The sequence below is a fragment of the Streptomyces sp. NPDC058239 genome, from assembly GCF_042882185.1.
In the GTDB taxonomy this organism is placed as follows: domain Bacteria; phylum Actinomycetota; class Actinomycetes; order Streptomycetales; family Streptomycetaceae; genus Streptomyces.
Genome location: NZ_JBHVWS010000032.1, coordinates 1,150 through 110,574 on the forward strand (window position 1 = coordinate 1,150; position 109,425 = coordinate 110,574).

91 protein-coding genes, 3 tRNA genes and 5 pseudogenes are annotated in these 109,425 nt (G+C 70.1%); 48 read left to right on the forward strand and 51 right to left on the reverse strand.

What is annotated here, in order from left to right:
• Positions 1–365: 365 nt before the first annotated feature.
• The 7 genes from ACFVYE_RS28660 to ACFVYE_RS28690 all read left to right on the forward strand — a co-directional run bounded on the left by ACFVYE_RS28660 (position 366) and on the right by ACFVYE_RS28690 (position 11,363).
• Positions 366–1,757, forward strand: coding sequence for a hypothetical protein (locus tag ACFVYE_RS28660; protein ID WP_383963472.1), 1,392 nt, complete (start codon positions 366–368; stop codon positions 1,755–1,757).
• 242 nt (positions 1,758–1,999) lie between these two features.
• Positions 2,000–2,974: a glutamate ABC transporter substrate-binding protein gene (locus ACFVYE_RS28665; RefSeq protein WP_389607675.1), complete on the forward strand. Its 975-nt coding sequence runs from the start codon at positions 2,000–2,002 to the stop codon at positions 2,972–2,974.
• A 104-nt stretch (positions 2,975–3,078) separates the two neighbouring features.
• Positions 3,079–4,404 (forward strand): hypothetical protein, encoded by a 1,326-nt coding sequence (locus ACFVYE_RS28670; RefSeq protein ID WP_389607644.1) that lies wholly within the window; start codon positions 3,079–3,081, stop codon positions 4,402–4,404.
• Positions 4,405–4,465: 61 nt separating this feature from the next.
• Positions 4,466–7,222: a tetratricopeptide repeat protein gene (locus ACFVYE_RS28675; RefSeq protein WP_389607645.1), complete on the forward strand. Its 2,757-nt coding sequence runs from the start codon at positions 4,466–4,468 to the stop codon at positions 7,220–7,222.
• The gene (locus ACFVYE_RS28680; RefSeq protein ID WP_389607646.1) at positions 7,219–8,529 is read left to right on the forward strand and encodes a protein phosphatase 2C domain-containing protein; all 1,311 of its coding nucleotides are present in this window, start codon (positions 7,219–7,221) and stop codon (positions 8,527–8,529) included. Before ACFVYE_RS28675 ends, ACFVYE_RS28680 begins: the two co-directional genes overlap by 4 nt.
• A gap of 153 nt (positions 8,530–8,682) precedes the next feature.
• A complete protein-coding gene (locus tag ACFVYE_RS28685; protein WP_389607647.1) occupies positions 8,683–10,041 on the forward strand; it encodes a VWA domain-containing protein in 1,359 nt (452 codons plus the stop codon).
• Between the two features lie 110 nt (positions 10,042–10,151).
• A complete protein-coding gene (locus tag ACFVYE_RS28690; protein ID WP_389607648.1) occupies positions 10,152–11,363 on the forward strand; it encodes an FHA domain-containing protein in 1,212 nt (403 codons plus the stop codon).
• 6 nt (positions 11,364–11,369) lie between these two features.
• Here the strand turns inward: ACFVYE_RS28690 and ACFVYE_RS28695 are convergent, their stop codons facing one another.
• A complete protein-coding gene (locus tag ACFVYE_RS28695; protein WP_383963454.1) occupies positions 11,370–12,353 on the reverse strand; it encodes a methyltransferase domain-containing protein in 984 nt (327 codons plus the stop codon).
• A gap of 148 nt (positions 12,354–12,501) precedes the next feature.
• Between ACFVYE_RS28695 and ACFVYE_RS28700 the strand changes: the two genes are divergently transcribed.
• From ACFVYE_RS28700 to ACFVYE_RS28725, 6 genes are all read left to right on the forward strand, one after another.
• Positions 12,502–12,906 carry a globin gene (locus tag ACFVYE_RS28700; protein WP_383963451.1) on the forward strand — a complete coding sequence of 135 codons (405 nt, stop codon included), beginning with the start codon at positions 12,502–12,504 and terminating at the stop codon, positions 12,904–12,906.
• 173 nt (positions 12,907–13,079) lie between these two features.
• Positions 13,080–16,382 (forward strand): FtsX-like permease family protein, encoded by a 3,303-nt coding sequence (locus ACFVYE_RS28705; RefSeq protein ID WP_383963448.1) that lies wholly within the window; start codon positions 13,080–13,082, stop codon positions 16,380–16,382.
• 1 nt (position 16,383) lies between these two features.
• Positions 16,384–19,197: an FtsX-like permease family protein gene (locus ACFVYE_RS28710; protein ID WP_389607649.1), complete on the forward strand. Its 2,814-nt coding sequence runs from the start codon at positions 16,384–16,386 to the stop codon at positions 19,195–19,197.
• Positions 19,194–20,162: an ABC transporter ATP-binding protein gene (locus tag ACFVYE_RS28715; RefSeq protein ID WP_389607650.1), complete on the forward strand. Its 969-nt coding sequence runs from the start codon at positions 19,194–19,196 to the stop codon at positions 20,160–20,162. Before ACFVYE_RS28710 ends, ACFVYE_RS28715 begins: the two co-directional genes overlap by 4 nt.
• Before the next feature lie 112 nt (positions 20,163–20,274).
• Positions 20,275–21,822 (forward strand): alpha/beta hydrolase, encoded by a 1,548-nt coding sequence (locus tag ACFVYE_RS28720; RefSeq protein WP_383963439.1) that lies wholly within the window; start codon positions 20,275–20,277, stop codon positions 21,820–21,822.
• Complete coding sequence (locus ACFVYE_RS28725) at positions 21,819–23,015, forward strand: serine hydrolase domain-containing protein (RefSeq protein ID WP_383963436.1); 1,197 nt, start codon at positions 21,819–21,821, stop codon at positions 23,013–23,015. Before ACFVYE_RS28720 ends, ACFVYE_RS28725 begins: the two co-directional genes overlap by 4 nt.
• A 67-nt stretch (positions 23,016–23,082) precedes the next feature.
• Here the strand turns inward: ACFVYE_RS28725 and ACFVYE_RS28730 are convergent, their stop codons facing one another.
• The 7 genes from ACFVYE_RS28730 to ACFVYE_RS28760 form a co-directional block, all read right to left on the reverse strand.
• Positions 23,083–23,772: a hypothetical protein gene (locus ACFVYE_RS28730; RefSeq protein WP_383963434.1), complete on the reverse strand. Its 690-nt coding sequence runs from the start codon at positions 23,770–23,772 to the stop codon at positions 23,083–23,085.
• A complete protein-coding gene (locus ACFVYE_RS28735) occupies positions 23,769–24,191 on the reverse strand; it encodes an acyl-CoA thioesterase (protein WP_383963431.1) in 423 nt (140 codons plus the stop codon). Before ACFVYE_RS28735 ends, ACFVYE_RS28730 begins: the two co-directional genes overlap by 4 nt.
• Before the next feature lie 5 nt (positions 24,192–24,196).
• Positions 24,197–25,861, reverse strand: coding sequence for an energy-dependent translational throttle protein EttA (ettA, locus tag ACFVYE_RS28740; protein WP_383963428.1), 1,665 nt, complete (start codon positions 25,859–25,861; stop codon positions 24,197–24,199).
• 218 nt (positions 25,862–26,079) lie between these two features.
• The gene (locus ACFVYE_RS28745) at positions 26,080–27,531 is read right to left on the reverse strand and encodes a Cys-Gln thioester bond-forming surface protein (RefSeq protein ID WP_383963425.1); all 1,452 of its coding nucleotides are present in this window, start codon (positions 27,529–27,531) and stop codon (positions 26,080–26,082) included.
• Between the two features lie 222 nt (positions 27,532–27,753).
• Positions 27,754–28,386 (reverse strand): single-stranded DNA-binding protein, encoded by a 633-nt coding sequence (locus ACFVYE_RS28750; RefSeq protein ID WP_389607651.1) that lies wholly within the window; start codon positions 28,384–28,386, stop codon positions 27,754–27,756.
• A gap of 100 nt (positions 28,387–28,486) precedes the next feature.
• Entirely contained in the window at positions 28,487–30,463 is a 1,977-nt protein-coding gene (locus tag ACFVYE_RS28755) for a GTPase (protein ID WP_389607652.1), read from the reverse strand.
• On the reverse strand, positions 30,460–32,100 hold the full coding sequence (locus tag ACFVYE_RS28760; RefSeq protein ID WP_389607676.1) for an ATP-binding protein: 1,641 nt from the start codon (positions 32,098–32,100) through the stop codon (positions 30,460–30,462). The genes ACFVYE_RS28755 and ACFVYE_RS28760 overlap by 4 nt, the downstream gene beginning before the upstream one ends.
• Positions 32,101–32,428: 328 nt before the next feature.
• Here ACFVYE_RS28760 and ACFVYE_RS28765 point away from each other — a divergent pair.
• The 3 genes and pseudogenes from ACFVYE_RS28765 to ACFVYE_RS28775 all read left to right on the forward strand — a co-directional run.
• A tRNA-Arg gene (locus tag ACFVYE_RS28765) sits at positions 32,429–32,501 on the forward strand.
• A gap of 395 nt (positions 32,502–32,896) precedes the next feature.
• Positions 32,897–33,169: a hypothetical protein gene (locus ACFVYE_RS28770; RefSeq protein ID WP_383963416.1), complete on the forward strand. Its 273-nt coding sequence runs from the start codon at positions 32,897–32,899 to the stop codon at positions 33,167–33,169.
• Positions 33,170–34,153: 984 nt separating this feature from the next.
• A pseudogene (locus ACFVYE_RS28775) lies at positions 34,154–34,458 on the forward strand (replication initiator); the annotation flags it as partial.
• A 122-nt stretch (positions 34,459–34,580) separates the two neighbouring features.
• Here ACFVYE_RS28775 and ACFVYE_RS28780 read toward each other — a convergent pair.
• Positions 34,581–34,721: pseudogene (locus tag ACFVYE_RS28780) on the reverse strand (transposase); the annotation flags it as partial.
• A 175-nt stretch (positions 34,722–34,896) separates the two neighbouring features.
• A complete protein-coding gene (locus ACFVYE_RS28785; RefSeq protein ID WP_389607653.1) occupies positions 34,897–35,112 on the reverse strand; it encodes a hypothetical protein in 216 nt (71 codons plus the stop codon).
• 107 nt (positions 35,113–35,219) lie between these two features.
• Between ACFVYE_RS28785 and ACFVYE_RS28790 the strand changes: the two genes are divergently transcribed.
• Both ACFVYE_RS28790 and ACFVYE_RS28795 read left to right on the forward strand, forming a co-directional pair.
• Positions 35,220–35,295: transfer RNA gene (locus tag ACFVYE_RS28790), tRNA-OTHER, on the forward strand.
• A 317-nt stretch (positions 35,296–35,612) separates the two neighbouring features.
• The gene (locus ACFVYE_RS28795; RefSeq protein ID WP_383963410.1) at positions 35,613–35,825 is read left to right on the forward strand and encodes a hypothetical protein; all 213 of its coding nucleotides are present in this window, start codon (positions 35,613–35,615) and stop codon (positions 35,823–35,825) included.
• A 457-nt stretch (positions 35,826–36,282) separates the two neighbouring features.
• Here the strand turns inward: ACFVYE_RS28795 and ACFVYE_RS28800 are convergent, their stop codons facing one another.
• The 3 genes from ACFVYE_RS28800 to ACFVYE_RS28810 form a co-directional block, all read right to left on the reverse strand.
• The gene (locus tag ACFVYE_RS28800; protein WP_389607654.1) at positions 36,283–36,942 is read right to left on the reverse strand and encodes a response regulator; all 660 of its coding nucleotides are present in this window, start codon (positions 36,940–36,942) and stop codon (positions 36,283–36,285) included.
• Positions 36,915–38,207 (reverse strand): sensor histidine kinase, encoded by a 1,293-nt coding sequence (locus ACFVYE_RS28805; RefSeq protein ID WP_383963404.1) that lies wholly within the window; start codon positions 38,205–38,207, stop codon positions 36,915–36,917. Before ACFVYE_RS28805 ends, ACFVYE_RS28800 begins: the two co-directional genes overlap by 28 nt.
• 112 nt (positions 38,208–38,319) lie before the next feature.
• Complete coding sequence (locus ACFVYE_RS28810; protein WP_383963401.1) at positions 38,320–39,831, reverse strand: FG-GAP and VCBS repeat-containing protein; 1,512 nt, start codon at positions 39,829–39,831, stop codon at positions 38,320–38,322.
• A gap of 256 nt (positions 39,832–40,087) precedes the next feature.
• Between ACFVYE_RS28810 and ACFVYE_RS28815 the strand changes: the two genes are divergently transcribed.
• From ACFVYE_RS28815 to ACFVYE_RS28840, 6 genes are all read left to right on the forward strand, one after another.
• Positions 40,088–40,858, forward strand: coding sequence for a nucleotidyltransferase domain-containing protein (locus ACFVYE_RS28815; protein WP_383963398.1), 771 nt, complete (start codon positions 40,088–40,090; stop codon positions 40,856–40,858).
• Positions 40,859–41,063: 205 nt separating this feature from the next.
• Positions 41,064–42,608 (forward strand): sugar ABC transporter ATP-binding protein, encoded by a 1,545-nt coding sequence (locus ACFVYE_RS28820; RefSeq protein ID WP_383963395.1) that lies wholly within the window; start codon positions 41,064–41,066, stop codon positions 42,606–42,608.
• Positions 42,605–43,660, forward strand: a complete 1,056-nt coding sequence (locus ACFVYE_RS28825; RefSeq protein WP_383963394.1) for an ABC transporter permease — start codon at positions 42,605–42,607, stop codon at positions 43,658–43,660. The genes ACFVYE_RS28820 and ACFVYE_RS28825 overlap by 4 nt, the downstream gene beginning before the upstream one ends.
• A complete protein-coding gene (locus tag ACFVYE_RS28830) occupies positions 43,644–44,705 on the forward strand; it encodes an ABC transporter permease (protein ID WP_383963391.1) in 1,062 nt (353 codons plus the stop codon). Before ACFVYE_RS28825 ends, ACFVYE_RS28830 begins: the two co-directional genes overlap by 17 nt.
• A 43-nt stretch (positions 44,706–44,748) precedes the next feature.
• Positions 44,749–45,834 (forward strand): rhamnose ABC transporter substrate-binding protein, encoded by a 1,086-nt coding sequence (gene rhaS, locus ACFVYE_RS28835; protein WP_383963389.1) that lies wholly within the window; start codon positions 44,749–44,751, stop codon positions 45,832–45,834.
• A 21-nt stretch (positions 45,835–45,855) separates the two neighbouring features.
• Positions 45,856–46,170 (forward strand): L-rhamnose mutarotase, encoded by a 315-nt coding sequence (locus tag ACFVYE_RS28840; RefSeq protein WP_383963386.1) that lies wholly within the window; start codon positions 45,856–45,858, stop codon positions 46,168–46,170.
• Positions 46,171–46,219: 49 nt separating this feature from the next.
• Here ACFVYE_RS28840 and ACFVYE_RS28845 read toward each other — a convergent pair whose 3' ends face one another.
• The 4 genes from ACFVYE_RS28845 to ACFVYE_RS28860 form a co-directional block, all read right to left on the reverse strand.
• Positions 46,220–46,669 (reverse strand): DUF1772 domain-containing protein, encoded by a 450-nt coding sequence (locus tag ACFVYE_RS28845; RefSeq protein ID WP_383963383.1) that lies wholly within the window; start codon positions 46,667–46,669, stop codon positions 46,220–46,222.
• Between the two features lie 75 nt (positions 46,670–46,744).
• On the reverse strand, positions 46,745–48,340 hold the full coding sequence (locus ACFVYE_RS28850) for a von Willebrand factor type A domain-containing protein (protein ID WP_383963380.1): 1,596 nt from the start codon (positions 48,338–48,340) through the stop codon (positions 46,745–46,747).
• Between the two features lie 132 nt (positions 48,341–48,472).
• Entirely contained in the window at positions 48,473–49,348 is an 876-nt protein-coding gene (locus tag ACFVYE_RS28855; protein ID WP_383963377.1) for an ABC transporter permease, read from the reverse strand.
• Complete coding sequence (locus tag ACFVYE_RS28860; protein ID WP_389607655.1) at positions 49,345–52,005, reverse strand: alpha/beta fold hydrolase; 2,661 nt, start codon at positions 52,003–52,005, stop codon at positions 49,345–49,347. The genes ACFVYE_RS28855 and ACFVYE_RS28860 overlap by 4 nt, the downstream gene beginning before the upstream one ends.
• A 190-nt stretch (positions 52,006–52,195) precedes the next feature.
• On the opposite strand from ACFVYE_RS28860, the gene ACFVYE_RS28865 reads away from it, so the two are divergent.
• Entirely contained in the window at positions 52,196–52,768 is a 573-nt protein-coding gene (locus ACFVYE_RS28865; RefSeq protein WP_383963370.1) for a hypothetical protein, read from the forward strand.
• Positions 52,769–52,773: 5 nt separating this feature from the next.
• Here the strand turns inward: ACFVYE_RS28865 and ACFVYE_RS28870 are convergent, their stop codons facing one another.
• Both ACFVYE_RS28870 and ACFVYE_RS28875 read right to left on the reverse strand, forming a co-directional pair.
• Positions 52,774–53,496, reverse strand: coding sequence for a DUF981 domain-containing protein (locus ACFVYE_RS28870; protein WP_383963368.1), 723 nt, complete (start codon positions 53,494–53,496; stop codon positions 52,774–52,776).
• Between the two features lie 63 nt (positions 53,497–53,559).
• Positions 53,560–54,165 carry a DUF4291 domain-containing protein gene (locus tag ACFVYE_RS28875; protein ID WP_389607656.1) on the reverse strand — a complete coding sequence of 202 codons (606 nt, stop codon included), beginning with the start codon at positions 54,163–54,165 and terminating at the stop codon, positions 53,560–53,562.
• A 229-nt stretch (positions 54,166–54,394) separates the two neighbouring features.
• On the opposite strand from ACFVYE_RS28875, the gene ACFVYE_RS28880 reads away from it, so the two are divergent.
• The 6 genes from ACFVYE_RS28880 (at position 54,395) to ACFVYE_RS28905 (ending at position 58,220) form a co-directional block, all read left to right on the forward strand.
• Complete coding sequence (locus tag ACFVYE_RS28880; protein WP_383963362.1) at positions 54,395–55,123, forward strand: VC0807 family protein; 729 nt, start codon at positions 54,395–54,397, stop codon at positions 55,121–55,123.
• A gap of 160 nt (positions 55,124–55,283) precedes the next feature.
• Positions 55,284–56,210 carry a helix-turn-helix domain-containing protein gene (locus ACFVYE_RS28885; protein WP_383963359.1) on the forward strand — a complete coding sequence of 309 codons (927 nt, stop codon included), beginning with the start codon at positions 55,284–55,286 and terminating at the stop codon, positions 56,208–56,210.
• A complete protein-coding gene (locus tag ACFVYE_RS28890; RefSeq protein ID WP_383963356.1) occupies positions 56,207–56,629 on the forward strand; it encodes a hypothetical protein in 423 nt (140 codons plus the stop codon). The genes ACFVYE_RS28885 and ACFVYE_RS28890 overlap by 4 nt, the downstream gene beginning before the upstream one ends.
• 121 nt (positions 56,630–56,750) lie before the next feature.
• A tRNA-OTHER gene (locus tag ACFVYE_RS28895) sits at positions 56,751–56,841 on the forward strand.
• 117 nt (positions 56,842–56,958) lie between these two features.
• Complete coding sequence (locus ACFVYE_RS28900; protein ID WP_389607657.1) at positions 56,959–57,960, forward strand: DUF2156 domain-containing protein; 1,002 nt, start codon at positions 56,959–56,961, stop codon at positions 57,958–57,960.
• A gap of 92 nt (positions 57,961–58,052) precedes the next feature.
• The gene (locus tag ACFVYE_RS28905) at positions 58,053–58,220 is read left to right on the forward strand and encodes an ABC transporter ATP-binding protein (protein ID WP_383963350.1); all 168 of its coding nucleotides are present in this window, start codon (positions 58,053–58,055) and stop codon (positions 58,218–58,220) included.
• Positions 58,221–58,302: 82 nt separating this feature from the next.
• On the opposite strand, the gene ACFVYE_RS28910 is transcribed toward ACFVYE_RS28905, so the two are convergent.
• From ACFVYE_RS28910 to ACFVYE_RS28970, 13 genes are all read right to left on the reverse strand, one after another.
• Positions 58,303–59,424 (reverse strand): FkbM family methyltransferase, encoded by a 1,122-nt coding sequence (locus ACFVYE_RS28910; RefSeq protein ID WP_389607658.1) that lies wholly within the window; start codon positions 59,422–59,424, stop codon positions 58,303–58,305.
• 78 nt (positions 59,425–59,502) lie between these two features.
• Positions 59,503–60,321 (reverse strand): BTAD domain-containing putative transcriptional regulator, encoded by an 819-nt coding sequence (locus ACFVYE_RS28915; RefSeq protein ID WP_389607659.1) that lies wholly within the window; start codon positions 60,319–60,321, stop codon positions 59,503–59,505.
• A 316-nt stretch (positions 60,322–60,637) separates the two neighbouring features.
• Positions 60,638–61,687: a fatty acid desaturase family protein gene (locus ACFVYE_RS28920; protein WP_383965251.1), complete on the reverse strand. Its 1,050-nt coding sequence runs from the start codon at positions 61,685–61,687 to the stop codon at positions 60,638–60,640.
• A gap of 52 nt (positions 61,688–61,739) precedes the next feature.
• On the reverse strand, positions 61,740–62,984 hold the full coding sequence (locus ACFVYE_RS28925; RefSeq protein WP_383965254.1) for a beta-ketoacyl-[acyl-carrier-protein] synthase family protein: 1,245 nt from the start codon (positions 62,982–62,984) through the stop codon (positions 61,740–61,742).
• Complete coding sequence (locus ACFVYE_RS28930; protein WP_362206794.1) at positions 62,981–63,220, reverse strand: phosphopantetheine-binding protein; 240 nt, start codon at positions 63,218–63,220, stop codon at positions 62,981–62,983. The genes ACFVYE_RS28925 and ACFVYE_RS28930 overlap by 4 nt, the downstream gene beginning before the upstream one ends.
• A gap of 56 nt (positions 63,221–63,276) precedes the next feature.
• Positions 63,277–64,308 (reverse strand): beta-ketoacyl-ACP synthase III, encoded by a 1,032-nt coding sequence (locus tag ACFVYE_RS28935; RefSeq protein WP_383965258.1) that lies wholly within the window; start codon positions 64,306–64,308, stop codon positions 63,277–63,279.
• Positions 64,305–65,261 carry a VlmB-like protein gene (locus ACFVYE_RS28940; protein ID WP_383965261.1) on the reverse strand — a complete coding sequence of 319 codons (957 nt, stop codon included), beginning with the start codon at positions 65,259–65,261 and terminating at the stop codon, positions 64,305–64,307. Before ACFVYE_RS28940 ends, ACFVYE_RS28935 begins: the two co-directional genes overlap by 4 nt.
• On the reverse strand, positions 65,258–65,794 hold the full coding sequence (locus ACFVYE_RS28945) for a flavin reductase family protein (RefSeq protein WP_383965264.1): 537 nt from the start codon (positions 65,792–65,794) through the stop codon (positions 65,258–65,260). Before ACFVYE_RS28945 ends, ACFVYE_RS28940 begins: the two co-directional genes overlap by 4 nt.
• Positions 65,791–66,294 carry a hypothetical protein gene (locus tag ACFVYE_RS28950; protein ID WP_389607660.1) on the reverse strand — a complete coding sequence of 168 codons (504 nt, stop codon included), beginning with the start codon at positions 66,292–66,294 and terminating at the stop codon, positions 65,791–65,793. The genes ACFVYE_RS28945 and ACFVYE_RS28950 overlap by 4 nt, the downstream gene beginning before the upstream one ends.
• Positions 66,294–66,818, reverse strand: a complete 525-nt coding sequence (locus ACFVYE_RS28955) for a type II toxin-antitoxin system RatA family toxin (protein ID WP_383965267.1) — start codon at positions 66,816–66,818, stop codon at positions 66,294–66,296. The genes ACFVYE_RS28950 and ACFVYE_RS28955 overlap by 1 nt, the downstream gene beginning before the upstream one ends.
• 54 nt (positions 66,819–66,872) lie before the next feature.
• Complete coding sequence (locus tag ACFVYE_RS28960) at positions 66,873–68,141, reverse strand: aspartate aminotransferase family protein (protein ID WP_383965270.1); 1,269 nt, start codon at positions 68,139–68,141, stop codon at positions 66,873–66,875.
• Positions 68,142–68,158: 17 nt separating this feature from the next.
• On the reverse strand, positions 68,159–69,298 hold the full coding sequence (locus ACFVYE_RS28965; protein ID WP_389607661.1) for an acyl-CoA dehydrogenase: 1,140 nt from the start codon (positions 69,296–69,298) through the stop codon (positions 68,159–68,161).
• Complete coding sequence (locus ACFVYE_RS28970; protein WP_389607677.1) at positions 69,298–70,890, reverse strand: aldehyde dehydrogenase family protein; 1,593 nt, start codon at positions 70,888–70,890, stop codon at positions 69,298–69,300. Before ACFVYE_RS28970 ends, ACFVYE_RS28965 begins: the two co-directional genes overlap by 1 nt.
• A 492-nt stretch (positions 70,891–71,382) precedes the next feature.
• On the opposite strand from ACFVYE_RS28970, the gene ACFVYE_RS28975 reads away from it, so the two are divergent.
• Complete coding sequence (locus ACFVYE_RS28975) at positions 71,383–72,270, forward strand: helix-turn-helix domain-containing protein (protein WP_383965276.1); 888 nt, start codon at positions 71,383–71,385, stop codon at positions 72,268–72,270.
• Positions 72,271–72,352: 82 nt separating this feature from the next.
• On the opposite strand, the gene ACFVYE_RS28980 is transcribed toward ACFVYE_RS28975, so the two are convergent.
• Entirely contained in the window at positions 72,353–73,798 is a 1,446-nt protein-coding gene (locus tag ACFVYE_RS28980; RefSeq protein ID WP_383965279.1) for an MFS transporter, read from the reverse strand.
• A gap of 186 nt (positions 73,799–73,984) precedes the next feature.
• Between ACFVYE_RS28980 and ACFVYE_RS28985 the strand changes: the two genes are divergently transcribed.
• Positions 73,985–74,767, forward strand: a complete 783-nt coding sequence (locus tag ACFVYE_RS28985; protein ID WP_389607662.1) for a thioesterase II family protein — start codon at positions 73,985–73,987, stop codon at positions 74,765–74,767.
• 39 nt (positions 74,768–74,806) lie between these two features.
• On the opposite strand, the gene ACFVYE_RS28990 is transcribed toward ACFVYE_RS28985, so the two are convergent.
• From ACFVYE_RS28990 to iolC, 8 genes are all read right to left on the reverse strand, one after another.
• Positions 74,807–76,375, reverse strand: a complete 1,569-nt coding sequence (locus ACFVYE_RS28990; protein ID WP_383965285.1) for a long-chain-fatty-acid--CoA ligase — start codon at positions 76,373–76,375, stop codon at positions 74,807–74,809.
• A gap of 64 nt (positions 76,376–76,439) precedes the next feature.
• Entirely contained in the window at positions 76,440–79,571 is a 3,132-nt protein-coding gene (locus tag ACFVYE_RS28995; RefSeq protein ID WP_389607663.1) for a type I polyketide synthase, read from the reverse strand.
• 5 nt (positions 79,572–79,576) lie between these two features.
• The gene (locus tag ACFVYE_RS29000; protein WP_383965291.1) at positions 79,577–80,041 is read right to left on the reverse strand and encodes an acyl carrier protein; all 465 of its coding nucleotides are present in this window, start codon (positions 80,039–80,041) and stop codon (positions 79,577–79,579) included.
• A 223-nt stretch (positions 80,042–80,264) separates the two neighbouring features.
• Positions 80,265–81,764, reverse strand: coding sequence for a CoA-acylating methylmalonate-semialdehyde dehydrogenase (mmsA, locus tag ACFVYE_RS29005; protein WP_383965294.1), 1,500 nt, complete (start codon positions 81,762–81,764; stop codon positions 80,265–80,267).
• 12 nt (positions 81,765–81,776) lie between these two features.
• A complete protein-coding gene (gene iolD, locus ACFVYE_RS29010) occupies positions 81,777–83,666 on the reverse strand; it encodes a 3D-(3,5/4)-trihydroxycyclohexane-1,2-dione acylhydrolase (decyclizing) (RefSeq protein WP_389607664.1) in 1,890 nt (629 codons plus the stop codon).
• Positions 83,663–84,544 carry a 5-deoxy-glucuronate isomerase gene (gene iolB / locus ACFVYE_RS29015; protein WP_389607665.1) on the reverse strand — a complete coding sequence of 294 codons (882 nt, stop codon included), beginning with the start codon at positions 84,542–84,544 and terminating at the stop codon, positions 83,663–83,665. The genes iolD and iolB overlap by 4 nt, the downstream gene beginning before the upstream one ends.
• Positions 84,541–85,476, reverse strand: a complete 936-nt coding sequence (locus ACFVYE_RS29020) for a deoxyribose-phosphate aldolase (RefSeq protein ID WP_383965302.1) — start codon at positions 85,474–85,476, stop codon at positions 84,541–84,543. The genes iolB and ACFVYE_RS29020 overlap by 4 nt, the downstream gene beginning before the upstream one ends.
• A complete protein-coding gene (iolC, locus tag ACFVYE_RS29025) occupies positions 85,473–86,474 on the reverse strand; it encodes a 5-dehydro-2-deoxygluconokinase (RefSeq protein WP_383965305.1) in 1,002 nt (333 codons plus the stop codon). The genes ACFVYE_RS29020 and iolC overlap by 4 nt, the downstream gene beginning before the upstream one ends.
• A gap of 132 nt (positions 86,475–86,606) precedes the next feature.
• Between iolC and ACFVYE_RS29030 the strand changes: the two genes are divergently transcribed.
• The 3 genes from ACFVYE_RS29030 (at position 86,607) to ACFVYE_RS29040 (ending at position 88,552) form a co-directional block, all read left to right on the forward strand.
• Positions 86,607–87,533, forward strand: coding sequence for a sugar phosphate isomerase/epimerase family protein (locus ACFVYE_RS29030; protein WP_389607666.1), 927 nt, complete (start codon positions 86,607–86,609; stop codon positions 87,531–87,533).
• Between the two features lie 54 nt (positions 87,534–87,587).
• Positions 87,588–88,097 (forward strand): peptidoglycan-binding protein, encoded by a 510-nt coding sequence (locus ACFVYE_RS29035; RefSeq protein ID WP_383965311.1) that lies wholly within the window; start codon positions 87,588–87,590, stop codon positions 88,095–88,097.
• A gap of 257 nt (positions 88,098–88,354) precedes the next feature.
• Entirely contained in the window at positions 88,355–88,552 is a 198-nt protein-coding gene (locus ACFVYE_RS29040) for a helix-turn-helix transcriptional regulator (RefSeq protein ID WP_383965314.1), read from the forward strand.
• 51 nt (positions 88,553–88,603) lie between these two features.
• Here the strand turns inward: ACFVYE_RS29040 and ACFVYE_RS29045 are convergent, their stop codons facing one another.
• Together ACFVYE_RS29045 and ACFVYE_RS29050 are read right to left on the reverse strand one after the other, a co-directional pair.
• Positions 88,604–89,677 carry a zinc-dependent alcohol dehydrogenase family protein gene (locus tag ACFVYE_RS29045; RefSeq protein WP_389607667.1) on the reverse strand — a complete coding sequence of 358 codons (1,074 nt, stop codon included), beginning with the start codon at positions 89,675–89,677 and terminating at the stop codon, positions 88,604–88,606.
• Positions 89,678–89,772: 95 nt separating this feature from the next.
• Positions 89,773–92,022, reverse strand: coding sequence for an MMPL family transporter (locus tag ACFVYE_RS29050; protein WP_389607668.1), 2,250 nt, complete (start codon positions 92,020–92,022; stop codon positions 89,773–89,775).
• 185 nt (positions 92,023–92,207) lie between these two features.
• Here ACFVYE_RS29050 and ACFVYE_RS29055 point away from each other — a divergent pair, with 185 nt between their 5' ends.
• The 3 genes from ACFVYE_RS29055 to ACFVYE_RS29065 all read left to right on the forward strand — a co-directional run bounded on the left by ACFVYE_RS29055 (position 92,208) and on the right by ACFVYE_RS29065 (position 96,441).
• Entirely contained in the window at positions 92,208–93,029 is an 822-nt protein-coding gene (locus ACFVYE_RS29055) for a TetR family transcriptional regulator (protein WP_389607669.1), read from the forward strand.
• Between the two features lie 513 nt (positions 93,030–93,542).
• Positions 93,543–93,851: a heavy-metal-associated domain-containing protein gene (locus tag ACFVYE_RS29060; RefSeq protein ID WP_383965325.1), complete on the forward strand. Its 309-nt coding sequence runs from the start codon at positions 93,543–93,545 to the stop codon at positions 93,849–93,851.
• A 121-nt stretch (positions 93,852–93,972) separates the two neighbouring features.
• Positions 93,973–96,441 (forward strand): heavy metal translocating P-type ATPase, encoded by a 2,469-nt coding sequence (locus tag ACFVYE_RS29065; protein WP_389607670.1) that lies wholly within the window; start codon positions 93,973–93,975, stop codon positions 96,439–96,441.
• Between the two features lie 508 nt (positions 96,442–96,949).
• Here the strand turns inward: ACFVYE_RS29065 and ACFVYE_RS29070 are convergent.
• Both ACFVYE_RS29070 and ACFVYE_RS29075 read right to left on the reverse strand, forming a co-directional pair.
• Entirely contained in the window at positions 96,950–98,248 is a 1,299-nt protein-coding gene (locus ACFVYE_RS29070) for a citrate synthase (RefSeq protein ID WP_266361410.1), read from the reverse strand.
• A gap of 129 nt (positions 98,249–98,377) precedes the next feature.
• Positions 98,378–100,678, reverse strand: coding sequence for an ATP-dependent RecD-like DNA helicase (locus ACFVYE_RS29075; RefSeq protein WP_383965331.1), 2,301 nt, complete (start codon positions 100,676–100,678; stop codon positions 98,378–98,380).
• 233 nt (positions 100,679–100,911) lie between these two features.
• On the opposite strand from ACFVYE_RS29075, the gene ACFVYE_RS29080 reads away from it, so the two are divergent.
• Positions 100,912–101,163, forward strand: a complete 252-nt coding sequence (locus tag ACFVYE_RS29080) for a hypothetical protein (RefSeq protein WP_383965334.1) — start codon at positions 100,912–100,914, stop codon at positions 101,161–101,163.
• A gap of 64 nt (positions 101,164–101,227) precedes the next feature.
• On the opposite strand, the pseudogene ACFVYE_RS29085 reads toward ACFVYE_RS29080, so the two are convergent.
• Together ACFVYE_RS29085 and ACFVYE_RS29090 are read right to left on the reverse strand one after the other, a co-directional pair.
• A pseudogene (locus ACFVYE_RS29085) lies at positions 101,228–102,064 on the reverse strand (RNA repair domain-containing protein); the annotation flags it as partial.
• Between the two features lie 324 nt (positions 102,065–102,388).
• Complete coding sequence (locus tag ACFVYE_RS29090; RefSeq protein WP_383965336.1) at positions 102,389–102,901, reverse strand: DinB family protein; 513 nt, start codon at positions 102,899–102,901, stop codon at positions 102,389–102,391.
• A 195-nt stretch (positions 102,902–103,096) separates the two neighbouring features.
• Here ACFVYE_RS29090 and ACFVYE_RS29095 point away from each other — a divergent pair, with 195 nt between their 5' ends.
• Positions 103,097–103,603 (forward strand): DUF6584 family protein, encoded by a 507-nt coding sequence (locus tag ACFVYE_RS29095; RefSeq protein ID WP_389607671.1) that lies wholly within the window; start codon positions 103,097–103,099, stop codon positions 103,601–103,603.
• Between the two features lie 55 nt (positions 103,604–103,658).
• Here the strand turns inward: ACFVYE_RS29095 and ACFVYE_RS29100 are convergent.
• The 3 genes and pseudogenes from ACFVYE_RS29100 to ACFVYE_RS29110 form a co-directional block, all read right to left on the reverse strand.
• A pseudogene (locus ACFVYE_RS29100) lies at positions 103,659–103,855 on the reverse strand (hypothetical protein); the annotation flags it as partial.
• Positions 103,812–104,165, reverse strand: a complete 354-nt coding sequence (locus ACFVYE_RS29105) for a hypothetical protein (protein WP_389607672.1) — start codon at positions 104,163–104,165, stop codon at positions 103,812–103,814. The pseudogene ACFVYE_RS29100 and the gene ACFVYE_RS29105, both read right to left, overlap by 44 nt.
• Positions 104,162–104,452, reverse strand: coding sequence for a hypothetical protein (locus ACFVYE_RS29110; protein WP_389607673.1), 291 nt, complete (start codon positions 104,450–104,452; stop codon positions 104,162–104,164). The genes ACFVYE_RS29105 and ACFVYE_RS29110 overlap by 4 nt, the downstream gene beginning before the upstream one ends.
• A gap of 140 nt (positions 104,453–104,592) precedes the next feature.
• Here ACFVYE_RS29110 and ACFVYE_RS29115 point away from each other — a divergent pair, with 140 nt between their 5' ends.
• The 3 genes from ACFVYE_RS29115 (at position 104,593) to ACFVYE_RS29125 (ending at position 106,856) form a co-directional block, all read left to right on the forward strand.
• Positions 104,593–105,417, forward strand: a complete 825-nt coding sequence (locus tag ACFVYE_RS29115) for a Scr1 family TA system antitoxin-like transcriptional regulator (protein WP_383965348.1) — start codon at positions 104,593–104,595, stop codon at positions 105,415–105,417.
• A complete protein-coding gene (locus ACFVYE_RS29120; RefSeq protein ID WP_383965351.1) occupies positions 105,404–105,628 on the forward strand; it encodes a DUF397 domain-containing protein in 225 nt (74 codons plus the stop codon). Before ACFVYE_RS29115 ends, ACFVYE_RS29120 begins: the two co-directional genes overlap by 14 nt.
• 757 nt (positions 105,629–106,385) lie before the next feature.
• Positions 106,386–106,856 (forward strand): transglycosylase SLT domain-containing protein, encoded by a 471-nt coding sequence (locus ACFVYE_RS29125; RefSeq protein ID WP_383965354.1) that lies wholly within the window; start codon positions 106,386–106,388, stop codon positions 106,854–106,856.
• Positions 106,857–107,067: 211 nt separating this feature from the next.
• Here the strand turns inward: ACFVYE_RS29125 and ACFVYE_RS29130 are convergent.
• Positions 107,068–107,264, reverse strand: a pseudogene (locus ACFVYE_RS29130) (sugar phosphate isomerase/epimerase); the annotation flags it as partial.
• A gap of 395 nt (positions 107,265–107,659) precedes the next feature.
• Between ACFVYE_RS29130 and ACFVYE_RS29135 the strand changes: the two are divergent.
• The 4 genes from ACFVYE_RS29135 (at position 107,660) to ACFVYE_RS29150 (ending at position 109,371) form a co-directional block, all read left to right on the forward strand.
• Positions 107,660–107,992, forward strand: a complete 333-nt coding sequence (locus ACFVYE_RS29135; protein ID WP_114245911.1) for a hypothetical protein — start codon at positions 107,660–107,662, stop codon at positions 107,990–107,992.
• 21 nt (positions 107,993–108,013) lie between these two features.
• A complete protein-coding gene (locus ACFVYE_RS29140; protein WP_383965359.1) occupies positions 108,014–108,325 on the forward strand; it encodes a pore-forming ESAT-6 family protein in 312 nt (103 codons plus the stop codon).
• Positions 108,326–108,418: 93 nt separating this feature from the next.
• Positions 108,419–108,844 (forward strand): DUF6507 family protein, encoded by a 426-nt coding sequence (locus tag ACFVYE_RS29145; protein ID WP_266361377.1) that lies wholly within the window; start codon positions 108,419–108,421, stop codon positions 108,842–108,844.
• Positions 108,841–109,371 carry a hypothetical protein gene (locus ACFVYE_RS29150; protein ID WP_389607674.1) on the forward strand — a complete coding sequence of 177 codons (531 nt, stop codon included), beginning with the start codon at positions 108,841–108,843 and terminating at the stop codon, positions 109,369–109,371. Before ACFVYE_RS29145 ends, ACFVYE_RS29150 begins: the two co-directional genes overlap by 4 nt.
• The last annotated feature ends 54 nt before the right edge of the window (positions 109,372–109,425 follow it).

Consider the following 109,425-nt stretch of genomic DNA (forward strand, 5'->3'; position numbering starts at 1 on the left):
GGGGGGGGCGGCGGGGGTCCACGCGCGCCGGCGTGCACATTCCAGCGTCCACGTTTTCCCCCCCCATGGGGGCTCCCCGCCACGTTCCGCGCCGCCGCACGCCCCCTTGCGCACGGGAACCGATCAGTTGTCCCGGACGTGTTCATGGGTGGGGAGATCGGTCCGCTTCGGGGATTGGTCCGCCGATCGGCTTGATCGGCGGCTCAGGCCTTGATCGAATGCGTGTGACTACCATCCGTGGACCGGTGCAGGATCCAGGCGTTCCTGGTGTGGATGTCGGTCCCTGCGGCCATACTTCTGGCCGGGCACCAGTCCTCCGATCGGCCGGGGGCCGGGCCACCGTCAGTGACCGAGGGGGAGGTCAAGTGACATACCCGCCGAATGTACGCACGGCGCCGGAACACGGGCGGGCTCAGCCGCCCGTGCCCGCGACCGTACCCGCTCCGCCGCAGCGCGGTGCCTGGTCCGCGACGGCGGACCGGCTGCGGGCCGCGGCGACGACCGAACCGGGCAGGCTCCAGATCATCGGGGCCGTACTGGCCCTGCTCGTCGTGGCGTTCGGAGCCGTGACGGCTTTCGAGATCGCCGACCGGGCGGCTGCGGCCGACGACGTGGTGAGCCGCAGCCAGCCGCTGAGCGCCGACGCGGCGGACATCTACCGCTCGCTGGCCGATGCCGACACCGCGGCGGCCAGCGGCTTCCTGGCCGGGGCGCAGGAGCCGCGCGATGTCCACGACCGGTACGACAAGGACATCGAAGAGGCATCCCGGCTGCTGGTGAAGGCCGCGGCCAACACGGACGCGTCGACGAGCTCCGGGCACGAGATCACCACGCTCAACGAGGAGCTTCCCCGCTACGCGGGGCTGATCGAGCGGGCCCGTGCCAACAACCGGCAGGGCCTGCCGCTGGGCGGCGCCTATCTCCGGTACGCGAACCAGAAGATGACCAACGTACTGCTGCCGGCCGCCGAGCGGCTGTACACGGCGGAGACCGGGCGGCTCGACCGGGACAACGACTCGGCCAGGGCCTGGCCGTTCCTCTCGCTCGGGCTCGGTGTCGTGGCACTGGCCGCACTGTTCTGGGCGCAGCGGCGCAACTACCGCAGGACGAACCGGGTCTTCAACCACGGGCTGCTCGTCGCGACCGCCGCGTCCACCGTGGTGCTGCTGTGGCTGGCCGTGGGGCACACGGTGGCGCGGTCCGAACTGCTGGACGCCGATGTGCATGGGCAGCAGTCCCTCGATGTCCTCAATCATGCGCGGATCGACTCACTGAAGGCGCGCGCCAATGAGAACCTCACTCTTGTCGCCCGCGGCGCGGTACTCACCCCGGACGGCAAGAACGACAAGTACGAGACCGACTACAACACGGGCATGAAAGCCCTCGGTGCAGAGCTGGGGGAAGCCAGGAAGCTCGCCGACGACTCCCAGGGGAGCGGGCCGGTGGCGAACGCCATCAACGGTGTCTCCGAGTGGCAGGGCCGCCACCGGACCGCCCGCACGACCGACGACAACGGCGACTACGAGGGCGCGCTGAAGCAGATCATCGGGCCGAAGAACTCGACGGGTGAGTCCTTCAACCGGGTGGACGAGGCGCTGAAGCAGGCGCTCGCCCATGAACAGGGCGAGTTCACCCGGGCCGCGAAGGACGGGCGCGGGGCGCTGGGCGGGTTGCCCATCGGGGCCGCCGCGCTCGCCGCGCTGGGTGCCCTCGCCGCGATCGTCGGGGTCAACCGCAGGCTCTCGGAGTACCGGTGAGAGGGGGAGCGATGACCAGGAAGCGCACGGGTGTGAGGGCCCGTGCCGAGTTTCCCGCCGGATCAGGGAGCGGGGTCTGGGGCCTTCGAATCCAAGGCGGAGGAAGGAGTCGACGCGGAGCGTCGGTGACTGACGACAACGCCGGAGGCGGAGGTTCCAGGCCCCGCGAGCCCGGTGGGAAACTCGGCACGGGCCCTGGGTCCATCCGCGGCAGGCTGCGCGGCTGGGGCGGAGTGACGGGCATGGCCGTGGCCTGCGCGGTGACGGCCTCGCTCACCCTGCTGCCGCTCTCCCGCGGCGGCGCCGGCACCTTCGGCGGGGACGCTTCGGGGCCGGGTACGGCGCAGGCGGTCCAGGCCCGGGCCGACGACTGCACGGACCCGGAGGCCAGCCTGCCGCCGTCGAGCGCCGACGGCCCGGGCATCGCGAAGATCAGAGCGCGCGGAAAGCTGATCGCGGGTGTCGACCAGAACAGCTTCCGCTGGGGATACCGCAATCCGGAGACGGGCAAGCTCGAAGGCTTCGACATCGATCTGGTGCGGGCCATCGCCAAGGACATCCTGGGCGATCCCGACGCGGTGATCTTCCGGGCCATCCCCACCAACCAGCGGATCGCCGCCCTGGAGAACGACAAGGTCGATGTCGTCGTCCGGACGATGACGATCAACTGCAGCCGGCTGGACCAGGTCTCGTTCTCCACGGCCTACTTCCAGGCCGGGCAGCAGGTCCTCGCGCCGAAGGACTCGCCGATCACCGGGTTCGACAAGTCCCTGGCCGGCAAGCGGATCTGCACCGCCGAGGGTTCCACCGCGTACGAGGCGCTGGAGAAACAGTCGTTCGGCTCGGCCTTCAAGGACGAGCACGACGGCACCGAGGCGGACGAGGACCGGCTCACCGTCCCCAACCAGTTGGACTGCCTGGTGCGGCTGCAGTTGGGCGAGGTCGACGCGGTGGTCACGGACAACGCGCTGGCGGCCGGCCAGGCCGCCCAGGACCCGGCGGTCGAGCTCAAGGGCGACAAGCCGTTCACCACCGAGTACTACGGCGTGGCGACGAAACGCGGTGCGAACGACCTGGTGGCCCGGGTCAACCAGGTGTTGGTCGACTACCGCAAGGGTGGTGCGGACAGCCCCTGGATGGTGTCGTACCGGAAGTGGCTGGAGGCCGGTCTGCCGGGGATATCGGCGCCGCCGGCCCCCAAGTACCGGAGCAACTGACGCCGGGCCGGCCAGGTGGGCGCGACGGCGCGGACCCGGCCGGAGAGACAGTGGCACTGATCCTGCCGGGACCCGTCCCGGCAGGAAGAGCGGAGAGGTGATCGATGGGCGTCGCGGGCCCCTTCCCCGGCCATGCGGCCGTGCCCCCCGTCCCGGTCATGGACCGGGACGAGGCGGACCGTGCGCTGGCCCGGCTCGGCGCGGAGCACGAGGCGATCGAGACCTCGCTCCTCGCCCTGCAGGACCACGCGGGCCGCCGGCTCCTGGAGGGCGCCGATCTGACCGGCGTCACCAAGGAACGCTGGGCCTCCACCGAGCAGTCGATCACGCTGCTGTGGGGGTACTTCGACGCCTACGCGGGGGCGCTGACCGAGGCACGCGCGGTGCGGGCCCGCCGGCGCCACCCCAACCGGGACGACCTGGTGGCCCTCACCGAACTGCTGCGCGGCCAGGGTGTCACCGTGGCGCATGCGGCCGGCCGCCCCGATCCGTCGGTCACGGGCCCGGCCAAGCTCTCCGAGCGGTTCACGCTGGAGCAGCTGGTCGCCCGGATGAACGACCTGTACGCCCGCTCGCTGGACATGGTCGTCGCCTCCGACTCCGTATGGTCCGCGCTGCCCGCCCGGATAGATCTCCTCGCCGCCGAGCTGCACCGCACCCGCTCGCTGGCGCACTCCGTCGGCGTACGGCCCGGAGAGCACCCGGCGGGCGACGACCTGGAGGCGATCACCCATGAACTGACCACGCTGCGGGTCCAGGTGATCTCCGACCCGCTCGCGTTCTGGCTGTCGGGCCCCGGAAGCTCGGCGCCCGGCGGCGGACGCCCCGACACCACGCGCTACGACCGGGCGGCCCGCGCCCTGGACGATGTACGCCGCGAGATCGAGGCGGTGCTCGCGGTCCGGCAGGACGCCGAGCAGCGTCTGGTCCACCTGCGTGATGTCCTCTCCCGCGCGGACCGCACCCTGACCGAGGCCCGGTCTGCGCGCGGCGAAGTGCTGGCGAAGATCGCCGCCTCGGAGGTGCCCGCGGTCAGCGGCCCGGCGACCGCGCTCCAGGAGCGGCTGGCCGCCGCTTCGGAGTACCGCAGGCATGCCCAGTGGCACCGGCTCTCCCCGCTCCTGGAGACGCTGGAGCGGGAGGCCGAGGAGGAATTGCTGCGGGCCCGGGAGTCGCTGACCGCGGTCACGGCCCCGCTGGCCGTACGGGCGGAGCTGCGCGGCAGGCTCGACGCGTACAAGGCGAAGGTCGCCCGGCACGGGATGGCCGAGGACCCGCTGCTGATCGAGCGGTACGACGCGGCACGCCGGATGCTGTGGAGCGCGCCGTGCGATCTGCGGGTCGCCGCGCAGGCAGTACTGCGCTATCAGGAGGCGGCGGCCGAACTGCTGTCCCAGCGCCGGACCTCGGGACCGGAGGACCGGCGATGAGTACAGGCATGTGCAAGGTGGAAGGGCCGCCGCGGCGGCGGGGCGAACAGGGGGACGGACCATGAGTACGCAGTGCCAGCGCCCCGCGTGCGAGGGCAATTACGAGGACGTGGGCGGCGGTGAGCTGTACTGCGACACCTGCGGTCTGGCTCCGGTCGTGTCGCCGAACGGCATGGTGAGCTCGCCGCCCACCGGGATCGCGGGCGGCGGCGCGAGCAGCAGGGGCAGCCGGGGCAGCAACAGCAGTTCGCGGGCCTCGTCCCGGGCGTCCTCGCGGGCCTCGTCCCGCTCGTCGACCTCGCGGCGTTCCGTTTCGGGGCGGCTCTCGCGCTCGCTGTCCGGTGGCGCCACGTCCCGTTCGGTGTCGGTCCGTTCCTCCGGTTCGTCCACGGGCGCGTCGTCCGGCCGGGGGAGGCTGGGCGCGGGCCTGGTGCAGGTGCCGGACGTGCCGCGTCCCGACCCGCGCTCCGCGGTGATGGAGAACCCGGAGGTGCCGGAGCGGAAGCGCTTCTGTTCGCGTTCGGACTGCGGGGCCCCGGTGGGCCGGGCGCGCGGCGAACGGGCGGGCCGCACGGAGGGGTTCTGCACCAAGTGCGGCCACCCGTACTCCTTCGTGCCCAAGCTCCACGAGGGCGACATCGTGCACGGCCAGTACGAGGTCGTGGGCTGTCTGGCGCACGGCGGGCTCGGCTGGGTCTATCTCGCGGTCGACCGTGCGGTGTCCGACCGCTGGGTGGTCCTCAAGGGGCTGCTCGACACGGGTGACCAGGACGCCATGGCGGCCGCCATCTCGGAGCGCCGCTTCCTCGCCGAGATCGAGCACTCCAACATCGTCCGGATCTACAACTTCGTCGAGCATCTCGACCAGCGCACCGGCTCGCTCGACGGCTACATCGTGATGGAGTACGTCGGCGGCAAGGCGCTCAAGGAGATCGCGAACGAGCGCCGTACCCCGGCCGGGAAGCGCGATCCGCTGCCGGTCGAGCAGGCGTGCGCGTATGGCATCGAGGCGCTGGAGGCGCTCGGCCATCTGCACAGCCGCAACCTGCTGTACTGCGATTTCAAGGTCGACAACGCGATCCAGACCGAGGACCAGCTGAAGCTGATCGACATGGGCGCGGTGCGCAGAATGGACGACGAAGAGTCGGCCATCTACGGCACGGTGGGGTATCAGGCGCCGGAGGTCGCGGAGGTCGGTCCTTCGGTCGCCTCCGATCTGTACACGGTCGCGCGGACGCTCGCGGTGCTCACCTTCGACTTCCAGGGCTACACCAACGTCTTCGTGGACTCGCTGCCGGACCCGGACAACATCGAGGTGTTCCGGACCTATGAGTCGTTCTACCGGCTGCTGGTGCGGGCCACCGACCCTGATCCGGCGCGGCGGTTCGCCTCTTCGGCGGAGATGGCGGAGCAGCTGACGGGTGTGCTGCGCGAGGTGGTGTCGCTGCAGACGGGGCGGCCGAGGCCTGCGCTGTCGACACTGTTCGGTACGGAAGTACGGGTCACGGACACGCAGTTGTTCGCCGAGCTGACGGACGATGTGTCGCGGCTGGGGGCACGGGCTGTCGCTCCGGCGTCGTCAGGGCGCTTCGGGCGTCGGCGGAACGGGGCGGTGGCCGGTGCGCCCCCGGGCACAGCCACCGCGTTGCCCGCGGGTGCTCCGCCCGCAGCCGGGTACGCCGCGGCGGGTGCCGGTCCGCTGACCGCGCCGCCCGCCTACATACAGGCGGGCAACGCGGCGGGCCGGAGCGGCGCGGCCTTGTCGTACGCGCAGGCCCAGGCCGCGATTCCGGCCCCCCGTGTCCCGGCCGCCGATCCCGGTGCGCCATCGGGCCCGTACGTCCCGAACAGCCCCCGGCTGGCCGGGCTCGACGCACAGGCCACCTCGCTCGCGCTGCCCGTACCCCGGGTCGACGCGAGCGACCCCAACGCGGGCTTCCTCGCCGGACTGATGGCCACCGCCCCCGCCGAACTGATTGCCGCATTGAACGCCGTACCCGCGGCCTCGCTGGAGACCCGGCTGCGTGAGCTGCGTGCCCGTCTGGAGATGCACGAACCCGGCGCCGCGGGGCAGACCCTGACGGCGCTGGAGGGCCAGTACGCGGACGACTGGCGGGTCGTCTGGTACCGCGGCATCACCTCTCTGGTGACCGGTGACTACGAGAACGCGGCGCTCTCCTTCGACGCGGTGTACGACGCGTTCCCCGGCGAGCCGGCGCCCAAGCTGGCGCTGGGGATCTGCGCGGAGGTCCTGGGCCAGCTGGACAACGCCGCCGAGTACTACCGCCTGGTGTGGACGACCGACCCGAGCTTCGTCAGCGCCGCGTTCGGCCTGGCCCGGGTGCAGATCGCCGCCGGGGACCGGGCCGGGGCCGTGACGACGCTGGAGTCCGTGCCGGAGGCGTCGATCCACTACACGGCGGCCAGGGTCGCCGCGGTACGGGCGCGGCTGCGTGAACGGTCACCGGACGAGCCGCTGATCGCCGATCTGACGGCCGCCGCCGACCAGGTCTCGGGGCTGGCCGGTTTCGGTCTGGACGCGGTGCGCCGCGAGCAGTTGTCGACAGAGGTACTGGGGACTGCGCTCGACTGGGTACTCTCCGGTAGTCCAGCGGCTCTGCCCCCGGCCCCGCAGCCGCACGCGCCTGCCGGGTCGCCCGGGCCGAGAACGCTGCTCGGCAGTGAGTTGGACGAGCGCGGCCTGCGTTTCGGGCTGGAGCGTTCGTACCGGATGCTCGCCCGGCTTGCAGAGCCCGGCGACGAGAGGATCGAACTGGTGGAGCGGGCCAACCGTTTCCGCCCCCGGACGTGGGTGTGAAAATGTCGCAGAAGCCCCAGGAGACGGCCTTGTCGAGGTGCCCCGGCTGCGAGGAGCCGCTGGAGCCGGGGGACCTGTTCTGCGGTGCGTGCGGGTACGACCTGTCGGCCGTGCCCGAACCGCCGCAGGACCACCCGACGATCGCCATGGCCGTGCCGGCGGAGAACGGCGCGGAGAACGCCGCCCGCACTCCGGCGGCCCGCCCGACGGCGGTCCGGTTCGATGAGCCGGGCGGATCGGGTGATTTCGAGCTGGCCGCGCCCGGGGCCGCACCTGGGGCCGCGCCCGCATCCACGCCCTCCGCCGATGCGTCTGCGCCCGCACCCGACCCTCGGACCCCTGCCGCGGAGCTGCCCTCCACGCCACCGGCCGGCACCAAACTGTGTGTGGCCTGTCGCGCCGGCCGTGTCGACAACGACGGCTACTGCGAGAACTGCGGTCACGCCCAGCCGCGCGAGCGCGACCACATGGAGCAGGAGCTCGGTTCGGTGGCCGCCGTCAGCGACCGGGGCCTGCGCCACCACCGCAACGAGGACTCGTTCGCGGTGTCGACCACCGCCCTGCCCGACGGTTCACCGGCCGTCGTCGCGATCGTCTGTGACGGCGTCTCATCGGCGAGCCGCCCCGACGAGGCGTCGGCGGCCGCCGCGAGCGCCGCCAACGAAGCGCTTCTGGAGTCACTGCCGCGCGGCACCCATCCGCAACAGGCGATGCACGAGGCGATCGTCGCAGCCTCGGAGTCGGTCAACTCCCTGGCCGAGGAGCCCGGCCAGGCCATGGAGCACGACCCGCACCGCCACCAGAACGCCCCGGCGTGCACCCTGGTCGGCGCGGTGATGGCGGGCGGTCTGCTGGTCGTCGGCTGGGTCGGCGACAGCCGCGTCTACTGGGTGCCGGACGACCGCACCAACCCGCCCGCCCGGCTGACCGAGGACGACTCCTGGGCCGCGCAGATGGTGGCGGCGGGCCTGATGAACGAGGCCGAGGCGTACGCGGACGAGCGCGCCCACGCCATCACGGGGTGGCTCGGCGCCGACGCGTACGAACTGGAGCCGCACACCGCGTCCTTCAAGCCGGACCGGTCCGGTCTCGTGGTGGTGTGCACGGACGGCCTGTGGAACTACGCGGAGTCGGCGGCCGAGATGGCCGCGGCGGTACCGGCCGATGCCCAGCTGCGGCCGCTGCACGGCGCCCAGGTGCTGGTGGGTCATGCACTCGACGGTGGGGGCCACGACAACGTAACAGTGGCTCTGCTGCCGTTCGCGGTACCGCCTCTGGGGGCAGGATCGGCCTGCGGCAACACATGAGTCCCGTTCCGTAACGCTTGATTCCGTTTCTGTCCGCCCACTCCACCTCTGACGCCCCCGTCCGCGTTCACCCGTGCTCGCCCGCTTTCACCCGCATTTCTGCCCCTCACAGCTGTCTTCATCTGACACCTGGAGCCTCAAGGAGCCGATCAGATGGCCAACTTCTCCAAGTCGAACGTGCCGCAGTTCTCCGTCGAGGTGTACCAGAACGAATATCTGCCGGAGGGCGGTCGTGAGGTCAACGCGATCGTCACGGTCACCTCGACCGGAGGCGGCACCACCGGCGGCGTCCCGCTGTCCGGTGCGGCCGCAACGCCCACGCACGTACCGGGGCAGGCGCCGAAGGCCGCCGTGGTGATCATGGTCGACTGCTCCGGTTCGATGGACTATCCGCCGACGAAGATGCGCAACGCCCGCGATGCGACGGCCGCGGCCATCGACACCCTGCGCGACGGCACCTCGTTCGCCGTGGTCGGCGGTACGCACGTCGCCAAGGAGGTCTACCCGGGCAACGGGAGGCTCGCCGTCGCCGATGCGCGGACCAAGGCCCAGGCGAAGGAGGCCCTGCGTGTGCTCAGCGCCGGTGGCGGTACGGCGATCGGCACCTGGCTTCGGCTGACGGACCGGCTGCTCGGCGCCGCCGATGTGGAGATCCGGCACGGCATCCTCCTCACCGACGGCCGCAACGAGCACGAGGCTCCGGAGGATCTGCGGGCCGCACTCGAATCCTGCGCGGGCCGCTTCACCTGTGACGCCCGTGGTGTCGGCACCGACTGGGAGGTGAAAGAGGTCACAGCCATAGCCTCCGCGCTGCTCGGCACGGCCGACATCGTCGCCGACCCGGCGGGGCTGGCCGCGGACTTCACGCAGATGATGGAGAACGCGATGGGCAAGGAGGTCGCGGATGTCGCGCTGCGGCTCTGGACGCCCGTCGGGGTCGAGATCAAGTTTGTGAAGCAGGTCGCACCGACGGTCGTCGATCTGACCGGCCGCCGCACCGAGGCGGGCCCCCGCGCCGGGGACTATCCCACGGGTTCCTGGGGAGACGAGTCCCGCGACTACCACGTGTGCGTACAGGTGCCGGAGGCCGGCATCGGGCAGGAGATGCTGGCGTCCAGGGTCTCGCTGCTCCTCCCCGACCCGGCGGGCGGGTCCCCGCAGACCCTTTCGCAGGGCCTGGTACGGGCGGTGTGGACGGAGGACATGGTGGCGTCCACCTCGATCAACCCGCAGGTCGCGCACTACACGGGCCAGGCGGAATTGGCACAAGTCATCCAGCAGGGGCTCGATGCCCGCAAGTCGGGAGACTTCGACGGCGCGACGGCAAAACTGGGCCGCGCCGTGCAGCTCGCATCGGCGTCCGGGAACGAGGACACTGCGAAATTGCTTTCGAAGGTGGTGGACGTCGTCGATGCCGCGACCGGTACTGTGCGACTGAAGGCGAAGGTCGCGGAAGCCGACTCGATGACACTCGAAACACGCTCGACCAAGACCGTTCGCGTCAAGAAATAACCACACAGCCGCACAGTCGAGCCGCCCGGCCGGAGCGATCCGCCGGGTGGCGAAGAGCAAGAAAAAATGACGGCCCCCAGGGCCGGACGAGGAGAGGGGGAAGCGCCGACATGCCGACCTGCCCGAACGGACACCAGTCGGGTTCCGATGACTGGTGCGAGGTCTGCGGCCATCGCATGGCCGGGGCGGGCGCGCCTGCGGGTGCAGTCCCCCCGCCGCCTCCCCCGCCGCCCGCTCCCGGTTACGGCTACCCGCAGGGCCCCGATGCGACCCAGCAGGCCGAGCTCTGCCCGCAGTGCCGCACACCGCGTGAGGCCATGGCGCCGTTCTGCGAGGAGTGCCGCTGGAACTTCCTCACGAACACCGCGACGTCGTACACACCGCTGGCGCCGCCCCACAGCGTTCCCGGCCCTCCGCCCGGTCTCAACCTGCCGCCCGGCTTCCAGGCACAGCAGCCGCCGGGCCCTCAGCAGCAGCGTGATCCTTTCGAGTACCAGGGCTCACGGCCCTCGCAGGTGAACCGCCCGGCCGAACCGCTCTCCCCCGAGCAGGGAAGCCGGCCCGGGCCCCCGGCGCCGGGTCCGCAGTCGCCGGGTCCGCATTCGCCGCAGCCGCCGCATCCGTTCCAGCAGCAGGGACCGCCGCCTCCGCCGTCCTTCCAGCAGCAGACCGCGCCGCCCCCGCCGTTCCAGCAGGCCCCGCCGCCACCGTTCCAGCAGCAGTCGGCGCCACCCGCGTTCGAGCGGCCCGGTCCGCCCGCCCCGCAGGCCCCGCAGCCGCCGGCCCCGCCGCAGGGGCCGCAGTCCGGCGATGACGACGACTGGATGCTGTCGCCGCCGTCCCGGACGCAGGCCCCGCCGCCGCCGGCCCCGGTGCAGCAGCCGCCGTTCCCGGGTCAGAACCAGAACCAGCCGCCCGCGACCTGGACCGCGGTCATCGCCCCGGACCGTGAGTACTTCCTGGCGATGATGCAGCGCAGCGGTCCGGATGCGACCGGGCTCAACCTGCCCGCGTACTCCCCGGAACAGCAGCTTGCGCTGACCGGCAACCAGATCACCATCGGTCGCCGCAGGCACAGCACCGGCGAGTCCCCCGACATCGACCTGTCCGTGCCGCCGGAGGATCCGGGCGTCTCGCACCAGCACGCGGTGCTGGTGCAGCAGCCCGACGGCAGCTGGGCCGTGGTCGACCAGAACTCCACCAACGGCACCACGCTCAACGGCGCCGAGGACCCGATCCAGCCCTATGTCCCCGTCCCGCTCCAGGACGGCGACCGGGTGCACGTCGGGGCGTGGACGACGATCACGGTCCGCCGGGGCTGACCCGCGCTACCCGCTGGGCAGTGGCCAGGCGTACGGCCCCTCGGGGTCGTCCAGCCAGGCCCACTGCCGCCCGTCCCGGACCGTGATGCCGAACCTCTCCCGTTCGGGGCGCCGCTCGCGCTGCCAGAGGGAGAGGGCCTCGCGCGGGTCGAGGGTGGCCTCGGTCAGCGTCAGCAGGAACTGGAAGAGTTCGTTCTCGCTGACGCGCCTCGGCAGTGCGCGGGTGTGCGGACGCCGCACGGGCCGCAACGGTGTACCGCGCAGCGGTACGAAGTACGCGGGCGTGTGCAGGAACCGGCCCTCGGCGTACTTCCCGTGCGTCCCTTCCCGCACCCGCAGCGCGATCAGTCCGGTGGCGAACGGCGCCAGTATCCGTGCGCCAGGCGTGCACTGGTCCAGCCAGGCCTGCGGTACGCACGGCAGGGTGCAGGTTGCGATGATCCGGTCGTACGGGCCGCGCGGGGGCCAGCCCCGTGCCCCGTCCCCGGTGATCACCGCCGGGCGGTATCCGGCCGCCGCCAGATGCCGGCGGGCCGACTCGGTGATCTCCGGGTCGAGGTCGACGGTGGTCACGGCGTCGTCACCGAGCCGGTGCGCGAGCAGCGCCGCGTTGTAGCCGCTGCCCGCGCCGATCTCCAGGACCCGCTGTCCTTCCCGTACGTCCAGCTCTTCGAGCATCCGGGCCATCAGCGAGGGCTGGCTGCTCGACGAGATCAGCTCACCGTCCCGTATCCGGGTCGCCAGCGCCCCGTCCGCATACGCCCCGCGCAGCCACTGGGCCCGCCTGACCGGGTCGGGGTCCTCGCACCACAGGCGGTCGAATCCACCGCCCACGAAGTAGTACGGCACGAACAGATGCCGCGGCACCTCCTCGAACGCGGCCAGCCATTGCGGGTCACCCAGCGCCCCGCCGGCCACGATCCCGCGCACCATGGCCCATCGCTCCACGGCGGCGGCCGCGGCGAACCGATCCGGGTACGCGTCGTCCATACCTCCACCTTCCTGCGCCCAGGGCCCCGGGGCCAGGAACCGGGCCGGGGCAGGTCCTGCCGTGCCAGGCGTCGTGCGGCGAGTCGGCAGTTCGACTGCAGGACCTAGGACCCCGGTCCTCGGCCGGTGCGTCTGCGACGATGGACGGGTGACAGAGATTCCGCGCGACACGCTGCAGGAGCAGACCTTCTACGAACAGGTCGGCGGCGAGGAGACCTTCCGGCGCCTGGTGCACCGCTTCTACCAGGGAGTCGCCGAGGACCCGCTGCTCCGGCCGATGTATCCGGAGGAGGATCTGGGTCCGGCCGAGGTGCGGTTCAGGCTGTTCCTGATGCAGTACTGGGGTGGGCCCCGCATCTACAGTGAGCAGCGCGGACATCCCCGGCTGCGGATGCGGCACGTTCCGTTCCGGGTGGACCGGGCGGCGCACGACGCGTGGCTGAGCCATATGCGGGTCGCCCTCGACGAGCTCGGACTGGCGCCGGAGCACGAGCGGCAGCTGTGGGACTACCTCACCTATGCCGCCGCCTCGATGGTGAACACCGAGGGCTGAACACACGTCCCTGTCCCCCTTCCACAGGTGCGGAATGCTTTCCTCCGTTTCCGATTAACGGTCACGATCCCATCAAGTTGTCCGCATAAGCGGTTTCCAACAGCACGTACGTCCTGAAAGCATCCATACGACGCCGGGGGGCGTGAGTGCGGTGAGGGCCCAAGGGGGCACGTGTGACGGGGTTCCTCTTTCTTCGGGTGAGGGCCCATCGGCTCCTGCTCACCGCCGCTGTACTCGCCGTCCTGCTCACCACCTCGGTACTGGCCGCGCTCACCGCCTTCTCCGGCTCCATCGGCGACGCGGCGCTGCGTCACTCCCTCACCCATCGGTCGGCGGCCGCCGCCTCCCTCGTCATGTCCGCCCAAGTGGCGCCCGCGCAGCGGGACGCGGCCGACGTGACCGCCCGGAGAACCGCCCGCGACACCTTCGACGGCCTACCCGTGACCGTCCGGACGCTGGAGAAGTCGGGAACGTACGCGCTGCCGCGCGGTCTGCGGGCTCCGGACGTCCGGGGCGGCGACCCGGATCTCACCCACTTCGCCTCGCTCGACCGCAGCCGTATCCGACTCACCGCGGGTCGCATGCCGACGGCCGGGAGCGGGAAGGCCGGTGATCCCGTCCAGGTCGCCCTGCCCGGCACCGCCGCCCGGGACCTGAAGCTGCGGCCCGGCTCACGGCTCACCCTCACGGACCGGCTGGACGACAAGCCGCTGCGCGTCCTGGTCACCGGGGTCTACGAGGCTTCCGACCAGGCCGACCCGTACTGGCAGTTGGACGAGCTCGGCGGACGCGGTATCCGCAAGATCTCTTTCACGACGTACGGTCCGCTGCTCACCGACCCTGCCGTGACCGGTTCCGGACGGGTCAGCTCCGGCGGGATGTCCTGGCTGGCAACCGCCGATTTCCGCACGGCCACCACGGACCGGATGGACGCGCTGCACAGTGCTGCCACGGCTGCTCCGAAGAAGCTGCAGACCGCCCCCGAGTTCAGGACCGGGGCCACCGCGCAGACCTCGCTCCCCCAGGTGCTGGAGCAGATCGACCGGGCGCTGCTGGTCTCCCGCTCGACGCTGATGATCGTGGCCGTCCAGCTGATGATGCTCGCCGGTTACGCACTGCTGCTGGTGGCCCGGCTGCTGAGCAGTGAGCGCGACGGCGAGACCCGCCTGCTGCGGGCCCGGGGCGGATCGCGTGGCCGCATCACCGCGCTCGCCGCGGTCGAAGCGCTGCTGCTCGCACTGCCCGCCGCGCTCCTCGCCCCGCTGCTCTCCGGGCCGTTGACCCGGCTGCTCGCGGACCGCGGCGCGCTGTCCCGGATCGGGCTGCGGCTCGACGCGGGCACCACAGCCACCGTATGGCTGGTCGCCGCCGTCGCCGCGCTCACCTGCGCGCTGGCTGTTGTGGCGCCCGCGCTGGCTGCCGGTGCCGGGGACCGTCGTGCCGGCCGTGCCACGGCGCTGCCCGCGCCGCTCCGGGCGGGTGCCGACATCGGCCTGCTGGTGATCGCGGCGGTGGCGTACTGGCAGCTGGATCGCCGGACCACGGGTTCCGGCGGCGGTGCGCTGAGCGGGGACCGGCAGGGGGAACTCGGTGTCGATCCGCTGCTGGTCGCGGCTCCCGCGCTGTTGCTGCTCGCGGGAACCGTACTGACGCTGCGGCTGCTGCCGCCCGCGGCCGGGCTCGCGGAACGCGCTGCGGCGGGCGGCCGGGGGCTGATCGCGGCCCTGGCCGGCTGGCAGTTCAGCCGACGCCCGCTGCGTCATGCCGGACCGGTGCTGCTGCTGGTCCTTGCGGTGGCGATGGGCATGCTGGCCATCGGGCAGCGCGCGTCCTGGGACCGTTCGCAGGGCGACCAGGCGGACTTCAGGGCCGGTGCGTCGGTGCGCGTGCTGACCGGTGCCGACGACGATCCGGCGAAGTCGGGCCGGTACGCGCGGCTGCCGGGGGTACGGGACGCCGCGCCTGCGTACCGCGCGACCACGGAACTCTCGGGCGACCGCACCGCCTCGGTCCTCGCCCTGGACACCGCGCACGCCACCGAGCGGATGCTGATCCGCGACGACCTCGGCGACCGGCCGCGCGAGCAGCTGTTCGACCCGCTCGACCCGCCGAGGACCGCGCGGGCCGGGCTGGCGCTGCCAAAGAACAGCGAGCGGCTCCGGTTCGACGTACGGATCACGGCGGCCTGGGCACACGCGGGGAAGGGGGACGATCCGGTCCTCGCCGTGCTGCTGGAGGACCGCTACGGCCTGCCCTACCGGGTGCCGGCCGGAGCCGTGCCCGTGGACGGCAAGGCGCATCCGGTCGCCTTCGCGGTGGCGGCCGCGGGTGACCTCGCCGTGACCGGCTTCGAGCTGAACGGCAACCGGCCGACCGGCCCGGGTGAATCGCACCGCCTCGACGTCAGCGGCCTGCGGACCATGACTGCCGACGGCACCGAGCGGCCGGTCCCGGTCCCCGAGGGGTTCGGCTGGCACGCCGAGCTGACCGGCACCGGATCCGGTGGTGAGGCGCAGCCCGGCCGGGCGGTGGACACGACGGCCTCCGCGAAGAGCCCGCTCGCCTTCGGGTACGACACCGGCTCCGCCCCGAACATGTGGGAGTACACGCCCGCCTTCTCCGTACGGGTCACCGCGTCCCGCCCGAAGGCGCCGATGCCGAAGGCCGTCGTCACCGACGCGTATCTGAAGGCCGCCGGAGCGAAGAAGGGACAGAGTGTCGATGTCACGCTGGCCGGCGAGACGGTCCGGGTGAGGATCGTGGACGTGGTGCGCCGGCTGCCGACCACCGGCACCGGCGCGGACGACTCCGGTCCCGGGCGCGTCAAGGACCGCGACGGCGGGGCCCTGCTGCTCGACTTCAGGGCCGTCGGCCAGGTCTTCGCGCAGCGCCCCGGTGCCGTGCTCACCGCCAACGAGTGGTGGCTGAGCACGGCCCCCGGACAGGCCACGAAGGCCGCCGCCGCGCTGCGGGCGCAGCCCGACACCGATCCGGCACAGGTCCTGGTGCGGGACGAGATCGCGCGGGAGCTGGTCGGCGATCCGCTGGGCGCCGGGCCGCAGTCCGCGCTGCCCGCGGTGGCGGTGGTCGCCGCGGCCCTGGCCGCGGTCGGCTTCGCAGTGAGCGCGGTCGGCGCGCAGCGGGAAAGGGCCGCCGAATTCGCCGTGCTGCGGGCGCTGGGCACGCCGCGCCGACGGCTGACCAGGATGATCGCCGTCGAGCAGGGCGTGCTGATCGCCGTCGCGCTGCTGGTCGGGACCGTGCTCGGGGCCGTGCTGAACCGCGCCGTCGTACCGCTCGTCGTACTGACCGGACAGGCCACCGCGCCGGTGCCCGGGGTGCTGGTGCAATTGCCGGCTGGGCAAATCGCGGCGCTGCTCGCAGGCGTCGCCGCGCTGCCGCTGGTGATCGTCGTGTCCCTCGCTCTGCGCGGCGCCGACCCCGCGGCCTCGCTGCGTGTCCAGGGGGACAACTGACATGACTCCGCGTTCCGTTCGAGACGGCGGCGCCCCCGCCGGCGCGCCCTGGGTCCGTACCCGGCTGCGCACCGCTCCCGGTACGGCCTGGACGCTGGGGCTGCTCGTACTGCTGACGTCGTTCCTCGCGGCCGCCTTCCCGCGCGCCGTCGAGCAGCACGCGAACGAGGGGCTGCGCCACGACATCGCCGCCGCGGACCCCCGGCACAGTGTGCTGGAGCTGAACAATCCGCAGCCCGAGCTGCAACTCCCCCCGGAAGAGCGCGAGGCGGCCGTGCGCGAGGCGGCGCTGGTGACCGTCCATCACAAGGTGCGGTCCGCGCTGCCCGCCGCGGTGCTGCCCCGCACCGCCGATTCCGCGTACGGCTTCCGCACCGGCAAGCCGATCGCCGCGCAGGACCGCTGGCTGCCGCGGCCGGACCACGTCGACCCCCAGCTGAGCTACTCCACCCTGTCGGACCTCCCGGTCCACGCCACCCTGCGTGCCGGGACCTGGCCCACCGTCCACGGCGAGGTCTCCGAGAACACGCCCGAGGTGGAGGGCGCGGTCACCGAGGAGACGGCGAAGGCCCTGCGGGCGAAGCCCGGCGCGGCCGTCACCGTACCGACCCAGGACGGGAAGCGGCTGATCGTCCGGATCACCGGCATCGTCGCCCCGAAGCACCCCCGGGCCGCCTACTGGTCGGCCCAGCCGCTGCTCCGGACCCCGGCCCTGCTGGCCGAACCGGGGCTGTACCCCCCGCGTTTCCACTGGACCGCGGCCGTCCTGCTGCCGCCGGACGCCGCACCCTCGCTGCTCGCCACGACGGGCGAGCCGGAGATGTTCTGGCGGTTCGCACCGGACGCCTCCGCCCTCACCGCCTCCGACGTCGCGGGGCTGCGCTCGTCGATCGCCTCGCTGGAGGGTGGTCCCGGTCTGGTCAGGATGCGCGCGGTGGCCGGCGGCAACGCCACGTTCACGACCGATCTGGACAAGATCCTCACCGGGTTCGGCACCCTGCGTACGGCGATCGGCCCGGTCGTCACGGTCGCCGCCGTGGGCATCGGGGCCGTCGCCGGCGTCGTGCTGCTGATGACCGCCGGGCTGATCGGCGGGCGGCGCCGCGCCGAACTGGCTCTGCTGCGGGCGCGCGGCGGATCGCTGCGCGGCATCGGCGGCCGGCTGTTCGCCGAGACGGTAGTGATCGCGGTGCCCGCGGCGGCACTGGGTCTGCTGACCGCCGTGGCGGTCTTCGACCGGGCCCGGCTGTGGCCCTCCGTCGTCGGGCCGGCCGCCGTCGCCACGCTGGTCTGCGTCGCCCTGCCGCTGGGTTCGGTGCTGCCGCACCGCAGGCCGCGACTGCCCGGAGCCCGCGACGACCTGATGGACGCCCGCCCGTCACGACGGCGCACAGTCGCCGAACTCACCCTGCTGGTGCTGGCCGTCGGCGCGGTCGTCGGCCTGCGCCGACGCGGCACGGGTGGCGACGGCGGCAGCGACCTGCTGGTCAGCGCCGCCCCCGTACTCGTCGGGCTGATCGCCGCCCTGGTCCTGGTACGACTCCTTCCGCTGCCGCTGCGTCTGGCCTCGCGTGCCGTCGCCCGGCGGCGCGGTGCGGTCGGCTTCCTGTCGCTGGCCCGTGCCGGGCGGGGATCGGCGGGCGGCGCGCTGCCGCTGCTCGCACTGCTGCTCGCGCTGACCACGGCGGCGTTCGGCGGCTCGGTGCTCGCGGGCGTCGCGGACGCGCGGGACCGGGCGGCCCTGCACACGGTCGGCGCGGATGCCCGGATCAGCGGCCTGCTCGACGCCGTGCCGCTGCCGGACCGGCTGATCCGGGAGGTCCGGGGGGCGGACGGCGTACGGGAGGTGGCGGAGGTGCAGGTCGTGTCCGGCGTGCCGCTGCCCGCCGACCCGGACGGGAACAACCGCATGAAGAACGCCGCCGTACTGGGCGTCGACCCGACGGCATACGCCCGGCTGACCCGCGCGACGGGCCTCGGCCCGTTCCCCGCCGACCGGTTGCGGGCGGCCGGGCACGCGGCGGCGAAGGGGACCGCCCCGTCGAAGGACACGGTACTGCCCGTGATCGCGTCGCCGTCCGTCGCCGCGGAGCTCGGCGACCGGCCGCGCGAGCTGTCCACGCCGGCCGGGGACCTCACGGTGCGGGTGGCCGGCGTCGTCCCGCGCACCGCCGCCGTCCCCGACAGCGACTTCCTGATCGTCGACGCCGCATCGCTCACCCGCCGGCAGACCACCACCCTGCTGGTCACCGGCGGCTCCCCGGACGCGAAGGCCCTGCGGGCGGCGGCGCGGCACGCAGGCGAGGGCTTCTCCGTACGGCTGCGCTCCGAGGAACGCGAGACGTTCGTCGACACCCCCGTGCAGCGGGGTGCCTGGGGGATCTACGCGGCGGCGGTCGTGGCGGGCGCGGGCTACGCCCTGCTCGCCGTCCTGCTGTCGCTGCTGCGGACCGCGCCGGAACGCACGGCTCTGCTGGCCCGGCTGCGGACCATGGGCCTCACCTCCCGGCAGGGCAGACGGCTGCTCGGCCTCGAATCGCTGCCGCAGGCGCTGCTGGCGGCCTTCGGCGGGGTGCTCGTCGGCTGGGCGACGATCGTGCTGCTGGCACCGGGCGTCGACCTGGTGGGCCTCGCGCTCTCCGCCGGGCCCGGCCCCACCGCACTCGACACCGCTCCGCTGCGGGCCGACCCGTGGTCGCTGACGCTCCCGGCGCTCGGTGTGGTCGTCCTCACCGCCGCGGTGGCCGCCGTCCAGGCCCGGTGGGCCGGCCGCCGCGGACCGATCACCGAACTCAGGTCAGGAGACCCCCGATGACGTCGCCGTCGGCCGACACCACACTCGCCGAGCTCGAACAGCGGGCCACCGCGCGCCGCGACCGGCCCTCCTACGGGCACGACGCGCTGATCGCCTGCGACCGACTGGTCCGCATCTTTTCCGCGGACGGGGTGGAGGTGCAGGCCCTCCAGGGCCTCGATCTACTGGTCGTCGAGGGCGAGTTGATGGCCCTGGTCGGCGCGTCGGGCAGCGGCAAGTCGACCCTGATGAACATCCTGGCGGGCCTTGATGTGCCGACGGCCGGTTCGGCGAAGGTAGCGGGCTGCGATCTGCTGTCGATGGGGTCGAAGGAACGGCTCCGCTACCGGCGGGACGTCGTCGGGTTCGTCTGGCAGCAGACCGCCCGCAATCTGCTCCCGTACCTCACCGCCATCCAGAACGTCACCCTGCCGATGCAACTGCGTGGCCGGGGCCGGGTCCGGGGTGCCGAACGGGCCGCCCGTGCCGAATCACTGCTGCGGATACTGGAGGTCGAGGACTGCCGCGACCGGCGCCCGCAGCAGCTCTCCGGCGGTCAGCAGCAGCGGGTGGCGATAGCGGTCGCGCTCGCCAACAACCCGTCGGTGCTGCTCGCCGACGAACCGACCGGCGAACTCGACTCCGCCACCGGCCAGCAGGTGTTCGCCGCGTTCCGCCGCGCCAACGAGGAGCTCGGCACCACGATCGTGATCGTCACGCACGACCAGGCGGTGGCGAGCGAGGTCCGCCGCACGGTCGCCATCCGCGACGGCCGTACGTCCTCCGAGGTACTGCGCCGCACCCAGGTCGACGCGGCGACGGGCCTGGAGTCACAGGTGGCCCGCGAGTACGCAATGCTCGACCGCGCGGGCCGGCTGCAACTGCCCGCCGACTACACACAGGCGCTCGGAATGGAGCACCGCGTGATGCTGGAGCTGGAGCAGGACCACATCGGGGTCTGGCCGGACGACCAGCCGCACCCGTAACGGGTGTTGGTGGTGCTGGCCCCAGGCCGCTTCGGCCGGGTGGCCCGATGTTCCCGCGCCGCGTACGCCCCTAGCGTCGTGCGGGAGTCATCCACCTGATCCGAGGAGCACGATGCGCGTCGCCCCACTTGTCACCGCCGGCCTGGGCCTGACCTGCTTACTCGCGGGCAGTGTGCCCGCGTCGGCCGCCCCCGCCGCCCCCGCCGCCCCAGCTCACCAGCGGCTCGTCTGGGGCCCCTGCTCGTCGCAGCAGCAGGAGCTGAACAAGGCGGGCGCGCAGTGCGCGAAGGTGGCCGTTCCCCTCGACTACTCCGATCCCGGCGGCCCGACGATCCGGATCGCAGTCTCCCGTATCAAGGCCGATACGAAGCACGGCAAGCGGCGGGGCATCCTGCTGTCCGATCCGGGCGGTCCGGGCGGCACCGGACTCGCCAACACCCTTTACCTGCGCCCCGCGTTGAGGGATGTGGCGGACCGCTACGACCTGATCGGCTTCGATCCGCGTTTTCTCGGCGAGTCCACCCCCATCACCTGTGACCCCGCCGCCCCGACGCCCCCGCCCGGCCCGACCACGACCCGCCGCAAGGACTTCGAACAGTCGGTACGGTCCGCCCGCGACACCGCACACCGCTGCCGGGAGCACGGGGACAATGCACGGCTCCTCCCGCACGCCACGTCCAGGAACGTCGCCCGCGACATGGATGCGATCCGCGCGGCGCTGGGCGAGCGCAGGCTGTCGTACTACGGCGTCTCGTACGGTGCCGATCTGGGCGCCGTCTACACCCAGATGTTCCCCCGCCGCGCCGACCGCATCGTCATCGACTCCTCGACCGACCCGACGGCCACCCAGTACGAACTCTTCCAGCGGGCGGGCAAGCCGCTCGAAGAGGCACTGGACGCCTGGGCCGGATGGACCGCACGGCACGACAGCACCTACCGGCTCGGCAAGACGCCCGCCCAAGTACGGTCGAATGTCCAGCAGTTGCTCGACGGGGCCGAGCAGCGCCCGGTCACCGTCTCCGGCATCCGGCTCGACGCGCCGTTGCTGCGGCTGGTGCTGAGGCAGCTCATCCAGCACGAGGAGTACGACCCGGCACTCGCCGGTACGGTGCGCGACCTGACCGACGCAGCCGCGGGCAGGCCGGTCGAGCCCGGCCCGGAGCTCGCCGCCATGCTTGAGCTGCTCGCATCGCCGGAGCTGGCGGACAGCATGCTGGGCGGGGCCCTCTTCATGTGCGGCGACAACGGCTGGCCGGCCGGTGGCTGGCCGAAGGACCCGGAGACGTACTGGAAGAACATGGAGCGCAGCCGCGCCACCCAGCCCGTCTTCGGCCCGATCGTCAACGGCATGATGGCCCCGTGCGCGTTCTGGACGAGCACATCCCGTGAGCCCGCCACAGTGATCGGCAACGACGTACCCGTACTGATGCTCCAGGCCCGGCGCGACAACAACGTCCCCTACGAAGGGGCATTGGCTCTGCACCACCGGCTGACCGGATCACGGCTGGTGACTGCGGACATCCGCTCGCACGGAGTGTACGGGCGCGGACTCGACGGCCTCACCCCCGTCCCCTGCGCCGACAGAGCCGTCAACGACTATCTGCGCGACGGCACGCTGCCCGGCGCCGACCTGACCTGCCCCACCGGGGAGGACCGGTGATCAGCAGACGTACGGGCCTGGCGGCCATGGCAGCGGCCCTGCTCACCGGAGCGTCCGGACCCGCGGCGACGGCCGCCGCACCCCACCGCGCCCCCGGGCTCCGCAGCCGTCTCCAGAGCGATGTGGACGCGATCCGGGCCACCGGCGCCACCGGCGTACTGGCCGAGGTGCAGAGCGCCCACGGCCGGACGACGGCCCGCGCCGGATCCGCCGACCTGAGGGCCCCGCACCACCCGGTCCCCTGGGACGCCTACTACCGGATCGGCAGCGACACCAAGACCTTCACGGCCACGCTCGCCCTCCAACTGGCCGGCGAGGGGCGGCTCGCGCTCACGGACACCGTCGAGCGCTGGCTGCCCGGCGCCGTGCGGGGCAACGGCAACGACGGCCGCAGGATCACGGTCGCCAATCTGCTGCGCCAGACCAGCGGGCTGAACGACTATCTCGCCGTCTCACCGGACTCGGCCGATGCGTTCACCCCGGACGGCTACCGCCGATCGCGGTTTCGCACCACGGCCCCCGAGGACCAGCTGAAGGCGGCCCTGAGCCGGCCGCCCCTGTGGGTGCCGAACGCCGGACACCCCGCCCGGGAACGGCACTGGGGCTACTCCAACACCAACTACGTGGTGGCGGGCCTGATCATCGAGCAGGTGACCGGCAACTCCTGGGCGCAGGAGATCCACGACCGGATCATCGAACCCCTGGGCCTGCGCCACACGTTCACGCCGGGAACCTCGCCGTACGTCCCCCACCCCACGGCCACCTCGTACACCTGGTTCCCCGGCTGCGCCCGGCCGACCGACACGACACTGGCGTCCGGCGGCGGGGCGGACGGCTGCGTCATCAGCACCACCCATGACCACGGTGTCTTCCTGCGTGCCCTGATGAGCGGCCGGCTGCTGCGCCCGGCCCAGCTGGCCGCGATGAAGGAGACCGTCGTGGCCGAGGACTGGAGTGCGGCGCCGGGGGTCCGTTACGGACTGGGCATCGCCTGGCGCCCGGTGGCCGGGAGCCGCGGCGGGATCTGGTTCCACGGCGGAACCCATCTGGGGATCGTCTCCGAGAGCGGGGTGACGCCGGACGGTGCGCGGGCCGCGACCAGCGCCACGTTCACCCTGCGGATGGGCGACCCGGCACAGGACGCCCAGGACATGGCCGCGCTCCGGCTGGTGGACAGGGCCCTGACCGGTTAGGTCCTGCCAGTCCGTCCGGATGGGCCCGTCGGCCTGTCCGGACGGGTCCTGTCGTCGGGCCCGTCGCTCAGCCCGCGCCCACCGTCACTGCGAGCGTGCCGAGCCCGCTGCCCGGGCCGCGCAGGGCGACCGAGCCGAACGGGGTGCGCAGCCGCAGCCAGGACCCGGCCGCGAGCAGGGCGACCGGGAAGTCCGGCGCCGGGCGGAGGAAACCGAGGGACTGGGCGGCGTGCACGGCCCGCAGCGGAAGTTCGGTGCCGGCGACCGTGCGCGACCAGATCTCGCGGCCGATCAGGTCCCGCTCCGCCCGGGTGCGGCGGTCCTCGGGCAGGGCCTCGTCGCGGGAGCGGAACTCCGCCACCGCGGAGGTGACCGCTGTGCGCAGGGAGACCGGGTCGGGCAGGCCCGGCAGTTCGTGCCAGCCGCCACGGGGCGGGAGGACACCCGTCCACGGTGGCCCGGTGACGGGTGCGGGCAGGGCGCCCGAACCGGCTGCTGTGCCCTCGACGTCGAGACATTCGAGGAGTTCACCGGCGGACACAGTGATGTCGAAGTCGTGCGATCCGGCCAGCCGCGCCGCCCGGATCGCCAGGACCTCGAACGACGGCGGCCTGCCGAACACGGCCAGCGCACTGCCGCCGGCCTGCATCCGCACCGCGGCTGCCCGGTCGTAGTGGAGCAGCCGGCCGAGGAAGGCCGCGAGATCCGCGGCCTCCCTCGTGTCGGCGAACTCCAGCGACCGTACGGGCACCGTCATGCTGCGGCAGGCTCCTCGGCCAGGTACTGCTGGAGAAAGAGCTTCTCCTCGGCGGAGATCCGCCGGGGCCGCTCCTCGGCCAGGTTGTACGGCACGACGACGGTGGAGGCCCGTACGTAGACCTGGTCCGGGTCCTTGATCTCGTACGCGATCGTCAGCGATGCGGCGCCGATCTTCGTGACCCACGACTCGACGGTCACCGGCTCGTGCCGGTGGACCAGCGGCCGTACGTAGTCGATCTCGTGCCGGGCCACGACGGACCCGCCCGAGAAGGACGGCGAGCCGTCCCCCGGCGCCAGCCGGAACATGAAGTCGATGCGCGCCTCCTCCAGATAGCGGAGGAAGACCACGTTGTTCACGTGGCCGAAGGCATCCATGTCCGACCAGCGCAGCGGGCAGCTGTAGATGTGACGTGCCAAGTCGATCAGCCTCGCGTGAGCTTCTTGTACGTGGCGCGGTGCGGGCGGGCCGCGTCCGCGCCGAGACGCTCGACCTTGTTCTTCTCGTACGACTCGAAGTTGCCCTCGAACCAGTACCACCGGGAGTCGCCCTCGTACGCCAGGATGTGCGTGGCGACGCGGTCCAGGAACCAGCGGTCGTGGGAGATGACCACAGCGGCGCCCGGGAACTCCAGCAGGGCGTTCTCCAGCGAGGACAGGGTCTCGACGTCGAGGTCGTTGGTGGGCTCGTCGAGGAGCAGCAGGTTGCCGCCCTCCTTGAGCGTCAGCGCCAGGTTCAGGCGGTTGCGCTCACCACCGGAGAGAACACCGGCCGGCTTCTGCTGGTCCGGTCCCTTGAAGCCGAACGCGGAGACATAGGCCCGCGAAGGCATCTCGACCTGGCCGACGTTGATGTAGTCCAGCTCGTCCGAGACGACGGCCCAGAGGGTCTTCTTCGGGTCGATGTTGGCGCGGGACTGGTCGACGTAGGAAATCTTGACCGTGTCACCGACCTTGATGGAGCCGGTGTCCGGGGTCTCCAGGCCCTGGATCATCTTGAACAGCGTGGTCTTGCCCGCGCCGTTCGGACCGATGACGCCGACGATGCCGTTGCGCGGCAGCGTGAACGACAGGTCGTCGATGAGGACCTTGTCACCGAAGGCCTTCGAGAGGTTCTCGACCTCGACGACGATGGAACCGAGCCGCGGGCCCGGCGGAATCTGGATCTCCTCGAAGTCCAGCTTCCGCATCTTGTCCGCCTCGGCCGCCATCTCCTCGTAACGAGCGAGACGTGCCTTGGACTTGGTCTGCCGGCCCTTGGCGTTGGAGCGGACCCACTCCAGCTCTTCCTTGAGCCGCTTGGCGCGCTTCTCGTCCTTACGGCCCTCGACCTTGAGGCGGGTGGCCTTCTTGTCGAGGTACGTGGAGTAGTTGCCCTCGTACGGCAGGGCGCGACCGCGGTCGAGCTCGAGGATCCACTCGGCGACGTTGTTCAGGAAGTAGCGGTCGTGGGTGACTGCGACCACGGCGCCCGCGTACTTCGAGAGGTGCTGCTCCAGCCAGTTCACCGACTCGGCGTCGAGGTGGTTGGTGGGCTCGTCGAGGAGCAGCAGGTCGGGGGCCTCGATCAGCAGCTTGCAGAGCGCGACGCGGCGCTTCTCACCACCGGAGAGGTTGACGACCGGCCAGTCGCCGGGCGGGCAGCCCAGGGCGTCCATGGCCTGCTCCAGCTGGGCATCCAGGTCCCACGCGTTGGCGTGGTCCAGGTCCTCCTGGAGCTTGCCCATCTCGTCCATGAGCGCGTCGGAGTAGTCGGTCGCCATGAGCTCGGCGACCTCGTTGAAGCGCTTGAGCTTGCCCATGATCTCGGCGGCGCCGTCCTGGACGTTCTCCAGGACCGTCTTCGCCTCGTCGAGGTGCGGCTCCTGCATGAGGATGCCGACGCTGAAACCGGGCGACAGGAACGCGTCACCGTTGGACGGCTGCTCCAGGCCCGCCATGATCTTCAGCACCGTGGACTTACCGGCGCCGTTGGGGCCCACGACACCGATCTTCGCGCCGGGCAGGAAGTTCAGGGTGACGTCATCGAGAATCACCTTGTCGCCGTGCGCTTTGCGCGTCTTGCGCATGGTGTAGATGTACTCAGCCAAGAGAAACCGTCCGGCTATCGATGTGTGGGCAGATACACCCCATCTTGCCTGACGTCCATCCCGGGACGGAAACCAGTCCGCTCCCCGGTACACCCCGTCCCGCCTCCCGGCACGCACCGCCCCCGCCTTCCGGCATGCGACGGCCCCGGTACGCGTGTGCGTACCGGGGCCGCCATCAGGCAGGCGTGACAGATTGCCTGCTGTTCGTCACTCCGTGATTACTGGGCGGAGGACTGCGTCTTGCGCTTGCGGAGGAGGAAGACCGCGCCGCCGCCGACGACGACGAGGGCGATCGCGACGCCCCCGATGATCGGAGTGGCGCTGGAGCCACCGGTCTCGGCGAGGTCGCCCGAGCCACCGGTCGAGCCGCCACCGGTCGTGGCCGGGGCGGGCTTGTCACCGCCGGTCTGGGTGCCGGTGCCGGTGCCGCCGGTGCCGCTGCCGCTGGTCTTGCAGTCCAGGACGCCCTTGAACGTCTTCGAGAAGCCACCGGGTCCGGTGATCGTGAAGTCGTACGCCTGGTCCTCGGCGACCGGGACGGTCACCGTCTCGGACTTGCCCGCCTCGATGGTGTGCTTCGCCCCGGCCAGCTCGAAGGTGAACGCCTCGTCGCCCTTGTTGCTCGCGGTGACGTCCACGCCGCCCTTGGCACAGTTCTTCTTCGCCGAGACCGCCGGGATCGCACCCTGCTTGGCCCAGGTCGCGGTGGCGGCCGCGGAGACCGTGGACTCGCTGGAGCCGGCCAGGATCATGGTCTGGCTCTTGGTCACCCCGGCGAAGGCCCGGCCGACCGGCACCGACGTGGTGGCCTGGACGGTCAGCGAGGCGGAACCGTCGGCGGTGCCCGCCGGTACGTCGAAGTAGAGCTCAGCGCCGTTGGCCGCCGCGGTCACGGGCTTGCCGCTCTTGTCGGTGACCTTGACACCGCTGGCGGCGTCGGCGGGCGGGGTCACGGAGACCTGACCCGCATTGGTACGGACGGTGACCGGCCCGAGCCGCTCACCGGACTTGCCGGAGACCGCGGCCGGGTCCAGGGCGAGGGACGCCTTGGGCTCGGCCTGGTCGACGGCGTTGTGCTCCAGCCAGTCGGCGAGCTTCTCGGCCTGGCCGTCGGTTGCGTCGACATCGACGTTGTCCGAGTAGCGCCAGATGGCGACCTGGGTGCCCGCCGCCGCGGTCTTCTCGGTGAGCGGCCCGGTGCCGGCCTGCTTGGCGAGCTCCGCGAGGTCGTCGACCTGCGGGTAGGAGTGCTCCAGGATCCAGCGGATCTTGCCCGCGTTCTTGTTGCTGCCGAGCGAGGTCTGGTTCCAGGGAGTCTCCAGATACTTCGCCTGGTCCTGGGTGGGGTTGTGGATGTCGATGCAGTACGTCTTGAGCTTGCCACCGCCGTCGACGGTCATCTCGAAGAGCCCGGCGGGCAGCTCCTGATTCCGGCCGTCCGCGTGGAGCACGGCACGGTCGTAGGTCTTCAACCCGTCCAGGACCGCGGCCGCGCCACCTTGATGCTGCGGCGCCTCATCGGCGACCGCACTGCCCGCGCCGACGAGGGCGCCTGCCATGACCAGACCGGATGCCACCACCGAAGCAGCCAGCCGGGCTATGCCCCGCCGCCGTGGAGAATTGGCCGCCTCCGTGGACGACGAAACGGTCGCTGAATAAGCAGAAAACACAGAATTCCCCTCCGGGCGAGACCCTCCGCGCCTGATGCGCGTGTGGGGATTGTCCCGCCAGTCGACTCAAGTGCCCCGTGAGTACTGGGGAATCCTAAGGACGAAGCGATGAACAGTCCCCCGTCATACCGTCGTACAACCATTCCGAATCAGAATCGTTATCGCCGGTATCGCGTGCACGGCTCCGCACCCCTCGGTCCGCCCCCATCCGCGAAGGTCCGGTCACGGCACCGACGCAAGCTCCTGGCCACCTTTCTGACGCCCAGTCGGCCGCTTGGCACGCTGCCGCCCGGCCCGTTCACCCAGTTCGCTCTGTTCACCCTTTTCTTCCCGCTCATCCCTCTCCCGTTCGCTCGGCTCGATCCGCTCGGCTCGTGACACGTCGCGCGAACCACCCGACCCGACCGACCAATCCGGTTCGTCCGGGCGTTCCGGCGCACTGCCCGGATCACCCACCCTGCCCACGCTCCCCCCACGCGTCACCAGCCCCGGATCACCCCTCATCACCCGCCGGAACGCAGCCGTCCCCCGGGTCAGGTCGTGCCCCACCGCCACCGCCTCGACGTCCACGAACGTCCTGCGCCGACCCTCCCGTTCCTCCTCGCGCACCTTCAACCTGCCGTGCACGACGAGTGGTTCTCCGACAGAGACGGAACCGGACAGATTCGCTGCCAGAGTCCGCCAGGCACACACGGTGTAGAAGCTGGTGTGCCCGTCCGTCCAGAGCTGTTTCTCGCGGTCCCAGCGGCGCGGCGTCACCGCGAACCGGAATCGCGCCATTGCGCCGGCCGCGGTCTCCCGGAACTCCACGCCCGTCGCCGCGTTTCCCACCAGTGTCACCAAGGCGTCATTCATGACTCCGCCTCCCCTTCGGCCTTCGGCTCCAGCGACCGCATCCGCGCGGCCACTGATCCCAGGTTGAAGGGAAGGCGGAAATCCTGCTGATGCCTGTGGACTACCGAACAGTTGTGGAAAACTCCGTCACCGTCACATACCGTTCCCGCACCTCGCGGTACCGCACGAGTTCCGCCGCCACCGGATCGAGCACCCGTGCCCGCCCACAGGCCGCCGCCACCTCGCGCAACTGCCGCTCGGCCTCCTGCCCGTACCGTCGGGCGGGCCCCCGTGCCGCGGCCGCACACGACCACTCCACGAGCGGACCGCCGATGATCCCGGCCAGCATCACCAGGGCGGGCGTGAGGAATCCCGGTTCGAGCACGCCGACGATCTGACCCACCAGCCAGAGACCGCCGAAGATCTGCAGCAACGTCATCGATGCCTGTGCCAGCACGGCGGCGGGCCACCACCTGGGCCGCGGCGGCTTCCCGCCCACGCGACCGCTGTGCGCCACACCGGAGGCCCCGGCCACCCCGGTCGCCACGACCGTCGAACCGCCCGGACCGACCGAACCCTGCGCACCGCCTGCCGCGCCACCCGGGAAACAGCTCACCCCCCGCCCCCGCCCGTCCGCACCGCCGGCCCTTTCCGCCAGCTCGTCGAGCGCCTCCGGCAGCCCTTCCGCACCGTTCACCGCGGCCTCGCGGACTGCCTGTGCCCAGGGGCCGGGCAGCCCGTCGGCGGCCTCGTCCGCCACCGTCCGCACGGCCTGCTCGACGCGTTGCCGGGCAGTGAGCTGCTCCTCGGGGGGCGCGGGCAGCGCCGGGCACTCCAGACTTCCCGGCCGCCGGGTGGACTCGTACCAGCGCCACAGCCGCAGCCACGGAGTGCCGCACGCCCGGCCGGCGTTCCTTCGCCACTCGCGCTCGGCCGCCTGGCCCGCCGCGGCCGCTCCGACGGCCTCCGCGAGCCGGTCGGCGAACTCCTCGCGGGCCCCTTCGCCGAGACCGGGCCGCCCCTCGGCGACGTACACCGGACGGAGCCTGGCCGCGGCGACGTCCACATCCGCGGACAGCCGGCGCGCCGCTGCCGTGCGCTCCTGGACGAACCGGCCGAGCACCTCGCGCAGTTCGCCCACGCCTTCGCCGGTGAGTGCGGACAGGGACATGACGGTGGCGCCCGGTTCGCCGTGTTCGCCGAGCGCCATGCCGTCCTCGTCGAGCAGCCGGCGCAGATCGTCGAGGACCTGGTCGGCGGCGTCGCCGGGCAGCCGGTCGATCTGGTTGAGGACGACGAACGTGATCTCGGCGTGCCCGGCGAGCGGCCGCAGGTAGCGCTCGTGCAGGGCCGCGTCCGCGTACTTCTCCGGGTCGACGACCCAGATCACCGCATCGACCAGCGCAAGCACCCGGTCGACCTGATCACGGTGCCCGGTCGCCGCGGAGTCGTGGTCGGGCAGGTCGACGAGGACGAGCCCCTGGAGTGCCTCGTCGGCGTCCGTACCGCTCTGTTGCGGCCTGCGCCTGAGCCGTCCCGGAATGGCGAGCCGGTCCAGCAGCCCGGCGGCCCCGTCGGTCCAGGAGCAGGCGATGGGGGCGGAGGTGGTCGGCCTGCGCAGACCGGTGTCGGAGATCTGGGCGCCCACGAGGGAGTTGAACAGGGTCGATTTGCCGCTGCCGGTCGCTCCGGCGATGGCGACGACGGTGTGCCTGGAGGAGAGCCGCTGGCGGGCTGCCGCTTCGTCGAGCACGCGTCCCGCCTCGGCGAGGGTGGCCCGGTCGAGCCTGGCCCTGGACAGCCCGACGAGTTCACGCAGCGCGTCGAGCCGCGGCCGGAGCGGACCGCTCGACGGTACGTACGCCTCGACCTGGGGCAGCCGTACTTCGTCGTTCGGGGCGTTTCCGGTCTCGGTTTCTGTCCCCTTGCCTGCCGCGCGCCGGGCGATGAGCCCGTCGTTCCAGTCTGCGCCCGCCTCCGGCACGGCTGTGCGCAGGTCGTCGGGTGTCCGGCGCCGGCTCCGGTGGTTCCGGTTCCGGTCCTCGAGAGAAGTGGGACTCTCGCCCCGGCCGGGCCCCTCGTCAATGACGGCAGTCATCGCTGCCACCTCTCCTTCTGCAGTACGGACAGCGCGGCAATCAGTTCGGCCTGCGGCTCCGGGGCCACATCGAGTGCGTCGAGCGGCGCGAGCCGCCGGTCGCGCTCGCCGTCCAGCACCCGGTCGAGGCAGTTGGTGAGCAGTGCGCCGCCCTTGTCGCGCAGCCGCAGCGCACCCTGGGCCCCGATCCGTTCGGCGAGTTGTTCCCCGGCGCCGCGGGTACGGCGACCGCCGAGCAGTGCGGCGGCCAGGAGCGCCACGACTGTCTCGACGTCGGGTGCGGCGTTGCGTTCGAGCCGGCGCACCTCTTCCTCGGCCAGTTCCTCCAGCACCCGCCACCACCGCCGTACGGCCATGGCGATCCGGCCCCGGATGTCCTCGGCGGGCCCCCATCCCCCGGCCTCCCGGCCGACATCCTCGAAGCCGAACACCCCGGCCGCGGGCTCGCGCTGCCAGGTCGTGCGGATCTGTTCGTCGGCTGCGGCCACCGCGCACTGCAGAAGTGCGGCAAGACTCTCCACCAGCGCTTCGAGGAGTTCCTCGGAGCTGCTGTACATCGGGTATCCACGCCACCGGGTCCGGGCGTCCCCGGCGAGCACGCCGCCGTTGCGCAGCCGCCGCCGGACCCGAGCGCCTTCCGTGCGGTACGCGTCCTCGACCACACCGGTCAGCCGCACCGCCGCCGAATACTGTGCCGCGACGGCCCCGGCCAGCGCGGGCATCCGTACGTCCAGCGAGTCGATGACCCCGGCCGCCGTGCGCCCGACCGCCTGCTGACGGGCCGCCGGGTCCTGGGCGCGGTGGCTGAGCCAGGCCCGCAACGGGGCGACCGCGGTGGTGGGCAGCAGCCCGCTGCCGCCGCCGGCCGATTCGGGCAGCTCGGGAATGGTGAAGCGCGGCACCTCACCGAGGCCCGCCTTGGTGAGCAGCGCCCCGTACTGCCGGGACACCTCGGCGATCACCTGGTGCGGTACCCGGTCGAGGACAGTGACGAGCGAGGCGTCGTACTCCTTGGCGGTGCGCAGCAGGTGCCACGGCACGGCGTCCGCGTACCGGGAGGCCGTGGTCACCATCACCCACACATCCGCGGCGCAGATCAGCTCGGCGGCCAAGACCCGGTTCCGTACCACGAGCGAGTCGATATCGGGCGCGTCGAGCAGCGCGAGCCCGCGCGGCAGCCCGGTGGCGGTCTCGACGCGCAGCGCTGTCCCGTCCTCCTCGCTCCCGTCGAGGTCGTCGCACCGACCAGGGTCCCCGTTCTCCTCCGGGGGCAGCCAGACCCTGGTGAGCTGCGGCAGTACGCGGACCCCCGCGAACCAGTGGTGGTCATCCGGATGGCAGACGAGCACGGGCGTCCGCGTGGTCGGGCGCAGCACCCCGGCCTCACTGACCAGCCGCCCCACCAGCGAATTGACGAGCGTCGACTTCCCCGCCCCGGTGGACCCGCCGATGACCGCGAGAAGGGGCGCTTCAGGATCTCTGAGCCGGGGAAGCAGATAGTCGTCGAGCTGGGCGAGCAGCTCGCTACGGGTCTGGCGGGCCCGCGCGGCCCCCGGCAGCGGCAGTGGAAGACGCACGGCAGCGACACGGTCGCGCAGGGCGGAAAGTGCGTCGATGAGCTGAGGCCGTACGTCCAAGGTCACCACATGCGAAGAATGCCCAATTTTGGCGCCTTTTTGAAGCGTATAGCCACCTCTGCGCGCCGGTTCTCCTACTGGGACAGAGTCGGGACAGAGGGGACGAGTGGGGCGCAGGCATAACGAGTGCACAACACCCGGGGCGCGAGGCGTCAAAAGCGATGCGGGAATCCCACCCACCTGCGATTATCGGTTCGCTTCACCGAACCTCCACATCGTGCCACGCAGGTGAAGCAACCGGGTCGAGGCGATCGGAGCCCTATCCTTGTCCCGGCAGGTCATCGACCGGCCCGGCCCCAGGGCTCCAGGCCGCCGAGGCCACCACCCGGCCCCCGTAGCTCAGTGGATAGAGCAGGCGCCTTCTAAGCGCTTGGCCGCAGGTTCGAGTCCTGCCGGGGGCACACAGCCCGTACGACATCAGGCCCTCCCTCGGGAGGGCCTTTTTTGCAGGTCACAGCACCGTAGCGAGGGCGGCGTAGCGAACGCGTAAGCGCCGGACCGGTCCCAGGTCGCGGTGGGGAGGGTCCGGCGCTGTCCGGCTGGCACCGGGTTTCTGCGGGTGGCTCTGTCGAATACGTGTCGAAGTTTTCCCGGTGGGCTCAGGGTCGAGGTGTCCCGCCACCGGGCCGGAGTGCGCACGGTGGAGGACTGTTCTAGCGTCGAACGGAGAAGGGGCGGTCCTGCCGAGCCGGCGGGAGCGGGGGGCCCGGGACCACACTTGTACACCGGCCGCATCCACTGCTCGGCGCCTTGAATCCGCAAGTCCCCGACCAACCCTGGAGAGCAGGTGGCTCCCATGCGCACGTCGGCCCGTACAGCCGGAGTCCTCACCGGTCTGGCCCTCGCACTGGGCGGCGTTTTTGCCGCCCCCGCCGCCCACGCGGACATCCCAGCCTGCACGAACATGGTCCAGCAGACGGGCGTCGGAGTCTCGGACACCGTCAGAACGGCGTGCACCCAAGGTGTGCACGCCGACCTGCAAGGTTGTGTGAGTGCCCTGACCGGGGCCGGCGTGCCGGGCGGCGCCGCGAACGGTGCCTGCCGGATGGCAGCCAACCCGCCGTCGTGACCGCCTCCCTGCCGGCGTACGTCGCAGGGGAGGTGGATCTTCGTGGTCAATCAGCCGCAGGGCGGGCCGATCGCCTCACCAGGGCTGAGCCCCCTTTGAAGTTTCGCGCATGGCTCAGAGCTCGCCCGCCATGCCGGGGAGATCTCCCCCAGCCTCAATCCACTTCTGGTGATCCTTGAGCTGACCGGAAATGCAGCGGGCGTAGGTGGCGAGGAGGACGAAAACGCTGTTGCCCGCCCACTCAGCGACTCGTGCCGGCGGGACGCCCGCGTTTGGCCACGTCGTGAGGCGGGTGTGCCGAAGGTCGTACACGCGCTTGCCGAGCGGCGAGGCGAATTCCTCCGGGGGCAGGATCTCCAGGCGCGCCGAACGCCAGGCTCGCCGGAATACCGAGCCGGAGAGATGTCGCCGTTCTCCCCCGGGAAGAGGAGATCACCAGGCTTCAGCCCCTCCCTCTCGATGTGGTTGCGAAGAATGCGAGTCAGCGCAGGACGGCATGGCACGACCTGCGTGTCGTCCTTGGCCCTGCCCTTCAGTCCGCGCTCCTCGTGGACCTCTCCGGAGTCCGTCCACTGCTTGCCCACCTCAGGCTGTGCGGTGTGGAACACCAGCTCGCCCCACTGGTCCTCCTCGTTCTCCGCAGGCAGCCGTGCATCGAGAACTCTCATGGCCACGGCCTCCTCGGGACGCGGCCCGGTGTAGTAAAGCGTCGCAAAGAAGGCGTGCAATCGCCGGCCACCGCGGGGACGGTGCCAGATCCACCCCAGGAGGTTTGCCGCGTGGACAGGGTTGATCAGCGACCGTTTGTTAACCGCCGACGACGTCTTGGGGGTGGTACCTCGCCCTTTGGGCAGGGGGTTCGTTCGAGCGCAAGGTGCCGTGTTTCACGGCGTGTTCCATGGCAACGTTCAAGATCCTGCGATTGCGCTTGATCGAGGAGGCCGCCGCGGTCGGGCCATCGAGCCGCACGGTCGCTGTCACACGGCACGGGTCTCGTACGGCAAGGTCGCCGAGTTCCAGAAGCGCGGAGCCGTCCACTTTCACGCGGTCGTACGCCTCGACGCCCGGAAGGAGCCGACAGCTCGCCACCCTCCTGGGCCTCCGTACAGCTGCTCAGCGACTCCATCCGCGCCGCCGCCGCGCACTCGTACACGACCATCACCGTCCCGGCCGCCGCCGGCCAACCCGCCCGCCCGCTGCGCTGGGGCACCCAGCTCGACATCCGCCCCATCCGCGCGTTCGACGCCGGCACCGACATCACCGAACAGGCTGTCGCCTCCTACGTCGCCAACGTATGGAACGCGATCCCGTGCCGCTTCTGCCCGTTGAACTCGTTCTCCCACGCCGAGGCAACCAGGCCCGTCAGCGCAACCGGAGTGCCCATGGCCAGGTCCTCGGAGACGCCCGGCCGAGGAATTCCCGTGCGCAGCCGGAACAGAATCCCGTTGATCACTCTGCGGTGACACTTCCACCGCCCGCCCCGTCCGGAATTCTTCGGCAGGTGCGGTTCCAGCCGAGGCCACTCCGCCTCACTCAAGTCACCCCGCCCCACGCGGCTGAGAACGGCCTACGACCTGGGCGGTCACCACCGACCCATCAGACACGCCCTGGCGTGCCCGACGGGTCGGCACAGCCCCTGCGACTCTCCCGGCTACGCTCGCGCGGAGCGCCCCGCGGCGCGTGGCTGCGGGGCGCCTTGTGGGATGCTGCGGGGCGCCTTGTGGGATTCAGTCGACCTGCTCACCGTCGTGCGTACCGCCCTTGCAGTAGTTGCCCGGCTCATTGATCGCGGGCGTTCCGCCGCCCTGCCTGCACTCAGAAGGGGTGACGTAGGTTGGGGCACCCTGTGCGGTGGCGGCGGTGGCGGTGGCGGCGCCTGTGAGGCCGAGTCCGGCGAGGGCTGCCGTGGCGACGACGGCGGCGAGGATTCGTCGAATGCGCATTTGGTTCCCCTTTCACGGATTGCCCCGGTTGGGGCACTATTCAGCTTGATCTTGACCCATGTGGGTGGCACGTCATGTTGCGCCATTCAGGTGACAGTACTGTCGGGTGCGGAGTCGGTGACGCGACCCGTCGGACAGGCGCCAAAGCGGGTGTCGCAGGTTCGAATCCTGCCGGGGGCACCAGGCAGAAAGGCCCGGACCGATCATGGTCCGGCCCTTTCTGACGGCACCTGCGTATAGAGGTCCATCGTGATGCTGATCTGACTGTGTCCGAGGGTCTCCATGATGACCCTCGGCGCGACACCGGCCGCCGTCAGCAGCGTGGCGCAGCCAGCCGGTACCTCTGTCTTCGCCCCGTCCAGCGACGGAGGGGTTGCGGCGTCTGCTTGCCACGACTCGCGGGTCCGCTCACCGTCACCCATTCTGAGTAACAGGGCGCCCCTGACATAAGCGCGGTCATCCCGAAGCGCCGAACCAGGAACACTAAAGAGGAGAAAGTCATGCGTATACGACGACTCCTGGGCCTCGCCCTCGCCACAGCAACCCTCGCCGGCGTGAGTGCCGTCGGCGCCGCCACCGCTCAGGCAGCGACGACGTATCCGGCGATCTCGGCTGAAGAGTGCACGGCCCAGGGCGGAACGGTCAACCAGGGCGGCCCCTACCGCGGCCCCACGTGCACCTTCCCCGACGGGCACTCGGAAAGCATTAGCTGAGCGCGCCGGACCAGATGGGCGGGGCATGGTGGCCCTGACGTCATGGAGCATCGCCCCGCGTACAGACCCACCGGAGCTCTTTGCGCAGAGCGTCACGAGCGCGCACTACCCAACCTCCAGCGAGACAGCACCACTTGGACCTGGCCTCCTGCCGGCCCGCAAGCCCTCTGCAAGCTGCGGTGACGGCAATCTCTGACGGCAACGTCTGTAGAGGGTCGAGGGAAGACAGCGTCCGCAGCGTCCGTCGGGCATTGGGCCGGATAGTGCCGGTCGGTCGAGGACAACAGTGGGACGAACACCCGCCCGGTGCTTTGGGTAACGAGCAGGCCGGCTGAGCTGGGCGCACGTCTCAGAGGTCATTGCCTGATGTCAAGGAAATCCCCTGATGCGAAGGGGTCCGCGCCCCTCGGCGCGGTTGCCGCATCCTGCCACGGAACGTCGCGGTGAGTCCGCCGGGTCACGCACGCAGGAAGGTCAGTACCGCCAGCACCCTGCGGTGCGTCTCGTCGGCCGGTGGGAGGTCCAGCTTGGCGAGGATGTTGCCGATGTGCTTGCCCACCGCGGCCTCGGAGACCACCAGGTCGCGGGCGATCGCACCGTTCGACCTGCCCTGGGCCACCAGAGCGAGCACCTCGCGTTCCCTGGCGGTGAGGCGCTCCAGCGGATCGCGGCGGCGGCGCAGGAGTTGGCGTACGACCTCCGGGTCGACGACCGTGCCGCCGTCGGCGACCTCCTGCAGGGCGTCGGTGAACTCCTCGATCTGACCGACCCGGTCCTTGAGCAGATAGCCGACGCCCGAGCCGTCCCCGGAGTCGAGGAGGTCCGCGGCGTACGTACGTTGCACGTACTGGCTCAGGACCAGTACCGGCAGGGCGGGCTGCTTCTCGCGGAGCCCGACCGCCGCGTGCAGGCCCTCGTCCTGGAAGCCGGGCGGCATCCGGACATCGGTCACGACGATGTCCGGGCCGTGCTCGGCCACCGCCGCCGTGAGTGCCTCCGCGTCTCCGACGGCCGCCACCACCTCGTGGCCGAAGCGGGTGAGCAGCCCGATGAGGCCCTCGCGCAGCAGCACGCTGTCCTCGGCCAGAACTACGCGGAGCGATCGGTCCACTCGCAAGGAATCTCCACACGCAATCGGGTCGGGCCCCCGGCCGGACTGGACAGGGCAAGTCTGCCATTCAGTACGGACACCCGGTCGGCCAAGCCGGTCAGTCCGCTGCCGCCGCCGGATGTGCTCGCACCGCCCAGTCCGTCGTCGTGGATCTCCAGGAACATCCGGCCTCCGGCGTGGCCGCCGCTGACTGCGACGCGGTGCGCGCCGCTGTGTCTGGCGACGTTGGCCAGCGCCTCGCAGACCACGAAGTACGCGGCCGCCTCGACGGCTTCGGGGAATCTGCCGGGCAGTTCGAGGTCCAGGTCGACGGGGATCACGGAACGGTCGGCGGCGTCGGCGACCGCGGCCTGGAGGCCGTAGTCGGCGAGGACCTTGGGATGGATGCCGTGGATCAGCTCGCGCAGCTCCGCGAGTGCCTTGCCGGCCTCCTCGTGGGCCCTGGCCAGTTGGTCGGCCAGGGGGCCGGGCGGGGCGTCCAGACGGGCCAGCCCGAGCATCATGGTGAGCGCGACAATGCGCTGTTGGGCCCCGTCGTGCAGATCGCGTTCGATACGGCGGCGTTCCGCCTCGAAGGCGTCGACCAACCGGACCCGGGAACGGGTGAGTTCCATGACTCGGGCGTCCGGCTCGGCCGACCGGTATGTGAGCAGGAAGCGGGTCAGCTCCGACCTTGCTCCGGCCAGCAGACCCAGGAAGTAGCAGCCGAGCATCAGAGTTACGAGTCCGCCCGCCGCGGTCGCGAAGGCTTCGGGCCACGTCGTGACCGTCCACAGCTTCACCACCCGGGCCTCCGTGCCGTCCCCGTACACCTCCATCACCACGGGAGTGCTCACCACCGCCAGTGGGACGACCGTGCAGACGCCCACCGCGAGGGCGTCAAGTGGCCACAGGACCAGGGCCAGCAGCAGCGTGAACCCGAGTTCCCGCCAGGTCGCCCGCTCCCGGAACCGGCACGTCACCCAGCTCCACAGCCCCGGTTCCTCCGGCCGGCGGTGCGGGTCGGGGGCCGGGGTACGGTCCATGAGGCGGAGCCTGCGCCGCTCCAGGGCCGCGACCGGAATCCCGGTCAGAGCGAGGAGGGCGAGCAGCGGCAGCCCGATCAGTGCGAGGGAGAGCGCGCCGCCCACGGCCACGCCGATCACGATCACCACCAGGAGGACCGTGCCGGCCAGAGCACCGCTGATCAGGTAACCGGCCGACCTCCAGGGCCAGGACGTCAGCAGATAGCGGGGGGTCGGCAGGGCCTGCCACACGGTGCGAGGGCGCATGGCCTCACCGTAGGAGACGGTCTCGGGCGGGTACATCCGTACTGCCCGAGTCCCGGGGGTAGGGCCACCCCTACCCCCGGCCGTGATCGTGACGCGCGGCAGAGGGCCTGTGTCAGCGGTTGAACGACGAACCCAGCTCCGCGGCCGTCGCCACCGTGCCCAGCGTCCCGTGGCCGAATGTGAACGAGCCCTTGGCCGTCACACCGGAGGCCGTGGTCGGGAAGACCCACAGGGAGCCCGCGTGCGCGTTCTCTCCGGGGGCGCCGACGGCCAGTTCGGTGCGGCCGTCGCGGTCTGCGTCGACCAGCTTGGCGGCGCCGCCGAACTCGTCGTTCGTCTCGGCCACCCCGGAGACGTTCGCCGTGTCCTGGTTGAAGCCCACGGTGCCGGTGCCGGTGGGACCGGCTGCGGTGCCGGGGAGGACCAGGACCGAGCCCGCGTTCCTGGTCGTGCCGAGGTCCTCGTAGCGGACGCCGACGGCGATGTCGCCGTAGCCGTCACCGTTCATGTCGCCGATCGACACCGAAGCACCGAACCCGTCGGCCGATTCGGCGGCGCCCGGGACACCGGCACTGTCCTGGTTGAAGACCTTGGCCCGGTCGCCCCGCGGGCCGGTGGCGCTGCCCGGGACGTAGGTGATCATGCCGCCCTTGGCGAGCGGTGTGTCCAGGTCGCTGTCGTAGCCGTCGACCGGACGGCCCACGACGAGGTCGGCGTACTTGTCACCGTTGACCTGACCGGCCGTGATGGTCTCGCCGGCCTGGAGGCGGAAGCCATTCGACCTGTTGACGATGGTGTAGTTGTCGCTGAGGCCGGTGTCGCTGCCGTTACGGATGAGGATGCGCCGGGCGTCGTACTCGTCACCGTCGTGGACGACGCCGGCCAGATCGTCGCGGCCGTCGCCGTTGAGATCGCCCGCGGTGAGATCCATGTAGCGCAGATCGTCCATGTCGCGGATCTCCCGGACGGGAGCGGCCGCGCTGCCGTCGCGCTCGAACGGGCCGGACAGGACATGGGTGTTGCTCCTCCCGAGGGTGACGATGTCCATCGCGCCGTCGCCGTCGAAGTCGCCGACGGCGGTCCTGCCGCCGATCTCGTCGTACAGCTCGTCGCCCGTCAGGAGGGTCGCGCCTGCGGACAGCCCGTGCGCGCCGCCCCAGATGACGGTGAGCGAACCGGCGGACCCGAACGAGCCGATCTTCTCGCTCCCCGCCCCGACCACCAGGTCGCTGTACCCGTCCTTGTCGAGGTCGGCGGAGACCGTCGAGCTGCCGAACGCGTCACCGGCCTCGGCGGTGTCCGGGATTCCGGGCGAGTCCTGGGTGAAGACCTGCTTGGTGGAGGTCTGCAGACCGCTCTTGGAGCCGTACACCACACCCACGTACCCGGCTTCGGCCTTGCCGTCGACGGTGGCACCGGGCGCGGTGAAGGCCAGGTCCGGGTAGCCGTCCCCGTTGAAGTCGTCGCGTTTCGGGGCCGGGGCCGCCGCGGCCCCGGTCGGGGACGCCGAGGCCGTGGCGAAGGCCGGGGCGGGCGTCGATGCCCGGGCGGCGGGGAAGGTGATCACGGCGGTCGCCACGGTGATGGCGAGGACCACGGTGGTTCCGAGGGCACGGGATGCCACGTGGACTCCTTCGTTCAGGGATTGGGGGGTTGTCGGGTGTGCTCGGGGGTGTTTTCGGGAGTGTGCGGAGCGCCGGCACTGCACTGGCACTGTGCAGGCTCAGACCGGCGGTCGAGCCCGAGGGTTGCGTTCCCGGCCACGACCGTCACAGCTCCTCCACGCGGACGGGGGTGGAGTCCAGCAGGACCCGCGGACTCCGGCCCGATCCGATCGTCCGTCACCCGCACGGCCGGGCGACCGTGCCATAGTCGGTTCCATGAATGCAGACGAGGCGCAGCCCACCCGGCTCCTCCTGGACCGCTTCATCGCCGACGCCGGTCACGCCGTTGCCCTGGAGGCGGTCTGGGCGCACGGGTCCCTGGCGTTGGGTGACTATCAGCCGGGGCGCAGCGACCTCGACCTCGTGGCCCTCGTGGAGTCGCCGGTCACCGAGGCCCAGAGGCGACAACTCGGGTTTCTGCACCGCACATTGATCGCGGAGGTGCCGATGGCCGCGAAGCTGCACTGCTCCTATGCGGTGCGGTCGCAACTCCCGGACGTGGGCCGTGATCATGTGACCTGGGCTCAGGGCCGGTTGTTCGAGCGGCCGGTCACGGCGGTCAGCCGGCGGGAGCTGAGCACGGGCGGATTGTCACTGTTCGGACCGGAGCCTGCCGGGCTCGTTGCGAAGGTGTCCGATCAGGAGCTGACGGAATTCATCCGGGGCGACCTCAAGGGCTACTGGTATCCGGCGAGCGCCGAGCCCACCCGTTGGCTCCGCGACATCTGGGTGGACCTCGGACTGCTGACCCTCGCACGGGCATCGGTCACCCTGCGGGACGGGCGGCTCATCACCAAGGGACAGGCGCTGGAGGTGCTGGCCGAGCTGGGTGCTCCTGCCGAGGTCGTCGACGACATACGCCGCCGCCGGTACGGAGCCGAGCCGCGCCGGGCCTCGCTGCCGTGGCGTATCAGGCGGGGACACCTCGCGCGCACCTTCGTCCGGGCGGGCATCGAGCGAACGTTGTCGCAGTCGTCAGGATCCTGACGATCGACATCCGATCAAACCTGAATCGTTTCATATTCTCCCCTCATTGAAAACCTTTCCTCCCGCTACCTACCAGAAGTTCTCGCCACCTACCCATTGACTGCGCCCACAGTCCCCGTCTAGCTTCCGAGCTACCTCATTGAAACCTTTCACGGCGTGTGGACGTCCGCGTCCCACCGACGCATCCCACCGCTGAGGAGCGCCCATGAACCAGCCCGCCACGGGCCCGGCCCCGGTCACGGACCCGGTCGCCCCGGTCCTGGCACTGAAGGATGTGAGCAAGTCCTTCGGTGCCGTACGTGCCCTGCAGGACGTCTCCCTGTCCCTGTACCCCGGCGAGGTCCACGCGCTCGCCGGAGAGAACGGTGCGGGCAAATCCACTCTCATCAAGGCGTTGGCCGGGGTACACCGCCCGGACAGCGGGCAGGTGTTGCTCGACGGCAGGCCCGTCGTCTTCCACGGACCCGCCGACGCCCGCGACGCCGGGATCGCCGTCATCTACCAGGAACCGACGCTCTTCCCCGACCTGTCGATCGCGGAGAACATCTTCATGGGCCGCCAGCCCCGGCGCACCCTCGGCCGGATCGACCGCCGCGCCGTGCACGAGACCACCGCGGGGCTGATGGGCCGGCTCGGTGTCGACCTGGCGCCCGACCGGCCGGCCCGTGGGCTCTCCATCGCCGACCAGCAGATCGTCGAGATCGCCAAGGCGCTCTCCTTCGACGCCCGGGTCCTGATCATGGACGAGCCGACGGCCGCGCTCACCGGCAGCGAGACGGCCCGGCTCTTCTCCGTCGTACGGACGCTGCGCGCCGAGGGTGCGGCCGTGCTGTTCATCTCGCACCGCCTCGACGAGATCTTCGAACTGTGCGGGCGGGTCACGACGTTGCGCGACGGCCGCCGGATCTCCTGCGAGCCGTTGGCACCACTCACCGAGGACGATCTGGTGCGCCGGATGGTCGGCCGCGATCTGGACGACCTCTATCCGAAGCAGGATGCGGCGGTCGGCGAAGTCGCCCTGTCGGTCGGCAGGCTGACCCGTGAAGGCGTCTTCCGCGATGTGTCGTTCGAAGTCCGGCGCGGTGAGATCGTCGCGCTCGCCGGGCTCGTCGGCGCCGGCAGGACCGAGGTCGCCCAGGCGGTCTTCGGCGTCGACCGGGCGGACGCCGGAGAGGTGAGGGTGAACGGCACCGTGCTGCGGCCGGGGTCGCCGACCGCCGCGATGGCCGCCGGGCTCGCGCTCGTACCCGAGGACCGCCGTCAGCGCGGGCTGGTCATGGAGATGTCCATCGAACGCAACATCGGCCTCACCGGCCTCGGCGAGGTCCGCAGGGGCGGGCTCGTCCGCCGCGCCCTGGAACACGACCGGGCCGCCGACTGGGCCGTACGCCTCCAGCTCAAGTACAACCGGCTGGCCGACGCCGTCGGCGTGCTGTCCGGCGGCAATCAGCAGAAGGTCGTGCTCGCCAAGTGGCTCGCGACCGAACCGTGCGTACTCATCGTCGACGAACCGACCCGTGGCATCGATGTCGGCACCAAGGCCGAAGTGCACCGGCTGCTCTCCTCGTTGGCGGCGGAAGGGCTCGCGGTGCTGATGATCTCCTCCGATCTGCCCGAAGTGATCGGGATGGCCGACCGGGTCCTCGTCATGCGCGAGGGCCGGCTCGTCGCCGAGCTCCCGCGCGAGGGCGCCACCGAGGAGACGGTCATGGCCGCGGCGACCGGACTCGGCGAAAGGGCAGCGGCATGACCACCACCGTCGAAAGCCCTCCGGACACCGGCTCCAAGGTTCCGGCGCGCAGCGCCGCCTCGCTCGTGGACGCGGTCTTCCGCGCCCGTGAGATATCCATCGCCGGGGCGCTCGTCCTGCTGATCCTCGGCACGTACATCGCCAACCCGCGTTTCTTGTCCGACCAGGGCATCAAGGATCTGCTGCTCAACGCCTCGATCCTGGTGCTGCTCGCGGTCGGTCAGTCCGCCGTCGTCCTCACCCGCAACATCGACCTGTCGGTCGGCTCCGTCGTCGGTCTCTCCGCCTTCGCCTGCGGCAAGTTCGTCGCCGGGACGGACCACGGCGTGCTCACCGTGACACTGCTCGGCCTTTCCATCGGTGTGGTCTGCGGGCTCGTCTCCGGCGCCCTCGTGAGCTTCGGCAAGGTCCCGGCGCTCGTCGTGACGCTGGGCATGCTCTACATCATTCAGGGCGTCGACTACTGGTGGGCGCAGGGCGACCAGATCGGCGCCGCCGATGTCCCGGACCAGATCCTGGGGCTCGGCAGCGGCAGCGTCCTCGGCGTGCCGTATCTGCCGCTGATCGCCCTGATCCTGCTCGCCGCGACCGCGTACTTCCTGCGCAGCTACCGCTCCGGCCGGGAGCTGTACGCGATCGGTTCGAGCCCGGAGGCCGCCCTGCTCGCCGGGGTACCGATCCGGCGCCGGATCCTTGCCGCGTACGCCTTCTCCGGGGCCGTCGCCGGTTTCGCCGGGGCCCTGTGGCTGGCCAGGTTCGGCACGGTCGTCGCGGACAACGCGCACGGCTGGGAACTGACCGTCGTCAGCGCCGTCGTCGTCGGTGGTGTCGCCATCACCGGCGGTACGGGCACGGTCTGGGGCGCGGCACTGGGCGCCCTGCTGCTCACCACCATCGGCAGCGTCCTGGTCGTCCTGAAGGTCGACTCCTTCTGGCAGGGCGCCATCACCGGTGCGCTGCTGCTGCTGGCCATCAGTGTCGACCGGATCGTGAACCTGCGGATGACCGCCGCACTGAGGAAGAGGAGCGCCCGGCATGGGAATGGCGCCTGAGACGCAGAAAGCGGTGCCCGCCACGCAGGGGGCCGCGAGGACGAAGAAGGCCGGAGGCGGTCCGTTGCGGAGTGCGGCGCTGCGCTGGGACACCGCGGTCGGGGTGCTCCTGGTGGCGGTCTTCGTCATCGGACTCGGCACCACGGACGGCTTCGGCTCCCGCGAGAACCTCGCCTTCGCCTTCGACGACATCGCCGAAGTCGCCATCATCGCCCTGCCGATGACGCTGCTCGTCATCGCCGGTCAGGTCGATCTGTCGGTCGCCTCGATGCTGGGGCTGGGCAGTGCGCTGACCGGTGCGCTGTGGGACGCGGGCTGGGCGTTCGAGACGATCGTTCCGGTCGTGCTGCTGGTCGGCGTCGCGGGAGGGCTTCTCAACGGGTGGCTGGTCACCCGGGTGGGACTGCCGTCGCTGGCCGTCACCATCGGCACCCTGGCCCTCTACCGCGGTCTGGCGTCGGTGGCGCTCGGCAGCGACGCGGTGACCGACTTCCCGCAGAAGTACGCGGACTGGGCCGTCGACACCACCACCGTGCCGGGCACCTTCCTCACGTACCCCGTCCTGCTGTTCATCGTCCTCGCGTTGATCACCGCGATCGTGCTGCACGCCACGGGCCTGGGCCGTTCGCTGTTCGCGATCGGTGCCCAGGAGGAGGCGGCGTACTTCGCGGGTATCCGGGTCAAGCGGATCAAGCTCCTGCTGTTCGTCGTGACCGGGCTGTTCGCCTCGTTCACCGGTGTCGTCTTCACACTCCGGTACGGCAGTGCCCGCGCCGACAACGGTCTCGGCTTCGAAATGCTCGTCATCGCCTCCGTGCTGCTCGGCGGCATCGACTTCGACGGCGGAAAGGGCACGCTCTTCGGCGCGGTCGCCGGGGTGCTGCTGATCGGGGTCCTGAAGAACCTGCTGACGCTCAATGACATCGCCAACGAGGTGCAGGTGATCGTGACCGGTCTGCTGCTCGTGGCTTCCGTCCTCACACCTCGGGTGATCGCCACCGTCGTCGAACGACGACACCGGCGCGCCGCGAACGCCCAGTCCTGACCCGCCGTCTCTCTCGTACCTCTTCGAAAGGCACATCGCCGTCATGATGCTCCGCAATGCCGCCGGGCGCCGCGCCGTCGCGACCGCCGCCACCGCCGTGTCGCTCGCTCTCGCCCTCTCCGCCTGTTCCGGCACCACGAAGGACAGCGCCGACAAGGGCTCGGCAAAGGCCCGGACCACGGCGAAGGCCGACCCGGACGCGCCGCTGAAGAAGGGCCTGAAGCTCGCCTTCCTGCCCAAGCAGATCAACAACCCGTACGAGAAGATCGTCGACGACGCGGGCATCGCGGCCGCCGAGGAGTACGGCGGTACGGGCAAGGAGGTCGGCCCGTCCGACGCCAGCGCCTCCTCACAGGTCAGTTACATCAACACGCTGATCCAACAGCGCCAGGACGCGATCCTGGTCGCGGCCAACGACCCCAACGCGGTGTGCGGCCCGCTGAAGCAGGCCATGAAGAAGGACATCAAGGTCGTCGCGTACGACTCCGACACCGCGAAGGACTGCCGCCAGCTCTTCATCAACCAGGCGAGCTCCGAGGAGATCGGCCGCAGCCTGGTCCAGCACCTCGGTGAGCAGATCGGCTACAAGGGCAGGATCGCGATCCTCTCGGCCACTCAGAACGCCACGAACCAGAACACCTGGATCGAGTTCATGAAAGACGAGCTGAAGCTGCCCAGGTACAAGAACATGCAGCTGGTGAAGGTGGCGTACGGGGACGACGCGGACCAGAAGTCGTTCCAGCAGACGCAGGGACTGATGCAGGCGTACCCGGACCTCAAGGGCATCATCTCGCCCACCACCGTCGGCATCGCTGCAGCCGCCCGCTACCTGAGCGACTCCTCGTACAAGGGCAAGGTCGTGCTGAACGGCCTGGGCACGCCGAACCAGATGCGCAAATACGTCAAGGACGGCACCGTCGAGCAGTTCTCGCTGTGGAACCCGCAGGAGCTCGGTTACCTCGGTTCGTACGCCGCCGCCGCGCTGGCGTCGGGGCAGATCAGCGGCGCGGAGGGCGAGAAGTTCAAGGCGGGCAGGCTCGGTGAGTACACGATCGGCAAGGACGGCGAGGTCATCCTCGGTGAGCCGACCGTCTTCGACAGGAAGAACATCGACAAGTTCAACTTCTGATCGAGCACAGAGGTCCACACCATGCAGCGCGTCTGCTTTCTGCTCAACGTACGCAAGGACCGTATCGACGAGTACCGCGAGCGCCATGCCGCTGTCTGGCCGGAGATGCTCGCCGCGCTGTCCGCGGCAGGCTGGCACAACTACTCGCTCTTCCTGCGCGAGGACGGGCTGCTCGTCGGCTATCTGGAGACGGCGGACTTCGACGCGGCGCGCGAGGCGATGGCAGCGACCGACGTCAACGAGCGGTGGCAGCGGGACATGGCGGACTTCTTCGAGCAGCCGGCGGCGGCGGACGAGGCGATGGTCCCGCTGGGCGAGGTATTCCACCTCGCGTGATGCGCGGGCGGGCCGGCCCCTTCACGGTGGGAGGGGCCGGCCCGTCGTCCTATCCGGCGGCCACGGCCAGCAGCGCGGACGCGGCGAGGGACAGGGCCGTCCGGATCCGGTGGAGGTTGTTCCAGCGGGACTCGAACGCCTCGCGGGCCGCGCTGTCATCGCCGCCCTCGGACGCCGCGAGCGCGTTGTTCAGCGGGATGTTCCCGGTGATCGTGATCAGGTGGCTGCCGGTCGCGCAGACCAGCGCCGCCACTGCGAGCGCCCGGTCCGCGCCGTCGCCGGCTCCCACGACCACGGCGGCCGGGAAGGCGATCACACCGACGAAGAGGACCAGGAAGGCCGGTCCGGGCACCTTCTCGTTGAAGCGGCGCATCGCGGCCGTGAACCGCTCGTCCGGCAGTGCCGCGATGCCGGGCATGATCGCGATCAGGAACGTCAGCAGGAAGCCGGCGTAGAGGCCGGTCGTGATCACGGCGAGCGCCGGCAACAGGGAAGACATGGTGCACATCATGGCGTCGGCGGACGGGCCGCACAGCCGACTTTCGTATGCCGGTGCGGCCCGATTCCTCCCCGGTCAGTCCATCTCGCCTTCCGGTGCGCCCCCGGACCCGTTGTCGCCCCCGCCGCCCTTGAGCCGGTCGGCCTGTCCGATCGCGGTCGCCAGTTTCCGTACTGAGGCGTCCTCGGTCCCCGAAGCCAACTTGTCCGCCCGTGAGGCGAGTTCACCGAGTCCGGGCGCGCCCGGCAGCTGACCTCCGCGCAACGCCTCGGCGAAGTAGGCGGCGACCGCCGTCACTTGAAGCCGCTTGCTGTCGCCGCCCCACAGCGGACCGTCGATCGCATTCGTCTCGACCGCCCCCGTCTGCTCGTGCGGGGCCCGGGTCCTGGGATCCAGCCAGCGCACGGTCGCGGTCGCCACATGCCCCGAGGCGCCGTCCCGGAGGTGTACGGCGTAGAGCGCCGTCACCGTGTGGCCGGGGCCGACCTCGCCGCCGTCGACGCGGTCGTTGCGGAAGTCCTCGTCGGCGACCTTCCGGTCCTCGTAACCGATCAGCTTGAACTGCTCGACGGTCTCCGGGTCGAAGGCGACCTGGGCCTTGGCTTCGCGCGCCGTCAGTTCGAGGTGTGCGGGCAGCTGGTCGACGAAGACCTTTCGGGCCTGGGTCTCGTCGGCGATGTACGTGGTGTGGCCGTCGCCCTTGTTGGTGAGCTGTTCCATCAGCGCGTCGCCGTAGTCGCTGCCGACGCCGACGCCGAAGAGTGTGATGCCGTACTCGCGGCGGGCGGAGTCGATGCGTTCGAGGATGGCTTCGGCGTCGGTCTCCCCGGTGTTGGCGAGGGCGTCGGAGAGCAGGACGACCCGGTTGTTGGCGCCCTTGAGGAGGCCGTCGACGGCCTCGCCGTACCCGCGCCGGATGCCTGCCTCCACGTTGGTGGAGTCGGTGGGTTCCATGGAGTCGACCTTGTCGCGGATCTTGCCGCGGTGGTCCCGCAGCCGGGTCATCGGCAGCAGAGTCTTCGCCTCGTCGCTGAAGGTGACCAGGGAGATCGAGTCGTCGTCGCGGAGTTCGTCGGTGAGGATGCCCAGGGACTTCTTCACCAGGTCGAGGCGGCCCGGTTCGGCCATCGAGCCGGAGATGTCGACGACGAAGGTGAGTGCGGCGGGCGGGCGTTCGTCACGGTCGGGGGCGGCCCGGGTGGCCAGGCCGACCCGTACCAGCGACCAGCCGTCGGCCCGCGTACGGGCGCCGTCGACGTTCACGGTGAAGCCGTTGCCGGCCGGGCGACGGTAGCCCTGGCGGAAGCTGTTGACGAACTCCTCGGGCCGCACGGTGGCCGGCTCCGGCAGGTTGCCGTCGGCGAGGGTGCGGCGCGCATACCCGTACGAGGCGGTGTCGACGTCCAGGGCGAAGGTGGACAGGTAGTCGGGTGGCGCGGACTCCCGCAGCCCGTCCTGCTTCTTCGAGCCGTCCGCGCCTTTCGCGCCGTCACTGTCGGCCGCACCGCCCGACGCGGCGGGCGCGGGGGCGGGGGCGCCCCGGCGGTCGGCGGAGGAGTACTCCCTTCCGCCGGATGCCCCCGAGCACCCGGTGAGCAGCACCCCGCCCGCCAGCAGCACACCGAATGCCCCTCGCCATGTCCGTACGTACTTCCCTGTCCGGCGTTCCATGCCCTGCCCCCAACGTCGTCGTGTCAGCACTTGTGAATGTGACGTGCGAGACGGTGCCGAGGAGCAGACGAAGACGTTGCGGATGAATCTCGATGCGGCAACGGAGGCCGGGAAATCGGCGGAAAGTCAAGCTCAGGACACGATGTCCTTACGACTGAACCCCCGGAAGGCGAAAGCGAACAGGATCAGGGCATACGTCACCGAGATCGCCGCGCCCTTCGCCATGCCGCCCCATTCCAGATCGGGCTGGAGCGCGTCCGCCCAGGCGAACTGCCAGTGCGCCGGCAGGAATTCGCGCCAGGACCCGAGTGCGGTGACGGCGTCCAGCACATTGCCGACGATGGTCAGCCCGACCGCCCCGCCGACCGCGCCCAGCGGGGCGTCGGTCTTCGTCGACAGCCAGAACGCCAGCCCGGCGGTGACCAGTTGGGAGACGAAGATGAACGCGACGACGAGCGCCAGCCGCGGCACGGTCTCCGAGGTCGCCAGCGCCCCGCCGGTGGGGAGTTCGAGCGGCCCCCAGCCGTACGCGGCGGCTCCCGCGGCCAGCGCGACGAGCGGCAGCAGCACCATCGCGGCCAGACTGAAGCCGAGCGCCACGACGAGCTTGCTCCACAGCAGCCTGGCCCGTGGCACGGGCGCCGCCAGCAGATAGCGCAGCGAGGACCAGCTGGCCTCGGAGGCGACGGTGTCCCCGCAGAACAGCGCCACCGGGACGACGAGCAGGAACCCTGCGGACACGAACAGGCATGTCGCGGCGAAGTTCGCGGCGGACGCGGTCGCGGTGTCCATCAGGGTCAGCCGGTCGCCACCGCCCCGGGAGGAAGGCGTGCCGCCGATCGCGAACGCGGCGATCAGGATGAACGGCAGCGCCGCCAGCACCCCGCCCATGAGCAGGGTGCGGCGCCTGCGCAGCTGACGCACCGCCTCGACGCGCAGCGGCAGGGTGTGCCGGGCACGGTAGCCGGGGGCCTCGGCGGCCTCTGTGACATCGACTGCGGCACTCATGCGGAGCCTCCGGAGATCAGGGTGAGGAACGCGTCCTCCAGGCGGCGGTGCGGCCCGACACCGGTCAACGGCATGTCCAGCCGCACCAGTTCGGCGATCAGCTCGGACGAGGTGGCGCCGTCGAGCCGTACGAGCAGTCCGCGGCCGTCGTCCGTACGGACGGCCGAGCCGATCCCCGGCAGTGCGGCGACCTTCCCCGCAAGGGGTTCGGCCACGTCCTGCGCGCTGGTGACGAGCAGCATGTCGCCGGAACCGGTGATCTCGGCGACCGGGCCCGCCTGGACGAGCCGGCCGCGGTCCATGACCACGAGGTGGGTGCAGGACTGTTCGACCTCGGAGAGGAGGTGGCTGGAGACGATGACGGTCCGGCCCCCGGCCGCGTACCGGATCATCACGTCGCGCATCTCGCGGATCTGGGGCGGGTCGAGTCCATTGGTCGGTTCGTCGAGGATGAGCAGGTCCGGCATCCCGAGCATGGCCTGGGCGATGGCGAGCCGTTGCCGCATGCCTTGCGAGTACGTACGGACGGCGCGGGCCAGCGCGTCACCTAGCCCGGCGATCTCCAGGGCCTCCTCGATGTACGCGTCCTCGGCGGGCCGCCCTGTGGCCTGCCAGTACAGCTCCAGGTTGGCTCGGCCGGACAGGTGCGGCAGGAAGCCGGCTCCTTCGACGAACGAGCCGACGCGGGACAGCACGGGCGCTCCCGGCCGGATGGCCTGCCCGAAGACGCGGATCTCGCCGTCGTCTGGCGTGATGAGCCCCATCAGCATGCGCAGGGTGGTGGTCTTGCCCGCTCCGTTGGGTCCGAGGAGGCCGAGCACCTGCCCCTTCTCGACCCGGAAGGTCAGTTCCTTCACGGCGTACCTGTCGGCGGACTTGGCGTACTTCTTCGACAGGCCGGTGATCTGGAGAGGCACCCCGGCGAGCGCCGGATCGGGTGCGGGGGTCGCGGTGCGGCGGCGGGCGGTGAGCAGCAGCAGGGCGGCGATCACGACGGCGGCGGCCGGGAGCCCCCAGGTCCACCAGGGCAGGGTGGCCGCTGCGGTCTTCAGGGCCGGGGCGGTGGGGACGGTCAGCGGGCCGGCGGCGGTCACCTTGTACGTCGTCGGCTCGGCCGGTGAGGCGTAGCCGAGGTCGGTGGCGGAGAGGACCAGGCGGAGCCGGTGTCCTGCGTCGAATTGGTGGTCGATGGCGGGGAGCGTCAGCTGCACGCCCTTGCCCTGCTGGGACTGCGGGATCCGGAAGGGTGCGACCAGCTGGGAGGGCAGCACCTGCTGCTTGCCGTCCGGCGACACGTCGTACACCTTCCCGAACAGCACGGCGTCGCCCCGTTCCGCATCGGCGACGACCCGCACGGTCGGTGAGCCGGTGACGCGCAGGGACTTGTCCAGCGGGGCCGAGTCGAAGCGGGCGTACTGCCCCGGGAAGTCGATCGAGAGGCCGACGCCGAGGGACGACAGCTGGGAGAGACCGCCGCCGACGCCGGGAACGGCCGAGATGGCGGGCGGGTTGGCGCCGGCCGGGTTACGGAACGTCTGCGTCCGACGCCCGAGGTCGATCGTTTCTCCTCCGCTGCTCAGCCCCGGATAGGTATCGCTGCTCGCCCCGCGCGTGAGGGCGGCCCCGTCGGTGGAGTCGATACCTCCGGTCCGGGTGACGCGGAAGCCGGGCCCGGTGCCGGCGCCCTTGTCGCCCTTCAGATACCGGTCGAACCATCCGCCGATCCGCTGCTGCACCCGGTCGGTCTCCAGGTCACCGCCGTCGTGCCCACCGGCGATCCAGTCGACGGCGACCGGCGCGCCGTTGCCGCTTATCGCCTCGGCCATGGCGTCGGCCTGGCCGAGCGGGAAGAGGGAGTCGGACTGCCCCTGCACGATGAGCGCGGGCACCTTGATGCGGTCGGCGACGGCGCTCGGGGAACGCTCGGCCAGCAGCGCTCGCGCGGCGGCGTCCGGCTTCCCGCTGACGGCGACCCGTTCGTACATGTCGCAGAGCTGCTTCTCGAACTTCTGGCAGCCGCCACCGGTGGTGACGAAGATTCCGGCCCAGAGCTTCTTAAAAACCCCGTCGGGGAAGAGGGCGTCGGCCAGGTTCCAGTAGGTGATCTGCGGTGCGATGGCATCGACGCGCTTGTCGTACCCGGCGGCGAGGAGCGAGACGGCTCCGCCGTAGGAGGCCCCGGTGAGCCCGACCCGGGGGTCGCCCTTGGCGTCGAGCTCCACCTCGGGCCGGTCCGCCAGCCAGTCGATCAGCCGGGACACATCCTTGACCTCGCGGTCGGGGGCGTTGAGTGCGATCTCCCCGCCCGACTTCCCGAACCCGCGGGCGGACCAGGTCAGCACGGCGTACCCGGCACCGGCCAGCTGTTCGGCCTGCGCCCGTACATCGTTCTTGCTGCCGCCGAATCCGTGCCCGATCAGCACGGCGGGCCTGCGCTGCGTGCCCCCGGTGGTGAAGTACGAGGTGTCGATGGACACGCCGTCCACGCGCATCATCCGGTCCTGGCGGTGCACGGCGGGCCCGCCGTCGTCGGCAGTTGCGGTCCAGGTGCCCGCACCGGCCAGCACGACGAGCGCCGCGAGGCCCGCGGCCCACCGGCCGCGTTTACGGGGCAGCAGTCGCCGCCACCGGGACGTACGCGCAATAGGGGTCTCCATGGTTCACGACCCTAAGCCGACAGTCGCCGTGCGCAGGCAGCCGCCAGGGGGAACTCTCCGGCCTTCTTGCGGCGTACGGCACTCCCCCGCCGTACTCCATGCGCGGTATGCCGCGCCGTTCGGGCGGGCGCGTTCGACACGGCCGCGCAATCGGATCGCGGGAGCTCTCGTGGGCTGGCACCCTGCCGACATGAATCACGCAGAGGTACTGCTCATCGGCGGGCGCGCGGGCGTAGGAAAGTCGACCGTGGCCTGGGAGGTTTCGGCGCAACTGCGGGCCGTCGAGGCGGCGCACGCGGTCGTGGAGGGCGATCTGATGGGCCAGGTCCATCCGGCGCCGGAGGGCGATCCGCACCGCGCGGGGATCACCGAGCGCAATCTGACGGCGGTCTGGTCCAACTTCGCGGAACTCGGCTACCGGCGCCTGATCTACACGAACACGGTGAGCGTGCTGCCCCAGTCGGCGGTGATGTTCGAGCGTGCGATGGGTGCGGACGTACGGATCGTCCGCATCCTGCTCACCGCCTCCGATGCCACGACGTACGGCCGGCTCTCGGGACGCGAGATCGGCTCGGAGCTGGACCGTGAGGTGGCGAACAGTGTCCGCAAGGCCCGTCTCCTGGACGAGCATTCACCGGCGGACACGGTCCGGGTGGCGACGGACGGGCGGAAGGTGACGGACATCGCGCGCGAGGTGGTGGCCGTCACGGGGTGGGGGGACCCGGTGGGCCCGGCCGTCCGGCCGGGCCCACCGTGGTCCTGAGTGACTCACATGGTGTTGACGATGAGGCCGATGTGGGTGAAGTAGTTGAGCCCGCCGAAGAGCAGGAACGCCAGTCCGGCCAGGCCCCAGACGACTCCGATGACCGGAGCCATCCACCTCTTGGGCCTGTGCAGCGCGAACGGGAACAGGAGCGCGCCGATGCCCACGAGGACGTACAGCCCGGACATGAAGCTCGCTTCCACCATCGGCCACTTCGCGAATTCTCCGGAGATGGGTTCCTCGGGCGGCGCGGTGAAGAGGGTGTACTTCCAGCCCGCGGCGGCGATCCCGAAGCAGGCGAGCCCGAGGCCGAACACGAAGACGGAGATGGGCGAGGCGACGCGGGCCGTGCGGACGATGCGGTCGGCGCTGTTGAGTTCGGCGCCGCGTTTCCAGAGGTAGAAGGACGCGGCCAGCAGAAGGACACCGAAGGCGAGTGCCGGCTCGCCGAAGATGACGTTGTCGAACGGGAAGCCCTGTCCGGCGAGCGGCCAGGTCAGGGTCATGTGGAGGCCGGTGGTGACAAGAGTGAAGCCGATGGCCCCGAACGCCAGCACCCAGCCGTCGGGGGTGATGATGCGCCCGGGCGCGAGGAGCTGACGCCCCAACGCCACCACGAGCAACAGCCCGGCGCCGGCGGCCACCGCCATGATCGTGTTGTACGTCGGCATCCTGGCCCAGTCGATCTTCAGGCCGGATGCCGCCAGGGGGATGGCATGGTGGGTCATGCGCGGAGCGTAACGCCAGGTATATCCCTTATAGGGCATTAACTCTTTTGCCCGGGTGACGGGTCAGGCTGTAGCCCCCGCCGGGAGGGCGGCGTCGGCCGACGGGTACGGGGACTCCCGCGGCAGGAGTTCCGCCGCGTCGTCGAGCCGCCCGGCCCGCACCAGTTCGTGGATCTGCCGGGCGAGCGGGGTGACGTCACGGATCGACACCGTCCACTCGTCCGCGTATCGCCGCGCCGCTTCACCGGAGAGCCCGAGCTGGAGGGAACGGCAGGGAAGCCGGTCCAGGCGGAGGTCGCGCTCGGGGTCCCACTGGACACGGGCCGGGCTCCGGCGCAGGTTGCGCTGCCACGTGGCGCGATCGGAGTGAACTCCCCTTGCGTAATGCGAGAGTTCGGAGTTCGCCAGGGCCCAGTCGAAGCCCTCACGGGTGATCTCGACGGCCAGGACGGTCTCCTGGCCCTCCTTCGTGGCCCAGCCGCAGCGGTACATCATCCACAGGAAGCTCGGCTTGATCCATGTCATGCGGTCGCGCTTCCAGACTTCCGGGAAGCGCCCGTCGCGCACGGCCGGAAGACCGATGAACGGGGCGTACGCCTGGTAGACGGTGACGGTCGTATCCGTGTACTGGGCGCGGATCTCGTGCTGTGGCCTGGTCGGGGCGGTCATGGCCTCATCACAGCACCGGTTCGACCGGCGCGGCGAGCGAGTTTCGGGTGCGTCGGAGCCCCCGGCCTCCTTCGAGCGGTGAGCAGCCGCTGTCACCGGCAGGGGCTGACATTCGTCATACGGACCTCGGTACACGCGGCTCTGCCGGGCACCGGGCTTTGGCGGCCAGTCTGTACGTATCGAGAGCGGGGCCGCGAAGGTGCCTGCCGATACGGGAGAGGAACCCGTCATGACCAGCCCGGCCGCCACAGCCACCGCCCCTGTCGCAGATGCTCCGGTCGCCGCCGCCCCGTTCGCTCCGCGCAAGGCTCTGCTGGACAGCGTGATGCCGCTGCTCGTGGATGTGGGGGTGCCGCTCGTCTCGTACTACGCGTTGAAGGCGGCGGGCATGGGTACCTTCGCCGCGCTGGCCTGGAGCAGCGTGGTGCCGGCCGTGCGCACCGTGTGGGGTGTCGTCCAAAAGCGCCGGCTCAACGGGCTGGCGGCTCTGATGGTGACGGTCAACGTGGTCGGGCTGCTGACGAGTCTGGTGGTCGGTGACCCGCGGCTGATGCTCGCCAAGGACAGCGGGGTGAGCAGCATCATCGGGATCGTCATTCTGGTGACCGCACTGAAGGGGCAGCCGATGATGAGCGCGGGGGTGCGGCCGTGGCTGACCAAGGGCGATGCGGCCAAGGACACCGCCTGGCAGCGGCTCTCGGATCGGTCGGCGGCGTTCCGGCGGGCGGAGATGCGGTTCTCGGCGGTGTGGGGTGCGGCGCTGCTGGGTGAGTGCGTGGTGCGGACCGTGGGGGCGTACACCGTGCCGGTCGAGACGATGGTGTGGCTCGGCACAGTGATCATGATCGCGACGATGGTGTTCGCGTTCCTTCTCTCGGGGCGGGTGGGCGCCGTTCCGATGGAACGGATGATCGCCGAGGCGGTCGGCGCCGAGAGGACCGCGGCCGGTACGCGTTGACACGGTGAGGCCGGAAAAGGGGAGCTGCTTTCGCGGCTCCCCTTTTCGGCTGGGGCGGGCGGGCCCTGACACGCCCCGCGAGCCGGTGCAGCCCCTTCGAGCATTACCTGAGAGGTAATTGAGCCGGCCCCGTGCCGGTCATTACCGTCCCCGTATGGGCATGCGTTCCACAGAAGACGACGGAGTCCTGGGGCTGCTCCTGCGCGACCTGCGGCGCCAGAAATCGCTCAGCAAGCAGGTGCTTGCCGAGCGGGCCGGCTTTTCCCTGAACCATCTGAGGAGAATCGAGGCCTGCGAGCAGACGCCCGACGCCGAGACGGTTCTCCACATCGCCCAGGCGCTCGGGCTGCCGCCCGCGCACCGTCAGCAGCTCGTTGCCCGTGCGACCGCGGCGGGAAGGCTGCGCTGGTACGACAGTGACCCCCCGTTGCCGGCCGACGTCCGCCCGGTTCTGGAGAAGGTGCTGACCGGTCATGAACCGTATCCGGCCATGGTCACCGACAGCTGCTGGAACATCGTGGCTCTCAACCACACGATGGAAATGCTGATGAGCGATGTCGCCGGCCATCTCCTGGCGCCCGCCAATTTTCTCCGCATCATTCTGCACCCGGAGGGGCTGGCGCCACATCTGACCAATCTCCCCCAGGTGAGGTACCACGTCATACGAATGCTCCGGCGATGGAGCGCAATCACCGGGGACGGCCGACTGCGGGAATTGGAAGCGTCCATAGCGGGCCTTCTATCGGCGCAGGATGCCGAATTGGCCAAATCCGAGGAAGCCGAATTCGCCTTGTCCGGGGAGGCGGACCGTCTGCTTCTGCCCGTCGAGCTGTACCGGGAGGGGCATCTGCTGACCTTCTTCCACATCGTCACCTCGTTCGGCGAGCGCCCCGGCACCCTCTTCTCCGATCTTCCATCCGGTCCGCTGAGCGGCATCGCGCTCGAATCGTTCCTGCCGGCGAATACCGAGACCCGGGTCCTTCTCGGTTCGCCCGCCCCGGTGTTCCCCGATGCCGGGAGCACCTCCGGACCCACCCGGCACACACCTCCAGGCCAGCAGCACTTCAACGAAAGGAAGACCTCATGATGTCGTCCCAGAACGCTGGTACGGTCCCGGCGACGGCCGCCGCCCGTTCCGACAGCCTTCTCCGATTCGCCCTCGTGGCGGACGTGGTCCTCACCGGTGCGAACGGCATCGGGTACCTCGCACTCGCCACGGTCCTGGACTCGTTCCTCGGCGTGCGTCTCTCGGTGCAGTACCCGGTGGGCGTGTTCCTCACCGTGTACGCCCTGTGGGTACTGGTCGTCTCCCGCCAGGAGAACATCAGCCGCGGCGCGGTATCCGTCATCATCACCCTGAACGTGGCCTGGGCCGTGGCCAGCGTCGCGGCGGTCGCCGTGGACGCGCTGACCGCGACGGGGATCGGCAACGGCTGGATCGTCTTCCAGGGCCTGGTCGTGGCGGCCATGGGCGCACTCCAGTACGTGGGCCTGCGGCGCATGTAAGTACGCGCCGGGCAGGCTCGGCCCGGGGGCCGGCACACCATCAGCGGGACGTCAGGGCCATGTCAGGCCCCTCTGGCAGACTCTTAAATGTGAACGGGACGGGAAACCGGACCGGAAACACGGAGAGGTGCCCGGAGTGGTTTATCGGGGACCGAGCGCAAGCAAGGTCGGGCCCTCAACGGTCCACGCAGGTTCGAATCCTGCCCTCTCCGCAGCACGCAGCAATGGATCCGGCCCTGCACTCCATCAGGAGCAGGGCCGGATCTGTCTTACTTCCCGCTGCGCGGCGGCAGACCGCATTACCCGTCTATTCTCGTGGGGCGTGCAGGATGACTTCCAGTGTCACAGCAGACAGCATCGACTTCGACAACACGCTCCGCGCCGTGGCGGAGTTCAGCGACAATCCCAGCGCATTCCTGGCCCTCAGCAGCGGTAATTCCCGCTTCGCGCTGCCGGGGGTCCCCGGAGTGATCGTGTACCGGACCTCCGGGCCGTATCTGGTGCAGTTCGGCGGCCCCCTGTCTCCCCCGGACGCCGCGGGCCGGCTGCTGAAGGGATTTCTGGAGTTCGCCGCGGCCCAGGAGCGTCTGGTCGTGTCGGTCCAGCTCCAGCGGGCGGAGACAGGTCTGTACGCCGAACACGGCTTCACCGTGAACCAGGTGGGTGCGTCATACGCCATCGACCTGGCCGATTTCAGCCTGCGCGGCACGCGCTTCATGCAGCTGCGGAACAAGATCGCCCGCTCGTTCCGGGCCGGTCTCACCGTGACGGAGAGTCCGCTGGCGGACTGCGCGGAGGCGGTGGCGGAGGTCGACCGTGCGTGGCTGGGCAGCAAGGGCGAGCACGCCAAGCCGCTGGAGTTCCTGGTGGGCGAGCTCGGCGGCGAAGCGCAGGCGCTGCGCCGGCTCTTCGTGGGCCGGATCGACGGCAAGCCCGTCGGCTACATCTCCTACTCGCCCGCCCACGGCAGCCGCAGCGGCTGGCTGCACGATCTCAGCCGCCGCCTTCCGGACAAGGTGCCGGGCATCATGGAGGCCATCAACCGGACGGCCATCGACACCTTCGTCGCCGAGGGGGCCGACTGGCTGCACTTCGGCTTCACACCGTTCACCGGGCTCGCCGAGGAATACGAAGTGCCCGGCGCCAGCAGGGGTTTCGCCTGGTTCATGCGGTGGCTGCTGGCCAACGGCGCCGCCGTGTACCCGGCTCAGACACAGCTGGCGTACAAGCAGAAGTGGGCACCGCTGGTGCTGCCGGAGTACGTGGCCTTCCAGGGCGAGGCCCGGCTGAGCGGGCTTCTCCACATCTTCAAGGCGGCCAACGCCATTTGAGGACGCGCCGCACCTCTCCGGTGCGGCCCGCCGTCCATTCGTGACGTACGGAGTACGGAAACCGATCCGTTCCGAGACCCGGGGAGCTTGTCATGGGACCGACACCGGAGCAGCTGGAGGCCGCCGAAGGCCAGCTGCTGAACTCGTTCTTCGGCCTGGCCGGTGACCCGGACAGCGCTTCCGCCGCCGCGGCGGCGGACCTGGCGCTGGCGGAGCTGGACGCCCTGCTGGATACGGTGCCCGAGGAGGCCACCGCCTGACGGTTGTCCCTCGCCGTACGGAAGACCCCCGGGCCCGCAGGCCCGGGGGTCTTCCGCGCTGTGCGGGCGCCGGCCCGGTCGCTCAGTCCTGCAGGGGCAGGCCGTCGACCAGCACGATCTCGTCCGGAAGACGTCCGGCGGGCCTGCGTCCGGCCAGCCAGTCGGCGATGGCCCGGGGGTCGAGGCGCGGCCTGCCGGACTCGGCCGAGGCCACCACCGGGCGGGGATCGTCCGCGTACTCGGGGCGTACAGCCTGCACGGCGTACCGGCCGGTGCCACGCAGCAGGTCCTCCTCGGCCACGGTGGCCCGGAAACCGTTCGCGGTCAGCAGGTCCCGCACGAGCTGCACCCGGCCTTCGGTCGGGGTGCCCTTCTCGTCGTGGACCTCCATGCTGATCTGCTGGATCAAGGGCCAGTGACGGCCTTCGACACCCCGCAGGACATCCAGCTCGGCGCGCTGCACATCGATCTTCAGCAGATCGACGCGCGACACTCCGGTCTCCTCGATCACATCGGACAGCGGCCGCAGCCGGCAGTGCCGCTCGGTGAGTTCGAAGTCCTTGGCGACCAGGGCCTCCACCTGGGCCAGATGGTCGTCCCGGCCCTCGGCACCGGTCTCCCGGGTGTTCGCGACGTACTGCTTGATCAGATCGACCTCGTTGTCCAGGTCCGCGTAGTCACTGCGGCACGACATGATCGAGATGCCCGGGTAGAAGTTGAAGACGATCTCCTGCTCCCGGTCGGACAGTCCGAAGGGGAGCAGCCGCGCGGACACTCCGTGCCGCTCGACGTTGCGGCGCAGCACATCGAAGACATCGGGCACCGGCTCGTACGCGAAGACACTGGCCGAGGGGCAGCGGGCCCCGACGAAGAGGCTGAACATTCCGATGTTCGCGCCCACGTCGAAGACGACCGCGTCCTCGCGCAGAGTGATTCCTCCCTGTAAGTAGGATTCGGCGGAGAATATCTCGTCGTAGAGAAAACGTGTCTCGTGCGGATTGATCTCGGCGAGTTCGCTCAGCGGCCCGGCGGGCGACAGGTCATTCGCATTGTCCCAGCCCTGGACACGGGCAATCAGTCGGCCCGCGGACGTGTGGTCCAGTCGCACACGGGCGACTCCGGGGTATCGCAGAATAAGATCGCGCACTTCGTCGAGTTCCGTCTTCGGCACATCCGGCGAAGGGGACCGGTCGGGCTTCGTCACGAGAAATTCCTCCGTCATCGACAATCGCTTCCGAGGTGCGTGGGGGTGAGGCGGGGAGCGGCGCGCCGGGACTGTGGGTCAGGACGCGACCGCGGAACCGGCCAGCGGGGTACGTGCCACCACGAGCCGTTCGGCGCCCCCGAGCGCCGGGTCCTGGTTGAGGATCGCCATCATGCAGCTCTTGACGCTCGGCGAGGGTTCCATCCCGAACTCCTCGACCAGACGGCTGCGCAGCTGGTTGTAGGTCTGTATGGCCTCGGCCTGACGGCCGAGACGGTAGAGGCACACCATCAGCAGCTCGAACAGCCGCTCCCGCCAGGGGGCGAGGTAGGCGAGCATCTTCAACTCGCTGACGGCCTGGGCGTATCCGTCGATCGCGATGTCGAGCTGTATCCGCGTCTCCACGGCCGAGAGCCGGTTCTCCTCGAACTGCGCGGCGGCGCTCTGGCAGATCGGGCCGCCTGCGACCCCTTCCAGCGGCGCACCGTGCCAGAGCGACAGGGCCCGGTCGAACAGCTTCCTCGCGCCCGCCGGATCGTTACGCATCGAGGCGCGCGCCTGCTTCGTCAGGGACCCGAAGAGATGCACGTCCACTTCGAGCGGGTCGACGTCCAGCACATAGCTCGACGGGCGGGTGATCAGCCGCCGGCAGACGAACTCGTCACCGAGCTCGGCGCGGAGCACTTTTCGCAGCCGGGCCACTTGGGCCTGCAAGGCGTTTCCGGGCTGACTCGGTATTCCTTCCTCCCATAGCTCCTCGAAGAACTGATCCTTGGTCACCGGCTCCCCCGCCTTCAGGAGCAGCAGCGCGAGCAGCGTGCACTGACGCGCACCCCGTAAAGCGGTCAGGCCGGTTCCATTTGTTATTCCCACTGAGCCAAGAACCCTGAATGTCACGAATCCCCCCGTGTCCAATCATCCGTTGACCGTCGGGAAGGGCCGCAACTCGTTGAATGTTTATCGAGCACGCCCCTCGCTCAGCCAACTGTGCAGCACGGCAATTGGCAAAGTCCATTACCCATCCAGTAATTGACGTCTCACCGGGGGCGTGATAAAACCCATTCTCTGCGGAGAATGCAAAAAAATAACCAAGAATACCTGGGCGCCGGCCGGTGCGGCTGAGGGCCCACGTACCATCCGGCACGCGGGCCCAGCGGCACTCGATGCCGCGCGACGCCGCCGGATCCGGCACCGGCGGAAGGGGTCGTGACACTCACGCAGCCTGCGGTTCCGCGCCGTTGCGGGCCTCGTCACTGACCTTCCCGAGGAAGCGTGCCACCTCGCGGTACGAGGCCCAGGCGGACACCTCCCGGTACGGAATGGCGTGCTCCGCGCAGTAGTCGATGACCATCGGCCGTACGTACCGCAGATTGACCCGGGGCATGGCGGGGAACAGATGGTGCTCGATCTGGTAGTTCAGCCCCCCGTACAGGAAATCGGTCAGCCGGCTGGACCGGATGTTGCGCGATGTCAGCACCTGACGGTGGAGCCAGTCGAGCTGGACATCGCTGCGGTAGACGACCATGCCCTTGTGGTTCGGGGCGAAGACGGCGCCCAGATACAGGCCGAACACCGCCTGGTTGAGGAGCACGAAGACCACACCGGTCAGCGGTGACAGCACGGTGAACACGGCGGCCAGACAGACCACGGCGTGCACCAGGACAAGACCGAGCTCCAGGACGGGCCGGCGCAAACCGCCCGCGCGGGCCGCCTTGAAGCCGGACGCGTGCAGCCGCCATGCCTCCTGGCCCAGCAGCACGAAGAACATCACCGCCTGGAAGCGGATGACGAACCGCCGGAAGCCGCTCGTCGCCTTCGCCGGCATCTCGTCCACGTCGAAGATGACCTGACGGCGCATCGTGTCCGGGTCGCGGTCGAGGTTGTTGGGGTTGCTGTGGTGCCGGTTGTGGTGGTTGATCCACCAGCCGTACGCGGTGCCCATCAGCAGATTCATATGGATGGCACCCAGCACTTCGGACGGCACCTTGGCCTTGCTGATCTGCTTGTGGCCCGTGTCGTGCGCGATGAAGCCGGTCTGGACGAAGGCCAGTCCCAGCGCGACCGCCGTCACCAGCTGCCACCAGGTGTCCCCGAACCAGAACAGGGCCGCCCAGCAGGCCCCGAACAGAACCAGGTTGGAGATTATCTTGAAGGTGAAGTAGTCCTTCCGGGAATCCATCAGCCCGGCCTGCTTGACCAGATCGGACAGTTCCTCGAAGGAGCCTGTCGGCGAGATGGTCAGGGAGTCCTGTCGGGCGGGCATGAGCGTTTCTCCTTCATGTCGGGCCGAAACGTCGGGCCGAATGGCGCCGCGGTCAGGCCGCGCTGAACACGAGTACGGCGTTCTGTCCCCCGAATCCGAAGGAGTTGCTCAGGGCGACTCCGATCGGCAGGGCCCGGGGCGCCTTCGCCACGATGTCGACCTCGATGGCGGGGTCGACGCTGTCGAGATTCGCAGTGGGCGGCACGGTCCCCTGCTCCAGCGCGAGGACGGTGAGCGCCGCTTCGATGGCTCCTGCGGCGCCTAGCGAGTGCCCGGTCACGCCCTTGGAGGACGTCACCACGGGACGGGTGCCGAGCACCCGTTTCAGCACCCGGGCCTCGGTGAGGTCGTTGAGCGGGGTCGAGGTGCCGTGCGCGTTCACATGGTCGACCTCGTCGGGGGCCACGCCCGCGTCGCGCAGAGCTGTGCGGATCGCGCGTTCGGCGCCCCGCCCCTCCGGGTCGGGAGCGGTTGCGTGATGGGCGTCGGCCGATGCCCCGTATCCGCTCAGCCGCGCCCGTACCCGGGCGCCGCGGGCGCGGGCATCGGCCAGCCTCTCCAGGACCAGTACCCCCGCGCCCTCCGCCGCCACGAACCCGTCCCGGTCGGTGTCGAACGGGCGGGAGGCCGCGGCCGGATCGTCGCAGCGCCGGGAGAGTGCTCCCATCCGGGCGAAGCCGGACAGCACGGCCGGGGTCAGGCTCGCCTCGGTGCCTCCCGTGATCACCACGTCGCACGTACCGGACCGCAGCAGGTCCCGTGCGGTGCCGATGGCGGTGGCGGCCGAGGCGCACGCCGTGGCAGTGACGAGGTTGGGGCCGAGGGCGCCGAACTCCATGGCCGCGTAACCGGACACCATGTTGACCGCGGACATCGGCACCAGCATCGGTGAGACGGCCGCCGCCCCCTGCCGGTCGAGGGTGCGGACCTGTTGCTCGAACGTGGCGGTGCCGCCGAGGGCGTTGCCCAGGACCACGCCGACCCGGGCTCCGTCCCAGTCGGCGGGGTCGAGCCCGCTGTCGTGGACGGCCTCCGCCGCGGCGATCAGGGCCAGTTGTACGTAGCGGTCGAGCCGCCAGGCCCGTCGCCTGCCGAAGTGGGCCACCGGATCGAAGTCCGCGGCGCGGCAGCTGAAGTCGACCAGCAGCCCCGTCAGACCGGGGTCGGTGGCCGCGGCCGGCTCGGCGTCCAGGACCCGCGCCCAGTTCTCCGCCACCCCGTTGCCCGCGGGGGTCAGCAGGCCGAGACCGGTGACCGCGATGTCACGGGCCCCGGCGTCGTCGCGGCCGGGGCTCACAGCACCGCGCTCTTGCTGTCGATCAGGGCGATCAGGTCCTTGACCGACGATTCCGCGCCGACCTCCTCGTCGTCGATCTGGATGTTGAACTCACCACCGGCGACCAGGGCGAATTCGACCAGGGCCAGGGAGTCCAGGTCGAGATCGCGCATCGTGGTGTCCTCGGTGACCTCCTCCGGCTCGACTCCGAACCGGCTGACGAGGACCTCGGTGATCCGGTCGAGAACGCTGGGCATCTCTGTCTCCTAACGGTGTACGCACAGGGTGTGGCGGGACGGGTGTGGCCGTGCGGTCAGACGGCGTCCAGTTGCGGCCAGCGCAGCGTGGTGGAGCCCCAGGCGAGGCCGCCTCCGAAGGAGGTGAGCACCACCGAGTGGCCGGCGCGCAGGGAGCCGTCGGCGACCGCGTCGGCGAGCAGCAGCGGGACCGACGCCGCCGCGGTGTTGCCGACCCGGTCGATGTTGGTCAGGGCCCGTTCCTGCGGCAGCCCGAGCTGTTCGGCGAGGGCGTCCAGGATGCGGGAGTTGGCCTGGTGGGCGGCGAGCCGGTCGATGTCCGGCACGGTCCAGCCGGCCAGTTCGACGGCCTTTTGCACGGAGCCGGTCATCCGCAGCACGGCATGCCGGAACACCTGCTTGCCCTGCATGGCGAAGTAGTGGTCACGGGGCCCGGCCGGTACGCCGCTGCCCCGCTGGCGCGAGCCCCCGGCGGGGATCTCGATCAGGTCGGACAGGTGTCCGTCGGTGCCCAGGTCGAATCCGCCGAGCGCTCCGGGTTCGTCCGGGTCGCCGCGGCGCAGTACGACGGCTCCGGCGCCGTCCCCGAAGATCGGTCCTGTGGTGCGGTCCTCGGGATCGAGCAGGGTCGAGTAGGCGTCCGAGCCAATCACCAGGACGTCGTCCGCCGTGCCCGAGGCGATCAGTCCGGCGCCGATCGCCAGTGCGTAGACGAATCCGGCGCAGACGGCCCCGACGTCGAAGGCCGGCACCCCGGCCAGTCCGAGCCGGGCGGCCACCTCCGGGGCGGTCGCCGGACAGGGGCGGTCCGAGGTGGTGGTGGCGAGGACCACCGCTCCGACGGAGTCCTGCTGCGCCGACTTCAGGGCCCTGGCCCCGGCCTCGGCGGCCAGCGAACCGGTGGACATCCCGGGCTCGATCACATGCCGCTGCCGGATGCCGGTACGGGTGCGGATCCACTCGTCCGAGGTGTCCAGCCGGGTGACGAGCTCCTCGTTGGTCACCACCCGGGGCGGCAGCCAGCCGCCGAGCCCGCACAGCACCGCGGCCGGTCCGTTCGGCCGTCCGGCCTCGGCCGGGCCCGTCATATGAGGGCCTCTTCCAGCCCCATGTACTTCAGGCGCTTGGCCTTCATGTCGTCGGACCACTGGTCGGCGGTGTCCTGGCGCTCCTGCGGGGTGGTGTCGATCAGCCGGCGGCCCGGCCAGATCTCGTAGTCGCCCACCACGTCCCCGTGACGGCGCAGCCCCTCCTGGAACCTCTCCTCGCGCCAGTGCACCATGTCGTGGGTGGGGAGCTCCTCCCACATGTCCATGCCGCGGCGGATCAGCTCCACGACCCGGCCCTTGTCCTGCGGGTGGTCGATCAGATGGCGGCGCGCGATGTCCGCCCCGACCGTCAGATGGCGGATCTCGTCGATGCCCGCGCCCTTGTCGATCTCCGCGGCTGCCGGGTCGAGCGGGCGCCACTTGCGCTCGCTCAGTTCGGCCGCGGGGGCGAGGGCGCCCTCCAGGATGATCGTCATCATCACCACGCCGCCGATGAAGTCGCGGTCGTCGCGCATGATTTCCAGGCTGCGCTGCTCCAGCGGCCCCAGCACGCTCTCCTTGTACGGGGAGGCGAAGGTGTCGACCGCCTCTACCAGCCGTTCGGGGGCGATGCCGAGCGCCAGCAGGTGGTTGCGGAAGACCATGGCGTGCCGGCACTCGTCCAGCACCTGGGTCGCGTAGAACTCCATGGTGTCGTTGTCCGGCGCGATCGGGACCAGGTAGGACAGCACCCTGGTGGCCTTCTCCTCGGCCAGTGCCCGGAAGGCGTACTCCTGGGTGATGGCCTCGTGGAACGGCCCCTCCAGCATGTACGGGGCCACCGTGAGCGCGGGGTCGTGTCCGTCCGGACGACCGCGCAGGGTGCCCTGCGGTACGGCCTGCAGCCAGTAGCGGAGGTTGCAGTCCGCCGCGGTGAGCTCCAGGTCCATGGCGCCTTCGAGCAGTCCGGGGGCCTGGTCCCAGTCCGCCTCGGCGGGAATCGGCGTGGTCATGTGGTTTCCTCCTCGATCCGGATGTGACCGGGGTGAAGATGCCCGGCGAAATACAGCAGTGGAGCCCTGTCGCTCTCGGCCGCACAGGCCGTCACGGTGGCCAGCACGACCGCGTGGTCCCCGGCCGGGACGCATTCGTGCACCCGGCAGTGCAGCCAGCTGAGGGTGGACCGCAGCCGGGGCACGCCGTCCTCGCCCGGTGTCCACTGCACCCCTTGGAACTGGGCGCGCCCGGGGCTCCTGGAGCGGCTGGCGAAGTGCCGGGCCAGCGGGGACTGGTGGGCAGCGAGCACATTGACGGTGAAGACACGGTGCTGCGTGATGCGAGGGAGCAGTGAGCTGTCGTTCTGCAGACAGATGGAGACCATCGGCGGTTCGTGGGAGACGAAGGAGAACGCGCTGACGGTGCTGCCGTGCACCGAATCGCCGCTGCCCACCGTCACCACCGACACCCCGGTGGGGAACCTCCGGGCGGCGCTCCACACCGTGGTCTCGACGACCGGCCGGTGCGCCGTGCCGATCGGCGAGGTCATGAGGTGGCGGACTGACGGGCGGGGGCCGGGGCGGGAACGGCGGCCGGGGGCCGGCCGGACCCCTGCTCCACGGCCGCTTCCAGCGCGGCGAACTGCGGATGGACAACGGGCTCGAAGCTGACGCCGAACGGCTTCAGGAAGTTGCCGAACAGAGCCCGGTCCCCGCACAGATGGATGGGGAGGGCGAGCAGCGCCCACTCGTTGCCGATCAGCAGGATCCACAGCAGGGCGACGGCGCCCTGGGTCGCCATGCTGTGCATGGTGTTGTACAGCACGTAGTACGCCTTCGGGATCCGCTTGGTCCTGCTGCGGTGATAGGCGATGGCGCCGGGGATGTAGCCGATCAGGTCGATGTAGACGAAGAGCAGGACGAAGGGCCACCAGCGGATGTCGCCCAGGTGCCGGAAGAAGAAGTAGAAGCTGACGCCGAGGGCGAAGAGGTATTCGAGCCGGATCAGCCGGTAGGTGGCCTTGGTGTCGAAGCGGTTGAGCGCATCCATCAGGCACCTCCTCGGGCGGAGATCGAGTGGGCCGCTTCCGGGGCGGGTCCGGGCAGATCGGTGAGCGCCTCGCCGCCCTCCAGCACCGTGATGGAGCCGAAGAGTCCTTCGAGTACGGCGCAGATGGCCCGTTTGATCACACGTTCGGCGATGGGGTCCATGATTCCCACGAGGCTCTCGATGCCGAAGTCGTAGGTGACCTCGAAGCGGACCTCGGTACCGGAGCCGGCCGAGGTCAGCTGCCAGCTGCCGCGGAACTCCTCGAAGTCGCCGTCGGTCTGGTCGAATTCGATCCTCAGGTTCTCCGGATCGAGGGTCTCCGCCTCGTTCCAGCGCATGATGCCGCGCCGGAAGTTCACCTCCCAGTCGCTGTCGCGCGGATTGTCCGGGGTGGCGGGCGGATGGGTTTCGACGACGTGGATGTCCTCCGCGATGTCCGCGAAGCGGGTGAAGTCCGCGATGGTCCCGAAGGCCGCCGAGGCGTTCTCGGTGTCCAGGGCCACCCGGAGGTGAATGCTTCTCACGGTGATGCTGCTCCAGTTGTCGGGGGGATGGCGCGGCCGTAACCGTCCGGAGGGTCAGGCGATGACGGCGTGGGCGGCCTTCTCGAACGCGTCGAGAAGGAACTGCACGTCGTCCTGACCGAGCACCGCCGGTGGCGTCAGCCGCATGACGGTGGAGGAGTTCAGTGAGTGGTTGGCCAGGACTCCGGCGCCGATCAGCTCCAGAAGCAGGTCCCCCGCCAGTCCCGGCACGGTGAACTCCAGGCCGATGAGGAGGCCCGCTCCGCGTACCTCCAACAGCCGGTGGCCGAGTACCTCGCGGGCGATCCGGTCCAGCTCGGTCAGCAGCAGCCGCCCCAGCTCGTCGGACCGCTCCACCAGGGAGTCCTCCTTGATGGCGGCGAGCGCACCGCGGGCCGCGGCCATCGCCAGCGGGTTGCCGGAGAAGGTCGAGGTGTGGATGAACGGGTCCTTGTCGAAGGGCCGGAACGCCTCGGGTGTCGCCACCAGGGCCGAGACCGGCACCACTCCGCCGGCCAGCCCCTTGCCCACCAGGAGGATGTCCGGCACGACGCCCTCCCGGTCGGCGCCCCACCAGGTGCCGAGGCGACCGAGTCCGGTCTGGATCTCGTCGAGCACGAAGAGCGCCCCGTACTCCCGGCAGAGCCGGGCGACGTCCCGCAGATAGCCCTCCGGCGGCACGATCACACCGGCCTCGCCCTGCACCGGCTCGACGATGACGCAGCCCTCTCCGGGGTAGCGCGCCAGCTCGGCCTCCAGGGCGGCCGCGTCGCCGTACGGCACATGCGAGACCTGGGGCAGCAGCGGCCGGAACGGCTGCTGGAAGACATCCTTCGCGGTGAGGCTGAGAGCGCCCATGGTCTTGCCGTGGTAGCCGAGGTCCATGGAGATCAGCCGGCTGCGTCCCTGGGCGCGCGCCAGCTTGATGGCACCTTCCACTGCCTCCGCACCGGAGCCCGCGAAGTGCACCTTCTGCAGCCCGGCGGGGACGACGTCGATCAGCGCCTCGGCCGCGTCGACGACGGCGGGTTCGAGGAGCAGCCGGGTGGCGACCGGATTGGTGTTGAGCTGCCGGGTCACCTCGGCGACGACCCGGGGGTGCCGGGCGCCCATCAGGAAGACCCCGTATCCCCCGCAGTTGAGGATGCGGCTTCCGGACGCGGTGTGGATCCAGGGGCCCTCGGCGGCGACCTCCACATCGCCGCCGAACATCTCACCGAGGGAGGCGCGGCCCTTGCTGAGGTAGCGGCGGTAGCGGGTGACGAGGTCGGCGTACGGGTCCTTGGCGGGCGCCGGTGCGGTGCCGGTGTACGTGGTGGTCATGGTGGACGCTCCCGGTGTCATGCCACAACCAGCGGCTGGCCCGCGTAGTAGTCGAGCAGGCCGTCGACGGTGCTGGTGCGCGACGGCGGGTGGAAGGCGATCGCGTGGGTCGCCGCGGCGAGGTACGCGATGTCGGAGGAGGAGATGAAGGCCATGCCGCCGAGCATCTCCACGGCCTGTGCGGTGGTCTCGGCGATCAGCTTCTGCACGCCGAACCGGGTGACCAGGGCGGCCGCGAGCCCGTCGTTGTCGGTGTCGCCGTCCATGACGCGCCGGGCCAGTCCCTCGGTGAGCGCGGCCGCGGTCTCGATGCCGACGGCGAGGGCCCCGCGGTCGGAGGCGGAGCCGCGTCCGCGCCGCAGCACCCGGTCGACCAGGGAGCTGGCCATGCCGGTGTACGCGGCGCACACGATCATCTGGAACCAGATCAGTCCGACCTCCTGGAGCTCGCTGAGCTCCTCGGCCAGCTCGGCCGGTGGCTGGAGTATCTGGCGATCCGTCACGAATACGTCGGTCAGGCGGACTTCGTTGCTCTCGGCACCCAGTAGTGCGCTGGTCTGCCAGAAGGGGTGCACGCTGACACCGGGGGTGTCGGCGGGCAGGATCAGGAAGCCCATGTCGACCGAGCCGTCCGGCCGGCGCATCCCGACGCTCGCGGTGATCAGGTCCATGGACTTCGACAGGCTGCACGGCTTCTTGGAGCCGGTCAGCAGATACCCGCCGTCCACCGGCCGGGCCTCCATGGTGGGGCTGAGGATGCCCTGTTCGGTACGTCCCTCGGCGAAGGCCGAGGCCACCAGCAGGCGTTCCTGGGAGACCCGCTTCAGCAGCAGGTCGTCGAGGTCGGTGCCGTCCGCGAAGGTTTCGGCGACACCGAAGAGCGTGCCGATCGAGAAGTGGTGCATGGCGGTCGCAACGGAGAGGGAGGGGGCCGCGGCGCCCAGGGCGCGCACCACCCGGGCCGCCTGCAGCGCGGTGGCGTCCGCCCCTCCGAACGCGGCGGGCACCAGCAGGTTGGATCCGCCGTGGTCGCGGAAGATCCCGACGGCGGGGCTGTTGTCGGACTCCAGCTCGGCGAAGGGGACTTCGTCCAGCCGGTCCAGCAGGCCGGGCAGCAGCGCCTCACAGGTTTCGCGGTCGGCTTGCATGAATTGCATTACTGCTCCTCAGAGTTGTGATCCGGCGTGGCGGTCGGCAGCGGCCCCGGGCGCAGGCCGGCGAGCTCGGCATACGCTCCGAACACCGCCTCGCGCGGCCGTACCCCGGTGGCGCGCGAGACGCCCTGCAGATGAGTGGTGCGCAGCATCGGGTAGTTGGCCTCACCGAAGGCGCCGCCGGTGCGTCCGGTGCCGCCGTGCGTCGGCAGATAGGGCAGGAAGCCGATGTGCGAGTCGTTGACCTTGAGCAGGCCGCCGTTGGACACCTCGTCCACGAAGCGGTCGGCGACGGCCTCGTCCCGGGTCCACAGCGAGTTGCGGAGCCCGTAGGGGTTGCTGTTGACGTAGGCGAGCATCCGGTCCAGCAGTTCGCCGTCGGGGGCGGGCTCGGGCACAATGACCGGCAGCAGCGGGAAGAACGTCTCCTCGGCGACCGCCTCGATGTCCCGGCAGTGGTCGAGGCCGTCCACCCGCAGGACGGTCGGTTCGAGGAAGAGGCCGGTGTCGGAGGGCGTACCGTCGGTCTCCATCCGCCGGGCGCCGTGTACCAGGGTGGCACCCTTGTCGAGGGCATCCTGGACGTAGGCGTAGAAGCGCTCGCTGCGCAGCACGGGGGAGAGCAGCGCGCCGGGGTCCTCCGGCAGTCCCGGGCGGATCAGTGACGCGGTCAGCCGCAGCCGCTCCAGCAGCTGTTCGGCGACGGCGGGGTGCACGATCACCTGGTTGGGCACCATGCAGATCTGCCCCGAGCCGAAGAAGCACTCCACGAGAGCCTCGCAGGCGGCCTCCAGATCGGCGTCGTGCCAGATCAGCACGGCGTCGTTGCCGGCGAGTTCGAGGACGGGCTTCTTGCCGTGCGCGACGCAGTCGCGTTCCAGCTCCAGCCCGGTGCTCACGCCTCCGGTGTAGAAGATGTCGTTGATGTGCGGGCTCTCCAGCCAGCTCTTGATGGCTGGCCCGGGGCGGGAGCAGAAGACGTTGAGCGTGCCGGGGGGAGCACCGATGTCGTCGAGGGCCGGTGCCACCAGCTCACGCATCGCGTACATGACGCCGAGCGGTGCGCTGCGCGGGGCCCGCACGACCACGGCGTTGCCGGCGATCAGCGGGGTGATCCCGAACAGTGCGCTGCTGGCGGGCGCGTTCTGCGGCGGGTTGACGGCGACCACGCCGTCCGCCACTCGCCGTACGGTCATCCGCCGGTTGCCGTGCTCGATACTCTGCTCCATCTGCCGGGCGCACCAGCCGAGGGTCTCCTCGCTGAAGATCTCCAGCAGTCCGGCCACCTGCCATTCGGCGAGTGCCCGCGGGTTGCCTTCGGCGATGAGCAGATCGACGAACTCCAGGTGGCGGTGGAGCAGCCGTTCGCGGATTCCTCTGCCCAGCCCGAGACGCTGTTCCAGCGGAAACCGTGCCCATACCGGAGCCGCCTCGGCCGCTTTGCGGGAAGCCTCCTCGACCGTACGGTCGTCGGCCAGCGCGCAGCGTCCCACGACAAAGTCCGCCGCTTCCGCGGGATCGGCTTTACCACGTTCCAGTTTTCGTTTGAGTGTCAGGCTTCTGAAGACATCGTCAAGAATTGACGACGTCTTCACCGTGTAGACATGTCTTTCTGCAGCCACCTCACGTCCGGCGATATACGAGTCGTAGCTGAGGAACACGGGTCGGGCCGGTCGCGAACCACTCGTGGCGACTTGTCCGAAGGTCCCGGTGGGAGATTCCACGATTCGACGTCTTCCTTCCGAGGTACTGGGCGCTCGACGCTGCGGAGACAAAAGCTGCGGATACACGGAAGTGGCCGGAAGCTGTGCGACTCGGCACGTCGGCGATTCTGGCAGGGCGCACTGATACGGCCCTGACGGTCGACTGACCCATACGGAAACCGGACGGGAGCGCCGCTTCGCACGTCCGGGATCGGGGAGTCCGGATTCTTTCCGTAGATTCCCGTTTATTTACGAGGGAGTCAACAACAGGCCAGGAAGGCGATAAACAACCCCTGCGGCCGCCGGCGAATCATTCCGGCCAATCTTTATTACAGCTCACGGCCGGGCCGGGAATGATGAAGTCGACCTGCTTACGATGGACAAATGCGCGGACACACGATGCCCAGCGGACACACGAAGCCCAATCGGATCGGCCCCATGATCCGGGAGTGGCGCCACCGACGGAATCTGAGCCAATTGGCACTTGCCCTGCTGGCCGAGACGTCCAGTCGCCATCTGAGCTTCATAGAAACCGGGCGCGCCAGGCCGAGCCGCGAACTGCTCCTGAGACTCTGCGACCAGTTGGACGTGCCCGTACGTCAGCGCAATCGCCTCATCATGGCCGCGGGTTACGCGCCGGCCTTCGAGGAGACGCCGATCGGCGAGTCACATATGAATCGGGCCAATGAGGCCGTCGAGCGGCTCCTCACCGGCCATGAGCCGTACCCCGCCCTGGTCTTCGACACCGTCTCGGATCTGTTCCGGGCCAACCGGTCGGCGATGGCGCTGCTGGACGGTGTGGCCGAGGAGCTGCTGCTGCCGCCCGTCAATGTCGTGCGACTCGGGCTGCATCCGAAGGGAATGGCGTGCAGGATCACCAACTTCGCCGAATGGCGCCGGCATCTGCTCTCCCGGCTGCGGCGCGATGCCGCGTTCACCAATGACGAGCGGCTCAGCTGCCTGTACGAGGAGGTCCGCGCCTACCGGTACCCGCCGGGTCTGCTGAGCGCGGAGCCGAGCTCCCCGGACACCTCGGACACCCATCAGATCGCGATTCCGCTGCACATCCGCGCGCTCGGGACCGAGTTGAGCTTCTTCAGTGCCATGACCACCTTTGTGGCGCCGGTCGACATCACACTGGCCGAGCTGACCATCGAGACCTTCTACCCCGCCGACAGGCACACCGCCGGCACGCTCCACTCCCACCACTGGAACGATCACCTGCGCGCTGCTGTGCCCGAGGGCTCTCCCCTGCTGCCGACCGGCCTCTGAGCGCACCCGCCGCTGCTGCGGATGCGCTCGGCCGGGCTCCCCCGGTGGCCGTGACTCGGAGACTTCCTCGGTGGCCGTGCGCTCAGACGGCTTCCTCGGTGGTCTTCTTCGGCAGCAGTTGAATGGCGACGACGAGCAGCAGCGCGAGGGCGGTGAGATACACCAGCCCGGCGTCCAGCCCGTCCGCCGCGCTCGCGGGGACGGCGTCGGCCCTGCCGTAGTAGATGATGCCGATCAGTGCGACACCCAGTGCGTTCCCCACTTGCATCATCGTGGTCAGAACCCCGGAGGCCGCACCGGCCAGACGGGGCGGAATGCCCGCCAGGACCGTCGAGTTGAGCGGCGCCATCACCATCCCCATCCCCGCCCCGTCGAGCAGCAGGGCCGGGGCGAGCAGCCAGATGTTCCCTTCGACGCCGATGCGGGACACCGTGAGGAAGAGCAGCAGCTGACCGACCGCGATCAGCACTCCGCCCAGGGCCAGCGCCTGTCGCCCCAGCCATGCCCCGAGCCGCCGTCCGAAGACGGATGTGACGAAGAACCCGGCTCCCATGATCGTGAAGGTGAGACCGGAGTCGAGTGCGCTCAGCCCGCGTCCCTGCTGCAGATACAGCGCGAGGACGAGGAAGAACGAGGCCATCCCCGAGTAGAAGACGATCACCGCGAACAGGCCGACGGTGAAGGCACGCTGGCGGAAGAGCCCCGGATCCAGCAGGGGTGAGCCGCCCCTCGCCGACAGCCGTCGCTGATGCAGTACGAAGGCCCCGAGGAACGGCACGGCGAGGATCAGACACGCCCAGGTCCAGGCCGGCCAGCCCGCCTCCCGGCCTTCGACCAGTGGCAGCACCACGGCCACCAGGCCCAGCGTGACCAGCAGCATCCCGGGGATGTCGAGCCGGCTGGCCCCCTCCGCGCGTGACTCCGTGATCAGCCTGGGGGTCAGCAGCAGCGCGGCTGCCCCGATCGGCACATTGATCAGGAAGCAGCTGCGCCAGCCCAGACCTGCGACATCGGCCTGGATCAGCGCCCCGCCTATCAGCTGGCCGCCGACCGACGCCGAGGCCAGGACCAGGCCGTACGCCGTGAAAGCCCGGACACGGGAGGCTCCGGTGTAGGTGACCCCGAGGATGGTCAGCACCTGCGGGGAGAGCACCGCGGCCCCGATGCCCTGGGCGACCCTGGCGAGCACCAGCACCGGGGCGTTCGGCGCGATCCCGCACACCAGCGAGGCCGCCGTGAACAGCAGCAGCCCGATGACGTAGAGACGGCGCCGCCCGAAGATGTCGCCCAGCCGCCCCGCTGTGATCAGGCCGCAGGCGTACGCCAGACCGTATCCGGCCACGATCAGCTGGACCTGGGCCGTACTCGCGCCGAGCTCGCTCTGCATCGCGGGAATCGCGACGTTCACGATGAAGAAGTCGAGGACGACCATGAAGGTGCCGGCCAGGATCACCGGCAGCGCCAGGGAGCCGGTCCGGTCGGCGGCGGCCCGGCCAAGTTTCGGTGGTGTGGTGTTGACGTCGGTCACAGCGTTCCTCCCCGCGCTCGAACCGGTACGAGTCCGCTCACCTTCCGCGCACGGCGGCAACAGTGTCGATTACCTGCCAGGTAATTGTCCGGGCCACCGCCCGCTGCCTAGCGTCGAGCGGTACGGACGCGAGGCGGGGCCGCGGCAGGGTCCTCGCCCATTGCGGCACAAGCGCGGGAGGGGCAGATGGTCCAGGAGAACGCGGGGCTCGGCGCCGCTTGGTTCCACACCGGCCGGGCACGGCCCGACGCGGCGTGCCGGCTGTACGTCTTCCACCACGCGGGCGGATCGGCCGCGACGTACGCCCGCTGGGCACAGATGCTGCCCGACGACGTGGAGGTCGCCGCGGTCCAGCTGCCCGGCCGGCAGAACCGCCGCTCCACACCCGCGTTCACCGATCTGGACACACTCGTCGAGGCCGTGTACGAGGCCCTGGAGGACGACCTCGACGGACGGCGCTTCGCCTTTTTCGGGCACAGCATGGGCGCGCTGATCGCCTACCGGCTGACCCTCGCCCTGCAGAAGGACGGTGCCCCCGCTCCCGCTCTGCTCGCGGTCTCGGGGTGGGAGGGGAGCGCGCACCGGCCGAGCCCGGTGCCCGTCGCACAGCTCTCCGACGAGGAATTCCTCGCCCGTGTCGGGGAGTTCGGGGGTCTGCCGCCGGAGGTCACCGGAAACCGCGAGCTGCTCGACCTGGTACTCCCGACGCTGCGCGCCGACTTCACCGTGGTCAATGGCTATACGGACGACCGCGCGCGGGTCGACTGTCCGGTCGTGGCCTACGGCGGGGCGTCCGACCCGCTCCTGGGAGCGGGTGCCATGGGTGCCTGGGCCGACCGGGCGGACGCGTTCCAGGGGCTCAACGAGCTGCCGGGCGGTCACTTCTACATCTACGAGCACGCCATGGCGGTGGCCGCGGACCTGGCGCGCCGGCTGCGGCGGGGCGCGGCGGGCCCGCGACGGGGCTGACACCGGCAGCGGTTCCGGTGCCGGTGCCGCCGCCCGACATCAGTGGATCTTGCTGGCCCGTCCCGCCCAGAACCGGTCCCGCAGTTCTCGACGGAGTACCTTGCCGGTCGAATTGCGGGGCAGGCCGTCCAGGAAGTCGTACCGGACGGGGATCTTGAAGTCGGCGATCCGCCCCTTCAGGGACAGCATCAGCTCCCTCGGGGTCGCACGCATTCCCTCGTGCAGCACCACGCAGGCGTGCACCGCCTCGCCCCAGCGGGGGTGCGGGGCCCCGATGACCGCCACCTCGGCCACCGCGGGGTGCTTGCCGAGTGCCTCCTCGACCTCGCCGGGATAGACGTTCTCCCCCGCGACGATGATCGTGTCCTTGATCCGGTCGCAGAGGTAGAGATAGCCGTCCTCGTCGAGATAGCCGGCGTCGCCCATCCGCAGCCAGCCGTCCGCCAGGGTCTGCGCGCTGGCCTCCGGCAGGTTCCAGTAGCCCAGCATGACCGCGAGCGACCGCACCCACACCTCGCCGGTCTCACCGGTGGCACAGGTCCTGCCGTCGGCGACGATCCGTATCTCCACCCCCGGGCAGGCACGTCCGGCGGCGCGCAGCCGGGGGCTTCCCGGTATGTGGTCGGGCATCGGCAGCAGGGCCACCGCGTTGCCCGTCTCGGTGGCGGCGTACGCCTGCACCAGGTCGGCCTCCAGCACCTCGATGGAGCGGACCAGCAGCTCCTCGGCGATCGGCGAGCCGCCGTAGACCGCCTTGCGCAGTGTCGCGAAGGTTTCCTTGGACGCGGCGGGTTCGGCCAGCATCATCTGAAGCATGGCCGGGGCGACGAAGGTGGTGGTGACACCCACGTCCCGGATCAGGGCGACCGCGTCCTGGGCGACGAACATCCGCATGATCACGTTCGTCACGCCTGCGGTGAAGCCCTGCATGGACCAGGAGAGCCCGGCGATGTGCAGTCCCGGCAGCCCGATCAGGCTCTTGTCGTCCGGCTTCCAGTCCACCCAGTCGAGACCGTTGTCGTCCATGGCCCGGCCCAGTGCGAAGAAGCTGCGGTGCGGCAGGACCACCCCCTTCGGCAGCCCGGTGGTGCCGCTCGTGTACATCTGGGCGACGGGCTGGGCGGGATCGGGGCGGTACCCGGTGCCGGTGTCCGGGAAGGCGGACTTCCAGTCCAGGAAGCCCGCGCCGCGCCGCCCGCCGGTGTCCATGCCGACTACGCATTTCAGCTCCGGCAGCTCGGCCTCGATCCGCTCGGCGGTGGCGCGGTACTCCTCCTCCACAAAGAGCAGCCGGGCGCAGGAGTCCCGCAGCTGGTGCTCGACCTCGCTCTCGGTGAGCCGCCAGTTGACCGGCACCAGGACGGTGCCGCTCTTGGCGCAGGCGAAGGCGATCTCGTAGTAGTACTGCGACTCCATGCCGAGGAACGCGACCCGGTCGCCGGGAGCGAGCCCTGCGGCAAGCAGGGCGTGCGCGGCGCGATTGCTCTCGCTGTCGAGTTCGGCGTACGTCACCTCGGTGCCGAGGTGGATCATGGCGACGTGATCGGGCCGGACGGCGGCGTGATGTCCGGGGATGGCAGCGAGTGTCTCTGGCGTGGCCTCGTCCATGGTCTCTCCATCAACAGGTCCGGCTGATCCGGAGGTCGGGCCCCGGCCGTGTGCGGCACGGGGTTCAGTCCGAGGTCAGCCGCTGCTCGGCGAACTCGGCCAGGGAACGTGCGCTGGGGTGGTCCATGACCTCGGACACCGTGGTCCTGCGGCCCAGGGCCGTGCCCAGCTGCCCGCTGAGCCGGGCTGCGGCCAGCGAGTCGAGGCCCAGGTCGAGGAAGTGCGCACCGGGCTCTATCTCCGCGGGGTCGTCGAACTGCAGCTCGGCGGCCATCAGCGCACGGATGTGTCCGGTGAGGGCGGCGAGTCGTTCGCCCTGGTCCATGGAGAGCAGCCGCTCGGTGTCCAGATCCGCGGGGGCGGTGGCGACAGGGCGGGCCGCGGGGGCGTCCGGGGCGGTGCGCGGCTGTGCGTCCGCTCCGGTCCGGGGCGCGGGGCGGCGGGGGTTCGCCGACCGGAGCCAGTACTCCTGACGGTCGAACGCGTAGCCCGGCAGGACCACCCGGCGCATCCGCCGCTCCGCGTGGAAGCCGGACCAGGACACCGGGTATCCGGCGGCGTACAGCTTGGCCGCCGAGGACAGCAGTGCCAGGTCGTCCTGCCGAGCGGGGCGCAGGCTGGTCAGCCAGGTGTCGCCCGGGGCGTCGTGGTTCTCCCGGGCCAGCGAGGACAGCGTGGCGGACGGCCCGATCTCGATGTACGCGTGCCTGCCGCGCCGGGCCACGGTCCGCATACCGGCCGCGAAATCCACCGGTTCGGCGATGTGCCGGACCCAGTAGTCGGGCTTGGAGATGTCCCGCCACCTGGCGACCCGGCCCGTGAGGTTGGAGATCAGGGTGAACTCGGGCTCGTGGAAGGCGATGTCGTCGAAAGCCGCGCGGAACTCCTCGGTGACCTCGCGCATCAGCGGCGAGTGGAAGGCGTGCGAGACGGGCAGCCGCTTGACCCGCACGCCCTTGGCGGACAGCTGGGCGGTCGCCTCGTCCAGCGAAGCGGAGCCTCCCGAAATGACGCACTGCGTGGGCGCGTTGTATGCGGCGACGGCGAGGTCGTCGTACGGCTCCACCAGGGCGGTCGCCGTCTGTGCGTCCGCCCCGACGGCCGCCATGCCTCCGGGGGCGGTGACCGAGTCCATCAGCCGGGCCCGGACCGCGACCAGCCGGACCGCGTCGCCCACACTGAAGAGGCCGGCGGCAGCGGCGGCGACCACCTCACCGATGCTGTGTCCGATGACGGCCGAGGGCCGCACGCCCCAGGACAGCCACAGCCGTGCCAGCGCGTACTCCAGGACGAACAGGGCGGGCTGGGTGTACCGGGTGCGGTGCAGTTCTCCGGCGTCCTCGGTGCGGCCGAACATCAGCTCCCTGATGGAGCGGCCCAGATACGGGGTGAAGAGTTCGTCCAGCTCGTCGACGGTCCGGCGGAACAGCGGGTGGCGCCCGTACAGGGCGAGGCCCATGCCCGGGTGCTGTGCGCCCTGCCCGGTGAACAGGAAGACCGCCTTGCGTACGGCCTCCGGCCCGGCCGTCGCGGACCGGGCGGCCCGGTCGGCGAGCAGCGCGGAGAGGCCGGCGTGGTCGCGGACGACTCCGGCGATCCGGTGGTCGAAGTGGGCACGCCCGGTGTTGCCCGTGTAGCAGATGGCGGCGACGGGAAGGTCGGGGCGGTCGGCCAGCAGTCGCTGGTAGCGCTCGATCTGCAAGGCGAGCGAGCGGGCCGACTTGGCGGACAGCGTGAAGACATGGCCGCTGTCGCGGTGCGCGTCCCTCGCGTCCCCGGCCTGCTCGGCTTCTTCGCCGGCGGGACCGTCCGCACCTGCGGGAGCCTCCTCCAGCACGGCGGACGCCAGGGTGCCTGCGAAGCCGAAGGAGTTGACCATCGCCCGTCGGGTGCCGGATTTCCAGGGGCGGGTCTCGGTGGGGATCTCGACCGGCGAGACCTCCCAGGGAATGCGTGTCGACGGCTTCCCGAAGTTGAGGTGGGGGAAGATCTCGCCGCTCCGCAGCTGGGCGACGGCCTTGATGACTCCGCCGATCCCCGCGGCCGGCTCCATGTGTCCGATGTTGGTCTTGGACGAGCCGACGATCACCGGATCGTTCCTGCTGTGCGAGTCCGCGAAGACCTCGCTGATCGCACCGATCTCGATCGGGTCCCCAAGAGGGGTTCCGGTGCCGTGCGCCTCCACGTACTGGATGTCGCCGGGCTCCAGCCGGGCGCTGCCGAGCGCCCTCCGTAACAGGGCCTCCTGTGCCGCACCGTTGGGCACGGTGAGCCCGGCACTCTCCCCGTCCTGCCCGACGGCACTGCCTCGGACGAGCGCCAGCACGGTGTCGCCGTCGCGACGGGCGTCCGACAGCCGCTTCAGCACGATCATGCCGCAGCCCTCGGCCCGGCCGTAGCCGTCGGCCGTGTCGTCGAAGGTCTTGCACCGGCCGTCGGGCGAGAGCGCGCTCAGATCGGAGAAGAGCGCGGTACTGCGGGGGTGGTGGATGGCGTTGACCCCGCCGGCCAGGGCGATGTCGCACTCGCGGCGGCGCAGCCCCTGGACGGCGAGGTGGAGTGCGACGAGGGAGGCCGAACAGGCGGTGTCCACGGTGATGGAAGGGCCGCGCCAGCCGAGGAAGTACGAGAGTCTGCCGCAGATGCCCGAGTGCGAGACACCGGCCGCGATCCGGCCGTCCAGTTCGTCGTCGCCGAGCTCGTCCATCTCCATCACGTAGTCGAGGGAGCTGGCCCCCACGTAGATGCCGCCGTTGCCGTGCCGCAGCGCGGTCGGGTCGATCCCCGCGTGTTCGAGGGACTCCCACGCGGTCTCCAGCACCAGCCGCTGCTGCGGGTCCAGGCAGTGCGCCTCGGCGGGGGCCGTCCTGAAGAACTTGGGGTCGAACCGTTCGAGCCCGTCGAGGAAGCCACCGCCCGAGGTCCGGATGACGCCGCGGCCCTCGCCGGACGCGTATGCCTCGACGTCCCAGCGGTCCTTCGGGAACGGCCCGATGGCGCTGCGTCCTTCGCGCAGGAACTCGGTGAATTCCTCCAGGGAGTTGTTTCCGCCGGGAAAGCGCAGACCGACGCCCACGATCGCGATCGGTTCGTACTTCTCCTGCAGCAGCTCCTTCAGGAGTTCGCGTTGCTTGCGCAGTTCTTCGTGAGCCTGCTTCAGGGCACTTCCGGTGGTCGCGTCGTCCAGATCCGCCATGTCTCCTACCCCTGGTAGAGGTTCTTGAGGGCTTCATCGACCAGCGCGTCCGCCGAAGGGTCCACCGAGCGGCGGGCAGCGGCGGGTGCGGGCCCGTTCGCGGATGCGGCCCCGTTCGCGGGGCGGAAGAGGCCGGGGAGCAGCTCGTCGCAGATGTGGTCCATCAGCTGACCCACGGTGGGACTGTTGAACAGCAGGCTCGCGCTGAGTTCGTGTCCGATCATCGACTCCAGGCTCTGCTTCAGATCGGTGATCGTCAGCGAGGTGAGCCCCAGGTCGAAGTAGCTCTCGTCCAAGGGGAGTTCGTCATCGTCGTCCATGAGAAGCACGATCTTGAACTCGGCGACGACGAGATCCTCCAAGGCCTGCCGTCGCTCGGACCGGGGCAGATCGAGCAGGTCGTCCACAACCGTGGCAGTGCCCACCGTCTCGGGCCCCGAAGGGCGTTCGTCCACCGCACTCACTGCCATCGCCTCCGCCAGGTCGAGCCTCCGCAAGAGCCCCCGTACCGCGCTTCGTGGGTGCCTGCTCCATTCCAGTCGACGAGCACGAGAGCAGTCCAGCGCCGTCGGAACGGCGGTACGGGCATGTGCCCCCGGCGTCAGCGGCACGTCAGCGGGGGTGCCGCGGGCATGGCGACGGCCCGTACGGATACAGCTTCCGTACGGGCCGTCGGTGCAGAAGGGCAGTGGGTCAGTGGTTGCGCGGGAATCCCAGGTCCACGCCCGCCGGGGCGTCGGCCGGGTCCGGCCAGCGGGTGGTGACGACCTTGCCTCGGGTGTAGAAGTGCACGCCGTCGTTGCCGTAGATGTGGTGGTCGCCGAAGAGGGAGTCCTTCCAGCCACCGAAGGAGTGGTAGCCGACCGGCACCGGGATCGGCACGTTGACGCCGACCATGCCGGCCTCGATCTCCAGCTGGAAGCGGCGGGCGGCGCCTCCGTCACGGGTGAAGATCGCGGTGCCGTTGCCGAACGGCGAGGCGTTCATGAGGGCGATGCCCTCTTCGTACGTCTCGGTGCGCAGGACGCACAGGACCGGGCCGAAGATCTCGTCCTTGTACGCGTCCGAGTCGGTGGACACGTTGTCGAGGAGGGAGAGGCCGATCCAGTGGCCGTCCTCGAAGCCCTCGACGGTGAAGCCGGTGCCGTCGAGGACGACATCGGCGCCCTGTGCGGCCGCGCCCTTGACGTAGGAGGCGACCTTGTCGCGGTGGGCGGCGGTGATCAGCGGGCCCATCTCGGACGTCGAGTCGTTGCCGGGGCCGATCTTGATCTTCTCGGCGCGCTCCTTGATCTTGGCGACGAGCTCGTCGGCGATGGAGCCGACCGCGACGACCGCGGAGATCGCCATGCAGCGCTCACCGGCGGAGCCGTACGCGGCGGAGACGGCGGCATCGGCCGCGGCATCGAGGTCCGCGTCCGGCAGCACCAGCATGTGGTTCTTCGCGCCGCCGAGTGCCTGGACGCGCTTGCCGTTGGCGGACGCGGTGGCGTGGATGTAGCGGGCGATCGGGGTGGAGCCGACGAAGGAGACCGCGGCCACGTCGGGGTGGCTGAGCAGGCCGTCGACGGCGACCTTGTCGCCGTGCAGGACGTTCAGCACGCCGTCCGGCAGACCGGCCTCGGCGGCCAGCTCGGCCAGCAGGTTGGCGGCCGACGGGTCCTTCTCGCTGGGCTTGAGCACAAAGGTGTTTCCGCAGGCGATGGCGAGCGGGAACATCCACATCGGCACCATGGCCGGGAAGTTGAACGGGGTGATACCGGCGACGACACCGAGCGACTGACGGATCGAGGAGACGTCGACCCGGCTGGAGACCTGGGTGGACAGCTCGCCCTTGAGCTGGGTGGTGATGCCGCAGGCCAGCTCGACGATCTCCAGACCGCGGGCGACCTCACCCAACGCGTCCGAGTGCACCTTGCCGTGCTCGGCGGTGATCAGCGCGGCGATCTCGTCGCGGTGGGCGTCGAGCAGCGCGCGGTAGCGGAAGAGGACCGCGGTGCGGGCGGCCAGCGAGGACGTGCCCCAGGTGGCGTAGGCGTCCTTGGCGGCAGCGACTGCGGCGTCGACCTCTTCGAGCGATGCGAGCGCGACCTGGGTGGTGACGGCGCCGGTGGCCGGGTCGGTGACCGGGCCGTAGTTGCCCGACGCACCCTCGACGGTCTTGCCACCGATCCAGTGGTTGACGGTCTTCATGACAGAACTCCTTCAAAGGTGGTGGCGTCGGTCGGCGACGTGACGGTCGTACTCTTCCCGGGCTTTCACGGCCGACGGCCGGGTGGCCGTTTCGGCTACGGGAACATCCCACCACGCCTGCGCCGGAGGGGGGCCCGACACTGTGTCTGCCGTTTCGGTCTCGACGTAGACACAAGTGGGACGGTCCGCGACGCGCGCCTCGGCAAGGGCTTCGCGCAGGTCACGCACGGTCTTGGCGCGCAGCACCCGCATCCCCAGCGAGCCGGCGTTGGCCGCGAGGTCGACGGGGAGCGGGGGGCCGGTGAAGGCGCCGTCCGCGGCACGGTGGCGGTAGGCCGTACCGAAGCGCTCACCGCCGACCGTCTCGGACAGGCCGCCGATGGACGCGTAGCCGTGGTTCTGCAGGATGACCAGCTTCACGGGAAGTTCCTGCTGCACCGCGGTGACGATCTCGGTGGGATTCATCAGATAGGTGCCGTCGCCGACGAGGGCCCAGACAGGGCGGTCGGGGGCGGCCAGCTGGACCCCGATCGCGGCCGGGATCTCGTAGCCCATGCAGGAGTAGCCGTATTCGACGTGGTACTGGTGCGGGGAGCGGGCCCGCCAGAGTTTGTGCAGGTCACCGGGGAGCGATCCGGCCGCGTTGATCAGGATGTCGTCCTCGGTGACGAGGGCGTCGAGCAGGCCGAGGACCTGGGCCTGGGTGGGGCGGGCGTGCGGGTCGTCGGCGGTGAAGGCGGCGGTGACGCGCTGCTCCCATTTCTCCTTGGCCTCGGTGTACTCGGTCTCGTAGGACGGGTCGACGCGGTGGCTGCGTGCGGCGAGCGCGGCGGTGAGGGCTCCGAGGGCGGTGCGGGCGTCGGCGACGAGCGGGAGCGCGCCGAGCTTGTGTGCGTCGAAGCCGGTGATGTTGAGATTGAGGAAGCGGACGGCCGGGTCGGAGAAGAGTGTGGCGGAGGCGGTGGTGAAATCGGAGTAGCGGGTGCCGATGCCGATCACCAGGTCGGCGGTGCGGGCCAGCTCGTCGGCGGTCGCGGTGCCGGTGTGGCCGATGCCGCCGACGTCGGCGGGGTGGTCGTGACGCAGGGCGCCCTTGCCGGCCTGGGTGGAGGCGACGGGGATACGGGTGGCGGCGGCGAACGCGGCGAGGGTCTCCTCCGCCGCGCTGTGATGGACGCCGCCGCCCGCCACGATCAGCGGCCGACGGGCGCTGCGCACGGCCCGCACCGCCCGGTCGAGCTCGTGCGGATCGGGGGCCGGCCGGCGTACGTACCAGATGCGCTCGGCGAAGAACTCCTCCGGCCAGTCGTACGCCTGCGCCTGCACGTCCTGCGGCAGCGCGAGCGTGACCGCGCCGGTCTCCGCCGGGTCGGCGAGGGTCCGCATGGCCTGGAGTGCGGCCGGGATCAGGGCCTCGGGGCGGGTGATCCGGTCGAAGTAGCGGGAGACGGGACGCAGACAGTCGTTGACCGAGATGTCACCCGCGGACGGGACTTCGAGCTGCTGGAGCACGGGGTCGGCGGGCCGGGTCGCGAAGATGTCCCCGGGCAGGAGGAGGACGGGGAGGTGGTTGATGGTGGCGAGGGCGGCGCCGGTCACGAGGTTCGTGGCGCCGGGGCCGATGGAGGTGGTGACGGCGTGCGCGGAGAGCCGGCCGGACTGGCGGGCGTAGCCGACGGCGGCGTGCACCATGGCCTGCTCGTTGCGGCTCTGGAGATAGGGCATCGCCCGGCCCGACTCGACGAGCGCCTGACCGACTCCGGCGACATTGCCGTGGCCGAAGATGCCCCAGGTGGCGCTGATCAGGCGCTGTCGCCGGCCGTCGCGCTCTGTGTACTGGCGGGACAGGAAGGACACCAGGGCCTGGGCGGTGGTGAGCCTGCGGGTGCGTGGTGCGCTCACGAGGTCGCCTCCGGTCCGTAGAGCGGGAGTCTGGGGTCCACCGGCTGCGACGGCCAGGTGTCGCGGATCCAGCCGTGGTCGGGGTGGTCGCTGATCAGCCACTCCCGCTGCTCCCCCGGGCCCGCCATCACATTGAGGTAGTAGAGCGTGCAGCCGGGTGCGGCGATGGACGGGCCGTGCCAGCCGTCGGGAATGAGGACCGCGTCGCCGCTGCGGACCTCGGCGAGGACATCCGTACCGCCGTCCCTCGACGGCGACACACGGTGGTAGCCGAGGCCGTCGTTCTCCACCTCGAAGTAGTAGATCTCCTCCAGCACGGACTCGATGCCGGGGCGGTGCTCGTCGTGCTTGTGCGGTGGGTAGGACGACCAGTTGCCGCCCGGGGTGAGTACCTCGACGGCGATCAGCCGGTCGCACTCGAAGGTGTCGGCGGCGGCGAAGTTGTTGACCTGACGGGAGCAGTTCCCGGAGCCGCGCAGCTCGACGGGTACCTCCGGCGCGGGGCCGTAGCGAGCGGGGAGTCGTCGCTCGCACTTCGCTCCTGCCAGGGCGAAGCGGCCTCCTGCGCCGGAGGCGATCTGTGCATGGGCGTCACGCGGTACGTACGCGAAGTCGGATACCCCGCTGAACACGCCTTCCCGGCCCAGCAGTTCAAAGATCTCATCTGAGGTGTGCACCGTACAGCCACCGGTCAACGGCAGAACGATCCATTCGCTCTCCCCGGTGACAAGCGTGTGAACTCCGCCCGGCCCCAGCTCCAGCACACGCAGGCTCGACCGGTCCCAGCCGGCGCGCTTCGGGTCGATGTCGAGGGCGTAGGGGCCGCTCGCCGCGCTCCCGGCGCCGAGGTGGTACCGCGGTTCGTTGTGCGTCGTCATACCCATTCCCTACTTGATACCCGGTCCCCGCCCGTTCCTCTCGGCTCCAGCAGCGATACGGCCGTGTCGACGGCCGCGGCAACCTCACCGTCGGCCGGGTAGAGCAGCGAACGCCCCACCACCAGGCCCTGGACGGTCGGCAGTTGCAGCGCCGTGCGCCACTTCTCGAACGCGCCGTCCAGGTCGTCACCCACCTCGCCGCCCAGCAGCACGGCGGGCAGCGTCGCAGCCTCCATCACCCGGGCCATGTCGTCGGGGTTCTCGGTGACGGGGACCTTGAGCCAGGTGTACGCGGATGTCCCGGCCAGCCCCGAGGCGATGGCGATCGAGGTGGTGACCGCCTCCGCGCCGAGATCGTTGCGGACGTGGCCGTCCATACGGCGGCAGAGGAACGGCTCGACGAAGACGGGCAGCCGGCGCGCGGCCATGGCGTCGATGGCACGGGCGGTGGCGTGCATGGTGTCGAGCGAGCCGGGGTCGTCGTAGTCGATACGGAGCAGCAGCTTGCCCGCGTCGAAGCGGAGCCGGGCGAGGTCCTCGGGGCGGTGGCCGGTGAAGCGGTCGTCGAGTTCGAAGGCGGCGCCCGCGAGTCCGCCGCGGTTCATCGAGCCGACGACGACCTTGTTCTCCAGTGCGCCGAGGAGCAGCAGGTCGTCGAGGATGTCGGCGGTGGCGAGAACGCCGTCGACGCCGGGACGGGAGAGGGCGAGGCAGAGCCGGTCCAGGAGCTCGAAGCGGTTGGCCATGGCCAGTTCGCGGTCACCGACGGCGAGGGAGCCACGGGCCGGATGGTCCGCCGCGATGATCATCAGGCGGCCGCCGCTGCCGACGAGGGGGCGTCTGCGGCGTCGCGCGGCGGCTTCGGCGATGGCCTCGGGGTGGCGCATGCGCAGCTGGACGAGTTCGGAGACCGAGGAGGCCGGGGGTGTCATGGGGTGGCTCCGGTGGGGCGGGAGGTGACGGCACCTTCGGTCAGGGCCGCTTCGACTTCGTACGGGAACGGCATGGCGGACGAGCAGGCGAGCCGGGAGGCAACGATGGCGCCGGCGGCGTTGGCGTACCGCATGATGCGCTCGGTCTCCCACCCTGCGAGCAGCCCGTGGCAGAGCGCCCCGCCGAAGGCGTCACCGGCACCGAGGCCGTTGACGACCTCGACGGGCAGCGGCGGCACATCGGCCACCGTGCCGTCGCGGTGGACGGCGAGTACGCCCTTGGGGCCCTGTTTGACGACGGCGAGCTCGACGCCCGCGGCCATCAGGGCGCGGGCGGCCGCGTACGGTTCGCGCTCGCCGGTCGCGATCTCGCATTCGTCGAGGTTGCCGACGGCGACGGTGGCATGGGCGAGGGCCTCGCGGTAGCGGGCGGTGGGATTGGACGCGGTCCCGGGCATTTCTTCTGTGGTGTCCCAGAACATCGGGCGCCAGTCGAGGTCGAAGACGGTGATGCCGGAACGGTCGCGGGCGCGCAGGGCGGCGAGGGTCGATGTGCGGCTCGGTTCGGCGCACAGACCGGTGCCCGTCATCCAGAAGACCCGGGCGGACCGCACCGCGTCGAGGTCCAGCTCCGACTCGTGGATCTCCAGGTCGGGGGCCTTGGGCTGCCGGTAGAAGTAGAGCGGGAAGTCGTCGGGCGGGAAGATCTCGCAGAAGGTGACCGGTGTCGGATACGCGTCGACGGGCGTCACCCACCGGTCGTCCACCCCGAACTCCCGCAACTGGTGGTGGAGATACTCCCCGAAGGCATCCCGGCCCGTGCGGGTCACCACGGCGGTCCGCCGGCCGAGCCGGGCTGCCGCAACGGCGACATTGGTCGGTGAGCCGCCGAGGAACTTCCCGAATGTCTCGACCCGGGCCAGCGGCACACCGGTCTGCAGGGGGTAGAGATCCACACCGATCCGGCCCATGGTGATCACGTCGTACAGCTCAGGCATATGCATCCCTTCGACCGGCGACCGGGGCAGCTGCTCCCAGGTCTAGCCCTCCCCCGGAACCCTGTCAATGCTTTGTCCGGACATAAGGACGAATGATTGACACTCGTCCCCCGGGCCGGGAGGCTGGGCCGCATGACCTCCTCCGCATTGACCCCGGCCCGTATCCGTATCGGTTCGGCACCCGACTCGTGGGGTGTGTGGTTCCCCGACGATCCGCAGCAAGTGCCCTGGCAGCGCTTCCTCGACGAGGTCTCGGCGGCTGGTTACGAGTGGATCGAGCTCGGCCCGTACGGCTACCTCCCGACCGACCCGGCCCGCCTCGCCGACGAGACCCGCCGCCGCGGGCTCACGGTCTCGGCCGGGACCGTTTTCACCGGATTGCACCATGGAACGGACGTCTGGGACCGGACCTGGGCGCATGTCGCCGACATCGCGGCACTCACCCGGGCGATGGGCGCCGGGCATCTCGTGGTCATCCCGTCGTTCTGGCGCGACGACAAGACCGGCGAGGTCCTGGAGGACCGCTGCCTCACCGCGGAGCAGTGGCGCAGCCTCACCACCCAGACGGAGCGGCTGGGCCGCGAGGTGCGGGACCGTTTCGGGTTGCGCATCGTCGTCCATCCGCATGCCGACACCCATATCGACAGCGAGGAGAACGTCGACCGCTTCCTCGACGCCACCGATCCCGAACTGGTCTCGCTCTGCCTCGACACCGGCCACTACGCCTACTGCGGCGGCGACAGCGTCAAGCTGATCGAGACCTACGGCGAACGGATCGGCTATCTGCATCTCAAGCAGGTCGACCCGGAGATCCTGGCCGAAGTCGTGGCGGACGAAGTGCCGTTCGGCCCCGCCGTGGCGCGCGGAGTGATGTGCGAACCGCCGGGCGGGGTGCCCGCGCTGGAGCCCGTACTCGCAGCCGCCCGCAAGCTGGACGTCGATCTCTTCGCCATCGTCGAGCAGGACATGTATCCCTGCCCGCCCGACAAGCCCTTTCCCATCGCCCGCCGCACCCGGGACTTCCTCCGCTCCTGCGGCAGCCCGCACCGGGCTCCCTGACACGCCGAGCGGCCCCGGGAAGTGACGTAGTGGCGGTACACGGTGTTGTCCTCGATGAGAAACCGGTGCGCGGCCCCGGCCGCGCCCCACCACCGCACGCACCACCACCGCACCACCACCGCACCACCACCGCACCAGGAGCAACTCGCCATGATCCGGAAGATGTTGTCGTCCCGCAGGACGGCCGTTGCCTCGGCCCTGACCGCCGTCGTCCTGGCCGCCGCCCTCGCCGCTGCCCCGGGCGCCCCGGCCGACGAGCACAACCCGCCGCCACCGCCCGGCTCCAGCGCGGTCTGCGTCTTCTACGACGGCGACGGGCTCACCGTGTACGGCGAGCAGGGCGAGCGGGTCTCCCAGGTGCAGTGCATGCTGGCCAACCGCCACTATCTGCCGTGGTCAGCGGTCGACGGAACGTTCGGACCGCAGACCCTCCTCGCCGTACAGCGCTTCCAGGCGGACAACCCGCCGCTCGTGCCGGACGGCCTGGTCACCCCGGCCACCTGGTCGGCACTCTGGCACGCGGGACCGACCCGCACGACCCCTCTCCCCTATCCGCCGGTGTAACCCGGCATACCGGCCCCCTCTCCCGTATCCCCTGGGCGCCATGCACGCCTTCTGTAACGCCTTCTGTAACAGAGATCACCTCCTCGTCACACATGTCTCCGTTACGCGGGTCTTCCGTCACAGGCGCTCGACAGCCCCTCCCCGGAACTCACCCCCTGTCGTTGCACCGGGCGCAGGCTGAGTGATCGTCAGCGTCCGTGCCGCAGCTCCCCCGACGGCCGTCCCGGCTGCCGCTGCGGTGCAGAGAGGTGTCATCCATGACGGACAGAAGACTCTGGTCCTACAAGGACATTGCCGCGCACATCCGGGTACAGCCGGACACCGTCCGCTCCTACCGCAAACACGGCCTCCTCCCGTCACCCGACCACGTGGAGAGCGGCAAGCCCTACTGGTACGCGGACACCATCCGCGCCTGGGTCGCCGCAAGACCCGGCAACCGAGGGCGCAGGGACTGACACCTCCGGCCCCGTACGGGGAACGACTCCCACCTGCCGCCGTACGGGGCTTCACTCCTTCGCCGGGGTGTACGTCCCTCCACTCGACGGCTGGATGATCGTCACCCCTGCCCCGGGCACCGCCCCCATCGCGGCGAGCGCCGCCGGGGCCGCGTCCAGGCCGATGGTGGAGGTCACCAGCAGGTCGGGGCGCAGGGTGCCGGCCAGGACCATGTCCATCATCGGCGGGTACGCGTGCGCGGCCATGCCGTGACTGCCGAGAATCTCCAGCTCCAGGCCGATCACCCGCGCCATGGGCACGAGGGGGTCACCGGCCGACGTGGGCAGCAGCCCGACCTGCACGTGGCGGCCCTGCCTGCGCAGGCTCCGCACCGAGGCGGCGCAGGTCACCGGAGAGCCCAACGCGTCGAGAGACAGATGGGCCCCGCCGCCCGTCAGTTCGCGTACCGCCTCGTCCGCCCCGCCCGGGTGCGCGGACGCGTCCACACACTCCACCGCGCCGAACGCCCGCGCCAGTTCGAGAGCGCCCGCCGAGACGTCGACCGCGACGACCCTGGCCCCACAGGCCACCGCGATCATGACGGCCGAGAGCCCGACCCCTCCGCAGCCGTGCACCGCGACCCACTCGCCCGGCGCCACCCGCCCCTGAGCCACGACCGCCCGGAACGCCGTGGCGAACCTGCACCCCAGACCGGCCGCCGTGGCGAAGGACAGGCCCTCGGGCACGGAGACCAGATTGACGTCAGCCTGCTCCAGCGCCACGTACTCGGCGAACGAGCCCCAGTGGGTGAAGCCGGGCTGGGTCTGCCGCTCGCAGACCTGCTGGGCCCCGGCCGCACAGGCGGGACAACGGCCGCACGCGCAGACGAAGGGCACGGTGACCCGGTCGCCGGGCCGCCAGTTGACGACACCGCTCCCCACCGCCTCCACCACACCGGCGAGTTCATGACCGGGCACATGAGGCAGGGTGATGTCGGGGTCGTGGCCCATCCAGCCGTGCCAGTCGCTGCGGCACAGCCCCGTGGCCTCGACGCGGACCACGACGCCCTGGCCGGAAGGGCTCGGGTCCGGCACTTCCCGCACCCGGGCGTCCTGCTTGAACTCCTCGAACACCACTGCTCGCATCGGCCCAGCCCTTCGTTCAGCCCCGTTGTCCGCTGCGCGCCGTTGATCGGTCCGCGCCGCGATGCGCTCCGCACCCGTCGTCCGGGCGGCCGAATCTACGCTCCGCTGGTGATCTTGTCCCGCTCCGGGGCAACCTCCGACAGCTCCTCGACCGGCAGCGGCGCGGACTCCCCTTCGCTCAGGCCGAACCTCCGGTGGAAGGCCCGGAGCGGAGCGGGTGCCCACCAGGTGACCTTGCCCATCAGCTTCATCACGGAAGGAACCAGCAGGCTGCGCACCACCATGGCGTCCATCAGCACAGCCAGGGCGATACCGAGGCCCAGCATCTTGGTGTTGGCCACCCGTGACGTACCGATGGCGACCATCACCACCGCCAGGATCACGGCTGCCGCGGTGATCAGCCCGCCGGTGTGCCGCAGCCCGAAGGTCACCGACCGCTCGTGGTCCCCGGTGCGGTCGTACTCCTCCTTGATCCGGGAGAGCAGGAAGACCCCGTAGTCCATGGAGAGTCCGAAGGCGACGCAGAACATCAGCACCGGCAGTGTCGTCTCTATGTCCCCGGTGCTGGTGAAGGAGAGCAGTCCGGACAGATGCCCGTCCTGGAAGACCCAGACGACCGCTCCGAACATTGCCGTGAGACTCAGCGCGTTGAGCACGACCGCCTGGAGGGGGATCAGCACGCTTCCGGTGAGCAGGAAAACCAGAAGCAGTGTCACCACGACGATGATGCCCACTGCCCAGGGCAGCCGGTCCGCAATGGCGTGCTTGGAGTCGACCAGAACGGCTGCCGTGCCCGTCACCGAGGTGTCGAAGGGGGCGGGCTCGGCCCGGAGGTCCTGGACGAGCCGCTGGGACTCCTCCCCCACGGACTCACCGTCGGGCAGCACGCTGAAGTAGGCGAACCGCCCCGTCGTGACCGGCCCGTCGACCCGCAGCACACCGGGAAGGCCGGCGATCCTGCTGCGGTATTCGGCGTACTCGGCCGGCGTCGCCGCACCCTCCGCGAGTACTTCGAGGCCGCCGCCCGGGCTGCCGGGGAAGCCGTCCCGGATGTGCTGCTGGACGACATGCGACTCGGCGGTCGCGGGCAGCTGGCGGTCGTCCGCCGTACCGAACTTCACCCCGAGGAACGGCAGTCCGAGCAGGACGAGACCCACGGTGGTGACGGCGGCGAAGACCGGCGCCCGACGCATCACGAGGGCCGCGAACCGGCCCCACCCGCTGCCGGATTCGGCTGCGTCGGACGCGGACAGCTGGACGGGCCCGCCCGTGCGCCCGTCCCCCCGTCGCAGCAGTCGGCGCAGATCCAGGGAGTTGACCCGTGATCCGAGCAGCATCAGCGCGGCCGGGAGCAGAATCAGTGCGGCGGCAGACGCCAGCAGCACCACGGCGATCCCCGCGTAGGCGAACGAGCGCAGGAAGTACTGCGGGAAGACCAGCATCGCGGCGAGCGAAACCGCAACGGTCAGCGCGGAGAACAGCACCGTGCGCCCCGCGGTGCGCAGCGTCGCCCCCACGGCCGCCCGGGTGTCCGCCCCGGCCGCGAGCTCTTCCCTGAACCGGCGCACGATGAACAGCGCGTAGTCGATGGCGAGTCCGAGGCCGAGGGCCGTGGTGAGGTTCTGGGCGAAGACCGAGACGTCGGTGAATTCGGTGATGCCGCGCAGCACGGCGTTGGTCCCCAGGATCGCGACGATGCCCACGCCGAGCGGCAGCAGGGCGGCGATCGCACTGCCGAAGACCATGACCAGCAGCACGAGCGTCACCGGCAGGGCGATCATCTCGGCCCGCAGCAGGTCCTCCTGGATGATCGTCTGCATCTCGTGCCGCACGGCGACCGGGCCGCCGACCGAGACCTCCACGGGGCCGTGCGCACCACGGTATGCGGGGGCTATCCGGTCCAGGACCTCGCCCATCGCCTTGTCGTCGCCTTCTATCCGGGCGGCGATCAGCGCTTCCCGCCCGTCCTCGGCACGCAGTGCGGGTGCCTTGCTCTGCCAGTACGAGCCGACGCCCGTGATGTCCTTCTCCCCGGCCAGCCGCTCGGTCAGCCGGGCCGCCTCGGCGGCCACCGCGGGATCGTCGACCGATGCGCTGCCGCTGTCCACGAGCAGCAGCAGATTCGGCTGGGATGCGGGGAACTCACGCTCCAGCGCCTTGGTCGTATAGGTCGATTCGGCGTCCGGGGCCTCCCAGCCGCCGCTGCCCATCCGGTCGGCCACCCCGCTCCCCGCGAACACGGCGAGCGCCGTGATGACCAGGGCCGCGAGCAGCGCGAGCCGTGGCCGCGCAGTGACGAAGCGGGTCCAGCCCCCCAGACGCTCCGGACTGTTGACTTCAGGCATGGCGCGGTGTCCCCTTCCCCCCAGATCCGGCGGCGCGAGACGGCCACACGGGGTGGCCGCGCAGGGCAGCATGGATCAGTCGTTGCCAATTACACTGGCAAACACGAGTCATCGCTCGCGTTTCACCAAGAATGCGAGCGATCGCTCGCGTTTGTCAACCGCGTCATGAAAGCTGGGGATTGACCGTGTCGGAGGCCAGAGCGAAGGGCACCGGAGGTGCCAGGGGCACGAACGGCGCGGGCGGCGCCGCGGACCCCTCAGTCACGAGTGGCGCCGGGGGCGCGGGCGGCAGCGCGGGCAGCCCCCTCGGCGCGAGCAGCACGGGCGGCGCCAACAGCGCCAGCAGCGCACACCCCGAAGCGGCCGCCGGCGCCACCCGCCCCCGCCGCCGCCAGGCCCGCGGCGAAGCCCGTATCACGCAGCTCCTCAAAGCGGCGGCCAACGTCTTCTGCACAACCGGCTACACCGCGGCGAGCACCAACGCCATCGCCCGCGAGGCGGGCGTCTCACCGGGCACGCTCTACCAGTTCTTCCCCAACAAGGAGGCCATCGCCGTCGAACTCGGCGACCAACTCCTGAACCGCTGGCGGGAGACATACGGCGCCGCATTCCTCCCGGACCATCTGACGCTCCCGCTGGACCGGATGCTGGACGCCACCCTCGACCCGCTGATCGCCTTCAACTGCGAGAACCCGGCGTTCACCGTCCTTATGCACGGCTCCGAGATCCCCGGAATGATCACCCAGGGGCACGACACGCTGCACCTGACCATGCTCGACCGCGTCGAAGTGATCCTCCGCGGCTACCTGCCGGACACCCCGCCGGCCCAGATCACCCGTATCGCCAACATGATCTTCATCCTCTTCAAGGGCGGGCTCGACCTGATCATGGCCCACGAGGGCGCCGAGCGGGACGCGTACATCGGGGAGCTGAAGACCGCGTTGCGCCGTTATCTGGAGCCACTGGTCGGCGACGCAGTGACCCCCGCTCCCCCGAACGCCCGATAGCCCCACACCTCACAGAATTCGGACAAAGCAGGAGACTGTGGAGCTCGCGGCGTCGGCGCTCGCACTCCGCCGTCGCCATGAAGGGCACAGGCCTGCGCGCCCCGCTGGAGACCGAGGTGCCGCACGGGGTGCCCGCGGCGTTCAGGCACGGCCTCCGGTCGGCGATCGCCAGGGGGACGCCCCACCCTCCCCCCGGAGGCCGAACGGGCGTTTCCACCCCGCCGCGCCCGCGATAGCCAGGCGCCTCGGCATCGCCGTGCTGCACTCACTCCAGGACTCGACGCACGGCGTCGGCGACCCGGCCGGTCGCCCGGATCACCGACGCCGGCCCGAGCCGCGCGCTCTTCGCGCAGGGATACACCCCGACCCCCACGGAGGAGCAAGCGCACAGTGGGTGGTGGGGCACTCGCATCCATACCCCCTAGGGGTATAGTGTGATGAGTGTTGGGACACACGGGCCCCCGGGGTTCCCGACACCACGCCCATTTGTGCTCGTCGAAGAGGAGAACACCAATGACCACCGAGACCCAGCTCCCCCAGGCCACCGGCTCCTGCTGCTCGCCCAGCGGCTCCTGCCACGACGGTGCGGACTCCGGCGCCCCCGAGGGCGGGGTGACCGCCGTGTACCAGGTGACCGGCATGACCTGCGGACACTGCGAAGGCGCCGTCTCCGAGGAGATCTCCGGCATCGAGGGTGTCACCTCGGTGAAGGCCGTCGCCGCCACCGGCCAGGTGACCGTCGTCTCCCTGACCCCGCTGGCCGAGGACGCTGTGCGCGCTGCGGTCGACGAGGCCGGCTACGAACTCGTCGGCCGGGCCTGAACACGATCGGGGCGAACCCGGTACGCCGGGTACACCCGCACCACCCCCTTTTGCCGCCGGGCCGGACCGACCAGCAGATACTGGTGGGGTACGGCCCGGTCGGCGTTTCAGGAGTTCGGACATGCACAGCGCAACAGAGGCCGCGACCCCGTCAACGGAGAGTTCGCGGGCCGAACTCACGATCGGCGGGATGACCTGCGCCTCCTGCGCGGCCCGCGTCGAGAAGAAGCTCAACCGGATGGATGGCGTCACCGCCACCGTCAACTACGCGACCGAGAAGGCCCGTGTCTCCTTCGGTTCAGGGACCGACCTCGCGGATCTGATCGCCACGGTCGTGAAGACCGGCTATACGGCGCAGCCGGTACGCCGCCCCGAACCGACCCCGCCCGACCCGGCACCGGCCGCTGCACCGGCCGCGCCCGCAATCACCGGCACAGGAGCCCCCGAGGACAGCAGCCGGCCCGGCATCCGAGTCCGCACCACGCAGGCCACCGAAAGCCCGACCGACACAGGCACAGACACAGGCACAGGCACAGATACCGAAGCCGAGACCGAGGCCCCCGCCGAGCGGAAGGCCGCCGACGCCCTCGCATCACTGCGTCAGCGTCTGATCGTCTCGGCCGCCCTCGCCGCCCCCGTCGTCGTGCTCGCGATGGTCCCTGCCCTCCAGTTCGACAACTGGCAGTGGCTCTCCCTCACCCTCGCCGCCCCCGTCGTCGTCTGGGGCGGACTGCCCTTCCACCGCGCCACCTGGACCAACCTCCGGCACGGCGCGGCCACCATGGACACCCTGGTCTCGGTCGGCACCCTCGCCGCCTTCGGCTGGTCCCTGTGGGCACTGTTCTTCGGTGACGCAGGCATGACCGGGATGCGGCACGGCTTCGACTTCACGGTCTCGCGCGCGATGGGGTCTCCCCTGCTCGAACGGAGCCGAGAGCTCGGGGAAGGCTCGTCCACCATCTATCTGGAGGTCGCGGCCGGCGTCGTCACCTTCATCCTGCTGGGCCGCTACCTGGAGGCGAAGTCCAAGCGGAAGGCCGGTTCCGCCCTGCGCGCGCTGATGCACTTGGGCGCGAAGGACGTCTCCGTCCTCCGGGGCGGCGCTGAGGTACGTATCCCCGTCGGCCGGCTCACCGTCGGCGACCGCTTCGTCGTCCGCCCCGGCGAGAAGATCGCCACCGACGGCACCGTCGTCGAGGGCGTATCCGCCGTGGATGCCTCCATGCTCACCGGCGAGTCCGTCCCGGTCGATGTGGGCGTCGGCGACCGGGTCACCGGGGCCACCGTGAACGCCTCCGGCCGGCTCGTCGTCGAAGCCACCCGCATCGGCGCCGACACCCAGCTGGCACGAATGGCGAAGCTCGTCGAGGACGCCCAGAACGGCAAGGCCGAGGTGCAGCGCCTCGCCGACCGGATCTCCGCGGTCTTCGTCCCCGTGGTGCTGGTGCTCGCAGTGGGCACCCTGATCGCGTGGCTGCTCGTCACGGACGACGTGACGGCCGCGTTCACCGCCGCCGTCGCCGTACTGATCATCGCCTGCCCCTGCGCCCTGGGCCTCGCCACTCCGACCGCCCTCATGGTCGGTACGGGACGCGGCGCCCAGCTCGGCATCCTGATCAAGGGCCCCGAGGTCCTGGAGACCACGCACCGCATCGACACGATCGTCCTCGACAAGACCGGCACGGTCACCACCGGCCGGATGACCCTCCAGGACATCCACCCCGCACCCGGCACCGACGAGACCCGGCTCCTGCGGCTGGCCGGCGCCCTGGAGCACTCCTCCGAGCACCCCATCGCCCAGGCCGTCGCCGCCGGAGCCATGGAACGCATCGGCGGCCCCCTCCCCGCCCCCGAGGACTTCGCCAACGTCGCGGGCCTCGGCGTACGCGGCACGGTCGACGGGCACCAGGTACTGGTCGGCCGCCCGCAACTGCTCGCCGACGCGGGCATCGGCATCCCCGACACCCTGTCCGGCGCCATGGCGGACGCGGCGGCTCAGGGCCGTACCGCGATCGTGGTCGCCTGGGACGGGCAGGCACGCGGCGTCCTCGCCGTCGCCGACGCGGTCAAGGAGTCCAGCGCGGCAGCCGTCGCAGAGCTACGCGCGCTCGGCCTCCGTCCCGTTCTGCTGACCGGCGACAACCGGGCCGTGGCGGACGCCGTGGCCCACGCCGTCGGAATCGACGAGGTCCATGCCGAGGTCCTGCCCGAGGAGAAGGTCCACGTCATCGAGCGGCTCCGGGCCCAGGGGCGCTCCGTGGCCATGGTCGGTGACGGGGTCAACGACGCGGCCGCTCTCGCCACCGCCGATCTCGGCCTGGCGATGGGAACCGGTACGGACGCCGCGATCGAGGCGAGCGATCTGACCCTCGTTCGTGGAGATCTCAAGGTGGCGGCCGATGCGATCCGACTCTCCCGGCGCACCCTGGCGACCATCAAGGGCAATCTCTTCTGGGCATTCGGCTATAACGTAGCCGCCCTACCCCTTGCGGCATTTGGCCTGCTCAACCCTATGATTGCGGGAGCGGCGATGGCGTTCTCATCGGTCTTCGTCGTGACGAACAGCCTGCGGTTGCGCGCCTTCACGTAACTTCCACAAAGAGATTTAGATCACACCGGTTTCAGGGTAACCATCCGGTGGGTTCGCGAGTCTAAGAGTGCGATGCCAAGGATGTCTTGGGGGACGTCCGTCGAAGTGTCTTGGGGGATGCTTCGGGCAAGCGTTGGCCGGGGCACGTGCACCGGGGAGCTTTGAGCGGCCCTCCCGTGCGTACGTACCCCGGCAGACCGCACTGGAAGTACAAGTGAAGAGCGCAGTTCGCAGTAGGTGAGGAGCGCCCAGGAGCTTTGGCTCCCGCAGACGCCCGGCCGGATCCCGTGGGGGGAATCCGCTCCGGGATATGGGAAGCGCCTCGCTGTCGGCCCGTGGGGGGATCGATGGCGGGGCGCTTCTCGCTGTCGGCACGACGGGCGGCACCGCGCACGGCTGCGTCGGTCACGCAAATCGCCCCGGACACCGCGCTCTGTGCGAAAGCGCGGTACTCGGGGCGAAGACGACCGGCCTCGGCGGCCGGGGTGACGCAGGGGCGGTGCGAGGCTCAGCGGCCCTCGACCGGGACGAAGTCACGCAGGACCTCGCCGGTGTAGATCTGGCGCGGGCGGCCGATGCGGGAACCCGGCTCCTTGATCATCTCGTGCCACTGGGCGATCCAGCCGGGAAGCCGGCCGAGCGCGAAGAGCACGGTGAACATCTCGGTCGGGAAGCCCATGGCCCGGTAGATCAGACCCGTGTAGAAGTCCACGTTGGGGTAGAGGTTGCGCGAGACGAAGTACTCGTCGGAGAGCGCGTGCTCCTCCAGCTTCAGCGCGATGTCGAGCAGCTCGTCGGACTTGCCGAGCGCGGACAGCACGTCGTGGGCCGCGGCCTTGATGATCTTGGCGCGCGGGTCGAAGGACTTGTAGACGCGGTGGCCGAAGCCCATCAGCCGGACGCCGTCCTCCTTGTTCTTCACCTTGCGGATGAAGGAGTCGACATCGCCGCCGTTGGCCTGGATGCCTTCGAGCATCTCCAGCACCGACTGGTTGGCGCCACCGTGCAGCGGGCCCCACAGCGCCGAGATACCGGCGGAGATCGAGGCGAACATGTTCGCCTGCGAGGAGCCGACCAGACGCACGGTGGAGGTCGAACAGTTCTGCTCGTGGTCCGCGTGCAGGATGAGCAGCTTGTCGAGCGCGGAGACGACGACCGGGTCCAGGTCGTACTCCTGGGCGGGGACCGAGAAGGTCATGCGCAGGAAGTTCTCGACGTACCCGAGGTCGTTGCGCGGGTAGACGAAGGGGTGGCCGATCGACTTCTTGTACGCGTACGCGGCGATCGTCGGCAGCTTGGCCAGCAGACGGATCGTCGAGAGGTGACGCTGCTCCTCGTCGAACGGGTTGTGGCTGTCCTGGTAGAACGTGGACAGCGCGCTGACGACCGAGGACAGCATGGCCATCGGGTGGGCGTCGCGCGGGAAGCCGTCGAAGAACCGCTTGACGTCCTCGTGCAGCAGCGTGTGCTGGGTGATCTCGTTCTTGAAGGTCGACAGCTCGTCGACCTTGGGAAGCTCACCGTTGATGAGCGTGTACGCGACCTCGAGGAACGTCGAGCGCTCGGCGAGCTGCTCGATCGGGTAGCCGCGGTAGCGCAGGATGCCCTGCTCACCGTCGAGGTAGGTGATGGCGGATTTATACGCTGCGGTGTTGCCGTATCCGCTGTCCAGCGTCACCAGGCCGGTATTGGCCCGGAGCTTCCCGATGTCGAAGCCCTTGTCGCCGACGGTGCTGTCGATCACCGGGTAGGTGTACTCGCCATCGCCGTACCGCAGTACTACAGCGTTGTTGGTGTGCTCGCTCACGTCATCCCTCACCGACGTAGTGCCTCTTCTTCGAGGTTCCCTGACTGTCTCCACCCTCCCCCATTTGGCTCAGGAGAGTGCACTCGGGGTCGTCCATTGGACCTACTCGCGGCACTGAGTGCCGCGAGCTTACTCATCCTGCCCCCTTGACTCCGGTTCCGGAAGGCCTCCGTGATGTTTCCCACCGATTTGATCGATCATTTTTTCCGGGGATCCTCCGCCCAGGCCCCCTGACAGCCGGTAATCCAGCGCCGTACAGCGTCTGCCAGCGGAAACCGTGCGGACCGCCTGGCCGATCGCCTGCCGCGAGCCGACCAGCACGACGAGCTTCTTGGCCCTGGTCACGGCGGTGTACAGCAGGTTCCGCTGGAGCATCATCCAGGCGCTCTTGGTGACGGGGATGACGACGGCCGGGTACTCGCTGCCCTGGGAGCGGTGAATCGTCATGGCGTACGCGTGGGCCAGCTCGTCCAACTCGTCGAAGTCGTAACCGATCTCCTCGTCCTCGTCGGTCAGTACCGTCAGCCGCTGTTCGTCCAGGTCGAGGGCGGTGACGACGCCGACCGTGCCGTTGAAGACACCGTTCTCCCCCTTGTCGTAGTTGTTGCGGATCTGGGTGACCTTGTCGCCGACCCGGAAGACCCGGCCGCCGAACCGCTTCTCGGGCAGGTCGGGGCGGGCCGGGGTGATGGCCTGCTGGAGGAGCCCGTTGAGCGTGCCCGCACCGGCCGGGCCGCGGTGCATCGGAGCGAGGACCTGTACGTCACGCCGCGCGTCCAGCCCGAATTTGGCCGGAATACGGCGGGCGGCGACGTCCACCGCGAGCACGCCCGCGTCCTCCGTCTCGTCCTCCACGAAGAGGAAGAAGTCCGAGAGGCCCTGAGTGAGGGGCGGCACTCCGGAGTTGATCCGGTGCGCGTTGGTGACGACTCCCGACTGCTGGGCCTGGCGGAAGATCGTGGTCAGCCGGACCGCCGGAACGGGGCTGCCGTCGGCGAGCAGATCGCGCAGCACCTCCCCCGCGCCGACCGACGGCAGCTGGTCGACATCCCCCACGAGCAACAGGTGGGCACCGGGTGCCACCGCCTTCAGCAGTTTGTTGGCGAGCAGCAGATCCAGCATCGACGCCTCGTCGACGACGACCAGATCGGCGTCCAGCGGCCGGTCCCGGTCGTATGCGGCATCGCCCCCCGGTTTCAGTTCGAGCAGCCGGTGCACGGTGGATGCCTCGGCCCCGGTCAGCTCGGAGAGCCGCTTGGCCGCCCGCCCGGTGGGCGCGGCCAGCACCACCTTGGCCTTCTTGGCGCGGGCCAGCTCGACGATGGACCGGACGGTGAACGACTTCCCGCAGCCGGGCCCACCGGTCAGGACGGCGACCTTACGGCTGAGCGCGAGCCGGACCGCGGCCTCCTGCTCGGGGGCCAGCTTCGCCCCCGTACGGCCCGCGAGCCAGCTCAGCGCCTTGTCCCAGTCGACGTCCGCGAAGGCCGGCATCCGCTCCTCCGGCGTCCGCAGCAGCCGTTGCACCTGGGAGGCGAGGGAGATCTCGGCACGGTGGAAGGGCACCAGGTAGACGGCGGTGATCGGTTCGCCGCCTTCGGGCGAGGGCACCTTCTCCCGTACGACGCCTTCCGGGTCCTCGGCCAGTTCGGCAAGGCACTCGATGACCAGCCCCGTATCGACCTGGAGCAGCTTCACCCCGTCGGCGATCAGCCGCTCCTCGGGGAGGAAGCAGTGGCCCTGGTCGGTGGATTGCGACAGCGCGTACTGCAGCCCGGCCTTCACCCGCTCCGGGCTGTCGTGCGGGATGCCGACGGCCTGGGCGATCTTGTCGGCGGTGAGGAATCCGATGCCCCAGACGTCGGCGGCCAGCCGGTAGGGCTGGTTCTTCACGACGGAGATCGACGCGTCCTCGTACTTCTTGTAGATACGGACGGCGATGGAGGTGGAGACGCCGACCCCCTGGAGGAAGACCATCACCTCCTTGATCGCCTTCTGCTCCTCCCAGGCCGCGGCGATCATCTTCGTCCGCTTCGGCCCGAGACCGGGCACCTCGACCAGCCGCTTCGGCTCCTGCTCGATGACGTCGAGGGTGTCGACCCCGAAGTGTGTGGTGATCCGGTCCGCCATCACCGGGCCGATGCCCTTGATCAGGCCGGAGCCGAGGTAGCGGCGGATGCCCTGGATGGTGGCGGGCAGCACGGTCGTGTAGTTCTCCACCGTGAACTGCTTGCCGTACTGGGAGTGTGAGCTCCAGCGGCCCTCCATCCGCAGCGACTCGCCGACCTGCGCACCGAGCAGCGACCCGACGACGGTCAGCAGGTCACCCGCGCCCCGCCCCGTGTCGACACGGGCGACCGTGTACCCGTTCTCCTCGTTGGCGTAGGTGATCCGCTCCAGGACCCCTTCGAGGACGGCCATGTTGGACATGGACCGACGGTATCGGTTCCCACCGACAACGCGTTCCCGGCCTCGGAGGCCGCCCGTTTCCTGTGGTGACGGCGCCTGAGCAGCGCTGTCCGGACCGCCGGGAACACAGCCGGGCCAGGGCCTGTCGCGCCCATGGTCCAGGATCGGAATGATCAGCAACTCCGGTGTGAGGAGGACGCCTTGGAGTACGCCGATGCCCGAGCGTGCACAGTGTTGTCCATATCGAGGCAGCCGTGCCACGGGTCTGGGAGCTGGTGACAGGCGGTCCGCCTCGGGCCGGGCCGCAGCGGGGTCACGCAGCCATCGAGAGCCGGCCGGACCGGGAGCAGGAGATGATCGCCTTCCGGCTGAAGGAACTGCGTGCCGGGATGGAGACCACCCTCCAGGGCATCAAGACGCTCGCCGAGGAGGGCGGTCGGAGCGGCTGGAAAGCTGTTGTCCGGCGGCGCTTTGCCTCAGCCGGCCATGGCCTCATCTGTCGGTGACCCCGGAGAGCCATGCCGTGTCCTCCGGGCCCGGCGCTCCGAGGCCGGGTGCGGGCAGCCGGCGGACCTCGCCTGTTCGCAGGGCGACCGTGGCCCGTGGCCGCATCGGCCCGTCGCCCCTGCGTGAGAGCAGGACGAGTTCCCAGACTGTCGCCGCCATGGTGTCGAGCCGGGTGGCGCAGTCGGCGGTGACTCGCCGCGGATCCCGGGTCCGGCCCAGGGACAGATGCGGGGTGAAATTCTTGGCGGGCCTACTGCAGCGTGGAAACCGCTGCTGCAGCAGGCGGTGCAGGTGGGCCCATGGCGCCTGGCCGGCTGCCGTCGGGTCGAGCCACACGGTGAAGTACGCCCTGTGCCGGAAGGTGCGCAGCCCGTCCAGCCGGGCGGTGAAGACCGGCGTCTCGGCCGTCGCCTCGGCGAGCAGCGGGGCGGCCCGCTCGAAGTCGGACTCCGGCACGAAGCCGAAGAGCACATTGACGTGCGGCGGCCACCGGTGGATCTGCGGATCGTAATCCCGGCGGATGTCCTGGATCGGCGGCCACAGCTCCGCAGGCGGGATCCAGGCCACCGCTGTGCGGGCCGTCGGGGGCACGTCGAGGACGCCGACGGGATCGCCCCTGCCGGAGCTCGTATCGAAGCTCAGGTCCGCTTGCGGATCCCGCACCCGGCCGGCGCCCGACGCATCGATGCGGTCCACGCCCGTGGCCCGGTCCCAGACCACCTCGCCGTCCGCCTCGATGAACACCACCCGGTGCCACGGGATGTCACCCCCGGGCACGAATGAAGGCAGCGGGATGCGTTCGCAGGCATCCCCGCGCTGGCTGACCCCCAGCACGAACCGGGCCGGGTCGAACCGCGGATCCCAGAGGACCCGGTGATAGATCTCGTCGCTGGTTCGCATCACGCCTCCCCGCCCACTCACACCGCGACCGGCCGGACCGCCGCCTCAGTGCGGCTCCACATACTCCACCTTCACCACATCCGGCACGTCGGGCACGTCGGGCAGCTTCTCCCGGCCGGTCAGGAGTGCCTTCGCCGGCGTGTCGCCCATGAGGTACCGGCGGAAGAAGGCGACGGTGCAGCCTGTGGCGATCCGGCGCCGGGTGGCCTCGTCGGCCGCTCCAGGACCTCTTCGAGGACGGCCATGTTGGACATGGGGCCTGGACCGACGCGACCGGCTCGCACCGACAATCCCGGCCCGGCCCCCTCGCACCATCGCCGCCTCTCAGAACCCCGTCCGGCCGTCGATGCGCTCGCGGATGAGGTCGGCGTGCCCGCAGTGGCGGGCGTACTCACCGATCATGTGCGTGTAGATCCAACGCAGGGTGACCTGCCCGCCCATGAACGAGCTGGTGTCGTCGAGCGACCGTGCGGCGCAGTTCGCCCTGGCCCGCTCCACCTCGGACTGCCATATCGACAGCGCCGCGCTGTAGCCGGACCCCTCGACGAGATCGAACCCGCCGTCGTCGGCCGACGGGTCGGCATCGGGGGTGAAGATCGACGGCGCGTCCTCCTGGGCCAGGACCCGGCGGAACCAATTCCGCTCAACCTCCGCCATGTGCTGGACGAGGCCGAGCAGGCTCATCGGCGAGGGCTCCACGGATGCCTCACGCAGCCGGTCGTCGTCGAGACCCTCGCACTTCTGGGCAAGGGTGGTGCGGTAGAAGTCCAGCCAGCTCGTCAGCGACGTCCGCTCGTCGGCGTCCAGGGGCGGCATGGTGCGGTCGGGAGTACTCATGGGCGACAGCCTGGCACGAGGGTCTGACAGCGGAAGTGATCGCCGGGGCTGCCGCCGCGGTCATACACGTCGAGGCTCGGGCTGCCGCATCGAGGGCACTCCCGACCAGGCACAGAAGCCACAATCGGCCGGTTTCCGGGGCACCTTGAAATAATTCGCTTACACACAACCGCGGGCACGCCTGACGATGTGCACATGGCACTGAAGGAGACGCTGGAGCGCGTGGACGCGGATCTCGCCGCGGGACGTATACCCATGGCCCGCCAACGACTGCGCGGACTGGTCGGGTCCTACCCGCACTGCCCGGCTCTGCGCCGAGGCCTGGCCGACATCTACCGGATGTACAGCGACCCTGCGGAGGCCGGTCGTTGGACGTACCTCGAAGAGGACAGGCTTCCGGAAGAGGTCGCTGCGTTCGAGAAGAGGTACAGCGACCCGGTGCGCCGGATGCGCGCCCTGGCCTGGCAAGGCCCGGAATCGGCGGCCGACTCCCCCTTCGTCGAGGAGCAGTTGGCAACCGTGCGGACCGCCGCCTCCGAGGCCCTTGGCCACCCGGTCACCTGGGACACCCTCGCCAAGGTACGGGGGGACGCGCCGGAGACCGGGTCGTTCCGCCAGTCCCTGGCGGCCGTGGGCTGCGCGCTCCTGGCGATCGTGTTCGTCGGGATCTGGGTGAACGGGTTCCTCGACCTCTTCCGCTGACAGCGAATACCCCGAAGTCGCCCGCGGCTACGCCACCCACCCCTGTCCGCAACAGCCCCCAGCACGCCTCCGTCCGCAAGAAATCGCCCACCTGGGCACCGAGCAGCGCGCCGACCACCGCGAGAAGATCACCGTTGCCGTGACCGGTGTCGACGTGAGCGACGGTGTACCCGTTCTCCTCGTTGGCGTCGTCAAGCGGGTTGCCGACTCACCGGCTGTCGATGTCCGGTTCTCGGTGCCCCAGCCTGTCATTGTCCGGAACAGGTCCACTCGCGTTCAGTCGCGAACCCCGGCTCTCAGCGACCCGCTTGACCTCCCGCAACGACTCGCTCAGCCGACTGGCGAGGAAGTGGAGCTCCGCGCCTGTGACCCGTCGGTCCGCCAGAAGGTCGGCGGCGTGGCCGAGCAGGTCGTCCGCCATGCCGAGTTGGATGGTCTCGATACCGTCGGCCATCCGTGACACGTAGCCGGTGCCGTCCCCCAGGACGTAACACGGCTTGCCCTCCGCCGCCGCCCAGGGCAGCAACCTGAACGTGCGGCTTTCGCCCTGCTCCCCGTTCACGCGGCGACCTCGGCTCGGCGAAAGGGCCTGGGCCTGGGCCTGATGTCCACAGCGTGCACTGCGATCCACAACGTGCGCGACCGCCGCCGCGCCTCGGCCAACTGCCGCTCGTGCGCGGCGAGATAGGGACGGACCAGTGGGATGTCCTCCCCACACAGCGGACGCTCACCGGTACGGCGGACGGTGGGGCCGGCCACATATACGCAGGAGTACGGATGGACGGTGACGGGGACCGGGCGCAACAACCGCACCAGTGACTCGGTGAACCGGCGGACGAAATTCTTCATGTCGGTGCGCTCTCCCTCTGACTTACCCACGAACGGATGCGTTCTGTGGTGAATTGATCACAGAGTGGGGTCGGGCGTGGCTACGCTGCCAGGGGTTCGGGCTTGACAGCCCGCTGGTCAGACAGAGGAGTTGGGGCTGGATGGCGATGAACCGGAAGCCGCGTACACCGAGGGAGAAGTACGGGGAGGAGTTGAGGCTGCGAAGGACGGCAGCGGGACTGACCCAGGAAGCCCTGGGCGATCAGGTGGTGTGCTCGCCGACGTTGATCAGTCATTACGAGGCGGGGCGGCGACTGCCGAAGCCGGATGACGCTCACCGCCTCGACATCGCGTTGAAGACCGACGGCTTCTTCGTCCGTTGGCTCGGCGACTTGGATTCGAAGTTCGCCCACTACTTCGCGGTGGTTTCCGAGCTGGAGCGTGAGGCTACAGAGATCCGCCAGTACGCCGCCTCTCTCATCCCGGGCCTGCTTCAGACGGACGCGTACGCCCGTGCGGTATTCCAGGCCTGTCGCGCCAACTACCGTGCGGAGGAACTTGACGAGTTCGTTGTCAACCGCTTGGAGCGCGGCCGACTGCTCAGCGAGTCATCGACGCCAGTCGCCTGGACACTGCTCGACGAGGCCGCGCTCAGACGCTGCATCGGTGGGCCGCGTGTCATGGCGGAACAACTGCACAAGGTCGCAGATATGGCCGAGTCCGGCCGTCTGCGCCTGCACGTGCTGACTTTCGAATCAGGAGCACACGCACTCCTGGAGAGCATGGTTTACCTGCTGAACTTCGCGAATGCCGCTCCGGTCTCGTACGTCGAGGGCCTTCACACTGGGCATCTGATGGATGATCCGGCGCTGATCGAGGCGTGCCACACGTCCTACACTCTCGCCCTGGGCGACGCGGCCCCGCACCAGGAGTCAGTGGCCCTCGTCAGAGCCATCGCGGAGGAGCACGAACATGCACAGCACTGAGCCCACCATCGCTGACGCCAGGGCGCTGACCGGATGGCGCAAGTCCAGCCACAGCGGAGGCTCCAACGGCGAGTGCCTTGAGGTCGCCGACGGCTACGCCGACATCCCCGTCCGCGACAGCAAGACCCCGAGCGGCCCCGCACTCGTCTTCTCCGCCGACGGCTGGTCGTCGTTCGTCTCGGCGGTCAAGGACGACAGCATCAATCCCTGAACCGGGCTGCGTCTCGCAACTGGCCAGCAATGGCGGCCGAGTTGCGGGACACGGTCACGCGCGCGAAAGGAAGCCCTCACGCAGGGCCGGGTCGCGCAACAGGTCGAGGGGCTCTTCCTCAGTGATCGGTCCATGGATTTTGTCAGGTTCTTCATCCCTACAAGGACCCGCCGACCGGTTTGCACCTGCCTTGACCTCATTGGCCCAAGAGGCGCCCCCGGCCGCGACTTGTCCGGCGTCACGCCGTGACTCCGTCGCGGCGGACTTCACACCCGCCCCGTACCCGGTGAGCCGCAGCGTCCGCCGCCGCACTACGGCCGACCGCCGCCCACGGCTGCACGCATCCGCGTTCGGAACCACGAAAATCCGTCCGCCCGCAGCGTGATGCCAGTCGTGCGCAGTGGGGACCGCGGGCTACCTGCGGTCACTTCAAATGGCCCGACCGCGCTCCAATTGCGCTGCGTATTTCATTCATTACACGGGACGAATAGAGGGATTCTTTTCGCTCACCATGGACCCCATAACAGTGTCCGTTTTGAGCTAATTTAACACTTTCGTCGTGTGATGTGGCCGATATGGCGCACGTCACCATGATACGACTTAGTAGGGCAAAGAGCGCGCCTCGTGGCCCGTTTGCGGCGATTTCAGCAACCGTTCCCCGTTCCCTGTACGTATTCCGATAGTAAAGAGAGTCATTGACCGAAACTTGAACCCCGCTTAACAATTCTTGGCATCCCCACGGAAGAGGTAATTTCCGATGCAGATCTCCGCGATGTCCAAGAAGTTCGCCCACATGACCCAGACCAAGAAGATCTCACTGGGCATGGCCGCCGCAGGAGCCGCAGTCGTTGCCGGTTCTCTCACCGGCGCTCCGGCCGCCTCGGCCGCCACCCCCGCCCAGTCGAGCAGCGGCAACGTCAGCCGCTGGATCAACGAATCGCTGACGATCATGCGCGCGCAGGGCATCCCGGGCTCCTACCACGGGATCCACCGCAATCTGATGCGCGAGTCGAGTGGCAACCCGAATGCCATCAACAACTGGGACTCCAACGCTGCCAAGGGCATCCCGTCCAAGGGTCTGCTCCAGGTCATCGACCCGACCTTCAGGGCGTATCACGTCCCCGGCACCTCGTGGAACATCTACGACCCGGTCGCCAACATCACCGCCGCCTGCAACTATGCGGCACAGCGCTACGGCTCGATCGACAACGTCAACTCGGCCTACTGATCAGCATGTGATGAAACGTCGGGAATTCGCGAGACGGTCCCGACCAAGCGAAACGGGGTCCGGTCAGAAGACCGGACCCCTCTCGTTTTCCCCCACCGTCAGGGCTTCCCGATCCCCTCCCCGGAAGCACCCGACGCCAGAAATGACCCGGCTGGGTGCCGAACGGTTGCACGTCCTGGCGATCTCTTTGCCCTGGCGGCAAAAAGCCTTCTCAGCAGGCGTGTTCGCGTACCGGGACACGAGCTCCGCGAGGACCTCGGCGCCGTCGCGGGCCCAGAGGGCCTCGTTGAAGATCTCCACCCCGATCGGGCCGTCGAAGCCGGTGCCGTCGACCAGCGTGCGGAACGCGCGGAAGTCCACGGCCCCGTAGCCCAGTTGGCCCCGGCCGAGCAGGACGCCCGCCGGAACACCACGCCCAGCCCACCGAAGCGCTTGCGGGATCGGGCCGCCGGCGGCCGGGAAGGGCTTGCCCCACCTCCACGACGAACGGGCCCAGCACGAGCGCCCGGCCTGCCCACATGGCAGCCCGCCGCTCACCAGCTGCGGTGCACCGGGAGCAGCGTCGCGTTCGACTTTGCGAACGAGACGAGAATCGGCCGAAAGTGAGCGGCAGCCGGGCCACTCAGAACGATCCTCCCGCCAGCGAGGGGAAAATAGTTCAAGTATGTGCCGAATTGGGCACCCTGGTTCTCGCTCCGACCCCTCACACGCCACTCACAACGCAATGCCCCTTGATTGCATCAGCAACGCCGAGTTGATAAAGATTGTGGCACATACGTTCGCAAGGCATGGCGGGGGACTGGATGAAGTTCGACATGGGGGCGCAGGTTCTTTCGACGCTGTCGTCGAAGTCGCGTGGGTCGAGTACTGATCTGGGGACGTTGATTCGTCAGCTGGTGCAGGCCGCGGCGCCGTTGGAGGGGAAGTTCAACGGTGCGGGGCGTGCGGCGTTCGATTCGTTCAAGGGGCGGTCGGACGAGATCACGGCGGCGTTGAACGGTTCGCTGTCGGCTCTCCTCGGTGGTCAGTCGGGGATGGAGGCGGCGTTCAGCTCGGGTGATCAGGAGCAGGGTGACAACGCGCGGCAGCAGATGTCGGCGGCGAATTTCGACGCGGCGCGCTTCGGCGGCCGCTGACAGACGGGGGTTGGGTTTCTGATGGCTGCTCAGAGTGATCGTCGTTCGTACGACACGGGTGCGTCCGCGGATGCGCAGGGCAATATCCAGGTGGTGATCGCGCAGCTGGAGGAAGTGATCGCGGCGCGTGACGCGCAGGTGAAGGCCGCGATGGCGGACTTCGCGGCGGATGGTGTGGCGGATGAGTACCACGGCAAGGAATTGCGGTGGAACCGCTCCTCGCAGGAGGTCAAGAACATCATCCAGCTGCTGAAGACGACGCTGGAGAAGAACGACGGAACGGCTCAGCACACGATCACGCGCGCGAAGGCCGCGGTCGACAACATCGGCTGAGGCGCTCCTCCCCGCGTCGGGAGGAACGATCCTGCGGGGCATGGGTTGTGGATACGTAGTGTGCCAGGACAGTTCGGCAGAGGGGGCTTTCGCATGGTGGCGTGGGACATCAGGCCGCAGGGGGTGCAGGGCCAGTTGAAGGTCACCGGCACCCATGCCGGGGACCTGGAGAAGGCCCTGACCGCACTGATGGCGACCATGTCGGAGGCTGCGCAGGCGGCGGGTACGGCGGTGCCGGGCTCGCAGGCCGCCACGCCTCTGCAGGGCCCGGTGGCACCGGGGAAGGCACCGTTGTCACAAAAGGCGATGGGGCCGGTGGCCGCGGCACTGGGCGAGTACCTCGGAGAGCGCCAGAAGGACTTCACGGCAATGGCCGAGCGCATCGAGGCCGCCGTCCTGGGCGCGGTCGAAGCCACGAACGCGTACTGCGAGGGCGACCTGGAAGCCGCCGAGCACGCGCAGAACGCGGCGAAGGCCGTACGCCTGGATCTCCTCAAGGACACCGGGGGACACAGGTGAGCGGCAACGCTCCGGTCGACCCGGTCGGGATACCGGTCTTCACCGGTGACCTGGCCCTGCTCGACACAAAGGTGACAGCACTGTCCACCGACGGCGCGAAGATCGCGACGGCCGCCGGTGACGTCCACACCAGCTTCGGCGGACTGCACGCCTTCTACAAGGCACCCGAAGCGGAGCAACTGTTCGCCACGACCAAGCCGGTCGCGGACACCGGACTCACCCTGAGCTCGGACCTGTGCGTCATCGCCGGTGCACTGGGCACCTACTCGGACGACGCCTACCCGCTGGTCGAGAAGCTCAAGGAACTCAAGCGGGAAGCCGTCGCCTTCCGCGTCAAGGTCGACGGCGACGACAAGTGGCGCGAAGACGGCGACCTGGTCGAGGAGAACAACCATCGCCGCAACGAGATAGCCGAGGTCTGGGCCGCCTTCCAGGAGGTGGAACGCGCCTGCCACGCCAAAATCGTCGCCCTGGTCGGAGGCAAGACACTCAAGACGAACGACGGCTCCACCAAGGAGGGCATGTAAGGCTACGACGCCGAAGCCCTCAAGCAGGCGGAGAGCCTGCCCTGGGGAGACGCG

Coding starts and splice junctions, on each gene's coding strand:
- ACFVYE_RS28995 (WP_389607663.1), bottom strand. CDS start 79,571: ATGGCGGATCTGGACGACGCGACCACCGGAAGTGCCCTGAAGCAGGCT.
- ACFVYE_RS29040 (WP_383965314.1), top strand. CDS start 88,355: ATGACGGACAGAAGACTCTGGTCCTACAAGGACATTGCCGCGCACATC.
- ACFVYE_RS28710 (WP_389607649.1), top strand. CDS start 16,384: ATGACTCCGCGTTCCGTTCGAGACGGCGGCGCCCCCGCCGGCGCGCCC.
- ACFVYE_RS28870 (WP_383963368.1), bottom strand. CDS start 53,496: ATGACCCACCATGCCATCCCCCTGGCGGCATCCGGCCTGAAGATCGAC.
- ACFVYE_RS29135 (WP_114245911.1), top strand. CDS start 107,660: ATGAAGTTCGACATGGGGGCGCAGGTTCTTTCGACGCTGTCGTCGAAG.
- iolC (WP_383965305.1), bottom strand. CDS start 86,474: ATGCCTGAGCTGTACGACGTGATCACCATGGGCCGGATCGGTGTGGAT.
- ACFVYE_RS28750 (WP_389607651.1), bottom strand. CDS start 28,386: ATGAATGACGCCTTGGTGACACTGGTGGGAAACGCGGCGACGGGCGTG.
- ACFVYE_RS28935 (WP_383965258.1), bottom strand. CDS start 64,308: ATGACGGGCCCGGCCGAGGCCGGACGGCCGAACGGACCGGCCGCGGTG.
- ACFVYE_RS28845 (WP_383963383.1), bottom strand. CDS start 46,669: ATGTCTTCCCTGTTGCCGGCGCTCGCCGTGATCACGACCGGCCTCTAC.
- rhaS (WP_383963389.1), top strand. CDS start 44,749: ATGATGCTCCGCAATGCCGCCGGGCGCCGCGCCGTCGCGACCGCCGCC.
- ACFVYE_RS28675 (WP_389607645.1), top strand. CDS start 4,466: ATGAGTACGCAGTGCCAGCGCCCCGCGTGCGAGGGCAATTACGAGGAC.
- ACFVYE_RS28825 (WP_383963394.1), top strand. CDS start 42,605: ATGACCACCACCGTCGAAAGCCCTCCGGACACCGGCTCCAAGGTTCCG.
- ACFVYE_RS29045 (WP_389607667.1), bottom strand. CDS start 89,677: ATGCGAGCAGTGGTGTTCGAGGAGTTCAAGCAGGACGCCCGGGTGCGG.
- ACFVYE_RS29000 (WP_383965291.1), bottom strand. CDS start 80,041: ATGGCAGTGAGTGCGGTGGACGAACGCCCTTCGGGGCCCGAGACGGTG.
- ACFVYE_RS29060 (WP_383965325.1), top strand. CDS start 93,543: ATGACCACCGAGACCCAGCTCCCCCAGGCCACCGGCTCCTGCTGCTCG.
- ACFVYE_RS28900 (WP_389607657.1), top strand. CDS start 56,959: ATGACTTCCAGTGTCACAGCAGACAGCATCGACTTCGACAACACGCTC.
- ACFVYE_RS28905 (WP_383963350.1), top strand. CDS start 58,053: ATGGGACCGACACCGGAGCAGCTGGAGGCCGCCGAAGGCCAGCTGCTG.
- ACFVYE_RS29020 (WP_383965302.1), bottom strand. CDS start 85,476: ATGACACCCCCGGCCTCCTCGGTCTCCGAACTCGTCCAGCTGCGCATG.
- ACFVYE_RS29065 (WP_389607670.1), top strand. CDS start 93,973: ATGCACAGCGCAACAGAGGCCGCGACCCCGTCAACGGAGAGTTCGCGG.
- ACFVYE_RS28875 (WP_389607656.1), bottom strand. CDS start 54,165: ATGACCGCCCCGACCAGGCCACAGCACGAGATCCGCGCCCAGTACACG.
- ACFVYE_RS28985 (WP_389607662.1), top strand. CDS start 73,985: ATGGTCCAGGAGAACGCGGGGCTCGGCGCCGCTTGGTTCCACACCGGC.
- ACFVYE_RS29095 (WP_389607671.1), top strand. CDS start 103,097: ATGGCACTGAAGGAGACGCTGGAGCGCGTGGACGCGGATCTCGCCGCG.
- ACFVYE_RS28840 (WP_383963386.1), top strand. CDS start 45,856: ATGCAGCGCGTCTGCTTTCTGCTCAACGTACGCAAGGACCGTATCGAC.
- ACFVYE_RS29090 (WP_383965336.1), bottom strand. CDS start 102,901: ATGAGTACTCCCGACCGCACCATGCCGCCCCTGGACGCCGACGAGCGG.
- ACFVYE_RS28945 (WP_383965264.1), bottom strand. CDS start 65,794: ATGACCTCGCCGATCGGCACGGCGCACCGGCCGGTCGTCGAGACCACG.
- ACFVYE_RS28820 (WP_383963395.1), top strand. CDS start 41,064: ATGAACCAGCCCGCCACGGGCCCGGCCCCGGTCACGGACCCGGTCGCC.
- ACFVYE_RS28785 (WP_389607653.1), bottom strand. CDS start 35,112: ATGCGCATTCGACGAATCCTCGCCGCCGTCGTCGCCACGGCAGCCCTC.
- ACFVYE_RS28940 (WP_383965261.1), bottom strand. CDS start 65,261: ATGACCACGCCGATTCCCGCCGAGGCGGACTGGGACCAGGCCCCCGGA.
- ACFVYE_RS29120 (WP_383965351.1), top strand. CDS start 105,404: ATGCACAGCACTGAGCCCACCATCGCTGACGCCAGGGCGCTGACCGGA.
- ACFVYE_RS28850 (WP_383963380.1), bottom strand. CDS start 48,340: ATGGAACGCCGGACAGGGAAGTACGTACGGACATGGCGAGGGGCATTC.
- ACFVYE_RS28730 (WP_383963434.1), bottom strand. CDS start 23,772: ATGACGGTGCCCGTACGGTCGCTGGAGTTCGCCGACACGAGGGAGGCC.
- ACFVYE_RS29115 (WP_383965348.1), top strand. CDS start 104,593: ATGGCGATGAACCGGAAGCCGCGTACACCGAGGGAGAAGTACGGGGAG.
- iolB (WP_389607665.1), bottom strand. CDS start 84,544: ATGACGACGCACAACGAACCGCGGTACCACCTCGGCGCCGGGAGCGCG.
- ACFVYE_RS29145 (WP_266361377.1), top strand. CDS start 108,419: ATGGTGGCGTGGGACATCAGGCCGCAGGGGGTGCAGGGCCAGTTGAAG.
- ACFVYE_RS29075 (WP_383965331.1), bottom strand. CDS start 100,678: ATGTCCAACATGGCCGTCCTCGAAGGGGTCCTGGAGCGGATCACCTAC.
- ACFVYE_RS28755 (WP_389607652.1), bottom strand. CDS start 30,463: ATGACTGCCGTCATTGACGAGGGGCCCGGCCGGGGCGAGAGTCCCACT.
- ACFVYE_RS28665 (WP_389607675.1), top strand. CDS start 2,000: ATGGCCGTGGCCTGCGCGGTGACGGCCTCGCTCACCCTGCTGCCGCTC.
- ACFVYE_RS28865 (WP_383963370.1), top strand. CDS start 52,196: ATGAATCACGCAGAGGTACTGCTCATCGGCGGGCGCGCGGGCGTAGGA.
- ACFVYE_RS28715 (WP_389607650.1), top strand. CDS start 19,194: ATGACGTCGCCGTCGGCCGACACCACACTCGCCGAGCTCGAACAGCGG.
- ACFVYE_RS29035 (WP_383965311.1), top strand. CDS start 87,588: ATGAGAAACCGGTGCGCGGCCCCGGCCGCGCCCCACCACCGCACGCAC.
- ACFVYE_RS29125 (WP_383965354.1), top strand. CDS start 106,386: ATGCAGATCTCCGCGATGTCCAAGAAGTTCGCCCACATGACCCAGACC.
- ACFVYE_RS29030 (WP_389607666.1), top strand. CDS start 86,607: ATGACCTCCTCCGCATTGACCCCGGCCCGTATCCGTATCGGTTCGGCA.
- ACFVYE_RS28670 (WP_389607644.1), top strand. CDS start 3,079: ATGGGCGTCGCGGGCCCCTTCCCCGGCCATGCGGCCGTGCCCCCCGTC.
- ACFVYE_RS28805 (WP_383963404.1), bottom strand. CDS start 38,207: ATGCGCCCTCGCACCGTGTGGCAGGCCCTGCCGACCCCCCGCTATCTG.
- mmsA (WP_383965294.1), bottom strand. CDS start 81,764: ATGAAGACCGTCAACCACTGGATCGGTGGCAAGACCGTCGAGGGTGCG.
- ACFVYE_RS28930 (WP_362206794.1), bottom strand. CDS start 63,220: ATGCCCAGCGTTCTCGACCGGATCACCGAGGTCCTCGTCAGCCGGTTC.
- ACFVYE_RS28880 (WP_383963362.1), top strand. CDS start 54,395: ATGACCAGCCCGGCCGCCACAGCCACCGCCCCTGTCGCAGATGCTCCG.
- ACFVYE_RS28720 (WP_383963439.1), top strand. CDS start 20,275: ATGCGCGTCGCCCCACTTGTCACCGCCGGCCTGGGCCTGACCTGCTTA.
- ACFVYE_RS28770 (WP_383963416.1), top strand. CDS start 32,897: ATGCGCACGTCGGCCCGTACAGCCGGAGTCCTCACCGGTCTGGCCCTC.
- ACFVYE_RS28695 (WP_383963454.1), bottom strand. CDS start 12,353: ATGGACGACGCGTACCCGGATCGGTTCGCCGCGGCCGCCGCCGTGGAG.
- ACFVYE_RS29110 (WP_389607673.1), bottom strand. CDS start 104,452: ATGAAGAATTTCGTCCGCCGGTTCACCGAGTCACTGGTGCGGTTGTTG.
- ACFVYE_RS28890 (WP_383963356.1), top strand. CDS start 56,207: ATGATGTCGTCCCAGAACGCTGGTACGGTCCCGGCGACGGCCGCCGCC.
- ACFVYE_RS28795 (WP_383963410.1), top strand. CDS start 35,613: ATGCGTATACGACGACTCCTGGGCCTCGCCCTCGCCACAGCAACCCTC.
- ACFVYE_RS28885 (WP_383963359.1), top strand. CDS start 55,284: ATGCGTTCCACAGAAGACGACGGAGTCCTGGGGCTGCTCCTGCGCGAC.
- ACFVYE_RS28950 (WP_389607660.1), bottom strand. CDS start 66,294: ATGGATGCGCTCAACCGCTTCGACACCAAGGCCACCTACCGGCTGATC.
- ACFVYE_RS28960 (WP_383965270.1), bottom strand. CDS start 68,141: ATGACCACCACGTACACCGGCACCGCACCGGCGCCCGCCAAGGACCCG.
- ACFVYE_RS28990 (WP_383965285.1), bottom strand. CDS start 76,375: ATGGACGAGGCCACGCCAGAGACACTCGCTGCCATCCCCGGACATCAC.
- ACFVYE_RS28830 (WP_383963391.1), top strand. CDS start 43,644: ATGGGAATGGCGCCTGAGACGCAGAAAGCGGTGCCCGCCACGCAGGGG.
- ACFVYE_RS28815 (WP_383963398.1), top strand. CDS start 40,088: ATGAATGCAGACGAGGCGCAGCCCACCCGGCTCCTCCTGGACCGCTTC.
- ACFVYE_RS28975 (WP_383965276.1), top strand. CDS start 71,383: ATGCGCGGACACACGATGCCCAGCGGACACACGAAGCCCAATCGGATC.
- ACFVYE_RS29140 (WP_383965359.1), top strand. CDS start 108,014: ATGGCTGCTCAGAGTGATCGTCGTTCGTACGACACGGGTGCGTCCGCG.
- ACFVYE_RS28965 (WP_389607661.1), bottom strand. CDS start 69,298: ATGCAATTCATGCAAGCCGACCGCGAAACCTGTGAGGCGCTGCTGCCC.
- ACFVYE_RS29050 (WP_389607668.1), bottom strand. CDS start 92,022: ATGCCTGAAGTCAACAGTCCGGAGCGTCTGGGGGGCTGGACCCGCTTC.
- ACFVYE_RS28690 (WP_389607648.1), top strand. CDS start 10,152: ATGCCGACCTGCCCGAACGGACACCAGTCGGGTTCCGATGACTGGTGC.
- ACFVYE_RS28920 (WP_383965251.1), bottom strand. CDS start 61,687: ATGCCCGCCCGACAGGACTCCCTGACCATCTCGCCGACAGGCTCCTTC.
- ACFVYE_RS28855 (WP_383963377.1), bottom strand. CDS start 49,348: ATGAGTGCCGCAGTCGATGTCACAGAGGCCGCCGAGGCCCCCGGCTAC.
- ACFVYE_RS28685 (WP_389607647.1), top strand. CDS start 8,683: ATGGCCAACTTCTCCAAGTCGAACGTGCCGCAGTTCTCCGTCGAGGTG.
- ACFVYE_RS28860 (WP_389607655.1), bottom strand. CDS start 52,005: ATGGAGACCCCTATTGCGCGTACGTCCCGGTGGCGGCGACTGCTGCCC.